This window comes from Plasticicumulans lactativorans (assembly GCF_004341245.1).
GTDB lineage: Bacteria > Pseudomonadota > Gammaproteobacteria > Competibacterales > Competibacteraceae > Plasticicumulans_A > Plasticicumulans_A lactativorans.
The window spans coordinates 1-85,438 of sequence record NZ_SLWY01000018.1 but is presented as its reverse complement, the minus strand read 5'-3'; the positions used below and the strand labels follow the sequence as shown (position 1 = coordinate 85,438).

74 protein-coding genes, 2 tRNA genes and 1 CRISPR repeat array are annotated in these 85,438 nt (G+C 71.6%); of the genes, 36 read left to right on the top strand and 40 right to left on the bottom strand.

The genetic code is table 11. The features are described 5' to 3' along the window. Nucleotides 1–266 (bottom strand): Hpt domain-containing protein (locus EV699_RS15965; RefSeq protein ID WP_207923019.1); only part of this gene is annotated, 266 nt, incomplete at its 3' end. Nucleotides 267–469: 203 nt separating this feature from the next. Here EV699_RS15965 and EV699_RS15960 point away from each other — a divergent pair. Beyond that, nucleotides 470–1,111 (top strand): ParA family protein, encoded by a 642-nt coding sequence (locus EV699_RS15960; protein WP_132544585.1) that lies wholly within the window; start codon nt 470–472, stop codon nt 1,109–1,111. Between the two features lie 64 nt (nt 1,112–1,175). Then, on the top strand, nt 1,176–2,708 hold the full coding sequence (locus EV699_RS15955; protein ID WP_132544583.1) for a TAXI family TRAP transporter solute-binding subunit: 1,533 nt from the start codon (nt 1,176–1,178) through the stop codon (nt 2,706–2,708). Nucleotides 2,709–2,722: 14 nt separating this feature from the next. Here the strand turns inward: EV699_RS15955 and EV699_RS15950 are convergent, their stop codons facing one another. The 17 genes from EV699_RS15950 to EV699_RS15870 all read right to left on the bottom strand — a co-directional run bounded on the left by EV699_RS15950 (nt 2,723) and on the right by EV699_RS15870 (nt 17,466). Then, nucleotides 2,723–3,805, bottom strand: a complete 1,083-nt coding sequence (locus EV699_RS15950) for a hypothetical protein (protein ID WP_132544581.1) — start codon at nt 3,803–3,805, stop codon at nt 2,723–2,725. 111 nt (nt 3,806–3,916) lie between these two features. Continuing rightward, entirely contained in the window at nt 3,917–4,828 is a 912-nt protein-coding gene (locus EV699_RS15945; RefSeq protein WP_132544579.1) for a transglycosylase SLT domain-containing protein, read from the bottom strand. Between the two features lie 102 nt (nt 4,829–4,930). Then, nucleotides 4,931–5,359 (bottom strand): DUF2802 domain-containing protein, encoded by a 429-nt coding sequence (locus EV699_RS15940; RefSeq protein WP_132544577.1) that lies wholly within the window; start codon nt 5,357–5,359, stop codon nt 4,931–4,933. Between the two features lie 8 nt (nt 5,360–5,367). Beyond that, nucleotides 5,368–6,303 (bottom strand): flagellar motor protein MotD, encoded by a 936-nt coding sequence (motD, locus tag EV699_RS15935; RefSeq protein WP_132544575.1) that lies wholly within the window; start codon nt 6,301–6,303, stop codon nt 5,368–5,370. Between the two features lie 8 nt (nt 6,304–6,311). Continuing rightward, nucleotides 6,312–7,055 carry a flagellar motor protein gene (locus tag EV699_RS15930; RefSeq protein WP_132544573.1) on the bottom strand — a complete coding sequence of 248 codons (744 nt, stop codon included), beginning with the start codon at nt 7,053–7,055 and terminating at the stop codon, nt 6,312–6,314. Nucleotides 7,056–7,085: 30 nt separating this feature from the next. Beyond that, nucleotides 7,086–7,811 (bottom strand): RNA polymerase sigma factor FliA, encoded by a 726-nt coding sequence (locus EV699_RS15925; protein WP_132544571.1) that lies wholly within the window; start codon nt 7,809–7,811, stop codon nt 7,086–7,088. 4 nt (nt 7,812–7,815) lie between these two features. Next, on the bottom strand, nt 7,816–8,700 hold the full coding sequence (locus EV699_RS15920) for a MinD/ParA family protein (protein ID WP_132544569.1): 885 nt from the start codon (nt 8,698–8,700) through the stop codon (nt 7,816–7,818). Continuing rightward, on the bottom strand, nt 8,687–10,003 hold the full coding sequence (gene flhF, locus EV699_RS15915; protein ID WP_132544567.1) for a flagellar biosynthesis GTPase FlhF: 1,317 nt from the start codon (nt 10,001–10,003) through the stop codon (nt 8,687–8,689). The genes EV699_RS15920 and flhF overlap by 14 nt, the downstream gene beginning before the upstream one ends. Before the next feature lie 39 nt (nt 10,004–10,042). Further along, the gene (flhA, locus tag EV699_RS15910; protein ID WP_132544565.1) at nt 10,043–12,139 is read right to left on the bottom strand and encodes a flagellar biosynthesis protein FlhA; all 2,097 of its coding nucleotides are present in this window, start codon (nt 12,137–12,139) and stop codon (nt 10,043–10,045) included. A gap of 1 nt (nt 12,140) precedes the next feature. Then, a complete protein-coding gene (gene flhB / locus EV699_RS15905; protein ID WP_165904172.1) occupies nt 12,141–13,265 on the bottom strand; it encodes a flagellar biosynthesis protein FlhB in 1,125 nt (374 codons plus the stop codon). Between the two features lies 1 nt (nt 13,266). After that, nucleotides 13,267–14,058 (bottom strand): flagellar biosynthetic protein FliR, encoded by a 792-nt coding sequence (fliR, locus tag EV699_RS15900; RefSeq protein ID WP_132544561.1) that lies wholly within the window; start codon nt 14,056–14,058, stop codon nt 13,267–13,269. A 7-nt stretch (nt 14,059–14,065) separates the two neighbouring features. Beyond that, nucleotides 14,066–14,335 (bottom strand): flagellar biosynthesis protein FliQ, encoded by a 270-nt coding sequence (gene fliQ / locus EV699_RS15895; RefSeq protein ID WP_132544559.1) that lies wholly within the window; start codon nt 14,333–14,335, stop codon nt 14,066–14,068. Next, the gene (gene fliP / locus EV699_RS15890; RefSeq protein WP_243662703.1) at nt 14,332–15,087 is read right to left on the bottom strand and encodes a flagellar type III secretion system pore protein FliP; all 756 of its coding nucleotides are present in this window, start codon (nt 15,085–15,087) and stop codon (nt 14,332–14,334) included. The genes fliQ and fliP overlap by 4 nt, the downstream gene beginning before the upstream one ends. Next, nucleotides 15,080–15,526: a FliO/MopB family protein gene (locus tag EV699_RS15885; protein WP_243662702.1), complete on the bottom strand. Its 447-nt coding sequence runs from the start codon at nt 15,524–15,526 to the stop codon at nt 15,080–15,082. The genes fliP and EV699_RS15885 overlap by 8 nt, the downstream gene beginning before the upstream one ends. Further along, on the bottom strand, nt 15,523–15,906 hold the full coding sequence (gene fliN, locus EV699_RS15880) for a flagellar motor switch protein FliN (RefSeq protein ID WP_132544557.1): 384 nt from the start codon (nt 15,904–15,906) through the stop codon (nt 15,523–15,525). Before fliN ends, EV699_RS15885 begins: the two co-directional genes overlap by 4 nt. Continuing rightward, complete coding sequence (locus EV699_RS15875) at nt 15,903–16,919, bottom strand: flagellar motor switch protein FliM (protein ID WP_132544556.1); 1,017 nt, start codon at nt 16,917–16,919, stop codon at nt 15,903–15,905. Before EV699_RS15875 ends, fliN begins: the two co-directional genes overlap by 4 nt. 4 nt (nt 16,920–16,923) lie before the next feature. Further along, nucleotides 16,924–17,466 (bottom strand): flagellar basal body-associated FliL family protein, encoded by a 543-nt coding sequence (locus EV699_RS15870; RefSeq protein ID WP_132544554.1) that lies wholly within the window; start codon nt 17,464–17,466, stop codon nt 16,924–16,926. 323 nt (nt 17,467–17,789) lie between these two features. Here EV699_RS15870 and iolB point away from each other — a divergent pair, with 323 nt between their 5' ends. Continuing rightward, entirely contained in the window at nt 17,790–18,605 is an 816-nt protein-coding gene (iolB, locus tag EV699_RS15865) for a 5-deoxy-glucuronate isomerase (protein ID WP_132544552.1), read from the top strand. A 25-nt stretch (nt 18,606–18,630) separates the two neighbouring features. Here the strand turns inward: iolB and EV699_RS15860 are convergent, their stop codons facing one another. From EV699_RS15860 to EV699_RS15850, 3 genes are all read right to left on the bottom strand, one after another. Continuing rightward, the gene (locus tag EV699_RS15860) at nt 18,631–19,653 is read right to left on the bottom strand and encodes a Gfo/Idh/MocA family oxidoreductase (protein ID WP_132544550.1); all 1,023 of its coding nucleotides are present in this window, start codon (nt 19,651–19,653) and stop codon (nt 18,631–18,633) included. A 96-nt stretch (nt 19,654–19,749) separates the two neighbouring features. Beyond that, nucleotides 19,750–21,483, bottom strand: a complete 1,734-nt coding sequence (gene araD, locus EV699_RS15855; protein WP_132544548.1) for an L-arabinonate dehydratase — start codon at nt 21,481–21,483, stop codon at nt 19,750–19,752. 26 nt (nt 21,484–21,509) lie between these two features. Then, nucleotides 21,510–22,295 carry an HpcH/HpaI aldolase family protein gene (locus EV699_RS15850; protein ID WP_132544546.1) on the bottom strand — a complete coding sequence of 262 codons (786 nt, stop codon included), beginning with the start codon at nt 22,293–22,295 and terminating at the stop codon, nt 21,510–21,512. 128 nt (nt 22,296–22,423) lie between these two features. On the opposite strand from EV699_RS15850, the gene EV699_RS15845 reads away from it, so the two are divergent. The 8 genes from EV699_RS15845 (at nt 22,424) to EV699_RS15810 (ending at nt 31,210) form a co-directional block, all read left to right on the top strand. After that, nucleotides 22,424–22,726 carry a porin family protein gene (locus EV699_RS15845; protein ID WP_132544544.1) on the top strand — a complete coding sequence of 101 codons (303 nt, stop codon included), beginning with the start codon at nt 22,424–22,426 and terminating at the stop codon, nt 22,724–22,726. Nucleotides 22,727–23,144: 418 nt separating this feature from the next. Then, nucleotides 23,145–24,995: a 3D-(3,5/4)-trihydroxycyclohexane-1,2-dione acylhydrolase (decyclizing) gene (gene iolD, locus EV699_RS15840; RefSeq protein ID WP_132544542.1), complete on the top strand. Its 1,851-nt coding sequence runs from the start codon at nt 23,145–23,147 to the stop codon at nt 24,993–24,995. Between the two features lie 65 nt (nt 24,996–25,060). Continuing rightward, nucleotides 25,061–25,948 (top strand): myo-inosose-2 dehydratase, encoded by an 888-nt coding sequence (gene iolE / locus EV699_RS15835; protein WP_132544540.1) that lies wholly within the window; start codon nt 25,061–25,063, stop codon nt 25,946–25,948. A gap of 29 nt (nt 25,949–25,977) precedes the next feature. Further along, a complete protein-coding gene (locus EV699_RS15830) occupies nt 25,978–27,297 on the top strand; it encodes an NAD(P)/FAD-dependent oxidoreductase (RefSeq protein WP_132544538.1) in 1,320 nt (439 codons plus the stop codon). Between the two features lie 123 nt (nt 27,298–27,420). Next, on the top strand, nt 27,421–28,293 hold the full coding sequence (locus EV699_RS15825; RefSeq protein WP_132544536.1) for an SMP-30/gluconolactonase/LRE family protein: 873 nt from the start codon (nt 27,421–27,423) through the stop codon (nt 28,291–28,293). 47 nt (nt 28,294–28,340) lie between these two features. Beyond that, entirely contained in the window at nt 28,341–29,336 is a 996-nt protein-coding gene (locus EV699_RS15820) for a Gfo/Idh/MocA family protein (RefSeq protein ID WP_132544535.1), read from the top strand. 121 nt (nt 29,337–29,457) lie between these two features. Next, on the top strand, nt 29,458–30,204 hold the full coding sequence (locus EV699_RS15815) for a TIM barrel protein (RefSeq protein WP_132544589.1): 747 nt from the start codon (nt 29,458–29,460) through the stop codon (nt 30,202–30,204). Nucleotides 30,205–30,322: 118 nt separating this feature from the next. Beyond that, on the top strand, nt 30,323–31,210 hold the full coding sequence (locus EV699_RS15810) for a DMT family transporter (RefSeq protein ID WP_243662701.1): 888 nt from the start codon (nt 30,323–30,325) through the stop codon (nt 31,208–31,210). 45 nt (nt 31,211–31,255) lie between these two features. Here EV699_RS15810 and EV699_RS15805 read toward each other — a convergent pair whose 3' ends face one another. Next, nucleotides 31,256–31,561, bottom strand: a complete 306-nt coding sequence (locus EV699_RS15805) for a SemiSWEET transporter (protein ID WP_132544531.1) — start codon at nt 31,559–31,561, stop codon at nt 31,256–31,258. 519 nt (nt 31,562–32,080) lie between these two features. Here EV699_RS15805 and EV699_RS15800 point away from each other — a divergent pair. The 9 genes from EV699_RS15800 (at nt 32,081) to EV699_RS15760 (ending at nt 42,549) form a co-directional block, all read left to right on the top strand. After that, nucleotides 32,081–33,580: a CoA-acylating methylmalonate-semialdehyde dehydrogenase gene (locus tag EV699_RS15800; protein WP_132544529.1), complete on the top strand. Its 1,500-nt coding sequence runs from the start codon at nt 32,081–32,083 to the stop codon at nt 33,578–33,580. A 36-nt stretch (nt 33,581–33,616) separates the two neighbouring features. Then, nucleotides 33,617–34,603, top strand: coding sequence for an inositol 2-dehydrogenase (gene iolG, locus EV699_RS15795; RefSeq protein WP_132544527.1), 987 nt, complete (start codon nt 33,617–33,619; stop codon nt 34,601–34,603). A gap of 110 nt (nt 34,604–34,713) precedes the next feature. Next, complete coding sequence (locus EV699_RS15790; protein ID WP_132544526.1) at nt 34,714–35,634, top strand: sugar ABC transporter substrate-binding protein; 921 nt, start codon at nt 34,714–34,716, stop codon at nt 35,632–35,634. 110 nt (nt 35,635–35,744) lie between these two features. Continuing rightward, a complete protein-coding gene (locus tag EV699_RS15785; RefSeq protein ID WP_243662700.1) occupies nt 35,745–37,247 on the top strand; it encodes a sugar ABC transporter ATP-binding protein in 1,503 nt (500 codons plus the stop codon). 118 nt (nt 37,248–37,365) lie between these two features. Then, a complete protein-coding gene (locus EV699_RS15780) occupies nt 37,366–38,376 on the top strand; it encodes an ABC transporter permease (RefSeq protein WP_132544522.1) in 1,011 nt (336 codons plus the stop codon). Between the two features lie 558 nt (nt 38,377–38,934). Continuing rightward, nucleotides 38,935–40,014 carry a fatty acid desaturase family protein gene (locus EV699_RS15775; protein ID WP_132544520.1) on the top strand — a complete coding sequence of 360 codons (1,080 nt, stop codon included), beginning with the start codon at nt 38,935–38,937 and terminating at the stop codon, nt 40,012–40,014. A gap of 104 nt (nt 40,015–40,118) precedes the next feature. After that, entirely contained in the window at nt 40,119–40,442 is a 324-nt protein-coding gene (locus tag EV699_RS15770) for a MocE family 2Fe-2S type ferredoxin (protein WP_132544518.1), read from the top strand. 10 nt (nt 40,443–40,452) lie between these two features. Next, a complete protein-coding gene (locus tag EV699_RS15765; RefSeq protein WP_132544516.1) occupies nt 40,453–41,691 on the top strand; it encodes an NAD(P)/FAD-dependent oxidoreductase in 1,239 nt (412 codons plus the stop codon). 12 nt (nt 41,692–41,703) lie between these two features. Beyond that, entirely contained in the window at nt 41,704–42,549 is an 846-nt protein-coding gene (locus EV699_RS15760) for a TIM barrel protein (protein WP_132544513.1), read from the top strand. An 18-nt stretch (nt 42,550–42,567) separates the two neighbouring features. Here the strand turns inward: EV699_RS15760 and EV699_RS15755 are convergent, their stop codons facing one another. Together EV699_RS15755 and EV699_RS15750 are read right to left on the bottom strand one after the other, a co-directional pair. Then, nucleotides 42,568–43,596: a LacI family DNA-binding transcriptional regulator gene (locus EV699_RS15755; protein ID WP_132544511.1), complete on the bottom strand. Its 1,029-nt coding sequence runs from the start codon at nt 43,594–43,596 to the stop codon at nt 42,568–42,570. A 32-nt stretch (nt 43,597–43,628) separates the two neighbouring features. Next, nucleotides 43,629–45,545, bottom strand: a complete 1,917-nt coding sequence (locus EV699_RS15750; RefSeq protein WP_132544509.1) for a bifunctional 5-dehydro-2-deoxygluconokinase/5-dehydro-2-deoxyphosphogluconate aldolase — start codon at nt 45,543–45,545, stop codon at nt 43,629–43,631. Nucleotides 45,546–45,695: 150 nt separating this feature from the next. On the opposite strand from EV699_RS15750, the gene EV699_RS15745 reads away from it, so the two are divergent. Beyond that, nucleotides 45,696–46,538 carry a MurR/RpiR family transcriptional regulator gene (locus tag EV699_RS15745; RefSeq protein WP_132544507.1) on the top strand — a complete coding sequence of 281 codons (843 nt, stop codon included), beginning with the start codon at nt 45,696–45,698 and terminating at the stop codon, nt 46,536–46,538. 8 nt (nt 46,539–46,546) lie between these two features. Here EV699_RS15745 and EV699_RS15740 read toward each other — a convergent pair whose 3' ends face one another. The 6 genes from EV699_RS15740 to EV699_RS15715 all read right to left on the bottom strand — a co-directional run bounded on the left by EV699_RS15740 (nt 46,547) and on the right by EV699_RS15715 (nt 51,578). After that, nucleotides 46,547–47,131, bottom strand: coding sequence for an acyl carrier protein phosphodiesterase (locus tag EV699_RS15740; RefSeq protein ID WP_132544505.1), 585 nt, complete (start codon nt 47,129–47,131; stop codon nt 46,547–46,549). Then, on the bottom strand, nt 47,128–49,080 hold the full coding sequence (locus EV699_RS15735) for a transglutaminase TgpA family protein (RefSeq protein WP_132544503.1): 1,953 nt from the start codon (nt 49,078–49,080) through the stop codon (nt 47,128–47,130). The genes EV699_RS15740 and EV699_RS15735 overlap by 4 nt, the downstream gene beginning before the upstream one ends. Then, on the bottom strand, nt 49,073–50,044 hold the full coding sequence (locus tag EV699_RS15730; RefSeq protein WP_132544501.1) for a DUF58 domain-containing protein: 972 nt from the start codon (nt 50,042–50,044) through the stop codon (nt 49,073–49,075). Before EV699_RS15730 ends, EV699_RS15735 begins: the two co-directional genes overlap by 8 nt. Nucleotides 50,045–50,055: 11 nt before the next feature. Further along, nucleotides 50,056–51,000: an AAA family ATPase gene (locus EV699_RS15725; RefSeq protein ID WP_132544499.1), complete on the bottom strand. Its 945-nt coding sequence runs from the start codon at nt 50,998–51,000 to the stop codon at nt 50,056–50,058. Between the two features lie 5 nt (nt 51,001–51,005). Beyond that, nucleotides 51,006–51,380, bottom strand: a complete 375-nt coding sequence (locus tag EV699_RS15720; RefSeq protein ID WP_132544497.1) for an alpha/beta fold hydrolase — start codon at nt 51,378–51,380, stop codon at nt 51,006–51,008. Between the two features lie 122 nt (nt 51,381–51,502). Further along, nucleotides 51,503–51,578, bottom strand: a tRNA-Gly gene (locus EV699_RS15715). Nucleotides 51,579–51,722: 144 nt separating this feature from the next. Here EV699_RS15715 and EV699_RS15710 point away from each other — a divergent pair. Then, nucleotides 51,723–52,202: a CDP-archaeol synthase gene (locus EV699_RS15710; RefSeq protein WP_132544495.1), complete on the top strand. Its 480-nt coding sequence runs from the start codon at nt 51,723–51,725 to the stop codon at nt 52,200–52,202. Here EV699_RS15710 and EV699_RS15705 read toward each other — a convergent pair. Together EV699_RS15705 and EV699_RS15700 are read right to left on the bottom strand one after the other, a co-directional pair. Beyond that, nucleotides 52,196–55,441, bottom strand: a complete 3,246-nt coding sequence (locus EV699_RS15705) for a bifunctional diguanylate cyclase/phosphodiesterase (protein ID WP_132544493.1) — start codon at nt 55,439–55,441, stop codon at nt 52,196–52,198. The two genes, EV699_RS15710 and EV699_RS15705, sit on opposite strands and share 7 nt — an antisense overlap. Before the next feature lie 113 nt (nt 55,442–55,554). Further along, a complete protein-coding gene (locus tag EV699_RS15700; protein ID WP_165904171.1) occupies nt 55,555–57,396 on the bottom strand; it encodes an ATP-binding protein in 1,842 nt (613 codons plus the stop codon). A 193-nt stretch (nt 57,397–57,589) separates the two neighbouring features. Here EV699_RS15700 and EV699_RS15695 point away from each other — a divergent pair. The 5 genes from EV699_RS15695 to csb2 all read left to right on the top strand — a co-directional run bounded on the left by EV699_RS15695 (nt 57,590) and on the right by csb2 (nt 63,858). Next, nucleotides 57,590–57,682, top strand: a tRNA-Ser gene (locus EV699_RS15695). 290 nt (nt 57,683–57,972) lie between these two features. Continuing rightward, entirely contained in the window at nt 57,973–60,699 is a 2,727-nt protein-coding gene (gene cas3g, locus EV699_RS15690) for a type I-G CRISPR-associated helicase/endonuclease Cas3g (RefSeq protein ID WP_132544489.1), read from the top strand. Beyond that, nucleotides 60,687–61,373, top strand: coding sequence for a hypothetical protein (locus tag EV699_RS15685; RefSeq protein WP_132544487.1), 687 nt, complete (start codon nt 60,687–60,689; stop codon nt 61,371–61,373). The genes cas3g and EV699_RS15685 overlap by 13 nt, the downstream gene beginning before the upstream one ends. A gap of 12 nt (nt 61,374–61,385) precedes the next feature. Beyond that, entirely contained in the window at nt 61,386–62,441 is a 1,056-nt protein-coding gene (gene cas7g / locus EV699_RS15680) for a type I-G CRISPR-associated RAMP protein Csb1/Cas7g (RefSeq protein ID WP_132544485.1), read from the top strand. A gap of 4 nt (nt 62,442–62,445) precedes the next feature. Next, a complete protein-coding gene (gene csb2, locus EV699_RS15675) occupies nt 62,446–63,858 on the top strand; it encodes a type I-G CRISPR-associated protein Csb2 (RefSeq protein WP_165904170.1) in 1,413 nt (470 codons plus the stop codon). Between the two features lie 177 nt (nt 63,859–64,035). Then, a CRISPR array of direct repeats spans nt 64,036–65,452; the repeat unit is 36 nt; unit sequence GTATTCCCCGGCTCATCGCCGGGGTGTCGTTGAAGC. A gap of 39 nt (nt 65,453–65,491) precedes the next feature. Here csb2 and EV699_RS15670 read toward each other — a convergent pair. Further along, nucleotides 65,492–66,610: an ATP-binding protein gene (locus EV699_RS15670; RefSeq protein WP_132544481.1), complete on the bottom strand. Its 1,119-nt coding sequence runs from the start codon at nt 66,608–66,610 to the stop codon at nt 65,492–65,494. A 486-nt stretch (nt 66,611–67,096) separates the two neighbouring features. Between EV699_RS15670 and EV699_RS15665 the strand changes: the two genes are divergently transcribed. The 3 genes from EV699_RS15665 (at nt 67,097) to EV699_RS15655 (ending at nt 70,412) form a co-directional block, all read left to right on the top strand. Continuing rightward, nucleotides 67,097–67,810, top strand: coding sequence for a hypothetical protein (locus tag EV699_RS15665; RefSeq protein WP_132544479.1), 714 nt, complete (start codon nt 67,097–67,099; stop codon nt 67,808–67,810). Beyond that, the gene (locus EV699_RS15660) at nt 67,807–68,559 is read left to right on the top strand and encodes a hypothetical protein (RefSeq protein ID WP_132544477.1); all 753 of its coding nucleotides are present in this window, start codon (nt 67,807–67,809) and stop codon (nt 68,557–68,559) included. The genes EV699_RS15665 and EV699_RS15660 overlap by 4 nt, the downstream gene beginning before the upstream one ends. A 305-nt stretch (nt 68,560–68,864) precedes the next feature. Continuing rightward, nucleotides 68,865–70,412, top strand: coding sequence for a glycoside hydrolase family 32 protein (locus EV699_RS15655; RefSeq protein ID WP_132544475.1), 1,548 nt, complete (start codon nt 68,865–68,867; stop codon nt 70,410–70,412). Between the two features lie 127 nt (nt 70,413–70,539). On the opposite strand, the gene dgoD is transcribed toward EV699_RS15655, so the two are convergent. From dgoD to EV699_RS15635, 4 genes are all read right to left on the bottom strand, one after another. Next, nucleotides 70,540–71,688, bottom strand: a complete 1,149-nt coding sequence (gene dgoD / locus EV699_RS15650; protein WP_132544473.1) for a galactonate dehydratase — start codon at nt 71,686–71,688, stop codon at nt 70,540–70,542. Between the two features lie 85 nt (nt 71,689–71,773). Next, entirely contained in the window at nt 71,774–72,394 is a 621-nt protein-coding gene (locus EV699_RS15645) for a 2-dehydro-3-deoxy-6-phosphogalactonate aldolase (protein ID WP_132544471.1), read from the bottom strand. Beyond that, a complete protein-coding gene (locus EV699_RS15640; RefSeq protein ID WP_132544469.1) occupies nt 72,388–73,365 on the bottom strand; it encodes a 2-dehydro-3-deoxygalactonokinase in 978 nt (325 codons plus the stop codon). The genes EV699_RS15645 and EV699_RS15640 overlap by 7 nt, the downstream gene beginning before the upstream one ends. Before the next feature lie 32 nt (nt 73,366–73,397). After that, a complete protein-coding gene (locus tag EV699_RS15635) occupies nt 73,398–74,162 on the bottom strand; it encodes an SDR family NAD(P)-dependent oxidoreductase (RefSeq protein ID WP_132544467.1) in 765 nt (254 codons plus the stop codon). 694 nt (nt 74,163–74,856) lie between these two features. Between EV699_RS15635 and EV699_RS15630 the strand changes: the two genes are divergently transcribed. Continuing rightward, complete coding sequence (locus EV699_RS15630; protein ID WP_243662699.1) at nt 74,857–75,117, top strand: hypothetical protein; 261 nt, start codon at nt 74,857–74,859, stop codon at nt 75,115–75,117. A 350-nt stretch (nt 75,118–75,467) separates the two neighbouring features. Here the strand turns inward: EV699_RS15630 and EV699_RS15625 are convergent, their stop codons facing one another. Genes EV699_RS15625 through EV699_RS15615 form a run of 3 tightly spaced genes read right to left on the bottom strand, consistent with a single transcriptional unit; the run spans nt 75,468 to nt 78,023 of the window. Beyond that, nucleotides 75,468–76,367, bottom strand: coding sequence for an aldose 1-epimerase (locus EV699_RS15625; RefSeq protein ID WP_132544465.1), 900 nt, complete (start codon nt 76,365–76,367; stop codon nt 75,468–75,470). Then, nucleotides 76,364–77,101, bottom strand: coding sequence for a FadR/GntR family transcriptional regulator (locus EV699_RS15620; protein WP_132544463.1), 738 nt, complete (start codon nt 77,099–77,101; stop codon nt 76,364–76,366). Before EV699_RS15620 ends, EV699_RS15625 begins: the two co-directional genes overlap by 4 nt. 28 nt (nt 77,102–77,129) lie before the next feature. Beyond that, on the bottom strand, nt 77,130–78,023 hold the full coding sequence (locus EV699_RS15615) for an SMP-30/gluconolactonase/LRE family protein (protein ID WP_132544461.1): 894 nt from the start codon (nt 78,021–78,023) through the stop codon (nt 77,130–77,132). A 284-nt stretch (nt 78,024–78,307) separates the two neighbouring features. Between EV699_RS15615 and EV699_RS15610 the strand changes: the two genes are divergently transcribed. From EV699_RS15610 to EV699_RS15590, 5 genes are all read left to right on the top strand, one after another. Then, complete coding sequence (locus EV699_RS15610) at nt 78,308–79,243, top strand: carbohydrate ABC transporter permease (protein ID WP_132544459.1); 936 nt, start codon at nt 78,308–78,310, stop codon at nt 79,241–79,243. An 8-nt stretch (nt 79,244–79,251) separates the two neighbouring features. Beyond that, the gene (locus EV699_RS15605; protein WP_132544457.1) at nt 79,252–80,151 is read left to right on the top strand and encodes a carbohydrate ABC transporter permease; all 900 of its coding nucleotides are present in this window, start codon (nt 79,252–79,254) and stop codon (nt 80,149–80,151) included. A gap of 101 nt (nt 80,152–80,252) precedes the next feature. Next, on the top strand, nt 80,253–81,557 hold the full coding sequence (locus EV699_RS15600; RefSeq protein WP_132544451.1) for an ABC transporter substrate-binding protein: 1,305 nt from the start codon (nt 80,253–80,255) through the stop codon (nt 81,555–81,557). Between the two features lie 216 nt (nt 81,558–81,773). Next, entirely contained in the window at nt 81,774–82,895 is a 1,122-nt protein-coding gene (locus tag EV699_RS15595) for an ABC transporter ATP-binding protein (RefSeq protein WP_132544449.1), read from the top strand. 74 nt (nt 82,896–82,969) lie between these two features. Beyond that, complete coding sequence (locus EV699_RS15590; protein ID WP_132544447.1) at nt 82,970–85,138, top strand: alpha-galactosidase; 2,169 nt, start codon at nt 82,970–82,972, stop codon at nt 85,136–85,138. The last annotated feature ends 300 nt before the right edge of the window (nt 85,139–85,438 follow it).

Sequence of the window (85,438 nt, the reverse complement as noted above, 5' to 3'; positions counted from 1 at the left end):
GCCGTGGTGCGCTCGGGGGTCAGCCGGATCTCCCCGTCGCGCAGCTTCGACAGCAGGTTCTCCCCCGCATGCGCGACCTTCTCCAGCCGCCCGAATCCCAGGAAGCCGCAGGTGCCCTTGATCGTGTGGATGGTGCGAAAGATGCTCGCGAGCGTGTCGCGATCGTCCGGAGCCGTCTCCAGCGCCACCAGTTCGTTGTCGAGACGGTCGAGGTTTTCGTTACTCTCAGCGAGAAACTCCCGAACGATGTCGTCTAAGTCGTCCATTGCCTTGCGGTCCCTGGGGGCTGACGGGGAGGCGACCGGCGCGTGGCGGCGCCGCAAACCTCGCCGAGTGTAGCCGCTCGGACACAATCCGCCATGCACGGCAGCACCTGCGCCGGACGGCGCTTGCCAGACGCCATGCCGGGAGCGTATACGGCGGATCGACCGTGGGCGCGCGGCGATCCAGGCCCCGAGGCGTACTCCCCATGCAGACCATCGTCATCGCCAATCCCAAGGGCGGTTCGGGCAAGACCACGCTGGCGATCAACCTGGCCGGCTACTTCGCCCGCCGCGGGCTGCGCACGGGCCTCTACGACCTCGACCGGCAGCGCTCCACGCTGCGCTGGCTGGCGCGCCGCCCGCACGAACTGCCAACCATCGTCGGCATCGACGCCCACGCCAGCGACACGCTCGAAGCCGCCGACGGCATCGAGCTCGCGGTGGTCGACGCGCCCGCGGGCCTGCGCGGCGACCGCCTGAAGGAGGTCGTGCGCCAGGCCGACCGCGTGCTGGTGCCGGTGCACCCCTCGCCGCTCGACATGGAGGCCGCCGACGACTTCCTCGGCCTGCTCGCCGACATGAAACGCGTGCGCAAGGGGCGCTGCATGCCCGCGCTGCTCGGCAGCCGCGTCAATGCCCGTGCGCTCTCCACCCAGCAGCTCGACACCTTCTTCCGCCAGTTCGAGCTGCCGGTGCTGGCGATGATCCGCGAGACCCAGCTCTACGTGCAGATGGCGCTGTCCGGCACCACCCTGTTCGACCTGCCGCCGCACCGCGCGGCGCGCGACCTCGCCGACTGGCAGCCGCTGCTCGACTGGCTCGAACGCCCGCCGGCGCTCATCGACTGACAACGACAGGCGACACGCCGCACCCCGCGGCCGTGCGCCCACCGCCCCCGAGGAGATCCCCCTGATGTCGCGCCCGCTGCGAAGCCTCCTGCTGAGCCTGCTGCTGCTGCTCGCGTGGGACCCCGGCTTCGCCGCGACGAAATCCGCACGCCGCGCCGAGCCCGCGCCCAGCGGGCCCGAGCTGGTGGGGGTGATCGGCGGCGGCATCGCCGGCACCTATGCCCGGCTCGCCGCCGACCTCGCCGTGGTGCTCGACGACGACAGCGTGCGCGTGCTGCCGGTGCTCGGGCGCGGCTCGGTGCAGAACCTGCGCGACCTCGCCGCGGTGCGCGGCATCGACGTGGCCTTCGTGCAGCTCGACGTGCTCGACGCGCTGAAGGGCGAGCCGGGGTTCACCGACCTCGACCGCCGCATCCAGTACATCGCCAAGCTGCACAACGAGGAGTTCCACCTGCTCGTGCGCGGCCACGTCAACCGCCTGAGCGACCTCACCGGGCTCAAGGTGAACTTCGACCTCGCCGACAGCGGCACCGCGCTGACCGCCCGGCGCGTGTTCGAGCGCCTCGGCCTGCGCGTGGAAGCCACCTACTACGACCAGGTCAGCGCGCTCGACAAGCTCAAGAGCGGCGAGATCAGCGGGCTCGCCTACGTCGCCGGCAAGCCCGTCGCGCTGTTCCAGCGCGTGCGCCCCGAGGACGACCTGCACTTCCTGCCGCTGGCCTACACGCCCGAGCTGCAGCCGAGCTACCTGCCCGCCAAGCTCACCAAGGCCGACTACCCCAACCTGATCGCCAGCGGCGAGGAAATCGCCACCCTCGCCGTGGGCGCGGCGCTGGTGACCCAGGCGCCGACGCGCAAGTCGCCGACGCCGCAGCGGGTGACGCGCTTCGTCGAGCACCTGTTCGAGCGCTTCGACGCCCTGCGCCAGCCCGGCCGCCACCCGAAGTGGCGCGAGGTCAGCCTGCTCGCCCAGGCCCCCGGCTGGACCCGCCTCGCCGCCGCGGAAAACTGGCTGAAGGCCAACCCGGACAAGGTCAAGGCCTACGTCGAGCCGCGGCCGGCGGCGCCGAAACCCGAGCCCGCCAAGCCCGAGGCGCGCCCCGAAGCCACCACGCCGCAGCCACCGGCGAAGCCCGAAGCCCCGGCACCGAAGCCCGAAGCGCGCCCGGAAGCGGGCAAGACCGAGGGCAAACCCGAGGCGACGAACGGCGAGCGCCCGGGCGCCAAGCCCGAGGCCCGGCCGCCGGAACCGCGCCCGGAACCGCCCAAGCCCGAAGCGCGGCCCGAACCCGCGCCGGAAACGGCGAAACCCGAAGCCAGGCCGGAGCCGCGCCCCGAGAGCGCCAAGCCGGAAGGAAAACCGGAAACACGCCCCGAAGCCGCCCGGCCGGAGGCGAAACCTGCCACCGAGGCGCCGCGGCCGGAGCCGAAGCCGGCCGACAAGGCCGAGAGCAAGCCCGACGCAGCCAGGCCCGACGCCGGTACGGCGGCGCCGGCGGCCGCACCGGGCGCTACCGAGCCCCGCCCCGACACCCCGCCCGCTGCACCGGCTGCGCCGGCCGGCGAGGCGCCGCGCCCGGCGACCACGCCCCCGTAAGCGGCAGCCGCGCGTCAGTGCTCGCGCGGCCGGTTCAGCAGGTTTTCGAGCTGCGCGCGCTGCGTCGTGTCGAAGTCGGGGTGGCGTGCCAGCCAGTCGCGCAGCGCCGCCAGACCCGCGTCGGCGTCGGCGAGCCCGGCCTGGCGCGCCTTCAGATACCACTCGGCGGCACGCAGCGGTTCGGGCTCGATCCCGCCGGGGCCGCGCTCGCCCAAGCGCACCGGGTCGTAGCTCGCTGCGAGCTCCAGCATCGCGGCGCCATCCCCCTGCGCCGCCGCCGCTTCCAGGTACAAGCGCGCCGCGGCGACATCGCCGAGCCCGAAGGCGCGGCGGGCGTTGTCGAGCAGGTCGGTGGGCGCCGGCCGAGTCTCGGCCGCCGGCGCGGGCGGCGGTGGTGGCGGTGCCGGCGGCGCCCCGACCAGGTCGGCTGTCGGCGCGGCGGCAGGTGGCGGGGGCGGCGGCAGCACGGCGACCTCGAGCGCAGCATCGGGGCCGCCCGGATCGGCGCCGGGGCCACGCGGGCGGGTGCGGATCAGCAGGGTCATCGAGCCGCTGGTCGCCGCGCGCAGGGTCAGCCCCTCCAGCCGGTCGGCCGGCAGCAGCCAGCGCCCCTTGTCGTCGCGCTCCCCGGCGGACAGGCTCGCGTCCATCGGCAGGCCGCCGATGACCAGCAGCAGGGCCTCCGGGCGGGCGGCATCCCGCAACGCGATCTGCAGCGGGATGTCGCTGCCCTGCTGGCCCCGCGCGGGTGACGTCAGCACGGTGACGCTGGCGGGCGCGGCCGCCGGGGTCGCCCCGGCTGCGGCCGGCGCCGGTGCGGCAGTCGGGGCGGGCGCCTCGGGCGCGGCGTTGCGCAGGGCCATCGGCGGCTTCAGCACCTCGACGTCGGCGGCGCCGGGATAGCGGCGGGTGCCGATGCCGAAGCGCACCTGGAGGTCGGCGACCCAGTCCTCGAGCGCCATCCGCAGCCGGTGCCGGCGCCCTTCGTCGGCAAGGTAGAACGCAGCCACCAGGACCAGCGACACCCCGACCAGCCGACGCCACGTCAGCAGGCGTGGCTGGGCCCTGGGTGCGGAAACGGCGGGGCGAGGCGACATGATCCGATACCTGGCGCGAAGGCGCGTGAGTGCGGGCGGCGGCAGAGTGTAGTCACTCGCCCGCGCCGGCGACAGGCACGGCCCCCGGACACCGCCGGGGCGGACGGGGAATCAGCGCGGCGCCGGATTGGCGACGAGGGCGACCAGCGGGGACGGCGCGACGACGGCCGCCACCGGCGGATGCGTGGTCTTGCCGTAGGCCTGGGTGATGCGGGCGACGTAGGCCTGGGTCTCCGGGTAGGGCGGGATGCCGCGGTAGCGCTCGACGGCGTTCTCGCCGGCGTTGTAGCCGGCGAGCGCGAGCTGCACGTCGCCCTGGAAGAACGCGAGCAGCCAGCGCAGGTAGGCCATGCCGCCGCGCAGGTTCTGCTGCGGATCGAAGGCATCCTCGACGCCGAAGCGCTCGGCGGTCTCGGGGATGAGCTGCATCAGGCCCATCGCGTTCTTCGGCGAGTTCGCCTGGGTCTGGAAGTTCGACTCGGCGGCGATCACCGCGAGCACGAGCTCCGGGTCGAGCTGGTACTGCGGCGCCAGCGCATACACCCACTCCACCACCTGGCGCCGCTCCGGGCTGGTGCCGGGGTCGAGGCGGGGCAGCGCCCGCGCCACCAGCGCCGTCGCCCCGGCCTGCCCCACGCACGCGGCCGGCCGAGCCCGCACGCCGCGCAGCAGCTCGAGCATGCGCCGCGACGGCGCGTCGCCCTGCTGCGCGGCGAGCCGGAACCAGGCCGCGGCGAGGGCGTCGTCGCGGGCGACGCCGCGGCCGTTGGCATAGAGCCAGCCGAGCTGGTACTGCGCTTCCACCGCGCCGCGCCGCGCCGCCGCGCAGTAAAGCTCGATGGCCCGGTCGAAGTCGCGCTTGACCCCCTCGCCGTGTTCATAGCGCGCCGCCCACTCCAGCTGTCGTGCCGGCGCGGCGGCCGTGAGCTGCTTCCAGCTCGGCGCGGCGGGCTCCGCCTGGGCAGCGGCGGCGGCGGCCAGCGTCGCGATGAACAGCAGACGGGATCGGAGCATCGACATCATGGAGCTCATGCGCAGGGGGAGCCGCGATGGTACCCGCGCGTGCGCGCAGCGCTCCACCGGCGTAACAGGCTGCCACAGCCGCGCGGCAGCGCCGCGGCCGGCTCAGCTCCCGGCATGCTGCCGCTCGTCACGCGGACCGTGCAGCCGCAGCACCAGTTCCGCCTCGCCGCGCCCGAGGCCGCACAGCTCCACCAGTTCGTCCGCGCTGCAGCCGCGCGCGGCGAGGCGCGTGGCGATCTCGTAGCCGCGCCGCTCGCTGTCGCCGCGCCCGCCGCTCGCCTGCGCCCCGCGCTCCTGCTGGCGTTCGAGCAGTTCCTCGACCCGTGCCAGGCGCTGCCCGAGCACGCCGAGGGCCGCGGCGAGGCCGCGCATGTCCTGGCGCAGAGCCTCGATCTGCGGCGCCGGGTCGGGCGCCGCGGGAGGCGGCACGGCACGCAGGCGCCGATATACGTAGAGCGCGAGCAGCACCAGCAGCCCGTCGCTGACGAGCAGCACGACGAGCACGAGCGGAAATAGCGGCAGGGCGTCCACGGGTTCGCTCAGCCGGCCGGTGCCGCCGGCGTGGCGGTCTGCGTCTGCGGCGCCACCTGCACGCCCATGCGCGGATCGGGCTCGGCGACGACCACCAGCACCACGCGGCGGTTGCGCGTGCGCCCCTCGGCGGTGGCGTTGTCGGCGACCGGGCGGAACTCGCCGTAGCCGATCGCGGCCAGCCGCTGCGGTGCCACGCCGGCGTCGGCCAGCACCCGCACCACGCTCGCCGCGCGCCCCGCCGACAGCTCCCAGTTCGAGCGGAACACGGTGTTGCTGATCGGCAGGTTGTCGGTGAAGCCTTCGACCTGCACGCGGTTGGGAATGTCGCGGACCACGTCGGCGATGCGCCGCAGCGGCTCGGTGGCCTGCGGGTTGAGCACGGCGCTGCCGCTCGGGAACAGCAGGTTGTCCTTGATCTCGAGCTCCACCCAGTTCTTCTCGCGGTGCACGCTGACCTGGTCGAAGTGGATCAGGTCGGCCATCGATTCGCGCAGCGCGCGCTCCACCCGGGCGAGCGGATCCGCCGGCGCGGTCGGCGGTGGCGGTGGCGCCACGGTGACGGCCTGCGCCGGCGGCAGCTGCGACGGCACCCGCTCGGCATCGGGGGCGAACTGGCGGTCGATCACCGGGCGCACCTCGGGGTTGATCGGCGGCACCGGCAGCGGGCGCAGTTCGGGGGCGATCAGGTTGACGCGCCCCCCCGGATCGAGGTGCGTCGCGCGTCCGCCGTCGCCGAGCAGCGAGCTGCCGCCGCTGTGCCCGGGGGTGCGGAAGGCGGCGGTGAGGTTTTCCGACAGCACGCGGTACTTGCCGGCGTTGACCGACGAGATCGCGTACATCACGACGAAGAAGGCGAACAGCAGGGTGATGAAATCGGCGTACGACACCAGCCAGCGTTCGTGGGGAGACAGCTCGGGCGACTGGCGGCGGCGCGGACGCATGGCGGGGCTCACGATTGCAGGTAGCCGCGCAGGCGCAGCTCGATGTTGCGCGGGTTCTCGCCGCGGGCGATCGCCACCACGCCCTCCAGCAGCAGCTCGCTCGCCTGCGACTGGTGGCGGATCACCGCCTTGAGCTTGTTGGCCACCGGGATCAGCACCAGGTTGGCGAGCCCGACGCCGTACACGGTGGCGACGAAGGCCGCGGCGATGCCGCTGCCGAGGCGGGTCGGGTCGGCGAGGTTCTCCATCACCTGGATCAGCCCGAGTACGGCCCCGAGGATGCCGATGGTCGGCGCGTAGCCGCCCATGCTCTCGAACAGCCGCGCCGTGCGCAGCTCGAAGTCCTCGCGCGCGCCGAGCTCGATCTCCATCGCGTGGCGGATGTCCTCGGGCTCAGCGCCGTCGACCAGCATCTGCAGCGCCTTGGCGGCGAAGGGGTCGCGCTCGTGCTCGATCAGCCCTTCGAGCCCGAGCAGCCCCTCGCGGCGTGCCGTCACGCTCCAGTGCACGATCTTGGCGATCAGCGCGTCGAGCGGCACCCACGGTGGGCGCACCACCCAGCGCAGCCGCTGCATCGCGGCGCGGAACTCCGGCAGCGGCGACTGCACCAGGCTCGCCGCCAGCGTGCCGCCGATGACGATGGTGAAGGCCGAGGGGTTGAACAGCGAGCTGAGGTGGCCGCCTTCGAGCAGATGCCCACCGACCACCGCGATCAGCGCCAGCGCGAAGCCGACGAGGCTCAGCACGTCCATCGCCGCTCCCCGGCCGGCGCGCCCGCCACCTCAACCCCCGACCCGCGCGCGCAGCCGGGTGATCGCCTGCGCGTGCAGCTGGCACGCGCGCGACTCGCTGACGCCGAGCACCGCGCCGATCTCCTTCAGGTTCAGCCCCTCGTCGTAGTAGAGCGCGAGCACCAGGCGCTCGCGCTCGGGCAGCGCGTCGATCGAGGCGGCGACGCGGGTGAGCAGATCCTCGCGGGTCACGCGCTCCTCGGGCCCGGCGGCGGGCGACGCCAGCGTCGCGAACGCGTCGGCGCCGTCGCCGTCGTCGGCCTCGAGCGACAGCAGTTGCTGGCCGCGGGTGTCGGCCAGCGCATCGAAGTATTCGGCGAGCGTCATACCGAGCGCGCGGGCGATGTCGGCATCCTGCGCCTCGTGGCCGGTGTCGCGCTCGATCGCGCGGATCGCCGCGCCGATCGCGCGCGCCTGCCGGTGCACCGAGCGCGGCACCCAGTCGCCGCGGCGGATCTCGTCGAGCATCGCGCCGCGGATGCGCGCCTCGGCGAAGGTGGCGAAGCTCGCGCCCTGGGCGGCGTCGTAGCGGCGCGCGGCCTCGAGCAGGCCGACCATGCCGGCCTGGATCAGGTCGTCGACCTGCACGCTCGCCGGCAGCCGTGCCAGCAGGTGATAGGCGATGCGCCGCACCTGCGCGGCGTGGCGCAGCACCCGCGCCTCGACCGGCTCCTCGGCGCTGCGGCTGTACAGGGCGAGGTCGCGCATCGCGCTCATGCCGTCACCGTGCTTCGGCCGCCACCAGGCGTTCGAGGAAGAACTGCAGATGGCCGCTCGGCGCCGCCGGCAGCGGCCAGCGGTCCAGCCCCTCGGCGAGGCGTGCGAAGGCCAGCGCCGAGCGCGCGCCGGGAAAGGCCTCGAACACCGCCTGCTGCATCTGCACCGCCTTGCGCAGTTGCGGGTCCTCGGGGACCGCGCCCATGTAGTCGAGGGTGACGTCGAGGAAGCGGTCGCTGACCTTGACCAGCTTGTCGAACAGCTCGCGGCCCTCGCGCGGGCCGCCGACGCGGTTGGCGAGCACGTGGAAGCGCTGCACGCCGTAGTCGCGCGACAAGAGCTTGATCAGCGCGTAGGCGTCGGTGAGCGAGGCCGGCTCGTTGCACACCACCACCACCACCTCCTGCGAGGCGCGCGCGAAGGTGATGACGCTGTCGGAGATGCCGGCGGCGGAATCCACCAGCAGCACGTCGTAGTGGTCATCGAGCTCGCTGAAGGCACCGATCACCCCGGCATGCTCGGCGGGCGACAGCTCCGCCATGCGCTTGATGCCCGAGCTGGCGGGGATGATCTTGACGCCGAGCGGCGCGTCGAGCATCACCTCGGTCAGGGTGCGGACGCCGTCGAGCACGTCGGCGAGCGTGTACACCGGGTGCAGGCCGAGCAGCACGTCGACGTTGGCGAGCCCGAGGTCGGCGTCGAGCACCAGCACGCGGCGGCCCAGGTGCGCGAGCGCGAGCGCCAGGTTGACGGTGACGCTGGTCTTGCCGACGCCGCCCTTGCCGCTCGCCACGCAGACCACGCGCACCGGCCGCGGCCCCGTCGCCGGCCGGCGCAGCCCGGCGGCCTGTTCCCCGGCGCGCAAGGCCGTCGCATCAGACACAGGCATGGGCCACCCTCCTTCCAAAGGTCAGCATCAGCGCTTCCTCGCTCACCGCGCCGCCGCCGTCCGCGGCGGCGAGTTCCTCGGCACGCCGCAGCAGCCCCTCGACGCTCGCGGGCTGCAGGTCCTCGGGCACGCGCTGGCCATCGGCGACGTAGGCGAGTGGCAGACGGCGGTTGTACAACACCGACAGCACCCCGCCAAGCCGCCCGGTTTCGTCGACCTTGGTGAGAATGGCGCCGGCGAGCGCGGCCGGCGCGAACGCCGCCACCGCCTCGTCGATCGCGCCGGCCTGGGCGTTGGCGGCGGTCACCAGGTAGCTGCGCACCGCCGGCACCGTCTGCAGCACCGCGAGCTGCTGCGACAGGCGCAGGTCGCGCTGGCTCATGCCGGCGGTGTCGATCAGCACCAGCGCGCGATCGGCGAAATCGGCGAGCGCGCCGCGCAGTTCCACGGCGTCGGCCACCACGCGCACCGGCACGTCGAGGATCATGCCGAAGGTGCGCAACTGGTCGTAGGCGCCGATGCGGTAGCTGTCGGTGGTGATCATCGCCACGCGCCGCGGCCCGTGGCGCAGCGTGTAGCGCGCCGCCAGCTTGGCCACCGTGGTGGTCTTGCCGACGCCGGTCGGGCCGACCAGGGCCACGACGCCGCCGCCACCGAGGATGTCGTCGCCGGTGCTGGCGAGCCCGGCGGCGAGGCGCGCCAGCGCCGCGCGCCAAGCGCGTTCGGGCTCGGTCTCGGCGGCGGCGGCCTCGGTCAGCGCGAAGCACAGCTCGGCGTCGAGGCCGAGGTGCAGCAGGCGTTCGAGGAGCTTCATGCGCACCGGCTGGCGCCGCGCGCCCTGCCCCCAGGCGATGCTCGCCATCTGCTGTTCGAGCAGCTCGCGCAGCGCGCTGATCTCCTGCTGCATGCGCACGAGCATCGGGTCCTGCGGCCACGACACCCGCCCCGCGGCGCCGTTCGCCCGCCCGCCGGCCGGCGCCGCCGGGGGGGGCACCGGCGGCGCCGGCGGCAGTGCTGCTTGAACCTCCGCCGGCGGCGGCACGGGCTCGCTGCGTGCGGCGGCGGGCGCCTTCGCCGCCACCGGCGGCGACGGCGTGGACGGGGCCGGCGGCGCGGCCTCGGCCGCGGCGGCCGCGCGGGCCATGCCAGCGTAGGCGCGTTCGTCGTAATCGGTGGCGGCGACGATCTCGATGCCGTCCTCGAGCCGCCGGTTGGACAGGATCACCGCGTCGGGCCCCAGTTCCTCGCGCACGCGGCGCATGCCCTCGCGGATGTTCGCCGCAAAGATGCGTTTCAGCTTCATCGCCCTGCCCTCGCGGCCTGCGCCGCACCTGCACCCGGCTCAACGGCCGACGGTGGCCACCACCTTCAGCTTGCGGTCCTCGGGGACTTCGCCGAAGCCCAGCACGTGGAGATTGGGGATGCCGTGGCGCACGAAGCGCGCGAGCATCGTGCGCACCGCGTCGGACACCAGCAGCACGGCCGGCTGGCCGTTGACGTCCTGGCGCTGCGCGCTCTCGGCGAGTGACTTGTGCAGCCGCTCGGCGAGCCCGGGTTCGACCGGCGCCGGCCCCTCTCCACCGACCTGTACGGCCTTCTGCAGTATCTGTTCCAGTTTCGGGTCGAGCGTGATCACCGGCAGTTCGTCGGCCAAGCCGTTGATCGACTGGAGGATCTGCCGGCCGAGGCGGGCGCGCACCGCCGCCAGCAGCGCGTCGGGGTCCTGACTGCGCGGGGCGTGCTCCGCCAAAGTTTCGGCGATCGTGCGCATGTCGCGGATCGGCACGCGCTCGGCCAGCAGGCCCTGCAGCACCCGCACCACCATGCGCAGCGGCAGCGTCTTCGGCACCAGGTCCTGCACCACGCGCGGCGCGCTGCGGCCGAGGCGGTCGAGCAGCTCCTGCACCTCCTCGTGGCCGAGCAGCTCCGGTGCGTGGGTCGACAGCACGTGGTTGAGGTGGGTGGCGATCACCGTGGCGGCGTCGACCACGGTGTAGCCGAGCGTCTGCGCGGTCTCGCGCAGGCCGGGCTCGATCCACACCGCGGGCAGGCCGAAGGCCGGGTCGACGGTGGCGGTGCCCGGCAGTTCGCCGTGGACGTGGCCGGGGTTGATCGCCAGCTCGCGGTCGGGCAGCACCTCGGCCTGTGCCACCGTCACGCCGAGCAGCGAGATGCGGTAGGCGGTGGGGGCGAGATCGAGGTTGTCGCGGATGTGCACCGGCGACACCAGGAAGCCGAGCTCCTGCGAGAGCTTCTTGCGCACCCCCTTGATGCGCGCGAGGAGCTGGCCGTTCTGCGCCTTGTCGACCAGCGGGATCAGCCGGTAGCCGACCTCCATGCCGATGGTGTCGACCTGCGGCACGTCGTCCCAGGTGACGTCGCGCGGCTCGGTGGCGGCCGCCGCGGGCGCCTCGGCGGCAGCGCCCGCCGCCGCCGCCGGGTGCGGCGCGGCGGTGGCGGAACGCCGGGCGATGCGCCAGGCGAGCCAGCCGCCGGCACCGGCGAGCGACAGGAACACCAGGTTGGGCATGCCGGGGATCAGGCCGATCAGCCCGACCATGCCGGCGGCCACGCCGAGCGCGCGGCTCGAGCCGAACATCTGGCTCACCACCTGCTCGCCCATGTCGGCGGCGTTGGACTGGCGCGTGACCATGATCGCCGCCGCGGTCGACAGCAGCAGCGCCGGGATCTGCGCCACCAGGCCGTCGCCGATGGTCAGCAGCACGTAGTTCTGCGCCGCCTCGGCGAGCGCCAGGTCGTGCTGCAGCACGCCCACCGCGAGGCCGCCGAGGATGTTGATGAACAGGATCAGGATGCCGGCGATGGCGTCGCCGCGCACGAACTTGGAGGCACCGTCCATCGAGCCGTAGAAGTCGGCCTCCTGCACCACCTCGCCGCGGCGGCGCTTGGCCTCGACCTGGTCGATGATGCCGGCGTTGAGGTCGGCGTCGATCGCCATCTGCTTGCCGGGCATGGCGTCGAGGGTGAAGCGCGCGCTGACCTCCGACACCCGCCCCGCGCCCTTGGTGACCACGGCGAAATTGATGATCACCAGGATCGCGAAGACGATGATGCCGACGGTGTAGTTGCCGCCGACGACGAAATGCCCGAAGGCCTCGATGACCTTGCCGGCGGCGTCCGGGCCGCTGTGCCCGTGCAGCAGCACCACGCGCGTGGAGGCGACGTTGAGCGCCAGGCGCAGCAGCGTGGTCACCAGCAGCACGGTCGGGAAGGCGGCGAAGTCGAGCGGGCGCTGCGCGTACACCGCCGCCAGCAGCACCACCAGCGAGATCGCGATGTTGAAGGTGAAGAACACGTCGAGCAGGAACGGCGGCAGCGGGATGACCACCATCAGCAGGATGATCATCAGCAGCACCGGCGCGCCGAGGCCGCTGCGGGCGAGTCCGCTCAGCGTGTGGGTGAAGGCCGCGGCGTTCATCTCAGCCGGTCCGCAGGCCGGGCGGGATGTCGATGCCGTCGAGGCGGATCGGCGTGGCCGGCAGCGCGGCCTCGGCGCGCAACTGGTAGACGTAGGCGAGCACCTGCGCCACCGCCACGTACAGCGCCACCGGGATCGGCCGGTCGAGCCTGGCGTTGTAGTAGAGCGCGCGCGCGAGCAGCGGCGACTCGACGATGGCCACGCCGTGGGCGGCGGCGATCGCGCGGATGTGCAGCGCCACCGCGTCCACTCCGAGCGCCACCACCAGCGGCGCGGCCATCTGCGCCTGCTCGTAGCGCAGCGCCACCGCGTAGTGCGTGGGGTTGACCAGCACGGCGTCGGCGTGCGGCACCTTCTCCATCATCCGGCGGTTGGCGAACTCCATCTGCAGGCGGCGGATGCGGCCCTTGACCTCCGGGCGGCCATCCGACTCGCGCGCCTCGTCCTTGACCTCCTGCAGCGTCATGCGCAGCTTCTGGCCGTGCTGCCAGAGCTGGATCGGCACGTCGGCGGCGGCGACCAGCAGCGTCGGCAGCGCGAGCCACAGGAAGATCCAGCCGACCCGCTCGCCGGCATGGGCGAGCGCGCGCGGCAGCGGCTCGGCGCCGAGGCCGAGCAGCGCCGGCTCGTTGCGCCACAGCACGAACACCGCCACCGCGGCGATCACCGCGAACTTGGCGAGCGCCTTGGCGAGCTCGATCAGGCCGCGCGCCGAGAACACCCGGCCGAGCCCGGCGAGCGGATCGACCCGCTCCCACTTGAAGCCCATCGCCGCCGGGCTGAACTGCCAGCCGCCGAGCGCGAGCGGCGCGGCGACCGCGATCACCGTCAGCAGCAGCAGGAACGGCGTCAGCATGCCGAGCATCGCGCCGAGCGCCTGCGCCAGCGCGGCGTGCATCGCCTGCGGCTCGACGCCCTGGCGCGCGTCGAGCGTGAAGCTCGCGCGCATCAGCCCCAGCATCGCCTCGACCAGCCCGCCGCCGAAGGCGAGCGCCGCGCCGGCGCCGCCGATCAGCATCGCCGCGGTGGCGAGCTCGCGCGAGCGCGGCACCTCGCCCTGCTCGGCCGCCTCGCGCTGGCGTTTCGGGGTGGGTTGTTCGGTACGTTCCTGGAAATCGTCGGCCATCTCAGCCGCCCTCCCCGGCGGCGACGCCGGCGAGCGCCCCCGCCAGCGCGAAGGCATCCTCCAGCAGCAGCCGGAACTGCGGCAGCAGCGCCGGCAGGCTGTAGAGCAGGATGGCGAGGCCGAGCAGCAGCGTGACCGGCAGCCCCACCGCGAAGATGTTGAGCTGCGGCGCGGCGCGGCTCATCACGCCAAAGGCGAGGTTGACCACGGTCAGCGAGGCCATCGCCGGCAGCGCCACCAGCACCGCGCCGGCGAAGATCCGCGCACCGAACGCGGGCAGCGTGCGCAGCATCTCGCGGCTCAGCGCATCGGGCGCCACCGGCAGGGTGTGGAAGCTCTCCACCAGCATGCGCAGCAGGATCAGGTGACCGTCGAGGCCGAGGAAGATCAGCATGCCGAGCAGGTTGTAGAACGAGCCGAGCAGCGGCTGCTGCGCGCCGTTCTGCGGGTCCACCAGCGAGGCGAACGACAGCCCCATCTGCAGCGCGATCACCTGCCCGCCGGTTTCGAGCGCCGAGAACGCCACCCGCAGCGCGTAGCCCATGAACAGCCCGATCAGCACCTGCTGCACCGCGGTCAGCAGGCCCGCCGGCGACAGCGGCTCCAGCGCCGGCATCGGCGGCGCCAGCCCCGCGCACAGCGCCGACAGCACCAGCGCGGTCGCCGCGCGCACCCGCCGCGGCAGCATCCGCGAGCCCAGCACCGGCATCACCGACAGCGCCGCGCCGATGCGCAGCAGCGGCCACAGGAACTGCCCAAGCCAGGCCGCGAGCTGTGCCGAGGTCAGCGTCATGCGCGGCTCAGCCGATCAGTTGCGGGATGCTGTGGAACAGGCGCTCGGTGTAGTCCATCAGCGTCTGCAGCATCCACGGCCCGCCGAACACCAGCGCGGCCACCATCACCAGCAGCTTGGGCACGAAGGACAGCGTCAGTTCGTTGATCTGCGTCGCCGCCTGCAGCAGGCCGACGATCACGCCGACGACCAGGCCGACGGCGAGCAGCGGGGCGGCGAGCAGCACGGTGGTCTCGAGCGCCTGCTGGCCGATCGTGAGCACGGTCTCCGGGGTCATGGCGCCCCCGTGAAGCTCGCCGCCAGCGTGCTCATCACCAGCGGCCAGCCGTCGACCAGCACGAACAGCATGATCTTGAACGGGAACGAGATCACCAGCGGCGACAGCATCATCATCCCCATCGCCATCAGCACGCTCGACACCACGAGGTCGATGATCAGGAAGGGGATGAACAGCATGAAGCCGATCTGGAACGCGGTCTTCAGCTCGCTGGTGACGAAGGCCGGCACCAGCAGCGACAGCGGCACCTGCTCGGGCGACTCGAGCCCCTCGCGCCCCGACAGCCGCGTGAACAGCGCGAGGTCGGACTCGCGCGTCTGCGCCAGCATGAAGGCGGCGAGCGGCGCGCGCGCCTTGTCGAGCGCCTCGGGCGCGCTCAGGCGCTCCTCGAGGTAGGGCGCGAGCGCCTCGGTGTGGATGCGCTCGAACACCGGCGACATGATGAAGAAGGTCAGGAACAGCGCGAGGCCGATCAGCACCTGGTTGGACGGCGTCTGCATCGTGCCGATCGCCTGGCGCAGCAGTGCCAGCACGATGACGATGCGGGTGAAGGCCGTCATCATCAGCAGCACCGACGGCAGCAGCGTCAGCGCGGTCATCAGCGCGAGGATCTGCAGGCTCACCGACCATTCCTGGCCGCCGCCGGCCACCGGCGTCATCGTCACCGCCGGCAGCGCCGGGGCGGCCGCGGCGAGGCCGGGGAGCCACGCCGCCGCGAGCAGCAGGCCGGCGTGCACGTGCCGCTCAGCCACGGTTGCCGGGCCTCTGCCCGCGCAGGCCGTCGAGCGCGGCGCCGAACTCGCCGGGCGTCGGCCACTGCGCCGGCGCCGGCGCGCGGCGCTCTCCCTCCAGCACGTGCAGGCGCGTCACCATGCCCGGCGCCACCCCCACCAGCACGCGTTCGCCGTCGACCTCGACCAGCACGATGCGCTCGCGCGAGCCCACCACCAGGCTGCCGGCGACCCGTAGCGGCCCGCGCCCGGGGCCGAGCATCGGCAGCCGCCGCGCCAGCCAGCCGAGCACGACGATCAGCACCAGCACCGCCCCCAGGCCCAGCGCGAGCTGGCCGAAGCCGGGCAGCTCGGGGGCGGCGGCGTGCGGCACCGGCGCCGGCGGCGCGACCGCCTGCTGCGCGTGGAGCGCCAGCGGGGCGCCGAGCAGCGCGGCGGCAAGGACGGCGCGCGCGCTCACCGCAGCCTCTTGATGCGTTCTTCGGGGCTCGCGATCTCGGTGATGCGCACGCCGAAGCGATCGTTGACCACCACCACCTCGCCGCGCGCGATCAGGCAGCCGTTGACGAGGATGTCGAGCGGCTCGCCGGCCGGGCGGTCGAGGCGCACCACCGAGCCCTGGCCGAGCGCGAGCAGCTCGCGGATGCTCATGCGCGTGCGCCCGAGCTCCAGCGACAGCGTGACGGGGATGTCGAGCAGCACGTCGAGGCTCGCCACGCTCGCCGGCGCGGGCGCCGCTGCCGCTGCGGTGGCGGCGGGCTCGGCGTCGAAGTCCTGGCCGAGGGGGCTGACGGCGGCGACGTCCTCGGCCGCGGCTTCGGGCGATTCGGTTTCACTCATGGGCGTAGCCCTCGGTCGGTGGCGGGATCGGTGGCCGCGGCCAGGTCGAGCAGCCAGCGCTCGACGCGCAGCGAGCGCCAGCCCTTGGCGACGCCGAACGGCCCGCTCAGCACCGGCACGCCCTCGATTTCGAGGCACGCCTCGGCGGGGACGTCGCAGGGCACCACGTCGCCGACGCGCAGCGCCATCAGCTCGCGCAGGCTCAGGCCGACCTCGCCGAGCACCGCGCGCGCCTCGATGCGGCTCGCCTGCAGGCCGTCGCGCAGGCGCTGCGCGAGGCGCTCGTCGTGGCGCGGGTGCTCGCGGGCCAGCGTGGCGATCAGCTGCGCGCGCACGGTCTCGAACATCGCGCACGGCAGCGCGAGGTGGATCGCGCCGCGGGTGCCGTCGACCTCGGTCTCGAAGGTGGTGACGATCAGCGGCTCGGCGGGGTTGAGCGCGGTGACGAAGTGCGGGTTGCTCTCGGTGGCCGCCACCGCGAACGCGAGGCTCAGGAACGGCTTCCACGCCGCCAGCAGCGCGCGCGAGAACAGCCCCAGCAGGCGCTGGATCATGCGGCTCTCGGCGGCGGTGAAGTCGCGCCGGCCGTTGGGGCTGTAGATGGCGCCCTGGCCGCCGAAGTAGGCGCCGACCAGCGCGAACACCAGCGGCTGGTCGAACACCAGCAGGCCGGGCCCGATCAGCGGCGCGAGCCCGATCACGTGCGTGCTGCACGGCGCGCACAGGCTGCTGGCGAAGTCCTGGCACACCTGCACGTGCACCTCGCCGGTGGAGAACGCCACCTCGCGGCGCAGCAGTTCGTGGAAGCCGGTGGCGAGGTGGTGCAGCAGCCGCTGCTGCACCGTGGTCAGCGCCGGCAGGATGCCGGCGAGGGCGTTCTCCGGGCTCGCCAGGTCGTAGGGCAGCACCACGACGTCGGCGGCGTCGCCGCCGCCCGCGCCGGTGCGTCCGCCGGTGGCGGCCTCCATCAGCGCGTCGAGCTCGTCGGGCGTCAGCAGGCCTTCGGTGGACATGCGCTCACTGCATCACGAAGTTGGTGAAGTAGATCTCCTCGACGCCGGGCTGGCCGATCTCCTTGGTCAGCACCTTCTGGATGGTGTCGAGGGTGTCGGCGCGCAGCTTCTCGCGCCCCTCGGGCGAGGCCAGCGTCTGGAAGCTCTGGCGGCCGAACAGCATGATCAGGTTGTTGCGGATCTGCGGCGCGTTCTGGGTCACGGCCTCGAGGATCTTCTTGTCCCGCGCCATCGCCGACACGCTGATCTGCACGTAGCGCAGCTGGCCCTGGTCATCGATGCTCACCACGAAGGGCGGGTCGATCGCCAGGTACTGCGCCGGCCCGGAGGGCCTGGGCGCCGCCGCCGGCGCGAGCCCGCCGCCGTGGTCCTCGCCGCCGCCGTGGCCGAGCAGCTTGCCGAGCGCGCCGGTGAAGTACAGCGTCGCGCCGACCGCGCCCAGCACCAGCACCACGACGAGCACGACGAGCAGCACGATCTTGCCGGCGCCACCGCCCTTTGCCTTGGCCTCGCCGCCCTTGGGGTCTTCTTTCTTCGGTGTCGCCATGTTCCGGACATCCTGCGCAAGGGGCCGCTCCTGTTCTGCCCGGCACTGGCAGCAAGAAGCAAACCAATTCACCAAATCCTGCTGGATCAGAGGGTTGACCGCCCGCCACGGCGCCCGCGCCGGTGCGTCGACGGGCTCGCCGCCGCTGCCGTTGGGCGCCCGCCAAAATCCCGGCGCCCGCCGCGCGGCGCGAGCGGCGACAACACTAGCCGAGGCCGCCGGACGGTACCACCACGGGCGGCCGGCGCGCCCGCATCCGCACCGGCCGAACTGGGCTACTCTAGGCGCGCCGCTTCACCGCCGAGCCGACCACGCCGAGCACCATGATCGAACCCCTGCTGCTGAAAGGCCGCCCCCGCCCCGACTCGACCTGCACGATGCGGGTCGACCCTGCCGCGAGCGGGCTGCGCCACGCCGGGCTCGAGGTGCACCGGCTGGCCGCGGGCACGCGCCTGCGCCGCGAAACCGGCGCACGCGAAGTGTGCGCGGTGCTGCTGGCCGGTCGCGCCGACGTGCGCACCGAGGGCGGGGCGTGGCAGGGGATCGGCGCGCGGCAGCACCTGTTCGAGCGCAGTCGCCCGCACGCGGTGTACGCCGCGTGCGACGACTGCCTGGAGATCACCGCGCTCGGCGAGGTCGAGGTCGCGCTGGCCTCGGCCCCGGCGCGCACGCGGCGCCCGGCACGGCTGATCGTGCCGGAGGCGATCGCCGTCGAGGAGCGCGGCCACGGCGACACGCAGCGGACCATCCACCGCGTGTTCTGGGAGCAGGATGCGGCCGACGCGCTGCTGGTGGCCGAGGTGTTCACGCCGGCCGGCCACTGGTCGAGCTACCCGCCGCACAAGCACGACCACGAGGCGCCGCCCGAGGAGTCGCAGCTCGAGGAGATCTACTACTTCCGCTGCGATCCGCCGCAGGGCTTCGCCTTCCAGCGCGTGTACGCGGCCGACGGCCGCTTCGACGCGAGCTTCAGCCCCGGGGATGGCGATGTCGTGACCGTGCCCGGCGGCTACCACCCGGTGGCCGCGGCGCCCGGCTACCACCTTTATTATCTGAACGTCATGGCGGGGGCGTCGCGCCGCTGGTGCATCAGCCACGACCCGCGGCACGCCTGGCTGCACCAGCGGCCGCGCGCCTGACAGCGCGCGGCAACGTGGGGCGGGTTCAGTCGGCGAGCGTGACGGTAGTGCCGCTGGCGAGCGCCCCGCGCATCGCGACGGCGAGCCGCGTCGCCTCGCGCGCATCCTCCAGGCTGAGCGGCGACGGCCCGCCGGCGCGCACGGCGTCGACGAAGGCGCGCGCCTCGTGCAGGAAGGCTTCGCTGAAGCGGGCGAAGAAGTCCGGCAGGCCGCTCGCATGGCGCGCGTTGCCGGCCTCGCGCACCAGCGGCAGCGCGGTGATGCCACGGCCGACGCTGACCGCGCCGCGGGTGCCGGTCAGGTCCAGCGCCGCCTCGTAGCCGCGGTGCGAGGTGCGCGACACGTGGAAGCTCGCGACCACGCCGTTGCTGAACTCGACGGTGGCGACACCGGTGTCGATGTCGTTGCAGTCGGCGAGCCCCGGGTACATCAGCCGCGTGCCGCTCGCGCTGACGCGGCGCGCGCGGGCACCGTCGAGCAGCCAGCGCGCCAGGTCCACGTCGTGGATGCAGCAGTCGAGGAAGAGCCCGCCCGAGGTCGGCGCGAAGCGCACGAAGAAGCCGTCGGGGTCGATCGGGTCGTGCGCATCGAAGTGCAGGCGGAACGGCGTGCCGAGTTCGCCGGCGTCGAGCAGGCGTTTGGCCTCGGCGAAGCCCGGGTCGAAGCGGCGCATGAAGCCGATCATCGCCACCTGCCCCGGCCGCCGGTGGGCGACCTCGATGACGCGGTCGCAGTCGGCGACGTCCAGCGCCAGCGGCTTCTCGCAGAACACGTGCTTGCCGGCTTCGAGCGCCGCGACCACCTGCCCGGCGTGCAGCGAGGTCGGCGTGACCAGCCACACGGCATCGAGGCCCGGGTGCGCGAGCAGCGCCGGCAGGTCCTCGTAGACCGCGGCGACGCCGGCCGTGCGCGCCCAGTCGCGCTCGGCGGCGACCGGGCTCGCCGCGGCGACCAGGGTCGCGCCCGGCACGCGCTGCAGCAGGTTTTCGGCGTGGCGCTTGCCGAGCCGGCCGAGGCCGACGATGCCGATTCGAACGGGTGACGACATGGGGATTCTCCAGGGAGGGCGGGGGCTCGGGGCGGCGCGCCTGCGCAGGCCGCCGCCGCGAAGGGGTGGCGGACGCGTGCGCGTCCGCCACCGGCGTCAGTGGATCTCGGGCTCGGGCACCGGCTCGGGTCCGGTTTCGAGGAAGTCGAAGTCGCAGCCCTGGTCGGCCTGCGTCATGTGCTGCGCGTTGAGCCAGCCGAAGCCGCGCTGGAAGCGCGGCGGCGGCGCCACCCAGGCGGCGCGGCGGCGTTCGAGCTCGGCATCGTCGACGTGCAGGTGCAGGCGGCGGCCGGCGACGTCGAGAGTGATCAGGTCGCCGTCGCGCACCAGCGCGAGCGGGCCGCCGATGTGGCTCTCGGGCGAGACGTGCAGCACGCAGGCGCCGTAGCTGGTGCCGGACATGCGCGCGTCGGAGATGCGCACCATGTCGCGCACGCCCTGCGCGAGGATCTTCTTCGGGATCGGCAGCTGGCCCCACTCGGGCATGCCGGGGCCGCCGACCGGGCCGGCGTTCTGCAGCACCAGCACGCTGTCGGGGGTGACCGGCAGCTCGGGATCGTCGATGCGCTTCTCCATGTCGTTGTAGTCGCGGAACACCAGCGCCGGGCCGGTGTGATCGAGCAGCCGCGCCTCGGCGGCGAGCGGCTTGATCACCGCGCCGCGCGGCGCGAGGTTGCCGCGCAGCACGGCGAGGCCGCCACTCGGCGACAGCGGGTTGTCACGCGCGCGGATGACCTCGTCGTTGTAGACCTCGGCGCCTGCGATGTTCTCGCCGAGGCTGCGGCCGTTGACCGTCGGGCAGTCGAGGTGCAGCAGGTCGGCGAGGCGCGCGAGCAGCGCCGGCAGGCCGCCGGCGTAGTAGAAGTCCTCCATCAGGAAGCGCCCGGCGGGGCGGATGTCGGCGATCACCGGCACCCGCGCGCTGAGGCGGTCGAAGGTCTCCAGGTCGAGTTCGATGCCGGCGCGACGCGCCAGCGCGACCAGGTGCACGATCGAGTTGGTCGAGCCCGAGATGGCGAGGTCGACGGTGATCGCGTTCTCGAAGGCCTCGCGGCTGAGGATGTCGGAGGGCTTGAGGTCCTCCCACACTATCTCGACGATGCGCCGGCCGATGCCCGAGGCGAGCCGCGGGTGGTTCGAATCGGGCGCCGGGATCGACGAGCCGCCCGGCAGCGTGAAGCCGAGCGTCTCGGCGAGCGCCATCATCGTCGCCGCGGTGCCCATCGTCATGCAGGTGCCGGCCGAACGCGCGATGCCGTCCTCGAGCGCCGCCCAGGCGGCATCGGAGAGGTTGCCGGCGCGCCGCTCGGCCCAGTACTTCCACACGTCCGAACCGCTGCCGAGCGTCCTGCCCTGGTAGTTGCCGCGCAGCATCGGCCCGGCCGGCAGGTAGATCGTCGGCAGGTTCATCGAGATCGCGCCCATCAGCAGCGCCGGCGTGGTCTTGTCGCAGCCGCCCATCAGCACCACGCCGTCGACCGGGTGCGAGCGGATCAGCTCCTCGGCCTCCATCGCCAGCAGGTTGCGGTAGAGCATCGTCGTCGGCTTGACGAAGGGCTCGCCCAGACTCATCGCCGGCAGCACCACCGGGAAGCCGCCGGCCTGCCACACGCCGCGCTTGATCTCCTCGACGCGCTGCGGGAAGTGGCTGTGGCAGGAGTTCATGTCCGACCAGGTGTTGAGGATCGCGATCACCGGCTTGCCGCGGAATTCCTCGGCGGCGAAGCCCATCTGCTTGGTGCGCGAGCGGTGGCCGAAGGCACGCATGTTGTCGACGCCGAACCAGCGGTGGCTGCGCAGTTGCTCGGGGGTCTTGCGGGGTTTGCTCATGGTGTCGGGGTCTCCCTGCGGCAGGCTCAGTAGCCGCTCGCGGCGGACTTGGATTCGGCGCGCACGAGGTTGAGCGCCTGTTGTGCCCCGGCTGCCATCAGGCGCGCATCGGAGCCGATCGTGACGAGATCGAAGCCCTTGTCGATCATCTGCCGGGCGTATTCGGGGGTGCCGTTGTGGATCCCGGCACGCACGCCGTGGGCCTGGGCGCGCGCCAGGATGTGCGCGATCGCCTCGACCACCGGGGCTTCGGTCTGGTCGAACTTCGGCGTGCAGCCGAGCGCGAGCGAGAGGTCGGCGGGGCCGATGTAGATCGCGTCGAGCCCCGGCGTGGCAAGGATGGCGTCGAGGTTCGCCAGCGCCTCGCGGGTCTCGATCATCGCGAAGGCGAGCACCGTGTCGTTGGCGTGCCTGGCGTAGTCGGGCCCGGCGCTCAGCAGCGCGCGAATCGGGCCGAAGCTGCGGCTGCCGTGCGGCGGGTAGCGCGTGGCGGAAACCAGCCGCTCGGCATCCTCGCGGGTGTTGACCATCGGGCAGATCACACCCCAGGCGCCGGCGTCGAGCATCTTCATGATGATGCCGGGGTCGAGCCAGGGCACGCGCACCAGCGGCGCGGTGTCGGTGGTCGAGATCGCGGTCAGCATGTTCACCGCCGCCTGGTAGTCGACCACGCCGTGCTGCATGTCGATGGTCAGCGAATCCCAGCCGGCATGGGCCATGGTCTCGGCCGAGAAGCCGTTGGGGATGGCGAGCCAGCCGTTCACGGCCGCCCTGCCCTCCGCCCAGAGCTGGCGGATCCGGTTCATGCGCATGATCTTCTCCTGCTGCCGTCGGTGGATGTTCGGTGTGTCGGAAGTACCCTGGTGCACGCCCATAATAGAATTATTTTTCCAAAAATAAAACATATGGAAATTTTGAACGCCAGCCGCGCACACCCCGCGTGGCGGCGGCCCTCCCCGCTCCACCACCAGAACGCACCCGCGGCCTGGGGATCGCCGGGCAACTCGACTTCGGCAACAACGTGCTGATCGCCCACGGCGGGCGGCGCACCACCGATCTGGCCGCCGCCGAGCTCGACGAGTACGCCCTCGGCGTGCAGCACGGGCTCAGCAAGCGCACCCACGTCTACGCCGGGTACCAGCACGTCGACTTCAAGCTCGATGCGCTCGAGGACGCCGACACCGTCGCCCTCGGCCTGCGTCACGACGTCCAAGTCCTCCCAGGGCCCGGCTTCCCTCGGTAACGAAGGCGCGGGCAACCGCGCCCTTTTTTTCGGTCGCTTGACGCTGCTTCGGGCGGACGGGTCGCACGGCCAGCCCTTCAAATTAAATTCCAAAATTTATTTACTTGGAATGAATATTCCATAATACTGTCCCTACCGTCACCGCATGAGCGCCGTCGGCCCGGTCGGACCGCGATCGGCACCGGCTCGCGAACGGTTGCCGACCCCAGGGGGAGACCGTCCGATGCCCACCAGCAGCCCGCTGCAGCCGCGCGCTTCGCGCCCGCCGGCCGCCGCACCGCGGCCCGCCACCGCCGCGGCGGTGCGTACGCCCGGTCGCCGCGTGGCGACGGCCGCCTCCCGGTGCCGGCCCATTTCCCCACTGCGCAGCCACGGCTGCAGGACGGGGGCTGCCCGCCCCACCTCGAGGAGTGCCTGAATGAACACCGTACGACTCACGATGGCCCAGGCCGTGGTCCGCTACCTCACCGCCCAGCGCGTCGACATCGACGGGCAGGAACTGCCGCTGTTCGCCGGCGTCTGGGCGATCTTCGGGCACGGCAACGTGTCCGGCATCGGCGAAGCGCTGTACGCCGCGCGCGAAACCCTGCCGACGCTGCGCGCGCACAACGAGCAGGGCATGGCGCTGGCCGCCATCGCCTACGCCAAGGCGCTGGGCCGGCGGCGGATGATGGCCTGCACCACGTCGATCGGCCCCGGTGCGCTGAACATGGTGACGGCCGCGGGGGTGGCGCACGTCAACCGGCTGCCGGTGCTGCTGCTGCCGGGCGACATCTTCGCCTCGCGCGCTCCGGACCCGGTGCTGCAGCAGGTCGAGCATTTCGACAATCCCACCGTCAGCGTCAACGACTGCTTCCGCCCGGTGTCGCGCTACTGGGACCGCATCACCCGCCCCGAGCAGTTGCTGACGAGCCTGCCGCGCGCGCTCCAGGTGCTCACCGACGCCGCCGAATGCGGCCCGGTCACGCTCTGCCTGCCGCAGGACGTGCAGTCAGAGGCCTTCGATTTCCCTGAAGAATTCTTCCGCGTACGGGTGCATCACAGCCGTCGGCCGGGCGCCGACGTGGCCGAACTGGCCGCAGCCGTCAAGGCGCTGCAGGCCGCCAGAAAGCCGCTGATCGTCGCCGGTGGCGGCGTGCTGTACAGCGATGCCTGCGACACGCTGGCCGCGTTCGCCCAGCGCCATGGCATTCCGGTTTGCGAGACCCAGGCCGGCAAGAGCGCGCTGGCCTGGGATCACCCGGCGCAGACGGGTTCGATCGGCGTGACCGGCTCCACCGCGGCCAACGCGCTGGCCGCGGAAGCGGATCTGGTGCTGGCCGTCGGTACCCGCCTGGCCGATTTCACCACCGGCTCGCGCTCGGTGTTCGGCAATCCGGACGTCAAATTGCTGAGCCTCAACGTCGTCCCCTTCGACGCCGCCAAACACGGTTCGCAGGCGCTGGTCAGCGATGCCCGCCGTGGCCTGGAGGATCTGGGGGCCGCGCTCGGCGACTGGCAGGCGCCAGCCGGCTGGACGGCCAGATCGCGTGAGCTCGCGGCGCAGTGGAACGCCATCGTCGAGCGCGTGACGAGCGTCCGCGATCGCACCCTGCCGACCGATGCCGACGTGGTCGGCGCGGTGAATCGCGCCGCCGGCGCCGACAGCGTCGTGGTCTGCGCGGCTGGCGGGCTGCCGGGCGAGCTGCACAAGCTGTGGCGGAGCGCGAAGCCGGGCGGCTACCACCTCGAGTACGGCTTCTCGTGCATGGGTTACGAAGTGGCCGGCGGCGTCGGCGTGAAGATGGCGCTGCCGGAGCGCGAGGTCTACGTCATGGTGGGGGACGGCTCCTACCTGCTGATGAACTCGGAGCTCGCCAGCGCGGTGATGCTGGGCATCAAGATCGTGCTGGTGATCCTCGACAACCGTGGCTACGCCTGCATCAACCGGCTGCAGCAGGTCTGTGGCGGCGCGCCCTTCAACAACCTGATTCGCGACTGCCTGCAGGGCCCTGACGGCGCCCCCGACATCGACTTCGCCGCGCATGCCCGCGCGCTCGGTGCCACCGCCGAGAAGGTCGCGAACGTGCAGGAACTCGAAGCCGCGCTCGAACGCGCCAAGGCTTCGACCCGCAGCTACGCCATCGTCATCGACACCGACCCCATGCCGATCACCCGCGAGGGTGGCAACTGGTGGGATGTCGCGGTGCCGGAAGTGTCGGAGCGGCCGCAGGTCCATGAAGCCCACGGCCGCTACCTGGAAGCGAAACGGCAGCAGCGCCGGATCTGAGTCCACTGCACGCGCGCGGTGGCCAGCCCGCCACGCCGTCCCCAACCAACCCGAGGAGCACATCCATGAGCGTACGCATCGGCATCAACCCGCTGACCTGGACCAACGACGACCTCCCCGAGCTCGGCGCCGACACGCCGCTGGAAACCTGCCTGAGTGAAGGCAGACAGGCCGGCTTCGCCGGCTTCGAGCTCGGCCAGAAGTTCCCGCGCGACCCGGCCGTGCTCGGCCCGATCCTCGCAGGCCACGGCCTCGCGCTGGTGTCCGGCTGGTACAGCGCGCGCCTGCTCGAGCGCAGCGTCGAAGCCGAGATCGAGGCGGTGCAGGCGCACCTGTACCTGCTGAAGTCGCTCGGCAGCAACGTGATGGTGTGGTGCGAGGTCACCGGCTGCATCCACGGCGAGCGCAACATCCCGCTGTCGCGCCGCCCGGTGCTCGCGGCCGACCAGTGGGCCGAGCTCGGCCGGCGCATGACCGCGGTCGGCGACTACCTGAAGGGCCAGGGCGTGCACCTGGCCTATCACCACCACATGGGCACGGTGGTCGAGACCGAGGCCGAGATCGACCTGCTGATGCAGCACACCGGTGACTCGGTGGGCCTGCTGCTCGACACCGGCCACCTGACCTTCGCCGGCGGCGACCCGCTCGCGGTGATCGCGCGCTGGGGCAAGCGCATCAGGCACGTGCACTGCAAGGACGTGCGCGCCGCGGTGCTGGCCGAGTACAAGGCCGCCGATTCGAGCTTCCTCAACGCGGTGCTGGCCGGCGTGTTCACCGTGCCGGGCGACGGCTCGATCGACTACCGCCCGGTGTTCAGCGCGCTGAAGGCCGCCGGCTACAGCGGCTGGCTGGTGGTCGAGGCCGAGCAGGACCCGGCCAAGGCGCACCCGCTGACCTACGCCACCAAGGGCTACCAGTACCTCAGCCGCACCGTCGCCGAGACGGGGCTCTGAGCCACGACCGCACGCAGGAGCAGATCGACATGAGCAGCCCGACGCCGGACCTGCACCACATCGTGATCGTCGGCGGCGGCGCCGGCGGCCTGGTGCTCGCCACGCGCCTCGGCCACCGCCTGGGGCGGCGCGGCAAGGCCCGCATCACGCTGGTCGACGCCGCCCTCACCCATGTCTGGAAACCGCTGCTGCACGAAGTGGCGGTGGGCACGATGGACTCGCACAAGGACGACGTGATCTACCTGGGGCATGCCGACGGGCATCACTTCGAGTTCCAGCACGGGCGCATGGACGGGCTCGACCGCGCCCGGCGCGAGCTGTGGCTCGCGCCGGAGGTGGACGAGGCCGGGGTCGAGGTGCTGCAGCGCCGCCGCCTGCGCTACGACACGCTGGTGATCGCGGTGGGCGGCGTCTGCAACGACTTCGGCGTGCCGGGCGTGCGCGACAACTGCATGTTCCTCGACACGCACCAGCAGGCCGAACAGGTGCAGCGGCGCCTGCTGCGCACCTGCCTGGTCGCGCAGCGGCGCGAGGGGCCACCGGCCGAGGCCAGCGTGAAGGTCGCGGTGATCGGCGCGGGCGCCACCGGGGTGGAGTTCGCCGCCGAGCTGCACAAGGCGATGGGCCAGCTCGTCACCTACGGGCTCGACCGCGTCGACCCGGCGAAGCACGTCCGCATCAGCCTGATCGAGGCGGCCGACCGCGTGCTGCCGGCGCTGCCGGCGCGCCTGTCGCAGGCGACCGAGGCCGAACTCGCGCGCCTCGGCGTGACCGTGCACAAGGGCGAGCAGGTGGTGCGGGTGACGGCGCAGGGCGTGGAGACGCGCAGCGGGCTGAACGTCCCCGCCGACCTGACGATCTGGTCGGCCGGGGTCAAGGCGCCGGACTTCCTGCGCGATCTCGACGGGCTCGAAACCAACCGGGCCAACCAACTGGTGGTCGACGACACGCTCAGGAGCACGCGCGACGAACACGTCTTCGCGCTCGGCGACTGCGCCGCGTGCCCGCAGCCGGGCAGCGAACGGCCGGTGCCGCCGCGCGCGCAGGCCGCCTACCAGCAGGCCCTGGTGCTGGCCGACACGCTGATGCGGCGCCTCGACCGGCGGCCGCCGAAGCGCTTCGTCTACCGCGACCACGGCTCGCTGATCGCGCTCAGCTACACCAGCGTCGGCAACCTGATGGGCAACCTGCTCGGCAACCGGATGATCGAGGGCCGGGTCGCGCGCATCGCCTACAAGTCGCTGTACAAGAAGCACCAGCTCGCGCTGCACGGCCCGGTCTGGGTCGCGCTGGCGAGCCTCATCAACCTGCTGCGGCGGCGCACCGAGCCGCGCCTGAAGCTCCACTGAGCACGCGCGTGGCAGCGGACACGGCAAGCGAGGACATCATGATGGTCGACGATCTGCGTGCGCGCCGCCGGCGCGCGCCCCTGGCGGCGCCCGGCGCCCGCACCACGGACTAGGAGGCGCGCCATGCACGACGTGCGCTGTGTCCTCGACGCCCAGGCCGAGCTCGGCGAATCCCCGGTGTGGTCGGCCGAGGAGCAGGCCCTGTACTGGGTCGACATCCTCGAACCGGCGCTGCACCGCTTCGACCCGGCCAGCGGCGCCACGCGCCGCTGGCCGCTGCCGAAGTCGATCGGCTCCTTCGGCCTGCGCGAGCGCGGCGGCGCGGTGCTCGCGCTGCGCGACGGCTTCTACGGCTTCGATTTCGACAGCGGCGCGCTGCGCTTCATCGCCGGCCCCGGCGAGACGCCGGGGGTGCGCTTCAACGATGGCAAGGTCTCGCCCGACGGGCGTTTCTGGGCCGGGACGATGGACGAGGCGACGCTGAGCCAGCCGCTCGGCGCGCTCTACCGGCTCGACCCCGACGGCTCGCTGCAGCGCATGATCGAGGGGCTGATCGTCTCCAACGGCCTTGCCTGGAGCGCCGACGGGCGGACGATGTTCCACTCCGACTCCAAGGGCAAGGCGCTTTACGCCTGGGACTACGACCCGGCCGCCGGCAGCATCGCCAACCGCCGCGTGATCGCGCGCCCCGACGAGGACGTCGGCCGGCCCGACGGCGGTGCCACCGACGTCGAGGGCTACTACTGGAGCGCCGGCATCTCCGCCGGCGTGCTCAACCGCTGGTCGCCCGACGGCCGGCTCGACCGCCGGATCCCGCTGCCCTGCGTCTGCCCGACGATGCCGTGCTTCGGCGGCCCGGACCTGAAGACGCTGTACATCACCTCGCTGCGCCACGGCCTGGCCGCCGACCGGCTCGCGGAGAAACCGCTCTCGGGCGGCCTCTTCGCGCTGCAGGTCGACGTACCGGGCGTGCCGGTGGCGAAGTTCCGGGGCTGAGATCCCGCTTCCTCAACGCTCGCCGCGGCGAGATGGAGACCCAAGTCATGAACATCTGCATGGTCGGCCACGGCATGATGGGCGTGTGGCACTCGGAAGGCCTGAAGGACGTCGACTGCTGCCTGCACACCGTGGTCGGGCGGCGCCCCGAGCCCACCGCCGAGTTCGCGCGGACGTACGGCTACCGCAAGTGGACGGTGAGCTTCGAGGAGGCGCTGCGCGACCCCGAGGTCGACATCGTCATCATCGCCGGCCCCAGCGAGACCCACGCCGAGATGGCGCTCGCCGCGATCGAGCACGGCAAGCACACGCTGGTCGAGATCCCCATCGCGATGAACCTGGAGCAGAGCGAGCGCGTGGTCGCCGCCGCGAAGGCGCGCGGGCTCACGCTCGGCGTGGTGCACCCGATGCGCTTTCGCCCCGAGCGCGCGCCGGTGATCGCGCGCATCCATGCCGGCGAGGAGCGCGTGCGCCACGTGCACGGACGCTTCTTCATCTACCGGCTGCAGAACATCGGCGCCACCGGCTACCAGCGCAGCTGGACCGACAACATCCTCTGGCACCACAGCACGCATCTGGTCGACCTCGGCCTGTGGATGATCGGCGGCGGCGACATGCTCGCGGCCGAGGCGAAGATCCGCAGCGTCAACGCCTTCATGCCGGCGCTGGACGCACACACCGGCATCCCGATGGAGATCGTGCTGGTGGTGGAAACGCACGATGACCAGTCGCTCGTCGTCACCGGCTCGTACTACGGCCGCGAGCGCCTCTACGACACGCTGGTGGTCAGCGATCGCGATTCCTACCGCGTCGACGAACTGAAGGCGACGCTCGCCACCGGCGCCGGGGTGCAGGACATCCCGACCGAACGCGAGAACGCCTGGCGGTGCGCGCGCGATTTCGTCGAGGCGGTGCGCGCCGGCCGCGATCCGCAGGTCCCCGGCTGGTCGGTGCTGCCGACGATGCGCGTGCTGCACCGCGCGCAGGAGCAGTGGGACGCCAAGCACGGCCGCCAGCTGCTGCCGGGCCGTCCGGTGATGTGAACGGCCGCCGGGCCCGTCCCGGCAGCGCCTTCGCATCCTTCATCGATCACGCACGAGGCCGTTCACCTTGAGCAAACCTTCGCCGCAGCTCGGGCCCTTCACGCTGGCCGCGTCCGCCGAAATGCTGTTCCGCGACCTGCCGCCGGTCGAGCGCGTCAAGCGCCTCGACGCCCTGGGCTACCAGGTCGAGATCTGGGACTGGACCCGGCACGACATTCCCGCGCTCGCCGCGACCGGGGCCACGTTCTCGTCGATGACCGGCTACGTCAGCGGCACGCTCGCCGACGACGCCGGCGCGGACGAACTGCTGCGCACCGCGGCGCAGTCGATCCCGGTGGCGAAGGAACTCGGCGTGCCGCGCCTGAACCTGCACGGCACCGGCCTCGACAGCCGCGGCCTGCCGGTGCAGCCCTGCCCGATCGTCACCGGGGCGATGTGGCTGAAGGCACGCGACACGCTCAGCCGCATCGCCGACCTCGGCGAGCGGCACGGCGTCACCTTCATGCTCGAGAACCTCAACCTGCCGCTCGACCACCCGGGCACGCCGTTCGGCCGCGCCGAGGACACGCTGGCGCTGGTGTCGTCGATCGACCGCGAGAGCCTCGGCCTGAACCTCGACCTGTACCACGCGCAGATCGGCGAGGGGAACCTGATCGAGCTGTGCAGGCGCTGCCTGCCGTGGATCGCCGAGATCCAGGTCGCCGACGTGCCCGGCCGCTGCGAGCCCGGCACCGGCGAGATCCACTACGCCGCCATCGCCCGCGCGCTCGACGCGCTGGGATGGCGCGGCACGGTCGGCCTGGAAGGCTGGGCCTCGGGCGACGACGAGGTCGCGCTGCAGCGCTTCCGCGACGCCTTCACGCTCTGAGCGCCGGCCACATGACGCCGCCGCGGCCCTTCCCTTTGCGCCGCGCCCTGCGATGATCGCCCGCGGCTCGGCCGGCGCACTGCGTGCCGGCGGCGATAGCGTGCGGGAGGTGGAGAACGTGCCGGCAAACGATCATCTGAAGGCGGACCTGCTGATGGTCCTGGTCACGCTGCTGGCCGCCGCGGGCTGGGTGTTCTCGCTGAAGGCGCTGCAGGGCCTGCCGCCGCTGCTGTTCATGGGGGTGCGCTTCCTGCTTGCGGGGCTGCTGCTCGGCACCATCGGCTACGGCCCGCTGCGCCGCCTCGATGCCGCCCAGCGCCTGCGCGCCGCGGCGGTTGGCGTGGTCATGGGCGTGGCGATGCTGTGCTGGATCATGGGGCTTTTTTACGCGACCCACGTCGGCGTCGGTGCCTTCATCACCAGCCTCGGCGTGATCCTCGCCCCGCTCGCCGGGCGGTTCCTGTTCGCCGTGCACGTCAGCCGCAGCACCTGGGCGGCGGCGGCCGTGGCGACCGCCGGCCTGGCGTGCCTGTCACTGCAGAAGGGCGGCGCCGTGCATTTCACGTCGTCCGATGCGTTCTTCCTCGCCTGCGCCGCCGGGCTCGCGGTGCACTTCAACCTGAACACGCGCTTCGCCGCGCGCATCCCGGTGCTGCCGCTGACCGCGGTCCAGCTCGGCATGGTGGGCGCGATGGCGCTGCTGACGTCGACGCTGGTCGAACGCTGGCCCGCGACCATCGGCGGCGGGACCCTCGGCTGGCTGCTGGCGAGCATCCTGATCGCCACCAGCCTGCGCTTCTTCCTGCAGGTGAAGGCGCAGAGCATGGCGCCGGTCAGCCACGCCGCGCTGGTGATGACGCTGGAGCCGGTGTGGACCGCGCTGGTGGCGACCGTGTGGCTCGGCGAGCGGATGAGCGGCGTGCAGCTCGGCGGCTGCGCACTGATCCTGTGCGCACTGCTGATCAGCCGCTGGCACTCGATCGTCAGGCGCCCCCGGCACGGCTGACGCGACGCCCGCCGCCGCGCGGCGGGCGCAGTCTTCAAATGCGTGTCAGACCACCGGCTCGGCGGCCGCCTGCTCGCCTTTGCGCCAAGCGAGCTTCATGCCGAGGATCGTCGAAGCCAGCGCCAGGGTGACGGCATTGGCGACCACCACCGGCACGGAACCGATCAGCAGGCCGTAGACCAGCCACAGCGTCACGCCGCTGCAGAAGATCAGGTACATCCCCAGCGAAACGTCGCGCGTCGAGTGCGTACGCCAGATCTGCAGGACCTGGGGCAGGAATGCCAGCGTGGTGAAGACACCGGCGACGGAACCGATCAGTTCGACGACATCCACGGGGAGGTCGGGGGTCATCCTCTTTGCCTCTGCGCACGTGCGCGGGTTGGTCATGGGTGGTGGTGGCGCCTGGAATAGGTTCAGGCGTGACCTATTGTGCGACGCACCATTCGCCCCTCGCAAGCCCCCTGCACGCGATTTCTGTAACGTTTTTGTGGCGCCCTGATCCGGGCGTCAGCCTTCCCTGACAACGCTGCGCCACGCGCACGGCAACCCCCCCTCCGTCCGTCGTTTTCCTCCCGGATCGCCGCCCGTTCTCGTCCTTCGGCAGCCGCGGTCGGCGCATCTTTTTCGCATGCGCAATTCCATTTTCTATTGTTTTGGAATTTATATTCCACTATAGTTTCTCCAACGCCTCGCCACATGCGCCGGCGCGGGCGTGATGGACCGGCCACCCGCCTCTCGGCGTTCGACATGCCGGCCTCGCGCTCCTCCGGGGTCGGGTGAGGAGCCGCGGCAAGGGGGTGCGGTTCCCGGCGCCACGCGTGCCAGCCGCCGTTGCAACCGATACACGACCCACCACTTGTGGAGATTCAGATGACCGAGACTCTGTCGCACTACGTCCATGGCGAGCAGGTGGCCGGCACCAGCGGCCGCTTCGCCGACGTGTTCAACCCCGCCACGGGCGAAGTCCGCGTTCGCGTGCCGCTGGCGAGCGCCGGGGAAGTGAACGCCGCGGTCGCCGCCGCCAAGGCCGCGTTCCCGGCATGGGCCGCGACGCCCCCGCTGCGCCGCGCCCGCATCATGTACAGGTTCAAGTCCCTGATGGAGGAGAACGCCGACCGGCTCGCGGCGCTGATCAGCGCCGAACACGGCAAGGTGCACGACGACGCCCTCGGCGAAGTCACGCGCGGCCTGGAAGTGGTGGAGTTCGCCTGCGGCATCCCGCACCTGCTCAAGGGCGAGGTCACCGAGAACGTCGGCACCAACGTCGACTCGCACTCGCTGCGCCAGCCGCTCGGCGTCACCGTCGGCATCACCCCGTTCAACTTCCCGGTGATGGTGCCCTGCTGGATGTTCCCGGTGGCCCTCGCCTGCGGTAACACCTTCATCCTCAAGCCCTCGGAGCGCGACCCCTCGCCGTCGCTGCTGATCGCCGAGCTGCTGCGCCAGGCCGGGCTGCCGAGCGGCGTGTTCAACGTCGTCCACGGCGACAAGGGCGCGGTCGACACCCTGCTGACCCACCCCGACGTGCAGGCCGTGAGCTTCGTCGGCTCGACCCCGATCGCCCGCTACATCTATGGCACCGGCTGCGCGCACGGCAAGCGCGTGCAGGCCCTCGGCGGCGCCAAGAACCACATGATCGTGATGCCCGACGCCGACATGGACCTGACCGTCGACGCCCTGATGGGCGCGGCCTACGGCTCCGCCGGCGAGCGCTGCATGGCGATCTCGGTGGCCGTGGCGGTGACCGACGCGACCGCCGATGCACTGATCGCGAAGCTCGTGCCGCGCGTGCAGGCGCTGAAGATCGGCCCCGGCAACCGCCCCGGCGTCGAGATGGGCCCGCTCGTCACCGCGGCACACCGCGACAAGGTCGTCGGCTACATCGACACCGGCGTGGCCGAGGGCGCCGAGCTGCTGGTCGACGGCCGCGGCCTGACGATCGAGGGCAACGAGGGCGGCTTCTTCGTCGGCGGCACGCTGTTCGACCGCGTCACGCCGGCGATGACGATCTACCGCGAGGAGATCTTCGGCCCGGTGCTCGCCGTGGTGCGCGTGCCCGACTATGCGAGCGCCGCGAAGCTCATCAACGACCACGAGTTCGGCAACGGCACGGCGATCTTCACCCGCGACGGCGACACCGCGCGCCACTTCGCCCACGCGATCCAGGTCGGCATGGTCGGCATCAACGTGCCGATCCCGGTGCCGATGGCGTTCCACAGCTTCGGCGGCTGGAAGGCGAGCCTGTTCGGCGACCACCACATGCACGGCCCCGAGGGCGTGCGCTTCTACACCCGCCTGAAGACCATCACGACGCGCTGGCCCACCGGCATCCGCGCCGGCGCCGACTTCGTCATGCCGACGATGAACTGATCCGCCCCCCCTCCACCCGCCAGAGGAAGTCCCGACATGCTACGCATCGCTCAATTCGGCGCCGGGCGCATCGGCGCGATCCACGCCGACAACGTCGCGCGCCGCCCCGATGTCGAGCTCGCCTACGTCGTCGACGTCAACGCCGAGGCCGCCGCCGCGCTCGCCGCGCGCCACGGCGCGCAGGTCAGCGACGTCGCCACCGCGCTCGCCGACAAGTCCGTCGGTGCGGTGATCATCGCCAGTTCCACCGATACCCACGCCGACCTCATCGAGGCCGCGGCCCGGGCCGGCAAGGCGGTGTTCTGCGAGAAGCCCGTCGACCTCAGCATCGCCCGCTGCGACCAGTGCCTGGCCACCGTCAAGGCAACCGGCGTCGCCGTCGCGATGGGCTTCAACCGCCGCTACGACCCGACCTTCCGCAGCCTGCGCGAGCGCCTGGTGGCGGGCGAGATCGGCAGGCTGGAGATCCTCAGCATCACCAGCCGCGACCCCGCGCCGCCGCCGGTCAGCTACATCAAGGTCTCGGGCGGGCTGTTCCGCGACATGATGATCCACGACTTCGACATGGCCCGCTGGCTGCTCGGCGAGGAGCCGGTGGAGATCTACGCCGCCGCCGCCGTCAACGTCGACCCCGCCATCGGCGAGGCCGGTGACGTCGACACCGCCACCGTGTCGATGAAGACCGCCAGCGGCAAGCTCGCGATCATCAACAACAGCCGTCGCGCCACCTACGGCTACGACCAGCGCGTCGAGGCCTTCGGCTCCAAGGGCATGCTGCAGGCCGGCAACCACACCGCGACCCAGGTGGTGCACGCGGGGGCGAACGGCGTCAGCTCCGACAAGCCGCTCGACTTCTTCCTGCAGCGCTACGTGGCCGCCTATCAGGCCGAGCTCGACGACTTCGTCAACATGGTCATCGAGGGGCGCGAGCCGCTCGCGACCGTCGCCGACGGCCGTGCCGCCCTGCTGCTCGCCGATGCCGCCCTGACTTCGCTGCGCGAAGGCCGCGCGGTGCGCCTGTAACGGTCGCGCCCCCCGAGATGCCGCCGTGGCCGCCGCCCGAGGCGGCCTGCGGACCTTCGGCATAACCCGCCTGACCACCACTAGAAAGCAGATACGAGAGGAGCTCCACCATGAACCGTACCGTTGCCGCTTCCCTGCTCGCCGCCCTGGTCATGGGTGCGAACCCGGCGTTCGCCAAGACCACCATCGGCGTGACGATGTCGTCCTTCGACGACAACTTCCTGACTTATCTGCGTGAGGCGATGGCCGCCGAGGCAAAGGCCAAGGGCGTCGACATCCAGTTCGAGGACGGCCAGAAGGACGTCGTCAAGCAGATCTCGCAGGTCGAGAACTTCATCGCCCAGAAGGTCGACGTGATGATCGTCAACCCGATCGACAGCGCGGCCACGCGGAACATCACGGAAAAGGCGATGAAGGCCGGCATCAAGCTGATCTACGTCAACCGCCTGCCCGAGGAGAAGCTGCCCGAGGGCGTCGTCTACGTCGGCTCGGACGAGAACGTCTCGGGCACGATGCAGGGCGAGTACCTGGCCAAGAAGCTCAACGGCAAGGGCAACGTCGCGATCATGATGGGTGAGCTGTCGACCGAAGCCGCCCGCACCCGCACCAAGGGTGTCAAGAACGTGTTCGCGAAGTACCCCGACATCAAGATCGTCGAGGAGCAGACCGCTAACTGGCAGCGTGCCGAAGGCATGAACCTGATGAGCAACTGGATCACGACGGGCAAGCAGATCGATGCCGTCGCCTCCAACAACGACGAGATGGCGATCGGCGCCATCATGGCGCTGAAGCAGGCCGGCGTGGCCCCGGACAAGATACTGGTGGGTGGCGTCGATGCCACCCCCGACGCGCTGGTCGAGATGAAGAAGGGCACGATGGCGGTCACCGTGTTCCAGGACGCGAAGGGCCAGGGCACCTCGGCGATCGACACTGCAGTCAAGATGGCCAACGGCGAAAAGACCGAGCAGTTCGTGATGACGCCGTTCCAGCTGGTCACGCCGGAAAACTACAAGGACTTCATGAACAAGTAAGGCGATATGACGCCCGGCGGCGGTCCACATTCGCCGCCGGGCCCTGAACCGATCCAAGCGCGCGAGGGCACGTCATGTCTGCCGTACTGAAAGATCAAACGAGTTCCACCATGCCCCGGGCCGCGGCAGGCACGTACCTGCTCGAAGCCGAAGGCATCATGAAGGGCTTTCCGGGCGTGATCGCCCTGGCCGGTGTCCAGCTCAAGCTGCGTCCCGGCACCGTCCATGCGCTGATGGGCGAGAACGGGGCCGGCAAGTCGACGCTGATGAAGATCATCGCCGGCATCTACCAGCCCGACGAAGGCCAGATTCGCGTCAAGGGCGAGCGCGTCGTGCTGCATTCGCCGCTCGATGCGCTGCAGAAAGGCATTGCGATGATCCACCAGGAACTCAACCTGGTGCCTTTCACGACGATCGCCGAAAACATCTGGATCGGCCGCGAACCGCTGAACAAGCTCGGTTTCGTCGATCACGCCGAACTGTTCCGCCGCACCCGCGAACTGTTCGACCGTCTGCATATCGACCTCGATCCGGAGGAGCAGGTCCAGCACCTGTCGATCGCCAACCGGCAGATGGTCGAAATCGCGAAGGCAGTCTCGTACGACTCGGACGTGCTGATCATGGACGAGCCGACCTCGGCGATCACCGAAAAGGAAGTCGAGCACCTGTTCGCGATCATCGCCGACCTCAAGGCCCAGGGTAAGGGCATCGTCTACATCACGCACAAGATGGTCGAGGTGTTCAACATCGCCGACGACATCTCGGTGTTCCGCGATGGCCACTACATCACCACCAAGCCGGCATCCGAACTCGATCGCGACAAGCTGATCACCCTGATGGTCGGTCGCGAACTGACGCAGATGTTCCCGAAGACCACGGTGCCACTGCGCGACGTGGTGCTCGACGTGCGCAGCCTCTCGCGCCAGGGCGTGTTCAGCGGCGTTTCGTTCCAGTTACGCGGCGGCGAGATCCTCGGTTTCGCCGGCCTGATGGGTGCAGGCCGCACCGAGGTCGCCGAGACCATTTACGGCATGTACCCGGCCAGCGGCGGCGAAATCTACGTCAACGGCAAGCGCGTGGAGATCAAAAGCCCGCGCCAGGCCATCGATGCCGGGCTCGCGCTGCTGACCGAGGACCGCAAGGCATCGGGCCTGTTCCTGGTGCTGCCGGTGCTGGAGAACATGGAGATCGCGTCGCTGCCCGGCTTTCTCGGCCGTCTGGGCTTCGTGCGCCAGCGCACGGTCAGCGAGGAATGCGAAAAGCTGCGCCAGAGCCTGCGGGTCAAGACGCCGTCGCTGTACCAGATCATCGAGAACCTCAGCGGCGGCAACCAGCAGAAGGCGCTGATCGGACGCTGGCTGCTGACCAAGCCCAAGGTCCTGATCCTCGACGAGCCGACCCGCGGCATCGACGTCGGTGCCAAGGCGGAAATCTACAAGCTGATCTCCGAACTGGCCGCGGACGGCGTCGCCATCATCATGATTTCGTCGGAAATGGCCGAGATCATCGGCATGTGCGACCGCGTCCTGGTGATGCACGACGGCCACGTCACCGGCGAACTCAAGCGCGATGAGCTGACGCAGGAGGCCATCCTGCACCTCGCCTCGGACTGATACGCGGCAACGGCCCCGTATCCGCCCCTCGCCCCCAATACGACACGTCCGCCCCCGGCACCGGACCGCTCCGGCGCACGCCGCAGGACGCGTACCGAACCCAGCGGAGGAGATCATCATGAGTACCGTCGTCACCAATCCCAAGGCGCTGGTCGCAAAGGCCCGGCGGCTGCCACCGGAACTGAGCATCCTGTTCGTGCTGCTCGGCATCGCGGTCATCTTTGAAGTGCTTGGCTGGATCTTCAACGGCCAGAGTTTTCTGTTCAATTCCCAGCGGCTGGTCATCATGATCCTGCAGGTGTCGGTGATCGGCCTGCTGGCCATCGGCGTCACGCAGGTGATCATCACCACCGGCATCGACCTGTCGTCGGGCTCGGTGCTCGCGCTTTCGGCGATGGTGGCCGCGAGCCTCGCGCAGAGTGCGGACGTCGCCCGACCGGTGTTCGAGGGCCTGGGTGGCCTGCCGGTGTTCATCCCGGTGGTCGCGGGCCTGCTGGTGGGCACCGTTTGCGGCCTGATCAACGGCAGCCTGATCGCGGCCACCGGCATCCCGCCGTTCATCGCCACGCTCGGCATGATGGTCACGGCGCGCGGCCTCGCGCAGTACTACACCCATGGCAAGCCGATCAGCCAGTTGTCCGACAGTTACACGGCGATCGGTGCCGGGGCGATGCCGGTGATGATTTTCCTGATGATGGCGGTGGTGTTCCACATCGCGCTGCGCTACACCAAGTACGGCAAGTACACCTATGCCATCGGCGGCAACATGACCGCGGCGCGCGTGTCGGGCATCGACGTCAAGCGCCACCTGATCACTGTCTACACGATCGCCGGCGCGCTCTCCGGGCTCGCGGGGGTGGTCGCCTCGGCCCGCGCGGCCAGCGGCCAGTCGGGCATGGGCCTGTCGTATGAGCTCGATGCGATCGCCGCCGCGGTGATCGGCGGCGTCAGCCTCGCCGGCGGCGTCGGACGCATCACCGGCACGGTGATCGGCGCGCTGATCCTCGGCATGATGACCAGCGGCTTCACCTTCCTCGGCATCGACGCCTACATCCAGCAGATCGTCAAGGGCGTGATCATCGTCGTCGCGGTGATCGCCGACACCTACCGCAGCAAGCGCAAGATCTGAGCGGCGCCTCCCCCGACAGCCCCTCGCCAGCCCGCTGCCGATGATCGATTTCGATCATCGGCAGCGGGCGCCCATCATGTAAGACCTCGATACCCGAACGATCCTGTGTGCGGGCACCGCCGTGGCGCCGCAGCCGTCGCAGCCACTCTCCGCCTTTCATCGCACCCCCGACGCGCGGGCCCCCCGACGGGCGAACACCCTCGCGCCTCGACACCCCCACGGTTCTTCTTCGCCCGCAGCGGGCGCGACTCCCGTGCACGCCACTCCAATGTAGACCCCTTCCCCCGCAACCCCCCCTTCGTCCGCGGGCCCCGAGCCTGTTCCAGCCCTTCTGCACGCGGGCTTCCGCGTGTCGCTCGCAGCATTCCGGGCGAACCTTCGAATGATTTTATCTATCGTAGACTGCCCCAAAGTTGTTGATTTGATTTGATGTTAAATATCACAAAATGATTGCACCGATGATGTCGCCTTCTTAGGATTTGCCTCACGGATGAGCACACGACAAATCGACGCATCCGCTCACGCGGGCAGCGTCCGAACAGCACCGAGGAGAGCACGATGGCGACAGCCTTCACCAAACGCGATTACAGCCTCATCGGCCCCGAAGCCGCGCGCGCTGCGGAGAAAGGCCTGGTATCGGCGAAATGGCACGGCTGCGAAGTGCCGCGCAAGGAACTGAAGGAACTGATGAAGCGCGAGGACGCGCCGGCGATTCGCGACACGCTGATCTGGTTCGCGGCGCTGGCGGTATCCGGTGCCGGCGGCGTGTATTTCTGGGGCAGCGCGTGGTGCGTGCCGTTCTTCTTCGTCTACGGCGTGCTTTACGGTTCGGCGTCCAATTCGCGCTGGCACGAGTGCAGCCACGGCACCGCCTTCAAGACGCGCTGGCTCAATGACGGCGTGTACTACATCGCCTGCTTCATGACGCTGTACGAGCCGACGGTGCGCCGCTGGATGCATGCCCGGCACCACACCGACACCATCATCGTCGGTCGCGACCCCGAAATCGTCGCGCCGCGGCCGCCGTCCTTCCTGAACCTGTTCCTCGACCTGTTCGCGCTGAAGGCCGGCTTCCAGTTGATCGGCAGCCTGTCCCGGCATGCCGCCGGGCGGCTGACCGAGGAGGAAAAGACCTACATCCCCGAGATGGAGTGGAACAAGGTGTTCGTGCAGGCGCGCATCTTCCTCGCGCTCTTCGTCGCCGTGATCGCCACCTGCGTGCTCACCGGCAGCCTGCTGCCGGCGATGCTGGTCGGCCTGCCCAGCCTGTACGGCGCGTGGCTGTCGCTGGTGTTCGGCATCTCCCAGCACGTGGGCCTGGCCGAGGACGTGCTCGACCATCGCCTCAACAGCCGCACGATCCACATGAACCCGGTGTTCCGCTTCATCTACTGGAACATGAACTACCACCTCGAGCACCACATGTATCCGATGGTCCCCTACCACGCGCTGCCCGCGCTGCACGAGGCGATCAAGAATCAGTGCCCGGCGCCGTATCCGAACCTGTTCGCCGCCTATCGCGAGATCGTCCCGACCGTGCTGCGCCAGCGCCGCGACCCCGGCTACTTCGTCAGGCGCGAACTGCCGTCGCGGACCGCCGCTGCGGTCGAGCCGGACGGCGCCGCCCTCGCGACCTGAGCGGAACCCCCGCCGACGTCGCGGCCGCCGGCACACGGCGGCCCGACGCCAGCCACATCACCCAGAACCGACCTGCCACACCGCCCACCAGCAGGAGAGACGCCATGAGCCACGCCAACGCCTGGATCGAAGTCTGCGCAGCCGACGACATCGACGAAGAAGACGTCCTGCGCTTCGACCATGCCCATCAGACCTACGCCATCTACCGCTCGCCCGACGACGTCTTCTACGCGACCGACGGCCTGTGCACCCACGAACACGTGCACCTCGCCGATGGCCTGGTGATGGATCACATCATCGAGTGCCCGAAGCACAACGGCCGCTTCGACTACCGCACCGGCCAGGCCAAGGGCGCGCCGGTGTGCATCAACCTGAAGACCTATCCGGTGAAGGTCGAAGCCGGCAAGGTCCTGATCCAGCTCGGCTGAGGCGGCCAACATGCGCGAATCGGCAGAAGACATCGTCATCGTCGGCGCGGGCGAAACCGGTGCCCGCGCCGCCGCGGCCCTGCGCGAGAACGGCTGGGCGGGCACGGTCACCCTGGTGGGCCACGAGCCCCGCGCCCCCTATGAGCGCCCCCCGCTGTCCAAGGCGGTGATGGTCGCCGCCGAGGCGCCGCAGCCTCCGTACATCCTGTCGGCCGAGCGGCTGCGCGAGAACGACATCACACTGCTGACCGGCTGCGCGGTCACGCGCATCGACCGCGCGGCGCACGCGGTCGAACTCGCCGACGGCCGCCGCCTGGGCTACGGCAGGCTGCTGCTCGCCACCGGCTGCAGCGCGCGCCGGCTCGCGGTGCCGGGCGCGGACCCCGGACGGCTCCACTACCTGCGCACTTACGACGACGCGCTGGCGCTGCGCGAGCAACTGCGCCCCGACCGCCATGTGGCGATCGTCGGCGGCGGCTTCATCGGCCTCGAACTCGCCGCCAGCGCCCGCAGCCGCGGCTGCGGGGTCACGCTGATCGAGGCCGGGCCGCGACTGCTGATGCGCGGGGTGCCCGCCGACATCGCCGCCGCCGTCGCCGCGCGCCACCAGGCGGCGGGCGTCACGCTGAAGCCCGGCGTCGGCATCGAGCGCGTCGAGCCGGCAGGCACGCGGCAGGTACTGGTGCTGAGCGACGGCAGCCGGGTCGAATGCGACGGCATCGTCGTCGGCATCGGCGCCGCGCCCAACACCGAGCTCGCCGCGCACAGCGGGCTCGCGATCGACAACGGCGTGGCGGTCGACGCGCGCCTGGCCACCGCCGACCCGGACATCTTCGCCGCCGGCGACTGCTGCTCGTTCCCGCACCCGCTCTACGACGGGCGCCGGATCCGGCTGGAAGCCTGGCGCAACGCGCAGGACCAGGGCGCGCTTGCCGCCCGCAACCTGCTCGGGGCCGGCGAGGACTACACCGCGGTGCCGTGGTTCTGGTCCGATCAGTACGAGCTGACGCTGCAGATCGCCGGCCTGCCCGATGCCGGCGTGCACACCGTCGCGCGCCCGCTCGGCGACGGCGTGCAGCTCAACTTCCACCTGGCGGCCGACGGGCGTCTGGTCGCCGCGAGCAGCATCGGCCCGAACGCGAAGATCGCCAAGGAGATCCGCGTCGCCGAGATGCTGATCGCGCGTCGTGCGCAGCCCGACGCGAACGCGCTCGCCGCGCCCGAGGTCAAGCTCAAGTCCCTGCTCTAGGACACCATCGCCATGCAGAACCTGTTGATCTTCCAGTCGCTGTGGGGCATGGAGCGCCTGCGCGGCCAGCCCGAGGCCGCGCTGGAGGCGCGCGTCGAGCGCGCCGCCGCGGCCGGCTTCGACGGCATCACCCACCACTGGTACGACCGCGCGGTGGTCGCGCCGCTCGCCGCGCAACTGCGCGCGCTCGGGCTCGACGCCGAGGGCCAGTGCTTCCCGCGCACGGTCGACGAGCTCTGGCCCGCGGTGGAGCTCGCCAACGAGTTCGGCATCCACCACGTCACCATCCAGGCGGACGTGCGCCCGCGCGACGTCCGCGAGTGCGTGCGCATCCTCGAAGGCTGGTGCCGGATCGCCGAGACCTCGCGCGTGCCGGTCTACCTCGAAACGCACCGCGGGCGCCTGAACAACGACCTGCTGCGGATGCTCGACCTGCTCGACGCGGTCCCGCACCTGAAGCTGCTGGCCGACCTGTCGCACTACGTGGTCGCCCGCGAGTTCCCGCTGCCGCCGCTGCCCGACGAGATGGACGGGCAGGTGCGCGAGGTGCTCGACCGCTGCTGGGCCGCGCACGCCCGCGTCGCCAGCCCCGGCCAGGTCCAGGTGGAGATCTCCTTCCCCCACCACCGCCCGCTGTTCGAGCAGTTCCTCGGCTGGTGGGACTACCTGATGCGCAGCTGGCGCCGGCGCGCCGGGGCCGACGACAGCCTCGCCTTCACCTGCGAGCTCGGGCCGTGGCCCTACGCGATCCAGGGGCCGGACGGCCAGGACCAGTCCGACCGCTGGGCCGAGGCGCTGCAACTGCGCGAGGCGCTGCGCACGCTGTGGCACGCCACGGCGCCGGCCGCGGTGGCCTGAGCGGCCGCGCCCGGCGGCTCAGACGTTCTCGGCGATGTACCAGTCGAACGGCAGCAGCAGCGGCGCCTGGGCCTCGGGCGTCGCGCCCTGCAGCGACTTCGCCATGGCCTCGACCGTCCTGCGGGCGAGCAGCGGCAGCGGCGTCGCGATCACCACGTCGACGATGCCGTCGATCAGCGCGGCGCGCGTTTCCGCGTGGAGTTCGCTGCACACGGTGACGACCTGCGCGTGGCCGCCGTGCTCGCGCAGCGCGGCGATCACGCCCTCGGTGCCGCCACCGGCGACGTAGAGGCCGACCAGGTCGGGGTAGCGCTTCAGCAGGTTCAGCGTGGCCTCCTGGGCGAGCGCCGATTCCTCCAGGCTCGCCAGCGGCTCCAGCAGCTGCAGCTCGGGCGCGTGCTCGCGGCAGTAGGAGCGGAAGCTCATCTCGCAGATCTCGTGGCCGATGTAGCGGTGGTTGCCGATGAAGATCGCGACCTTGCCCGGCCGCCGCGCCAGGCGCGCCACCATCCACGCGGCGCTGCGCCCCGCCTTGCGCGGATCGACGCCGACGAAGCCGGCGCGCTCCGGCGCGCCGAGGTCCGACAGCAGCGCGAAGGTCGGCACGCCCTGCGCGTGCAGCCGCGCGATCGCCTCGTTCACCTTCGGGTGATCGGCGGCGACGACCGCGACCGCGTCGGCCCTGGCGCCGATGTCGAGCAGCCGCTCGGCCACGCGCTCGGGCGTCAGCACGTCGAGGTACTCCACCAGCGCCCGCCCGCGGATCGAGGTGGCTTCGCGGGTGGCGTCCGTCAGCGCCGCACCGAGCGCCTGGTAGAACGGCACGCTGCGCTTCTGCAGCAGGAAGCCGAGCGTGCGCGGCGCCGCCTGTTCCTGCTGGCGCAGCCGGATCAGCCCGGCGGCGCGAAAGCCGATGGCCTCGGCCGCGGCGAGCACCCGCTGCACGGTCTCCGGGCTGACCCGGGCGCGGCCGTTGATGACGCGATCCACCGTGGCCACCCCGACGCCGGCTTCACGCGCGACGTCGGCGATCGTCGGGCGACGCATAGCTCCTCCTTCCGTCAGCGAACCGGCCGACACTATGCCTTGTCGCCGCGCCCGCGCCACAGCGCGAGCACGTGCCGGTAGCGCTCGGCCACCGCGGCGATCGCCGCCTCGTCGCCGAGCCGCCCGGCGAACCACGCATCGGCCGGCTCGCCGAAGATGAGCCGGCCGACGGCGAAGCCGCGGCACAGCGGCTGGCCGGCGGCGGCGCGGAAGCCCGCCGCGAGGGTGTCGAAGCCCGCGCCCTGGCCGAGCAGCAGCACGCCGCGGCAGTGCGGGTCGTGGCGGCGCAGCAGCGCATCGAGCCGCGGCCAGGTCGCCGCCGCCGGCGGCACGATCTTCCACCAGTCCGGGTAGACGCCGAGCGCGTAGAAGCGCTCGATCAGGCGCAGCACCGCCGCGTCGTCGCGCGCCCCCGTGCCGGGCAGCACCGGTTCGAGCAGGAGCTCGCGCCCGCCGGCCTCGCAGGCGGCATGCAGCGCGCGCACCTGGCGCTCCTGCTCTTCACGCAGTGCCGGCGCGTCGTCGGGGTGGGCGATCACCAGGCACTTGGCCACGTGGTCCGCCGGCCACTCGCGCAGCGCGAGGCCGAGCCGCTCGCCGGCATCGAAGCGCAGCGGCCGCGAGCCCGACACCTCGACCGGCCGCGCGATCCACACCCCGCTGCCGGTGAAGGCGTCCAGCACCTCGCGGCCATAAAGTTCGTCGATCAGGAGCCCGGCGCGCCCGGCGAGTTCGCCGTCGGCGCAGACGCGGCGCAACGCCTCGCCGATCAGCCCCTTGAAGCGCGTGATCGCGGCGGCGTCGGCGTGCTCGGCGGCCGCCAGCGCGTCGAACTGCCGGCGGTGGTCGAAGGCGAGCACGCACAGTTCGGGCGGCGTCGCGGCGCGCGTCGTCACGCGGTGCAGGCGGCGGAAGGCCGCATCGGCGTCCGGGCGCAGCGGCCCGTCGTCGCCGCGCGCGAGGAAGGTCTCGAGCTCCGGCCGCGACGGCATCGCCGGCGCGCAGCCGTGGCGTGCCACCACCAGCGCGCCGCAGGCGTTGCCCCAGGCGCAGCAGCGCGCGGCGTCCTCGCCGCCCAGCCACGCGGCGAGGAAGCCGCCGATGAAGGCATCGCCCGCACCGAGGGCGTTGAGCACCTCCACGCGCGGCGCCGGCGCCCCGGCGGTGGCGTCGAGATCGCCGGGGATCGCCCCGGCGTAGGCGCGGCTGCCGCGCGTGCCGCGCTTGACCACCAGCAGCGCGTCGGTGCGCGCGCGCACCTCGCGCAGCGCGGTGGCGAGGTCGGGGCTGCCGCCGGCGATCTGGAATTCCTCCTCGGTGCCGACGACCAGGTCGAGCCCCGGCAGCAGCGCCTGCAGCGCGGCCGTCGCCGCCTCGCCCTGCGCGCGGCGGCTCGCACCCTGGTCGTGCGTGGCGAGCCGCCACAGCACCGGGCGAAAATCGATGTCGAGCACGGCGCGGGTGGCGGCCGCGCGCGCGTAGTCCAGCGCGGCGTGGCAGGCGGCACGGGGGCCGGGCGCCGACAGGTGGGTGCCGGTGAGCACCAGCGCGCGCGCGGAGGCGATGAACGCCGGGTCGACGTCGGCGACGCCGAGCGCCATGTCGGCGCAGTTCTCGCGGTAGAAGAGGTGCGGGAAGTCCTCGCGGCCGCGCAGCGCGAGCAGCACCAGGCCGGTCAGGCGCGCGGGGTCGCGTTGCACCTGGGTGACGTCGACGCCGGCGTCTGCCAAGGTGCGCAGCACGAAGCGCCCCATCGCCTCGTCGCCGACACGGCTCAACAGCGCCGTGCGCAGGCCGAGCCGGGCGCAACCCACGGCGATGTTCGCGGCGCTGCCACCGATGTACTTGGCGAAGCTCAGCGTGCCTTCGAGCGTCGCCCCCGGCTGCTCGCCGTACAGGTCGACGGCCGCGCGGCCCAGGCAGATGACGTCGAAACGGCGATCGGACACGCGGCACCTCGGAGTGGCGGGCGCCCACGTACGCCCGGCTGCCGTCGAACTTAGTATTGGAATGCGAAGTCCAATTCAAGTGGAAAATAGAATCAACCAACCAAAAGCCGCCGATCCACGGACGGCACCACGCCTGGGAGCGCCACTCGAATGAACGAAACCGCCGCCCCGCTGACACTCGACGCATTACGCACGGAGATCACCACCCGCTACGAGGCGCTCAGCAAGCGCCTGAAGCAGATCGCCCGCTTCGCGCTCGACCACCCCAACGAGATGGCACTGGAAACCGTCGCGACGATCGCCACGCGCGCCGAGGTGCAACCCTCGGCGCTGATCCGCTTCGCGCAGGCCTTCGGCTACAGCGGCTTCAGCGACATGCAGCGGGTGTTCCAGGCGCACCTGCTGGAAAGCGCGCCGAGCTACCAGGCGCGCTTCCGTGCCTTCCGCGAGCAGGACGGCGCGGCGAGCCAGTCGACGCCCGAGCGGGTGCTGCGCGAGTTCGCCGCGGCGGGCGTGGTGGCGCTGGAGCAGATGCAGCGCGACCCCCCGGTGCCGGCGCTGGAGCGGGCGGTCGCGCTGCTCGCGCAGGCGCGGCTGATCCACGTGATCGGCCAGCGCCGCTCCGCCCCGGTCGCCGTCTACCTCGCGTACGCGCTCAACCGCATCCTGCGCCCCGCCCGGCTGATCGACGGCAGCGGCGGCATGCTCTTCGACCAGCTCGGCTCGCTCGGGCCGGACGATGCGCTGATCGCGATCAGCTTCACCCCCTACGCCCCCGACACCGTGGAGGTCGCCGAACGCGCGGCGGCCAAGGGCGTGCCGATCGTGTCGCTCACCGACAGCCCGGTGAGCCCGATCGCCCGCCTCGCCGACGTCTGGTTCGAGATCCGCGACGCCGAGGTGCACGGTTTCCGCTCGCTGACCGCCTCGCTGTGCCTCGCGCAGTCGCTCGCGGTGGCGACCGGCCTGCACCTGGAGCAGTCCGGCGGCTGAACGCCGGCTCAGGCGCCGTTGCGCGCGGCGGCGACGAAGGCCACCAGCTCGGGGAAGAAGGCGTGGAAATCGGCTTCGAGCGCGGGCAGCACCGCGGCGAGCGCGGGGCCGGCGGCGGCGAGCGGCGACGGTCGTGACAGCCGCGTGGCGAGGCCGGCGAGCGCGCGCTCGATGCCGGCGAACTCGCGGTAGCCGAGCAGCAGACCGGTGCCGGTGAGGTGGTCGACGCGCCCGAGCAGCCCCGCCGGCAGCCGCGGCCGCGCCTCGGCGAGGGCGGCGTGCACCGCGGCGACGAAGGCTTCGAGCGGCTCCTCGGCATAGCGCGACCAGTGGCGCGCGAGCACGTGGTCATAGGCGAGGTCGACGACGATGCCGGCGTAGCGCCGGTACGGCGCGCTGAAGCGCGCGCGGCTCGCCACCACCTGCGGATGCGCGTCGGTGTAGCGGTCGATCGCGCGGTGCAGGCGCACCGCGCGGGCCCAGGCCGGATCGGCGAGCGTCTCCGCCGGCCCCTTGTGGTAGTCGCCGAGCAACTGCCCGACGCGCGCCGCCGGATCGGGGCCGGCGAGCAGGAAGTGTGCGAGGTAGTTCATGGCGTCCTCCGCGGGTGGAACGCGCGGGTGCGCCGGCGCAGTTCGGCGAGCGCCGCCGCATCGGCGCCGGCGCCGTAGCGCAGCGCCGCGTAGAGCCGGGCGATCGCGCTGAACTCGTCGGCGAGTTCGGGGCGCGCGCCGGCGACGCGCGCGGCGAAGGCGAGCGGCCCCTCCTGCGCGCCGCGCCTCAGCCCCACCTCGGCGAGGCGGGCGCAGGCGGCGTTCCACAGCGCGACGCGGGGGTCGCGGCGGCGCCAGCCGCGCCAGGCCGCCCACGTCGCCGCCGCCGCCGCGCCACCGCCGCCGAGCGCGACCAGCAGCAGCATGAGGCCGCGCCAGTCGATGTCGGGCCAGCCGAGGCGCGCCAGCAGTTCGCGCTGGCGCTCGGGGCCGTAGGCCAGCACCCAGTCGTTCCAGGCGTTGGCCAGCGCGTCGAGTTCGAGCAGCGTCGCGCGCACCCAGCCGCCGTCGCGCCGCGCCAGCAGCGGCAGCTCGCCGGGCTCGTCCAGCGCGCCGTAGGCGCCGTTCTCGACGCGCTCGGGGGCGATCGCCGCAGTGGGGTCGACGCGCGTCCAGCCGCGCTCGGGCAGCCACACCTCGGCCCAGGCGTGGGCGTCGCTCTGGCGCACGATGAAGTACTCCCCGCCCGGCGCGGCCTCGCCGCCGAGGTAGCCGGTGACCACCCGCGCCGGCACGTCAGCCGCGCGCATCAGGTAGACGAATGCCCCCGCGTAGTGCTCGCAGAAGCCCGCGCGGGTGTCGAACAGGAAGGCGTCGACCGGCTCACCGGTGAGCGGCGGCGGCGACAGCGTGTAGCGGAAGGGCTCGCCGGCGAAGAGCTGCAGCGCCGCGCGCACCCGCGCCGCGGGATCGGGCAGCGCGCGCCACTCGGCGGCGAGCGCGCGCGCGCGCGGATTGCCGCCGGGCGGGAGCTGGCGCTGCAGCCGCAGCATGCCGGCTTCGGGCGCCGCGGTGCGGTAGGCGAGCCACGACTGCTGCTCGTAGCGCAGCACCTCATTGACGGCGATGCGCCGCGACAGCACGAAACGCGAGCCGAGCGTGGCGTCGGCGGGCGCCGCGGCCGGCAGGTCGAGCGCGAACAGCCAGCGCCGCCCGTGCGGTTCGAGCGTCACCACGTAGCGCACCGGCGCCTCGCCGAGCACCGCGTCGCGGCGCAGCCCCTCGGCCCAGCCCACCGTGCGCCAGCTGCGCCCGTCGTAGCCGTCGAGCACCGGCCCGCGCCAGTAGCGCGCCGCGGGCGGCGGCGGCGCGCCGTCGAAGCGCACGCGGAAGGCGACCTCGCCCGAACGCGCCAGCTCGGCGATCGAGCCCGGCGTCATCTCGTCGCTGAGGCCGGTGCGGGCGCGGCTCTCGTCCTGGAAGCCCCACAGCGGCCCCTGGATGCGCGGGAACAGCAGGAACAGCAGCAGCGCGAGCGGGACGCCGCGCACGAGCAGGCGGACGGCGCGCCCGAGCAGCACGCGCGGCGGCGGCGACGCGGTCTCGAAGGCGCAGGCGAGGTGGGCGGCGAGCAGCAGCACGCAGGCGAGCAGCAGCCACAGCGCGGTGAGCGGCCCCTGGTCGTAGAGCAGCCGCGCCATCACCAGCAGGTAGCCGAGGAACACCAGCACCAGTGCATCGCGCCGCGTGCGCCATTCGAGCAGCTTCAGCGCACTCATGCCGGCGAGCAGCGCGACGCCGGCGTCGCGCCCGAGCAGCGTGCCGTAGACGAGCGCGATGGCGATGCCGAACGCCAGCGTGAGCGCGCCGAGCACGAGCCGTCCAGGCAGGCGCAGGTGGCCGCCGGCCACCGCCAGGCGCCAGGCGAAGGCCGCCACCACGCCGGCGAGCAGCCACGGCGGCAGCACCGCACCGTGCGCGGCGGCGGCGAAGGCCAGCGCCCCCACCAGGCCGTACACCTGCGCCGCCGGCACCGCGCGCTCAGCCATCGCTGCGCTCCGTCGTCGCGTGCAGCGCGAGCGCCTCCAGCGCCGCACGCCGGTGCGCGGCCCCGCCCGCCGGTGCAAGCGCCATCCCCGGCAGGCGCAGGCCCCAGCGCAGGCCGCCCGCCTCGGCTTCGAGCACCCAGGCGGTGAGCTGCGACAGCCGCGCCTCGACGTCGAGGGCCGGCGACAGCAGCGCCCAGTCGAGCCACAGCTCGGCGTCGCCGCGCGGCGCGGCGAACTGCTTGACCGGCGGCAGGCCGCTGCGCGCCGCCGCGCGGCGCCAGGCGATGCGCGTCGCCGGATCGCCGCGGCGGTAGTCACGCAGGCCGTGGAAGTCCTCGTCGCCGGGCGCCTCGCCGCGACCGGTGGGCGTGGTGCCACCGCCCCCCGGCAGCGGCGCGGTGCCGAGCGGCGCCGGGTACACCAGCCCGGCACCGGTGAATTCGCACCAGGTCCAGGCCTCGAACAGGCCGAGCGGGTAGCGGGTGGCGAGGCGCACCCGCCCGAAGGGCAGCCGCCCGCGCCGCGTGGTCGGGCGCGCCAGCACGAGCTCCGCCCGCTGCCCGCCCGCCAGCACGTCGCACACCGCGCGCGCGCCGTCGGCGGCGGTGAGTTCGAGCGCGTAGCGCGCGCGCGGCGCGGCGTTGACGAGGCCGAAGCCGAGCGCCGCGGGCTGCCCGGCGAACACCGGTTCGACGCGCGGCGGCTGCAGCGTCAGCGCGAGCAGGTTGTCGTGGGTCTGGCGCATCGCGTCGAAGGCGACCGCCGCGAGCAGGAACACCAGCGCGAAGCCGAGGCTCGCGTTGTAGTTCAGCGCCCACAGCAGCATCACCAGCAGCAGCAGCGCGAACACCACGCCGGCGCGCGTCGGCAGCACGTAGAGGGTGCGCCGCTCGGTGGTGACGGCGCCGGCCGCCGGGCCGCGCCGCCGCCGGTGCCAGTCGAGGACGTAGGTGGCGACCGACATGGCCGGCGGGCTCAGACCGGCACGGGGACCGCGCTCAGCAGGCGCCGCACCAGCTCCTCGGGACGCGCGCCCACCTGCGCCGAGGCCGGGCGCAGACGATGCCCGGCGAGCGCCGGCAGCACCGCCTGCACGTCTTCGGGCAGCGCGTGGTCGCGCCCTTCGAGCAGCGCCCAGGCGCGCGCCGCGCGCAGCAGCGCCTGGCCGGCACGCGGCGACAGGCCGGTCTCGAAGGCGGGGTCGAAGCGGCTCTGCGCGAGCAGCGCCTGGGCGTAGTCGAGCAGCGGCGGCGCCAGGTGCACCTGCTCGCAGCGCGCCTGCAGCGCCGTGAGCTCGCCCGGGCCGAGCAGCGGCGACAGGCGTTCGAGCAGGCGCCGGCGGTCCTCGCCGGCGAGCAGCGCGCGCTCGGCGCGCGCGTCGGGGTAGCCGAGCGTGAGCCGCATCAGGAAGCGGTCGAGCTGCGACTCGGGCAGCGGGAAGGTGCCGAGCTGGGTCATCGGGTTCTGCGTGGCGATCACGAAGAACGGCACCGGCAGCGGGCGCGAGTGCCCGTCGCTGGTCACCTGCCCCTCCTCCATCGCTTCGAGCAGCGCGCTCTGCGTCTTCGGCGAGGCGCGGTTGATCTCGTCGGCGAGCACGAGCTGCGCGAACACCGGCCCCGGGTGGAACACGAAGGCCGCCTGCTCGCGGTCGTACACCGCCGCGCCGAGGATGTCGGCGGGCAGCAGGTCGCTGGTGAACTGGATGCGCCGCACCTCGAGCCCGAGGGTGCGACCGAGCGCGTGCGCGAGGGTGGTCTTGCCGAGGCCCGGCAGGTCCTCGATCAGCAGGTGGCCGCGCGCGAGCAGGCAGGTGAGCGCGAGGCGGATCGCCCGCTCCTTGCCGAGGATCACGCTGCCGACCTGCTGCACCACGGCCGCGAGCCGGTCGGCGGGCGCGAAGGCGGGGGGCGCGTGCATGGGACTCAAGCCTCCGGGCGGGCGAGGAAGCCGGCGAGCGCCTCGCGCAGCAGCGCCGGGCGGTCGCAGGCAGGCAGATGCCCGGCATCGTCGACGAGCTGCAACCGCGCGCCGGCGATCGCGGCGGACTTCGGCGGCGTCATCGCGTCGGCGCTGCCGGTGATGACCTGCGCCGGCACGCGCAGTTCACCGCGGCGCGCGGCGACGAAGTGCGCGGGCACCTCGGCATGGGCGCCAGGCGCGCGCGGCCGCGGCGCCAGCGCCGCGGGCCAAGGCCGGTGATCACCGCCGGCGCCGTGCACCAGCAGCACGTCGCGGCCCCCGGCGGGGCCGCGGCCCTCATACCCGAGGGGTTCGCCAGCGAGGTCGATCTGGGGCATGCGCGCGTTCCCGGCGACGGACAGGCTGCCGATGCTAGCAGATCGCGGGTGGCTGCCCGGGTGCGCGGGCCGGCGCCGTGAAAAGCAAAAACCCCGGCGCGGGGCCGGGGTTTTCGGAGATTTGGAGCGGGAAACGAGGCTCGAACTCGCGACCTCAACCTTGGCAAGGTTGCGCTCTACCAACTGAGCTATTCCCGCCTGTGTCGTCCGTCACCGGTCGACAGGGCGCGCATCTTACGCAGGAGCGCGGGCGGGCGCAAGCGGCTTTGCCGGGGCGCGCACGGCCATCGGCACGCGCTATGCTCGAAGCGACCGCGGCCACGTCCAGCCACCTGCATCGCGATGACGGAACTCACCCTGCTGCTGCTGATCCTGGTCGCGAACGGCGCCCCGGTGATCGCCACGCGCCTGTGCGGCGCGCACGCCGCCTGGCCCGTCGATGCCGGCCTGAGGCTGCCGGATGGCCACCCGCTGTTCGGCCCGTCGAAGACCTGGCGCGGCGTGCTGTCGGCGCTCACCGCGAGCACCGTCGCGGGGCTGATCTGTGGCTGGCCGTGGCACCTCGGCTTCACCGTCGGTGCCGGCGCGATGCTCGGCGACCTGCTGTCGAGCTTCTGCAAGCGCCGCCTCGGGCTCGCGTCGAGCAGCGAGGCGTTCGGGCTCGACCAGATCCCCGAGGCGCTGTTCCCGATGCTCGCGGTGCACCGGCAACTGGCGCTGGGCCTGCCCGAGGTGATCGCGCTGACCGTGCTGTTCGTGGTGCTCGGGCGGGTGCTGTCGCGCATCCTCTACCGCCTGCACATCCGCCGCGAACCCTACTGAGCGGCGACGGCCGCCGCGTCGGCGAGCGGCAGCAGCTCGCAGAACTCGTCGGCTTCGAGCGGCGGGGCGAACAGGTAGCCCTGGATCTGCTCGCAGCCGCACGCCACCAGGCAGGCGCGCTGCCCCTCGGTCTCGACCCCCTCGGCGAGGGTGCGCAGGCCGAGCGTGCGCGCGAGCTGGATGATGACCTTGACGATCTCGATGTCGTCGACCTTGTCGGGCAGCTCGCGCACGAAGGAACGGTCGATCTTGAGCTTGTCGAGCGCGAGGCGGCGCAGGTAGGACAGGCTCGAATAGCCGGTGCCGAAGTCGTCGATCGCCACCTTGACGCCGGTGCGCTTGAGCGTGGCCACCGCCTCCACCGCGGCGTCGATGTCGTCGAGCAGCGCGCTCTCGGTCACCTCCAGCTCCACCAGCGTGGGCGGAATGCCCGACTCGCGCAGCACCGCGGCGACCGTGCCGGCCCAGTTCGCCTGCTGCATCTGCAGCGGCGAGACGTTGATCGCCACCGGCAGCAGCATCCGCCCCTGCTGCCGCCACGCCTGCAGCTGCCGGCAGGCCTCGCGCAGCACCCAGGTGCCGATCGGCACGATCAGCCCGGCGTCCTCGGCGACGGGGATGAAGGTCGCCGGCGACACCGGGCCGCGCTCGGGGTGGCGCCAGCGCAGCAGCGCCTCGCAGCCGAGCAGCGCGCCGCTCGCGGCATCCACCTGCGGCTGGTAGACCAGCCTGAACTCGCGTCGCTCGAGCGCCACGCGCAGGCTGTTCTCGAGCGACAGGCGCTCCATCGCCCGGGCGTGCAGCGCGCGGGTGAAGAACTGGTAGTTGTTGCGCCCGCACTCCTTGGCGAAATACATCGCCGCGTCGGCATTCTTCAGCAGCGTGTCGATGTCCTCGCCGTCGCCGGGGAACAGGCTGATGCCGATGCTCGGGGTGACGTGCAGCTCGTGCTCCTCGATGAAGTAGGGCCGCGTGATCGCGGCCAGGATCTTGCGCGCCCACAGCGCCGCCTGCGGCTGGCCGTCGATGTCGGGCACCAGCACCATGAACTCGTCGCCGCCGCTGCGGCCGACGATGTCGCCGGTGCGCAGGGCACCGCGCAGGCGCAGCGCCACCTCGCACAGCAGTTCGTCGCCGGTGGCGTGCCCGAGCGAATCGTTGACGTTCTTGAAGCGGTCGAGGTCGATGAACAGCAGCGCGCACTGCGCCGCGCGCGCGCGCGCCGCCTGCAGCGCCTCGCCGATGCGCTCGCCCAGCAGGGCGCGGTTGGGCAGTTCGGTGAGCGGGTCGAACTCGGCGAGGCGGCGGATGCGGGCCTCCTTGGCCTTGCGGTCGCTGATGTCGGTGAACGCCGCGATGTGGCGCAGCACCGCGCCGTTGGCATCGCGCAGCACGGTGATGCTGAGCCACACCGGCAGCAGCGAGCCGTCGCGCTTGCGGTTCCACACCTCGCCGCTCCAGCGGCCGTCGCGCTTCAGCGCCTCCCACAGGCGCGCGTAGAACTCGTCGCCCTGGCGGTTCGACTTCAGCAGCCGCGGGTTCCTGCCGAGGACCTCGGTGGCGGCGTAGCCGGTCATCGCGGTGAAGGCGGCGTTCACCGCGAGGATGTCGTTGTCGGCATCGGTGATCAGGATGCCTTCGCTGCCGGCCTCGAACACCAGCGCGGCGATGCGCAGCTCGCCTTCCGCGCGCTTGCGCTCACGGATGTCGCGCATCACCGCGCAGCGGTAGGGCTGGCCGTCGTACTCGATGCCGTGCGTGGTCACCTCGACGTCGAGCGGCGCGGCATCGGGCAGCGGCAGCAGCGCCTCGAAGCGCTCGGTGGATGAGCGCCCCTCGCCCCAGACGGCTTCCCCGAGCAGCGTCACCGGTGCACCTTCGAGCTCCTCGGCACGGCGCCCGAGCACCTCGCAGGCGCGGCGATTGGCGTAGGCGAGCCGCCCCTGGGCATCGGCCACGAACATCAGGTCGGCGGCGTTGTCGACCATCTGGCGGGTCAGATACAGGCGCCGTGCCTGCTCGCGCAGCTCGGCGTTGCGGCGCTCGAGGTCGCTGCGGTAGCCGCGGATCACGCGCCCCACCCAGCGGCCGTAGAACAGCGCGAGCAGCGCCGCGGCCAGTACCCCGCCGATCAGCAGCAGCCCCGTGGTACGCAGCCGCTCGCCGGCGGCGGCGCTGAGGCTGCCGCGCCGGCGCTCGATCAGTTCGCGTGAACGCTCGGTGTCGGCGTCGGCGATCACCATCCAGCCCCAGGCATCGGGCGCCGACACGTAGGCGAGCCGCGACTGCGGCGGCCCTCCCCCGTCGCGACGCCAGCGGTAGGCGACGAAGCCACCGCCGGCGCGGCCGGCGGCGATCAGGCGCTCGACCAGGGCGCGCAGTTCGGGGTCGTCGATCGCGCCGGCATCGCCGCCCTCGTAGCGCGGCGCGTGCGGCAGCAGCAGCAGGTTGCCGGTCTCGCCGATCACCGCGAGGTGGCTCTCGGCGTCGAAGCGCACGCCGCGCAGCTGGCCGAGGGCGTTGCGCTGCGCGTCGGCGGTGGCGGTCACCAGGTAGTCGCCGGTACCGATGACCCAGCCGTAAGGCTCGAAGCGGCGCACATAGGCGAGCTTGTCGGCCATGCGCGTCGGCTCGTCGGGCAGGTACCAGCGGTAGCGCGCGACCCCGCCGTCCGGCGCGGTCGCCGCGGCGAGCAGCTCGCGCATGATGTAGCGCCCGCGGTCATCGCGGTTGTCGAGCAGCGACGTGCCTTCCAGCTCCGGCACCGTCGGCAGCAGCACGGCGTTGCCGTCGAGGTCGTCGATGAAAAAGTAGCCGCGCCCGCCGAAGAAGCGCAGCGGGCGCAGGGTCTCGATGATCAGCCGGCGCGTCTCGGCCTCCGTCTGCACGCCGGCGTGCTCCTGCTGCAGCGTGGTGGCGATCCGCCAGGCCTGCTCGGCCTGCTCGCGCAGCGTGCGGATCAGCTCGCCCTCGGTACGCGAGCGCAGGTAGTCGAGGAAATCGCCGGCGTTGCGCGCGGTCTGCAGCAGGCGCGCTTCCTCGCCGGCGCGGTAGTCGCGCTCGGCGGTGGCGATGTCGTCCTCGAGCTCGTCGGTGCGCTGCACCACGGTGTAGATGCCGAACAGCGCCGACACCAGCAGCACCAGCACCATCGAGCCCAGCACCGGCAGCCAGGCGAGCCGCCGCTCGTCCCCGGCTTGGGCGAGCCAGTGGCGCAGGCGGGATACGGTTGATGGCATGTTGCGTCGTCCCTTACGTCGCTCGTCGATCCGCCGGCGGACACGGCCGGCACAGCAGCAAGCCCTGCGCCAGCCGTAGGCGATGTCGCGCCGACGGCAAATGTCCCGACAGACTAGAGCGTGTCGCGCAAACGCGCATCCGCCTGTGGCAGGCGCAGCGTGAATATCGCCCCCGCGCCCGGCCGGCTCTCGGCGGTCAGCGTGCCGCCGCACTGCTCGGCGATCACGCGGGCGATCGGCAGCCCCAACCCGGCGCCGGGGCTGCCGTCGGCGCGCCGGCTGTAGAACGGCTCGAACACGCGCTGCATGTCGGCCGCGGCGATGCCGCTGCCGCTGTCGCGCACGCGCAGCAGCACCCAGCGCCCGACGCGCTGCGTCGTGCATTCCAGCTCGCCGCCGTCCGGCATCGCCTGGAAAGCGTTCTGCACCAGGTTGAGCACCACCAGGCGCAGGTCGGCCTCGCGGCCGAGCGTGCGCGGATCGCCGGGGTCGAGCACGAGCGTGACGCGCACGCCGCGCTGCTGCGCCTCCCAGGCGAGCAGTTCCAGTGTCTCGCTGACCACCGGGTTCAGCGCCACCGGCTGCGGCGGGCCGTCGGGCCGCGCCGCGAGCTTCTGCAGCCGCTGCGTGAGGTCCACGCAGCGGCCGATCTCGCCGTCGACCAGCGCGAGGTACTCGCGCAGCTCGTCGGGGTTGGCGCCGCCGCTGTCGAACTCGCGCCGCGCGGTCTGCAGCGCGAAGCGGATCGAGGTCAGCGGGTTCTGCACCTCGCGCGCCACGCCGGCGGCGATGCGGCCCAGCTCGGCCATGCGCTGCTCCTGCGCGAAGTGCACGTCGCGCGCGAGCTCGCGCACCGACTCGACGATCAGCCCGCGCTTCGGCAGCGCCGCGGCGTGGAGCTCGACCGACACGGTCGCCCCGTTCGCCGCGCGCAACTGGTGCAGCGCCTTCACCGGTCCCTCGTCGCGCGCCAGCTCGTGCAGCGGGCAGGTGATCTGCGTCGGCGGACAGGGGTCACTGCGCCCGAAACTCATCGCGAAGCAGGTCGCCGGCACCGCCGCGCCGTTCCCGTTGAGGCCGAGCAGGCGCCGGTAGGCGCGGTTGGCTTCGAGCACGCGGTAGTCGCTGTCGATCACGCGCACGCCCTCGGGCAGCGCATCGAGCACGTCGCGCACGAAGGCCTCGTCGTCGCGCACCCGCACCACCGCGTGCTGCAGCCGTCCGGCCATCGCGTTGAAGGTCTGGCCGAGCGCGGCAAACTCGTCCTGGCCGTCGAGGTCGACCCGCGCCTCCAGGTCACCGGCGGCGATGGCGCGACTCTGGTACGCAAGCTGCGCGACCGGCCGCAGCACGTGGCGGCGCATGAACCACACGCCGCCGCCGAGCACGATCAGTGCGAGCGCGGCCCCGCCCCCCATCGCGGCCAGCGTGGAGGCGCGCGAATCGGCCACCAGCGTCGACGCCTCGTGGTCGACCACCAGCAGGCCGGTGAGCGGCCGGGCCTCGACCGCGCCGTGGCAGCTCACGCAGCGCTCGTCGTTGCGCACCGGCAGCACCGAGCGCAGCACCGTGTCGCGCCCCAGTTGCCGGTACACCGACGCCGGCTCGCCGCTCAGGCACTCCGGGCAGGCCTCGGCATCGAGCTTGCGCCCCACCCGCGCCGGATCGCCGGCGTAGCGCACCTCGCCGTCCGCGTTCAGCACCATCACCTCGCGGATGCCCGGCTCGCGCGCCAGCCGCTCGACGATCTCGCGCATCCCCGCCTGGTCGCGGGCGAGCATCACCCGCTCGAAGGCCACCTGCAGCAGGCGCCCGAGCTCCCCCGCCTCGCTGCGCGCCCGGGCATCGAGCTGCTGCTGGAACAGGTGGCCGTAGAACCCCAGGAACACCAGCGCGCACGCCAGCGCCACGGCCGCCGTGCCGACCAGAAACTTGCGCTGCAGCCGCCTACCCACCCAAGCCCACATCCCGAATCCCCTCGCGTGAAACCCGGGCATCCTAGCCCTAGTGCAGCGGCGCGCAAACGCGCCCGCACGCCGCCGGCGGCCGCGACGCCCCGCCACCGGCCCCAGCCGGGCCCGCCGCGCCCGGCCTCCGTCAAAAAAGCTTGGGTTCGCGCCCCGCGTCGGTTTAGAATTCGCGCCCGCTGGAGAGGTACCGAAGTGGCCATAACGGCGCCGACTCGAAATCGGATGGGGGTTTAACAGCCCCACGTGGGTTCGAATCCCACCCTCTCCGCCAAGATCAAGCAGTTACGAAGCCCGCCGCAAGGCGGGCTTTTTCGTGTCTGAAAGCCGGGCATACGCCAGGGACAGATTTGCGGCCGTGCTGCGGACGGCCCGGTGGGTCTCACCAACCGCATCGACGGCGTGTAGCACGGCGCTCGATTCTGGACGGCGCCACGGCTCGTCAGACCTCTTGCCAGCCGCGGCGCCGGTCGCGAACACGCATGCCGCCGCCTTGCGGCGCCTCAATCGCTCACTATGCTGAAGCGGCAAATACCTTTGGCCTGAACCCACGCCCCAGCACGCATGGACGCCCTCGCCACCTTCGAAACCCTCCTCGGCCACCCCGCCTACCACTGGCAGCGTCGTTTGTACGCGGCGCTGCACGCGGGCGATGTGCCATCTGGCCTACCGCTACCGACCGGCCTCGGAAAAACGAGCGCGGTGCTGCTGTACCTGTTGGCGCTCGCCGCGGGGGCGCCACTGCCGGTGCGGCTTGCCTACCTGGTAGATCGCCGCGCCATCGTTGATCAAACCGCTGCCACGGTGCGCCGTTGGCTCGACGCGCTGTGCGCGTTGCCGGAGTGGCGCGCGGCACTCGCCGCGCGTGCGGCGTTCCCGATCGACGGCGTGCCGGTGGCGGTGGGCGTGCTGCGCGGAGGGTTGGCCGATTCCGGTGAGTGGCGCAGCGACCCCGCACGACCTGCAGTGATCGTCGGCACCGTCGACATGATCGGCTCGCGGCTGCTCTTTTCGGGCTACGGCGACGGCCGTTCACACCGCGCCCTGCACGCCGGCCTGCTCGGCTGCGATACCACGGTCATCGTCGACGAATCGCACCTCTGCCCGGCAATGGAGCCGCTGCTGCGCACGATCGAACGCTTGCAGCGCGAGCACCTGGCGACAGTGTGGCGCCCACGCTTTCGCGTCATGACGATGAGCGCAACACCAGAACGCACCAGCGACGCGCTGACGCTCGACGATGCCGACCGTGCCCTGCCCGCTGTGCACCGGCGCCTGCACGCGGCCAAGGCGCTGCACCTGCAACGGCTCGACAAGGACGACAAACTCGTGCCCGCTCTGCTCGGGCACCTCGAAGCCTTTGCATGCGGTGCCATCGTCTGCTTCGTGCACACGGTCAAGGACGCCACCGCCGTCTACAACGGCCTGCACAAGCGCTTCGGCGCCGATCGCGTCGGCCTGCTCACCGGTACGCTGCGCGGCAAGGAACGCGAGGCACTGTTCAACGGTGCGCTGTGGCGGCGCTTCGATCCCGACCGGTCGCGCGACGGTGTTCCGGCGCCGGCGGTGTTCCTGGTGAGCACGGCCGCCGGTGAGGTGGGCATCGACTTCGACGCCGATCACGCCGTCATGGACCTGGCGCCACTCGACAGCGTGACTCAGCGCCTCGGCCGGGTGAACCGTGCCGGCCTGCAGCCGGCGGCGACGGTGCAGATCGTAGCGACACGGGCCAGCCTGACGTTCAACGAACAGAAATTCGCCGCCGCCGAGGCAGTCGGCGCGAGCGGTGAAACGCTGGACGAGGACGAGGATGGCAGCCCCGAGGGCGACGATTTCGCGCTCGAACCCGACACCATCGCCACGGCCGACACCGATGACACCGCTGCGCCGGGCGATGACGGCGACAAGAAGAAACCGAAGAAACCGTCGTGGCGCGACCACCTCGGCCGCGCGCAGGCGCGCACGCTGGCGCTGCTCGAAACGCTGCCCGATGCCTCGCCGGCCACCCTCGCTGCGCTGAACGCGGACGTACGCCGCGACGCCTCGACGCCGCTGCCGAAGTGCCCGCCGCTGGGCGTCGAGCGGCTGACGCTGCTGGCAGCGACCAGCGCCGAGTTGCCGCGCATCAATCTCGAACCGTTCCTGCGTGGCCTGAGCGACGAACCGGCGCGCCCCGAAACGCAGGTGCTCTGGCGGAACGACGCCGATACGCTGATGCAACTCGGCCCGGAAGCAGCTCGTGACGCCTTGACCCTGCTACCACCGCTGCCGCGCGAGCTGTTGCAACTGCCGGCCGATGAAGCCGAAAAGACGCTGGCAGAGTTGGCCGAGAAGTGCGGCACACTGGCCTGCATCGTGCGCGATGCCCGTGGCAGCGTCAGCGTGCATCGCCTCGGCCCCGGCAGCCGTCCGCCGCCGCTGGCCTACGCGACGCTGATCTTGCCGGCTGCCGCCGGTGGCTTGGACCCGGCCGGACTGTTCAGGGTGGCGAAGAAACAGCCCGAGGTGGAGGACCTCGCCGACAACGACGAGCGTCGACGCTTCGAGCAGTGCGGTGACCAGGCGCCGGCCGAAGCCCCCGACTGGCTCGCGCAGGCCGTGCAGCTACGCTTTGCGCTGCATGATCCCGACGCCGAGCCCGAGGACCGCCGCTGGCTGGTCTATGCCCGTCGGCGTGGCGCCGAGTTCACGCTGGCCGCCGAAGGCGACCTGTCGCAGCTCGCCTACCAGCCGCAGACCGTCGACGAACATGATGCCGCGGTCGGCCACGCCGCCGGGCGACTGGCGCGCACACTCGGGCTACCCGCCGGGTTGGTTGCAGCGATCGCCGCTGCCGGGCATGCCCACGACCTTGGCAAGAAGCGCGCACGCTGGCAGCGCGCCGCCGGCCACTACGGCCCCGCGAGCTACGCCAAGTCGCGCACCGGCACATTCCGGCCCGCACTGCTCGGCGGCTATCGCCATGAGTTCGGATCGCTGGTCGACGTGCTGCTGCATCAGCCGCTACCCGGGGCGCCCGAGCCGTGGCTGCGCGATCTGACCCTGCACCTGATCGCCGCGCATCACGGCCACGCGCGCCCCGGCTTCCCCGATCCGATGCAGTGGGACCCCGAGCGGCCGATCGGACACAACGCCGAGGTTGCCGAGGCCGTCGAACGCCGCTACGCCACGCTGCAACAGCACTGCGGCCCCTGGGCACTGGCGTGGTTCGAGGCGCTGGTAAAAGCCGCCGATGCCTGGGTATCCGCCGGCAACACGCTGCCGGACGAGGGGAGTGCATGCAGCGCGTGATCGATCTGCGCAACCCTGGCGAGGTGCTGGCCTGTGGCGGGCTGGCCTGGCTCGCGAGCCTCGCCGATCCGCTGGCCGAAACCGGCTTCGAGCCGATGGCCGAACCGGGCGTGATGCGGTTCGCCTGTCCCGACACGGCACTGCAACAGTTCGACGCCGTGCGCGTGGTGCCGGTCGTCGACGACGACGACGCCCTGCAGCTCGGCGCCCTGCGCCTCGATTGGTGGAATCCGTGGGGCTTGAACCCGCACATGAAGCTGTGGTCCGGCAAGCAGAAGGCCGAATCCATCGTCGGCAACTTGTTCAGAGCCTCTGCCGGCGCTGCGTCCCCCGAGTGGCTCGAATTCGAACACACCACGACTGGCCGCCTTGGCGTGGACCCGCGCGGCACCTGGAATGCCCTCGGCATCGGCTGGTCGATCAACCAGCACACCCACATCGAGATGCTTTGCCGGCCGCTGCTCGAACTGCTGGCCTTCATCGGCCTGCAGGCCCTGCCGCTGGCCGGCAGCCGCCGCGATGGCCACGTGCGTCTGCATCCGTGGCGCGAAGCCTCGTTTTCACTGGCTCGCCTTGCCATTGCCGGCGCCAGCCGCTACGCGCTGAGCGGCTGGCGCGCACCGTTCGGCAAGGCCGGCAGCAACACCATACTTCTGACTGCCTCACCTGATTGAGCAGGAGACAAGATGGACTTGAGCGCTCTGATTGCCGATCCGCACGCCGTCGCCCTGCGCATGCGCCAGCCCCTCGAACCGATCGAGGGCCGTGAACTGCCGCTGTTCCCGCCGACATACCCGACCAGCAAGGACGCCAAGAAGCACGCGCACGACACCCCGTACACCGTCAACGTCCTGCGCGGCGGCGGCAAACTGGAAACCAGAATCGCCGGCCTCGATTCCGTGCAATCGCAGGCCAACCGCATGGAAGCCGTGTTTGCCGGCGCCTTCGCCGGCAGCGTGCCGCGCGTCGGCGTCAAGGTGGGCGCCCGCACCGTACTGGTCACCGAACTGCCGCATCGGCTGGCCGACGCTGCGCTGCGCTGCACCAGCCTTGAAGATGAGATTCGCAAGGCGTTCACGGCCTACGCCGGCGGCGATGCCGTGCCGATCGCGCGCTTGTCGCCGACCTCGCTGATCTACGGCGCCTGGGATTCACGCGACACGAAGGTGAAGATTCCGCGCGCCGTGCGCAGCGAAATCCTCGCCTACGACATCGACGCCTGCACGCGCTCGGCGCAGTTCTCCGGCGCCTTCACGCGCGAAGAATTCGGCTTCACCGAAGAGGAATGGAAGAAGGGCGCCAACGCCGGCTTCGCTCCCACGCCCTCGGTCGATCAGCACGGCGGCATCATCGTGCATGGTGAGATCGTGCAGTTCGCCTCGATCCACCTCGGCGCGCTGCGGACGCTGCCGGCGGCGACGCCCGAGCACGCGCTAGCGCTGGCGAGCTACGCGTTGGCTCTGGCGCTGGTCGGCCTGCTGCACGGCGCACGCGATTACCGTTTGCGAGCCGGCTGCTGGCTGGTGCCGAACGGCCCCGCGCAGTTCGAAGTGGTGCGCGGTGATGGCAGCGCCGGGCCGGTGGCGATCACGCCCGAGCAGGCCGCGACCTGGCTCGATGAAGCTGCGCAGGCGGCGCAGGCGCAACTCGGCGTACCGCTCGGTGGGGACGGTCGGGTGCTCGACTACCAGCCCGCCGCCGGCAAGCGCGCCATCAACAAGAAACAGGACGCGGAAGGCTGAAACGATGCCGCTCTTTCTCCTGTCGGTGCGCTGGCTCAACGACGCCCCCGGCAGCGCCGTCTACCACGGCAACGACTGGCCTCCCTCGCCGCTGCGGCTGTTCCAGGCGCTGATCGCCGGCGTGGCGCGCACGCCTGCGCGCGCGCCGCTGTGGGCCGCGCTGCGGCACCTCGAAACCCTGCCGCCCCCGGAAATCCACGCCCCCCGCGCACGCACCTGCGCGCCGGTGCGCAGCGCCGTCCCGAACAACGACGGCGACCACATCGTCGAGGCCGCCGTCGGTGGCGAAACGTCGAAGTCGCGCGCGTTGGTTGCCAAGCTCAAGACCCTGCGCGAGCGCGCAGGCTGGGCGATCGACGGACCGGTGCATTTCCTCTGGATCGCCACCGCCGAGACGGTGACGCACCTGGCGGCGTTGCAGACGCTGGCGCGCGGGCTGGTCTGCCTCGGGCAAGGTCCTGATCTGGCCTGGGCGACGTGCGCGCTGCTCGACGAGCGTCCGGCGCTGGGCGGCGTTCAGCACACGCCGGACGCGCAGGGCGCCAATGCCCTGCCCGTACCCTACCTGGGTGCGCTGCAGGCGCTCGATGCGCATTACGACGCGGTGCGCAGTGCCATCACCCGCACCAGCGTGCGTGGCGTCACCGAGCCCCGCCATTCGGTCTGCGGGTATCGCTCGACGCTCGACGCGCCCGATCGACCTTATGCAGCCTTCATGCTGCGCACGCCGCGCGATGAACCGTGGTCGCTCGAAGGTACGGACGGCATGCGCCTGAGTGCGATGGTGCGCCACGCCATTCAGCGCGCGGCCGAAACCGCCGGCCTGCCCGCAGCGGCGATCCGCGCAGCGATGGGGCATGCCGGCGCGGCGCGGCTGCAGGTGTATCCGGTGCCGAACGTCGGCCACTACCAGGCGGATGGCCGTTTGCGCCGGGTGCTGGTCGTGGCGCGCGGGCACCTGTCGCCCGAATGGTGGCGACCGATCGTGCAGCGGCTCGAACTGGCGTGGCTGTTTGCGCTCGGGGTGCCCGAGCCGGTGGCGATGCTGGTGCCGGCGCCGGCCGATGATCGGGTGCTGCCGGCGTTTCTTGAGCCGGCGCGGGCCTGGACGACGGCCACACCGGTGGTGCTGCCGGGCTGGGACATGCGTCGCGGCAAGGCACGTCTGGGGCGCACGACACAGCGTTTGCTGAGGCATGCGGGTATCGCGCCGGAGTTGGTCGAGTCAGTGGCTTTCGAGCCAGCGGCGCAGTTGTCGGCATGCGTGCGGACGGGCGATTACAGCGTGCCACAGCATCTGCGCGATTATCCGCGGGCGTGGCTGACGCTGCGCTTTGCCCAGCCGCAGCGCGGTCCGTTCTGCCTGGGCGCCGGCGAGGGCCTGGGCCTGGGGCTGCTGCGCGCGTGCGAGCGCTGAGGTGGCGTCGCAACCCCGGCGAGCGCTCGCAGCTAAAAAATGCAAGCCACATCAGCTACTTTGTCAACATGGACCGCTCATCCAGCCGGCCCGGATGGCGCCGCCACGCCGGCTTTCGGACAGCGCTCGCAAACCGCGGTTTTCGCATAATGGAATCAACGGGATGCGGGCATGCTGGTATTCCCCGGCTCATCGCCGGGGTGTCGTTGAAGCTTCGGCAAACCGTGACGCTCGGGAATGCAAATGGCGACGTATTCCCCGGCTCATCGCCGGGGTGTCGTTGAAGCAAAATGCCCGCAGCCGCTCCTCACTCGGCTTGAGGCCGTATTCCCCGGCTCATCGCCGGGGTGTCGTTGAAGCCCGTACCGGCGCGCCAGGCGCCGAAGCCTTCCTGGGGTATTCCCCGGCTCATCGCCGGGGTGTCGTTGAAGCGTCGAGCGCGCGTATATGCCGAGTGGCGCGATAGCGGTATTCCCCGGCTCATCGCCGGGGTGTCGTTGAAGCAAGCGGATCAGCCGCGCGATGTCCTCGGGGTCGACCGGTATTCCCCGGCTCATCGCCGGGGTGTCGTTGAAGCCGCGCCGCGGCCGGGTCGACCGTATCGCCCCGCAACGGTATTCCCCGGCTCATCGCCGGGGTGTCGTTGAAGCTGGGCCCTGCCCGAAATCAGCGCCGGTCAGGCGCAGGTATTCCCCGGCTCATCGCCGGGGTGTCGTTGAAGCTCGAGCGTGATGGAGCAGATCGTGACCGTCGTCCCCGGGTATTCCCCGGCTCATCGCCGGGGTGTCGTTGAAGCCGTGCCACATGGCGCGCCTCCTCTGTTCTTCGGGCTGGTATTCCCCGGCTCATCGCCGGGGTGTCGTTGAAGCCCGGACCTCCCGCCGCGGCGCGATGCGTGAAGCGCTGTATTCCCCGGCTCATCGCCGGGGTGTCGTTGAAGCAGCACCGTTGCCGAGCACTTCGCCGCGATCGCCGAGGTATTCCCCGGCTCATCGCCGGGGTGTCGTTGAAGCCCGGTCACCGCCATCGAGCGCGCCGCCGAAGGCCGCGTATTCCCCGGCTCATCGCCGGGGTGTCGTTGAAGCTGCACCGCTAAGTTGGCCGCCTGGGCCAACAGGACCGTATTCCCCGGCTCATCGCCGGGGTGTCGTTGAAGCTCAGCACGCCGCCCTGGTACCACGTGACCACCACGGTGTATTCCCCGGCTCATCGCCGGGGTGTCGTTGAAGCCTCTTATTTGGCGCTGGCGTCGGCTGGAAAGACACGGGTATTCCCCGGCTCATCGCCGGGGTGTCGTTGAAGCCCGTCCGGCGCGCAGATCCTCGGCGTCGTCACTCGCGTATTCCCCGGCTCATCGCCGGGGTGTCGTTGAAGCGGCAACCTCTCGGCAGTCACCATCACCGACAGTACCGGGTATTCCCCGGCTCATCGCCGGGGTGTCGTTGAAGCAGGTACAGCGTGCGGTTGGCCAGCGCCTTGGCCTGCGTATTCCCCGGCTCATCGCCGGGGTGTCGTTGAAGCGCCCCCGGGCGCACGCCGCAGGCGGGCATCTAGCCGTGTATTCCCCGGCTCATCGCCGGGGTGAACAGGCAGCCGCGTGATCGACTTGCGCGGCGGTCACCGGGCCCCGGTGTCAGTCGGGCAGGTCGCGCTCGCGAATCCATGCCGCGAAGTTCGGGTCTTCCGGCACATAGCTGCCGCGGGCGCTCTGGCGGGTGACGAGTCCGCGCCGCTGCAGGCGACGGATAGCGGCCTGCATGGCGGCGACAGCCAGCATCGGCACGCCGAGTTCCTCGCTGATCTGTTCGCGGACCTCCTCCGAGAACAGCCCGGCGTCGCCGTTCGCCAGTCGCGCGAGGATGCTGCGGTCGAGCGGCGTGACGCCCGCCCACAGCGAGCCGTAATCGCGTTGCTCGGCGAGGTCGGCAGCGAGGGCATCGACGGCGGCGGTGAGTTCGATGGCGGGATTCAGCGCCAGCCGCTCGACCAGCGAGCGCGCCATCTGCGGCACCTTGCCCAGGCGCTCGAAGGCGGCCCACAGTGCGGCGGTGTCGATCTGTCGGCCGGTCGTCGCGGCATAGGCCGCGGCCAGATGGTCGGTAAAGCCGCGATCCATGTCCGGGAAGTCGAGGTTCTGCCCGAAGTGGAAGAACGGCGCGTTGGCCTGCGAGAACATGCGCCGCAGGCCCTCGCGACTCGATCCGGTGAAGATCGTCTTCAACCGGTCCTTGTTCGTGTCGAGGCCGGTGCGCAGCGCGGCGACGAAGGACGCGTTCTTCGGGCTGGCGGCCAGCGCTTGCACTTCGTCGAGCAGCAGCAGCGTGAAGGTGTCGCGGCGGCCGAGTTCGTCGAGCAGGGCTTTCAGGTCTTGTCCGCTGGCGGCCTCGGCTCGGGTGAGTTCAACGTTGCCGCCGGTGCCGGCGACCGTGCCGCCGACCTTCACGCTCCTGGGCAGGTGCTCGCGCAGCCGGCTCACCCAGCCCTCTCCGCGCGCGAAGCGCCCGAGCGCCGCAACGAAGGCGCCGCGCACGTCCTCGGTCTCGTCGAGAAAGCTGAAGTAGAACACGCCCCAGCCGCGCGCCTGCGCCGCCGGCCTGATGTCCTTGCGCAGGAACTCGGTCTTGCCCATGCGCCGCGGGGCGAAGAAGGTCAGGGCGCTGCTGAGCCCGCCGGCGAACAGGCCGAGCACGCCGTCCGCCAGCGCGGTGCGCGGGTAGTGCCAGGGATCGGGAGCAACGGGGGTCGGTGCCATTGGACGCAAATAGCTCATCAATGTCTAATTGGCCATCATTGTAGCTAATTGCAGCCAATCGCCAACGGGTACCGGCGAGCGCGTCGCGCAAGCTCTCGGCAGCGGTGCTCACGCCGGGATGCTCCGGGTTCGGTCAGGCGGTCGGGTCCGGCAGCCGCGTGATCGACTTGCGCGGCGGTCGCCGGGTCCAGGTGGATCGGCAGCATGCCGGCCTGCCTGGCGTCGAGGATGGTGATCTCGCCAACACCCTCGGCGGTATGACCCGGCACTGAAGGCGACCGGGCTTCCGGGCACGGGGACGTCGTTCCAGGAACCCCCCCGACGCCCGTCGACGACCGTTGCCGGTATCGCACGGCCATCCGTCGCGGGCGGTCACCGGCGAATGCGGTTCACACGGCACGTCGTGACCGCCGCTGCGCTGGGGCCGTCGACGGAACGCCTGTCTACAGTCATGTCTATGACACCGAGCCTCAGCGGGTACCGCTCATGAACACGTTTCCATCGCCTGCAGGCAGAACCCCGGTCCTCCTGCTTGCGCTCATCCTGTCGAGTCTGTCGCCACGCCCGGGTTCGGCGGCATTGCTGGGCGTGGACCTGCTTTCGAGCGGCGACCAACGGCTGACACGCGATACGGCCACATGGCTGGACTGGCTGGATCTCACCGCCACGCTGAACCTGTCGGCGCAGGACATCCAGGACGGCATGGGGGGATGGAAGTCGCGGGGATTCGTCCACGCCACGATAAGCGACGTCAGGACCCTGTTCCTGCATGCCGACCCGCCGAACATCGTGATCAACACCGGGGCGAACCCCTTGTCGGCCGCCAACGTCGATGGCGCACAGCGGCTGCTGCAGTTGATGGGGGTCACCTCGCCGGGCCCGAGCGACAACGACTTCGACATCCTCGGCAACGGGATCGCCGGCGTCGGCGAACCGGGCGCCGGCTATGCGCATCTGGCCGACTACGGCACCAACACGGACGGGACGCTCGGCTTCTTCTTCGTTCCCGACGGCATCGTCTTCGATACCTTCAGCGACGCCCAGGTCGGGAACTTCCTGATCCGCCCCATCCCCGAACCGTCAGCGGCCTGGCTCCTGGGGGCTGGATTGGCGGCGCTATCGGGAACGCTTCGAAACATGACGAGACGCTGCCCCATGCCCCGCATGCTCGCGGGAAGACAGATGGAAAACGCCCTATGACAGCAGAAACCCCCTCGCTCATCGCCGACCTGGCCGCCTGCCGGCAGATCGTCGAGGATTACGTGAAACGGCTCGATGCCGCCTGCGAGGAGTACTACGCGACGGGGAAGTACCTGTTCCCGAGCCTGTCGCGGGCGGAGGATGAAGACGTCGACGAGCGCTGTATCCGCGCCCTGAACAAGCTGGCGGCGATCGAGCCGGACGCGCTGGCGCGCTGGAGGGACATCCCATATCCGTCCAACCAGTACGACCAGCAGATCGAGCGCCTGCGGGATATCTGGGTGCGCCGGCGAAACCTCTTGCGCGTGCTCGAAAGCAGCCTGAGCAGCCGGTTCGAGCTCCAGCCACGCAAGGACAAGGGAGCCGAAACGGTGACGAACTACCACATCACCATCCATGACGTCGTCGGCCCGGTGAACGTGCTGAGTTCGCTGGATGGCGTCATCCAGGCCGTCAGGAACGCCCCCTCGCTGTCGAACGACGGCAAGGATCGGCTGGCGGCGCTCATCGAAGAACTGAAGTCCTCGCTGGCCAATGCCCCGGATGCGCACGCCGAGGACGCCACGGTGGTCTCGGAGCAGGCCCAGTCGATCGCCGACGAGTTGAGCAAGCCCGCACCGCGCCCGTCCGCGCTGAAGATCAAGGCCTCGGGGCTGATCGAGGCGGCCAAGGCGATGGAAGTCGTGGTGCCGGCAGCCCTGACGGTGGCGAAGAAGATCGCGGCGTTCGTCGCCAATCCCATGTCCTGATCATCGCGTCGAGCGGCTGCTGGCGCCGTGCCGAAAGCTGCCGCAGGCGGGGCACGCGCGCCCCCCGCCCCTGCTCCCGCTGCGGTGAAAAGGCTGGAAGCGCCTGCTCCGGCGGCATCCGCGCAGGCTCCACCAGCGCTTACCAAGCATTTGAACGGTATCCCGTTTTACTTTTTACACTTGCATTTGACAACGTTGTCAAACACACTTGGCGCATGCGAACACGAGGTCGTCATGCGGCTCCATGGCACATCACGCCCCCTCGCCCTTGCTCAAGCCTGCCAACCATTCACGGGGACACGTCCATGACCGCCAAAGCCTTGACCACCGCTGCCGGCGACCCGACCCGGCCGCAGTACCACTTCAGTGCGCCTGCCAACTGGATCAACGACCCCAACGGGCTCGTGTACTACGACGGCGAGTACCACCTGTTCTACCAGTACCACCCGGGCGGCTACGCGGTCGGCGAGCTTTACGCCGATCCGCTGCGCTGGGGCCCGATGCACTGGGGGCACGCCGTCAGCACCGACCTCGTCCACTGGCAGCACCTGCCGGTCGCGCTGACGCCCGACAGCGCGCCGGGTGCGGCACCGGTGCGCGGCATGGCGTTCTCGGGCAGCGCCGTGGTCGACTGGAACGACAGCGCCGGCCTGCGCCGCGGCAGCGAGCCGGCGCTGGTGGCGATCTACACGCTGGCCGACTCCGAAGGCGGCGAGGCGCAGCGCCAGGCGATCGCCTGGAGCGAGGACCGCGGCCGCAGCTGGACCAAGTACGCCGGCAACCCGGTGCTGCCGAACCCCGGCATCCCCGACTTCCGCGACCCCAAGGTGTTCTGGCACGCCCCCAGCGGGCGCTGGGTGATGGTGCTCGCCGCCGGGCCGTGCATGCAGATCCACACCTCGCCCGACCTGCGCCGGTGGACGCACGCGAGCGACTTCACGGTCGACCAGGGCATCGACGGCGCGCCGTGGGAATGCCCGGACCTGTTCGAGCTGCCGGTCGAGAACGCCCCCGGCGAGCGCCGCTGGGTGATGCTGGTCAGCATGGTCGGGCACGGCATCCTCGGCGGCGGCTGGAACACCCAGTACTTCGTCGGCGACTTCGACGGCGAGCGCTTCGTGCCCGAGGCGCCGCAGGGCCCGCTGCTGTGGCTCGACCACGGCCGCGACCACTACGCCGGCGTCACCTGGAACGAGCACCCGGGCAACGATCACGAGCGCGTGCTGATCGGCTGGATGAGCAACTGGGGCTACGAGCAGGCGGTGCCCGCCACCACCTTCCGCAACGCGATGACGCTGCCGCGCGTGCTGCGCCTGCGCCGCTGCGCCGACGGCATCCGCCTGTTCTCGCGCCCGCTGCCGGCGCTCGCCGGCCTGCGCGCCCCGGTGCCGCTGTGCCACGCGGCGGACGTCCGGGTGACGCCCGGCTGCACGCTGCTCGACGGCCTGCGCGAGGACTGCGTCGAGATCGTCGCCGAGTTCGCGCTCGACGCCGACACCGGCGCGACCGGGTTCGGTTTGCGCCTGCGCCAGGGGCCCGGCACCGAGCTCGTGGTCGGCTACGACGTGGCGACGGCCGAGGTCTTCGTCGACCGCAGCCGCGCGGGCTACGCCTTCCCCGGCGACGACGGGCGCCGCCATCCGGCGCCGCTCGCGGCCGAGGACGGCCGCATCCGCCTGCACGTGTTCCTCGACCGCGCTTCGGTGGAGGTATTCGCCAACGACGGCGCGGTCACGCTCACCGACAGCTTCTTCACCGCGCCCGATGCGCTCGGCATGGCGCTGTACGCGGACGGCGGCGAGGTGCGCCTGCTCAGCCTCGACATCCACGCGCTGGGCAGCATCCACGGCTGACCCCGGCGGGCCGGAACGCCGCCGCCCGCGGTGTTCCGGCCCTGCCCCCATCACACCGGCAAACGAAAACGGCAGGGGCGTTTCCGCACCCTGCCGTTCCTTTTGGACGTGCCGGCGCCGGGCCGGATCACCACTCGGCGACGCTGCCGTCGGCGTGGCGCCACACCGGGTTGCGCCAGCGGTGGCCGGCCTTGGCGCGCTCGATCACGTATTCCTCGTTGATCTCGATGCCGAGCCCCGGCCCCTGCGGGATGTCGACGTAGCCGTCGCGGTAGGCGAACACCTCGGGCCTGGCGAGGTAGTCGAGGATGTCGTTGCTCTCGTTGTAGTGGATGCCGAGGCTCTGCTCCTGGATGAAGGCGTTGTAGCTGACGGCGTCGAGCTGCAGGTTGGCGGCCAGCGCGATCGGGCCGAGCGGGCAGTGCAGCGCGACCGCGACGTCGTAGGCCTCGGCCATCGCGGCGATCTTGCGCGTCTCGGTGATGCCGCCGGAGTGCGAGGGGTCGGGCTGGATGATGTCGACGAAGCCGTCGTGCAGCACGCGCTTGAAGTCCCAGCGCGAGTACAGGCGCTCGCCGAGCGCGATCGGGATGCTGGTGTGCTCGCGGATGTCGCGCAGCGCCTCGGCGTTCTCGCTCAGCACCGGCTCCTCGATGAACATCAGGCGATAGGGCTCCAGCGCCTTGGCGAGGATCTTCGCCATCGGCTTGTGCACGCGGCCGTGGAAGTCCACGCCGATGCCGATGTCGGGCCCGACCGCCTCGCGCACCGCGGCGACGTTGGCGACCGCGGCGTCGATCTTGGCGTAGGAGTCGACGAACTGCAGTTCCTCGGTGCCGTTCATCTTCACCGCGGTGAAGCCGCGCGCCACCACCTCCTGCGCCGCGTGCGCGGTGTCGGCCGGTCGGTCGCCGCCGATCCACGAGTACACGCGGATGCGCTCACGCACCTGGCCGCCGAGCAGCGCGTGCACCGGCACGCCGAGCGCCTTGCCCTTGATGTCCCACAGCGCCTGGTCGATGCCGGCGAGCGCGCTCATGTGGATCGGGCCGCCGCGGTAGAAGCCGGCGCGGTAGAGCACGCTCCAGTGATCCTCGACCAGGCGCGGGTCCTTGCCGACGAGGTAGTCGCCGAGTTCGGCGACCGCCGCCGCCACCGATTCGGCGCGGCCTTCGACGATCGGCTCGCCCCAGCCGACGATGCCCTCGTCGGTCTCGATCTTCAGGAACAGCCAGCGTGGCGGGACGGTGTAGGTGGTGAGTCGGGTGATCTTCATCGGTACCTCCTGAGGCGGTCATCAACGGGCCCCGCACGGCGCGGGAGCAACGGGCGGAACGGGATCGGTGGCGGTGCGCGACGGTTCAGCGCAGGCCGCGCCAGGCGTCGGCGAAGGCACGGGCCTGCGCGCCGACCTCGGCGGGGCTCTGCCCCGGGCGGTACAGCGCCGAGCCCAGGCCGAAGCCGTTCGCGCCGGCGGCGAGCCACGGCGCCATGTTGTCCGGGGTGATGCCGCCGACCGGCAGGCACGGCACGCCCGCCGGCAGCACCGCGCGCCACGCCTTCAGCACCGCGGGGCCGAGCTGCTCGGCGGGGAACAGCTTGAGCGCGTCGGCGCCGGCGGCGAGCGCGGCGAAGGCCTCGGTGGGCGTCGCCACGCCGGGCGCGCAGGCAAGGCCGGCGGCCCTGGCGGCACGGATCACCGCGGGGTCGGCGTGCGGCATCACGATTAGCCGGCCGCCGGCGGCGGCCACCTCGGCGACCGCCTCGACACTCAGCACCGTGCCCGCACCGATCAGCACGGTGGCGCCGAAGGCCCGGGCCAGGCGGCGGATGCTCTCGCAGGCGTCGGGCGAGTTCAGCGGCACCTCGATGATCCGGAAGCCGGCATCGACCAGCGCCTGGCCGACCGGCAGCGCCTCGTCGGGGGTGAGGCCGCGCAGGATCGCGACCAGCGGCAGGGGGGACAGGTAGTCGTTCAGCATTGCGCAGGCTCCGCGGCAGGGGTGTCGGTGACCAGCCCGGCGGCGACGGCGATGCGCCACAGCCCGGCGGGTGCGGTGTTGTCGAGGCTGCGCGCGTCGGTGACGCCGAACAGCGCCAGCGCCCGCAGGTAGCGTTCACACAGAGCCGGGTCGCCGATCAGCACCGGCGCCGGGGTGGCGGCACCGGCGAGCGCGCAGCGCAGCTCCTCGCCGATCAGCAGGCCGGACAGGTAATCGAGGCTGTGCGCCGCATCGAGCGCCCCGCGCAGCACCAGCGTGCGGGCCGAGAACAGGAGCGGAAACAGGCCGTCGGCAGCGTCGCGGACGGTGGCGACGCCGCGCGCGAACGCCGCCGCGTCGCCCGTGGCGCCGGCCTCGCGCGCCGGGCGGCCGAGGATCGAGTGCGCGCGCAGCACGGCGAACAGCTCGCCGGTCATGTAGGTGGCGAAGCGCTCGATGCGCCCGTCACGCACCGTCACCCACTTCGAGTGCGTGCCCGGCAGCACCAGGCGCGCGTTCGCCGCGAGCGCCGGCTCCACGGCCAGCGCGCCGAGGATCTGGGTCTCCTCGCCGCGCATCACATCGGGCAGTGCGGCCTCGACGCGCAGCCCCGGCACGATGTGCAGGCGGCCGCCGCAGCCGGTGTCGACCTCGATCAGGCCGGTGCCGAGCGCGCCGGCGTCGGCCGGGCACACCTGGTACGGCGCCTCGCGCCAGCCCTGGGCGCTGCCGATCATGCCGGCGGCGAGCGCCGGCAGCCCCGGCGCGGCAGTGCGCCAGGCGGCAGTCAGCCGCGCGTAGACGCCGGCGAAGTCGCCTTCCGGCACCTGCTGGACGCCGAGCGGCGCGGCGCAGGTGTCGAGCACCGCACCGCCGCCGCCGAGCAGCCAGGCGCGCAGCGAGGACGTGCCCCAGTCCAGCGCGATCAGGCGCGCATCCGCGCCGAAGGTGTTCGTATCGTTTGCGTTCATGGCCTCTCCTCTCCCCGTCTGCCCGCGCCCGCTCAGCTCCAGCCGCCGTCGACGACGACGTCCTGCGCGGTGACCATGCGGCTGTCGTCGGCGGCGAGGAACAGCGCCATCGCGGTGATGTCGGCCGGCGCGAGGCGGTCGGGCAGGCACTGGTTCTCGACGATCGCGCGCTCGCCGTCCGCATCGAGCCACAGGCGGACCTGCTTCTCGGTCATCACCCAGCCCGGCGCGAGGTGGTTGATGCGGATGCGGTCGCGGCCGAGTTCGCGGGCGAGGCTGCGGGTGAGGCCGGCGGCGGCCGACTTCAGCGTGGCGTACACCGGGTAGCCCTCGTTCTTGGTCATCCAGCTGATCGAGCCGACGTTGACCACCGCGCCGCCGCCGAGCCGGCGCATGCCCTCGCGCACCGCCTGGATCGCGAACAGGTGCGGGCGCAGGTTGACCGCGACCATCGCATCGAAGAACGCCGGCTCGACCTCGGCGAGCGCCCGGCGCTGGTCGTTGGCGACGTTGTTGATCAGCACGCCGATGTCGCCGAAGTGCGCCGCGGCAGCCTCGATGCCCGCACGCAGCGCGGCGATGTCGGTGACGTCGCAGCGCTGGAACAGCGGCCGGTGCGCCACCTCGCCGAGCCCGTCGAGCAGCGCCGCGGCGCCCTCGGCATCGACGTCGATGAAGGCGACCTTCGCCCCCTGGCGGGCGAACCCCGCCACCAGGTCGGCGCCGATGCCGGTGGCGCCCCCGGTGATGAACACGACCCTGTCGCGCAGGCTCGGATAGGTTGCAGCGGTACTCATCGCTCGCGCTCCTCGGTGGATCTTTCTGAGTCAGTGGTGATGCGGGGCGGCAGCGCTTTCCGGCACGCCCCGACGATTTATGGCAGCTCGCGCCGCGACGGCACGCGGGCGTCATGCGCCTTGCGCTCGCCCGGCGTGCCACGACGGTCACTCCTTCCAAGCCCGCGAGGCCACGATCCCGCCTCCCGTGATAGTGGGAAGATGTTAAGTAATATTTTTATATATGACAAATCATATTTTATTGACAGGAATGCACATCCACGGACTCCCCTGCAGCCCTTCTGCCCGCAGCGGCAGGCGAGGCGCATGCATGACAGGCACGCATGGCCGTCGAAATCCTCGATGGTGAAGGGGCTGATCGTCAGCTGGCCGACCCGCGGCGACGACGGCGGCGCGATGCACACCCTGGGCGTCGCACTGCCGGAGCCGATCGGACACCGCCGCCGGGCATCGCGATCCCCCGCCTCCGCGCCACCCGAGGCGGGCGCGCGCTCCCGGCGGGCGTCGCCACGGATTTCCTGCTGATCCGCGCTACTCTCTGCGCGGTTACGCTCGTCAGCGGGCGTAACGAGGCCGTACGCCCACCGCCACCGTGCGGCGCGGCCACGGCCGGCAGGGATCGGCTCCCGTTCCAGGATTCCCGACCAACATCCGGGCTGCGGACGACGCGGCCCCTCCCCTCGAGGAGACCAGCATGCGAACAGATTTGATGCGCAAGGGGGCCGCCGTGGTGGCCGCCGCCCTGATGGCGCTGAGCGTCGGCTCCGCGTACGCGCAGACCCAAGGCATGGAGCGGCGGGACGATCGCCGTGACGACCGCGCCGGGGCGCGGGCCACGAAGCAGGCCTGCAAGGCGGGCGACGAGAAGAGCCGGCCGGAGTGCCGCCAGATGAAGCGCGAGGTCAAGCAACAGGGGCGGCAGGACGGCGGCGCGGACACCCCCTCCGGACAGTGAAATCCCGGGGGCCGCATCCGGGCGGGACCTTGCCCCCGAAGCCCACCGCAGCACCCGGACGGTCGATCGCGCGCCACGGACCTGCTCGACCGTCTCGCGGCCGCAATCCGCGAGCGCCACACCGGCGCTCCCTCCGACGACACCGGCGCCCATGCCGGCGCCAGCCCCCGTACCGCCCGTCCGCCCGCGGCCCCGAACGCAAACCCCCGTCGCGCGCCTCCTGGAGCACGCCATGCCCGTCGGGCGGCGCTTCGGTGCGCGGCAGCCGACTTCGCTACAGGGCGAGGTCGATCGCTTGCCGCAGGGCCTCGGCCCGCATGTCGCGTCGGTTTCGAGGGCGGCGTGCCGCCTCAGGCGGGCACGCCGACGCGGTAGCGGACTTCGCCGTGGAGGCTCGCGCCCGGCGCCAGCGCGACGAGGCCGGGCAGGCCGGGGCGGTGGTGGGCGTCGGTCAGGTGGCTGACCGGTTCGAAGCAGAAGAACGGGGCGTCGGCGTCCGGCTGGTAGAGGTGGCAGCCACCGAAGGCGGCGCTCGCGTCGATGTCCAGCGTGACGCCGTCCGCGGGCCAGCGGATGCGCGCCTGCCCGCTCCAGCCCTCGCAGGGCGTGTCGACCGGGCGCGCCGGCAGGGCGCGCGGGGCGTGGAAGTCGAGGTCGCCGAGCGCGGGCGCCGGCTCGACGGGGATGCCGTCGGGGCGCACCTGCCACCAGCGCGTGAACGGCGCCTGCAGCTCGACGCCGCCGAAGCGCGCGAAGTGCGGGTGCAGGCCGAAGCCGAACGGCAGCGCGTGCTCGCCGTCGTTGTGCAGCGTCAGCGCCACGGTGTGGCCGTTATCGTCGAGCCGCAGCAGTTGCTCGATGCGGTAGCGGTAGGGGCTTGCCGGGTCGGCGACGCGCACCTGCAGGCGTGCCTCGTCCGCGGCGTGCTGCAGCACCTCCCAGTTGCGCAGCCAGACGTCGCCGTGGATCACGTGCGGGCTCAGCGCGGTGTTCGGCGCGAGTTGCCAGCGGCGGCCGTCGAAGTCGAAGGCGCTGCCGTCGATGCGGTTGCAGAACGGCGCCATCACGTAGCTCGCCGCGCCGATGGCGCGCTGCACCGGATCGGGCGCGTCGACCACCGCGAGGCCCGGCCGGAACAGCGGCCGCTCGCCGGCCGCGGTGGTCAGCCCGAAGGCGAGCGTGAGCCCGCCCGCGGGCGTGAAGGCGAGGCGCAGGCGCCCGGCCCGCAGCCGCAGGACCGCAATGCTCATGGCTGCGCCCCGCGGGCGGCGCCGAGGTCGTTCGAAGTGCGGTTCAGCAGCGACTCCGACGCCGCGCGGGCGGCCACCGGGTCGCGCATACGGATCGCCTCGACGATCTGGCCGTGCTGCTTGAGCGCCACGTCGTGCGCGCTGCCGTGATGCAGCGTGAGTTCGAACAGCACGTGCAGCGCGGCGCGGATGGCGCCGGCGAGGTGCATGAACACGTGGTTGTGGCTCGCCGCGAGCAGCGCGGTATGGAAGGCGAGGTCGGCGTCGCACCAGGCGGCCTCGTCGCGGCCGAGGCTGTCGCACATGCGCAGGTAGGCGTCCTCGAGGGTGGCGAGGTCCTGCGCGGTGGCGTTGCGCGCGGCCATCTCGGCCGCGGCGGGTTCGAGGATGCCGCGCGCCTCCATCAGCGAATTGACGAACTCCGGGCTGAACAGGCGCCCTTCGGCCCATGCCAGCAGGCCGGGATCGAGCATGTTCCACTCACTTTCGGGCTGGACCTGGGTACCGATGCGCATGCGCGTCTTCAGCAGGCCCTTGGATTCGAGCACCTTGAACGCTTCGCGCGTGACGGTGCGGCTGACGCCGTAGTGCTCGCACAGCTCGGCTTCGACCAGCGTGGTGCCGGGTGCGAGCTCGCCACCCAGGATGCGCTGGGCGAGGCTGACGACCAGTTCGCGGTGCACGCGCGGCTTGCGCCGCGGCGGCGTGGTCGGGGTGGCGACGGGTTGGTTCATCTGCAGTCTCCGGAACGCTCGGCGAGCGTCATGGCAGGGGATCGGGGCCGGCGAAGCCGTGGCCCGGCAGGCCGGGCACGTCGACGTCGAGCGCGAGCAGGGCGCCGTCGACCGGCGCCGCCTGCGCCAGGCCGATGCGGGCGCTGGTGATGTAGAGCGTACGCAGTTCCGGCCCGCCGAACACGCAACTGCTGGGCTGGCGCACCGGCAGCGGCACCTCGCGCTCCACGCGGCCGTCGGGGCGGTAGCGGATCAGCCGCCCGGCGCCCCAGCGCGCGTTCCACAGGCAGCCCTCGGCGTCCACCGCCGAGCCGTCGGGCTCGCCCGGCCCGCCGTCGACGAAGGGGCGCCGGTCGCTGAGCGCGCCGCGCTCGACGTCGAAGGTCCAGGCATCGATGCGGTTGGCGAGGCTGTCGGCGAAGTACAGCGTGCGCCCGTCCGGGCTCCAGGCGAGCGTGTTGCCGATGCCGACGCCGCTCACCCAGTTCTGCGCGAGCCCGCCACCGTCGAGCGAGTGCAGCGCGCCGCTCGCGCACGTCACCGGGATGCCCTCGCCGTCCGGCCCCAGGTTGTTCTGCATCGTCGCCACCCACAGCCGGCCGTGGGCATCGCAGCGCGCCTCGTTGGCGCGATTGCCGAGTTCGGGCGACTCCAGCGCACGCCAGCGCACCAGCGCGCCGCTCGACGGATCGAGCAGCGCGGTGCCCGACGCCAGCGTCAGCAGCAGGCGGCCGTCGCGGCACGGGATGGCCGCCGAGACCGGTTCGGGCGTGCGCCACCGGCGCGGCTGCGCCTCGCCCTCGCGCCAGGCCAGCACCAGGCGGCCGGCGATGTCGACCCAGTAGAGCGTGGAGGTCGCGGCGTCCCAGTGCGGGGCTTCGCCGAGGAGCCAGGGGCCGTCATGGATCACGCGCAAGGACATGGTGGGGTCTCCGGAGGTGGTTGCACTGCGTGGGTGTCGTGCACCCATTATATCGTATTTCTAAATTTGACAAATATGATTTTATAAATAACACTTCATACACCTGCTCGACACCACGGCCCACGACACGACGGGCCGATACGGGCGGGCGAACCTGCCCAGACGCTTCACCCACGTCCGCAGACGGTCGTCCGGCAGCCGGTATTCCATCGGGAAATGACAACGTTTACCCCGTCATGCCCGGTCGACACCGCCGGCACCGCCACGTTGGAGGAGAAGAGAACATGAACGACAAACTGCAGGCCCGCGAGCGCAGGGCCGGCCCGATCCCTTGGCAGGCGGCGCTGCCGCGCCCGGGCAAGGACACGCTGGTCGCCTGGGGCATGGTGCTGCCGGCGCTGATCGGCTTCGCGATCTTCTACGCCTACCCGCTGCTGCAGGCGGTGCGCACGAGCTTCACCGACTGGAACCTGCTGAGCGCGCCGGGCTGGGTCGGCTGGAGCAACTACGTCGAGCTGTGGCAGGACGACAAGTTCTGGCACGCGCTGAAGATCACTGCCTACTACGTGCTGCTGAACATCCCGCTGCAGACCGCGCTCGGCCTGTTCCTGGCCGCGGCGATGGACCGGCTGCTGCGCTCGGTGGCACTGCGCGCGGTGGTGCTGTTCCCCTACCTGCTGTCGAACGTGCTGGTGGCGATGATCTGGCTGTGGCAGCTCGATCCGACCCTCGGCTGGGTCAACCACGCGCTCGACGCCGTGGGGCTGTCGTCGCACGCCTACTTCAGCGATCCCGACGAGTCGCTGCTGACCATCGCCGGCGTCAACATCTGGCGGCACATGGGCCTGGTGGCGCTCTTGTTCCTCGCCGGCATGCAGTCGATCCCGCGCGATCTGTACGAGGCCGCGGCGATCGACGGCGCCAGCGAGTGGCAGATGTTCCGCCGGATCACGCTGCCGCTGCTGCGCCCGGTGATGGTGTTCGTGCTGGTCACCAGCGTCACCGGCTCGCTGCAGATCTTCGACACGGTCGCGGTGGCGACCGCCGGCGGCCCGGCCGAATCGACCCGGGTGCTCGTTTACTACATCTACGAGAACGCCTTCAGCTACTACCGCATGGGCTACGCCTCGGCGCTGTCCGTCGTGCTCTGCCTGATCATGGTGCTCTACACCTTCGTGCAGATGCGCCTCCTGAACGCCAACCAGTCCGATCTCGCGTGAGGTGCATCATGAGCAACCGTCCGCTGTACACCCGCGCCCTGACGCCGGGTCGCGTGCTCGCCTGGGGCGTGCTGATGCTGGTGCTGGTCGTCACGCTGTTGCCGATCGCCACCGTGCTGCGCACCGCGCTGACCCCCTCGACCGAGCTCTACGCCCACAGCGGCTCGCTGCTGGCGGGAGGCTGGACGCTCGACAACTTCGCCCGCGTGCTCGGCCTGCTCGACGAGGCCACCAACGCCGCGCTCGGCGGCTCGGGCGCCAACATCGACGTGCTGCACGCGCTGTTCAACTCGGCGCTGTTCACGGTGGCGGTGGTGATCGGCCAGGTGCTGTTCAGCGCGATGGCCGCCTACGCCTTCGCCCGGCTGCGCTTTCGCGGCAGCCAGGTGGTGTTCGGGCTGTTCGTCGCCTCGATGATGGTGCCCGGCATCGTGCTGTTCATCCCCAACTTCGTGCTGGTGAAGGATATCGGCTGGCTCAACACCTACGCCGGCCTGGTGGCGCCGTTCCTGCTGTTCTCGGCCTTCGGGATCTTCTTCCTGCGCCAGTTCTTCCTGTCGATCCCGAAGGACCTGGAGGAAGCCGCGCTGCTCGACGGTGCCTCGCGCCTCTACATCTTCTTCCGCATCGTGCTGCCGCTCAGCAAGACCCCGATCGCGACGCTGTCGATCCTCTGCGGCATCGCCGCGTGGAACGAGTTCTTCTGGCCCTTCCTGGTCGCCAAGGACGAGGACATGCAGGTGCTCACCGTCGCGCTGCAAAGCTTCAAGTCGAGCACGCCGCAGGGCGCGCCGGACTGGACCGGGCTGATGGCCGCCACCTTCCTGTCGATCCTGCCCACCGCGGCGCTGCTGATCAGCATGGCGCGCCGGGTGGTCGAGTCCGTCGCCTTCAGCGGCGGGAAGTGATCCGTATCCGTACCCCGCGGGCGCCCTGCGCGCCCGCCCCGAACAAAGGCGGCGCGTACGCGGGCCGCCAACCCCAGGCAGTTGCACCCGTGAAGACCATCATGAAGAAGCAGCACATCGCCCTCGCCCTCCTCCTCGCCGGCGCCAGCGGCGCGAGCCACGCCGCCGAGGAGATCCGCTACCTGCTGTGGGACGCGGCGCAGAAGCCCGCCTACCAGGCCTGCGCCGCGGCGTTCGAGCAGGCCAACCCGGACCTCAAGGTCAAGGTCGTCCAGAAGGGCTGGGGCGACTACTGGACCGAGCTCACCACCGGCTTCATCGCCGGCACCGCGCCCGACGTGTTCACCAACCACCTGTCGCGCTACCCCGAGTTCGTCGCCAACGGCCAGTTGCTCGACCTCGCGCCGCTGATCGCCCGCGACAAGCTGGCGACCAACGTCTACTACCCGGGCCTGTACGAGGCCTGGAGCCGCGGCGACCAGCAGTACGGCCTGCCGAAGGACTGGGACACCATCGCGCTCGTCTACAACAAGGCGATGCTGAAGGACGCCGGCGTCACCCCCGAGGAGCTGCGCGAGCTGAACTGGAACCCGCGGGACGGCGGCAGCTTCGGCACGATGATCGCCCGCCTCAGCCGCGACGAGGCCGGCCACGACGGCCTGAGCCCCGACTTCGACCCGAAGAAGGTCAAGGTGCGCGGCTTCCAGACCAGCGGCGCCGGCGGCATGTCGGGACAGACCGAGTGGAGCCACTTCGCCGTCTCCAACGGCTTCCGCTACTACGACGGCCCGTGGAGCAAGCACTTCAACTACGCCGACCCGAAGCTCGCCGAAACCCTGACCTGGCTCGCCGATCTGTCGAAGAAAGGCTACTCGGCGCCGCTTTCCGACGTGAGCAAGCTCGGCGCCAGCGCGCTGTTCGCCGCCGGCAAGGTGGCGATGGTGCCGGACGGCGCGTGGATGGTGGGCTGGTACAAGGACAACGCGCGCTTCGAGGTCGGCTACACGCTGCTGCCGGCCGGCCCGCAGGGCCGCGCGACGATGTTCAACGGCCTGGCGGACTCGATCTGGAGCGGCAGCAAGCACAAGGAAGCCGCCTGGAAGTGGGTCAGGTTCCTCGGTTCGAGCGACTGCCAGTCGATCGTCGCCAGGTCCGGCGTGGTGTTCCCGGCGATCCGCGACCTCACCGAGACGACGCTGGAAGCGCGGCGCGCGAAGGGCATCGACGCCAGTGCCTTCGTCGAGATGACCCAGGCCAAGACCTTCCTGCCGCCGATCGCCGACCGCGCCTCGCAGATCAACACGGTCGTCCTCAGCGCGATCGAGAACGTCCTGCTCGGCAAGGCCGAGGCGCAGCCCGCACTGAGCGCGGCGAACGCCAAGGTCAATGAGATCGCCGCGAAGTGACGTGATGGCGCTGCGGGCGTGCGGCCGGGAGCCTGCCGCACGCCCGCCCGGCGGCGGTTTTGTGGAGGCAAGCCTCTGATTTCCTGAAAAAAGGCTTGCATCACAACAAATATGATTTATTATATATACAAGTGCTACTTAAGCGATCGCGCGCAACGCCTGCCACCCCTCGCAGCGAGCCGCAGACCCCGCCCCCCACCAGAGGAGATCCGCCCCGTGTCCGACGTCGTCCTGCGCCAGGTGAGAAAGGCTTACGGCAGCATCGAAACCATCCACGGCATCGACCTGGCCGTCGAAAGCGGCGAGTTCGTCGTCTTCGTCGGCCCCTCGGGCTGCGGCAAGTCCACGCTGCTGCGCATGATCGCGGGCCTCGAGGACATCACCTCGGGCGAACTGGAGATCGCCGGCGTGCGCGCCGACACGCTGCCGCCGGCGCGGCGCCAGGTGGCGATGGTGTTCCAGTCCTATGCGCTGTACCCGCACCTGACAGTGTTCGAGAACATGGCCTTTGGTCTGACCCTGGCCGGCGAAAGCAGGGACGTGATTCGCGACCGCGTCAGCCGCGCCGCGCAGGTGCTGCAGCTCAGCCACCTGCTCGAGCGCAAGCCCAAGGCGCTGTCGGGCGGCCAGCGCCAGCGCGTGGCGATCGGCCGCGCGATCGTACGCAAACCGGCGGTGTTCCTGTTCGACGAGCCGCTGTCGAACCTCGACGCCTCGCTGCGCGTGCAGATGCGCATCGAGATCGCCCGCCTGCACGCCGAGATGCAGGCGACGATGATCTACGTCACCCACGACCAGGTCGAGGCGATGACGCTCGCCGACAAGATCGTCGTGCTCAACAAGGGCGGCATCGAACAGGTGGGCTCGCCGCTCGATCTGTACCACCACCCGCGCAACCTGTTCGTCGCGGGCTTCATCGGCTCGCCGAAGATGAACTTCCTCGAAGGCGTGCTGCAGGGCACGAGCGGTGAGCTCGCCACGGTCACGCTGGCCGACGGCACGCCGCTGCAGCTGGCGATCGATACCGGCAGCACCGCCCCGGGCACGCGCGTGACCGTCGGCGTGCGCCCCGAGCACTTCGTCGCCGTCGCCAGCGGCGGCCTGGCCGGCCGGGTGCTGGTCGTCGAGCACCTCGGCGACGCCACCTTCGCCTACGTCGACGTCCCCGGCCGCGCGCAGGAGGAACTGCTGATCGTGCGCCTGCCGGCAAACAGCAGGACGCGCATCGGCGACACGCTGCACCTCGACGTACCGGTGTACGGCGGTCACCTGTTCGACACCGACGGCCACGCCTTGCGCCGCCTCGTCACCGAGGACACGGACCGCGCCGCCGCCTGAACGCCACGGCACCGCCCGCCCGCGGGCGGGCGCAAGCCCCCGACATCGCACCACGACAAACGACCACCGCCACCATGACGACCGCGAACCTGCCCGACACGCCCGCCGAATTCATCGTCCTGCACAGCCGCAACAGTTCGCTGGTGCTGGAGGCGCACGCCGACGAGGCGCCGATCTGGCGCTACTGGGGCCCGCGCCTGCCCGACGGCGCCAGCCCCGGCGTGCCGCTGCGCGACACGCGCCCGCTGCCCAGCTTCAACCTCGACTTCGACCAGCCGCTGACGCTGGTGCCGACCTTCGGCGTCGGCTGGTTCGGCCAGAGCGCGCTGCTCGCCCACCGCGCCGGCCGTGACTTCGCCCAGGCGGTCACGCGCTGCGAGGTCGAGTGGCTGGCACCCGCGCGCGCCGTCGTGCTGCACCTCACCGACGCGGTGGCGGCGCTGCGCCTCGACGTCACGCTCAGGCTCGACGAGGCGAGCGACGTACTCGTCGCCAGCACCCGCCTCACCAACCTCGGCGACGACGCGCTCGACGTGCAGTGGCTCGCCGCCGCCACGCTGCCGCTGCCCGGCCAGTGCGATACGGTGCGCTCCTACGCCGGCCAGCACGTGCACGAGTTCCTGCTGCAGACCGACCGCCTGTCGCGCAGCCTGTGGCGGCGCGAAAGCCGGCGCGGGCGCACCTCGCACGACTGCTTCCCCGGCGCGGTGGTCACCACCCCCGGTGCCACCGATGACGCCGGGCTGGTCTACGGCGCGCACCTCGCCTGGTCGGGCAATCACCAGCAGACCATCGAATGGCTGCACGACGGCCAGTACCAGTGGCAGCTCGGCGAGTGGCTGGCACCGGGCGAAGGGCGCCTCGCCCCCGGCGCCAGCCTGCAGACCCCGGAGGTCGTGGCGACGCTGTCGAGCGCCGGCCTCAACGGCCTCGCCGCCAACTTCCACGCCGAACTGCGCGCGCGCCTCGACTGGCCGGGCGGCGCGATGCGCCCGCGCCCGGTTCACCTGAACACCTGGGAGGGCTTCTACTTCGACGTCCACCCCGAGCCGGTCAAGGCGCTGGCGACGGCCGCCGCCGCGGTCGGTGTCGAGCGCTTCGTGCTCGACGACGGCTGGTTCCACGGCCGCCACCACGACCGCGCCGCGCTCGGTGACTGGTGGCCCGACGAGACCAAGTTCCCCGTCGGCCTCGGCGACCTGATCACCCACGTCAACGACCTGGGCATGGAGTTCGGCCTGTGGGTCGAGCCGGAGATGATCAACCCCGACAGCGATCTGTACCGCGCCCATCCCGACTGGGCACTGCAGCTCGAAGGCCGGCCGCTGATCACCGCGCGCAACCAGCTGGTGCTCGACATCGCCCGCCCCGAAGCCGCGGACTACCTGTTCGACAAGATCGACGCGCTGCTCTCGGCGCACCCGATCCGCTACCTGAAGTGGGACCACAATCGCGACCTGACCACCGCCGGCCTGGCCAGCGGCCTGCCCGGCTACCGCGCCCAGGTGCACGCGGTCTACGCGCTGATGGCGCGGCTGCGCGCGGCGCACCCCGAGGTCGAGATCGAGAGCTGCTCGGGCGGCGGCGGGCGCATCGACTTCGCGGTGCTGCGCCACACCCACCGCGTGTGGACCAGCGACTGCATCGACGCGCTGTCGCGGGTCGACATCCAGCGCGGCTTCCTGCAGTTCTTCCCGCCCGAGATCATGGGCGCACACGTCGGCACCGCGCCGGCGCACACCACCGGGCGCACGCAGTCGATGGCGTTCCGCTGCGCGGTCGCGCTGCCCGGGCACCTCGGCGTCGAGCTCGACGCCCGCCACCTGAGCGACGCCGACACCCGCGAACTGCGCGGCTGGATCCAGCTCTACAAGGACCTGCGCGAGCGCCTGCACGGTGGCCGGGTGTGGCAGGGCGAGACCGCCGACGGCGTGGTCTGGCAGGCGCACGGCGATGCGGCCGACGAGCTGCTGCTGCTCGCCTACCGCGTGCGCCCGAGCACCCACCGCTACACGCCGGCACTGCGCCTGCCGATGCTCGACGCCACCGCGCGCTACCACGTGCAGGAGATCGCGCAGCCCGCAGGGCCCGAAGGCGTGTGGTACCACACCGCCATCCCCCACTTCGTCGAGCTGCGCCGGGAAGGGCGCGCCTGCGACGGTGCCTGGCTGGCGCAGGCCGGCCTGCCGCTGCCGCGCGAGCTGGCCGAAACGGCCTACATCGTGCGCCTGCGTCGCGTCTGAGGCGCACCGCCGCGGCCCCGGCGCGGGCCGCGGCGGGCGGCGGTGCATCGATCCCGTGGCGGGCCGCTCGTGCGTGCCTGCGCACGCGATCGCATGACAACGTTGTCTGACGGTTTTTCCACCACCCGACCGCACCCCCGGGGTGCCACGAGCCAACCAGAGAGGATGCCAACCATGAAATCCGCCCTTCGCAACCGCACCCTGATCGCCGTCGCGCTGGCCGCGTCGGCCGGTGCCGCGCACGCCGAGACCACGCTGTTCGGCCGCGCCGGCGCTGCCGTCGTCAACCGCCAGCCCGTG

Excerpts from the sequence above, each read along its gene's own strand:
- EV699_RS15960 (WP_132544585.1), top strand. The coding sequence starts at position 470 with ATGCAGACCATCGTCATCGCCAATCCCAAGGGCGGTTCGGGCAAGACC.
- EV699_RS15955 (WP_132544583.1), top strand. The coding sequence starts at position 1,176 with ATGTCGCGCCCGCTGCGAAGCCTCCTGCTGAGCCTGCTGCTGCTGCTC.
- EV699_RS15950 (WP_132544581.1), bottom strand. The coding sequence starts at position 3,805 with ATGTCGCCTCGCCCCGCCGTTTCCGCACCCAGGGCCCAGCCACGCCTG.
- EV699_RS15945 (WP_132544579.1), bottom strand. The coding sequence starts at position 4,828 with ATGATGTCGATGCTCCGATCCCGTCTGCTGTTCATCGCGACGCTGGCC.
- motD (WP_132544575.1), bottom strand. The coding sequence starts at position 6,303 with ATGCGTCCGCGCCGCCGCCAGTCGCCCGAGCTGTCTCCCCACGAACGC.
- EV699_RS15930 (WP_132544573.1), bottom strand. The coding sequence starts at position 7,055 with ATGGACGTGCTGAGCCTCGTCGGCTTCGCGCTGGCGCTGATCGCGGTG.
- EV699_RS15925 (WP_132544571.1), bottom strand. The coding sequence starts at position 7,811 with ATGAGCGCGATGCGCGACCTCGCCCTGTACAGCCGCAGCGCCGAGGAG.
- EV699_RS15920 (WP_132544569.1), bottom strand. The coding sequence starts at position 8,700 with ATGCCTGTGTCTGATGCGACGGCCTTGCGCGCCGGGGAACAGGCCGCC.
- flhF (WP_132544567.1), bottom strand. The coding sequence starts at position 10,003 with ATGAAGCTGAAACGCATCTTTGCGGCGAACATCCGCGAGGGCATGCGC.
- flhA (WP_132544565.1), bottom strand. The coding sequence starts at position 12,139 with ATGAACGCCGCGGCCTTCACCCACACGCTGAGCGGACTCGCCCGCAGC.
- flhB (WP_165904172.1), bottom strand. The coding sequence starts at position 13,265 with ATGGCCGACGATTTCCAGGAACGTACCGAACAACCCACCCCGAAACGC.
- fliR (WP_132544561.1), bottom strand. The coding sequence starts at position 14,058 with ATGACGCTGACCTCGGCACAGCTCGCGGCCTGGCTTGGGCAGTTCCTG.
- fliQ (WP_132544559.1), bottom strand. The coding sequence starts at position 14,335 with ATGACCCCGGAGACCGTGCTCACGATCGGCCAGCAGGCGCTCGAGACC.
- fliN (WP_132544557.1), bottom strand. The coding sequence starts at position 15,906 with ATGAGTGAAACCGAATCGCCCGAAGCCGCGGCCGAGGACGTCGCCGCC.
- EV699_RS15875 (WP_132544556.1), bottom strand. The coding sequence starts at position 16,919 with ATGTCCACCGAAGGCCTGCTGACGCCCGACGAGCTCGACGCGCTGATG.
- EV699_RS15870 (WP_132544554.1), bottom strand. The coding sequence starts at position 17,466 with ATGGCGACACCGAAGAAAGAAGACCCCAAGGGCGGCGAGGCCAAGGCA.
- iolB (WP_132544552.1), top strand. The coding sequence starts at position 17,790 with ATGATCGAACCCCTGCTGCTGAAAGGCCGCCCCCGCCCCGACTCGACC.
- EV699_RS15860 (WP_132544550.1), bottom strand. The coding sequence starts at position 19,653 with ATGTCGTCACCCGTTCGAATCGGCATCGTCGGCCTCGGCCGGCTCGGC.
- araD (WP_132544548.1), bottom strand. The coding sequence starts at position 21,483 with ATGAGCAAACCCCGCAAGACCCCCGAGCAACTGCGCAGCCACCGCTGG.
- EV699_RS15850 (WP_132544546.1), bottom strand. The coding sequence starts at position 22,295 with ATGCGCATGAACCGGATCCGCCAGCTCTGGGCGGAGGGCAGGGCGGCC.
- iolD (WP_132544542.1), top strand. The coding sequence starts at position 23,145 with ATGAACACCGTACGACTCACGATGGCCCAGGCCGTGGTCCGCTACCTC.
- iolE (WP_132544540.1), top strand. The coding sequence starts at position 25,061 with ATGAGCGTACGCATCGGCATCAACCCGCTGACCTGGACCAACGACGAC.
- EV699_RS15830 (WP_132544538.1), top strand. The coding sequence starts at position 25,978 with ATGAGCAGCCCGACGCCGGACCTGCACCACATCGTGATCGTCGGCGGC.
- EV699_RS15825 (WP_132544536.1), top strand. The coding sequence starts at position 27,421 with ATGCACGACGTGCGCTGTGTCCTCGACGCCCAGGCCGAGCTCGGCGAA.
- EV699_RS15820 (WP_132544535.1), top strand. The coding sequence starts at position 28,341 with ATGAACATCTGCATGGTCGGCCACGGCATGATGGGCGTGTGGCACTCG.
- EV699_RS15815 (WP_132544589.1), top strand. The coding sequence starts at position 29,458 with ATGCTGTTCCGCGACCTGCCGCCGGTCGAGCGCGTCAAGCGCCTCGAC.
- EV699_RS15805 (WP_132544531.1), bottom strand. The coding sequence starts at position 31,561 with ATGACCCCCGACCTCCCCGTGGATGTCGTCGAACTGATCGGTTCCGTC.
- EV699_RS15800 (WP_132544529.1), top strand. The coding sequence starts at position 32,081 with ATGACCGAGACTCTGTCGCACTACGTCCATGGCGAGCAGGTGGCCGGC.
- iolG (WP_132544527.1), top strand. The coding sequence starts at position 33,617 with ATGCTACGCATCGCTCAATTCGGCGCCGGGCGCATCGGCGCGATCCAC.
- EV699_RS15790 (WP_132544526.1), top strand. The coding sequence starts at position 34,714 with ATGAACCGTACCGTTGCCGCTTCCCTGCTCGCCGCCCTGGTCATGGGT.
- EV699_RS15785 (WP_243662700.1), top strand. The coding sequence starts at position 35,745 with ATGCCCCGGGCCGCGGCAGGCACGTACCTGCTCGAAGCCGAAGGCATC.
- EV699_RS15780 (WP_132544522.1), top strand. The coding sequence starts at position 37,366 with ATGAGTACCGTCGTCACCAATCCCAAGGCGCTGGTCGCAAAGGCCCGG.
- EV699_RS15775 (WP_132544520.1), top strand. The coding sequence starts at position 38,935 with ATGGCGACAGCCTTCACCAAACGCGATTACAGCCTCATCGGCCCCGAA.
- EV699_RS15770 (WP_132544518.1), top strand. The coding sequence starts at position 40,119 with ATGAGCCACGCCAACGCCTGGATCGAAGTCTGCGCAGCCGACGACATC.
- EV699_RS15765 (WP_132544516.1), top strand. The coding sequence starts at position 40,453 with ATGCGCGAATCGGCAGAAGACATCGTCATCGTCGGCGCGGGCGAAACC.
- EV699_RS15760 (WP_132544513.1), top strand. The coding sequence starts at position 41,704 with ATGCAGAACCTGTTGATCTTCCAGTCGCTGTGGGGCATGGAGCGCCTG.
- EV699_RS15755 (WP_132544511.1), bottom strand. The coding sequence starts at position 43,596 with ATGCGTCGCCCGACGATCGCCGACGTCGCGCGTGAAGCCGGCGTCGGG.
- EV699_RS15745 (WP_132544507.1), top strand. The coding sequence starts at position 45,696 with ATGAACGAAACCGCCGCCCCGCTGACACTCGACGCATTACGCACGGAG.
- EV699_RS15740 (WP_132544505.1), bottom strand. The coding sequence starts at position 47,131 with ATGAACTACCTCGCACACTTCCTGCTCGCCGGCCCCGATCCGGCGGCG.
- EV699_RS15735 (WP_132544503.1), bottom strand. The coding sequence starts at position 49,080 with ATGGCTGAGCGCGCGGTGCCGGCGGCGCAGGTGTACGGCCTGGTGGGG.
- EV699_RS15730 (WP_132544501.1), bottom strand. The coding sequence starts at position 50,044 with ATGTCGGTCGCCACCTACGTCCTCGACTGGCACCGGCGGCGGCGCGGC.
- EV699_RS15725 (WP_132544499.1), bottom strand. The coding sequence starts at position 51,000 with ATGCACGCGCCCCCCGCCTTCGCGCCCGCCGACCGGCTCGCGGCCGTG.
- EV699_RS15720 (WP_132544497.1), bottom strand. The coding sequence starts at position 51,380 with ATGCCCCAGATCGACCTCGCTGGCGAACCCCTCGGGTATGAGGGCCGC.
- EV699_RS15710 (WP_132544495.1), top strand. The coding sequence starts at position 51,723 with ATGACGGAACTCACCCTGCTGCTGCTGATCCTGGTCGCGAACGGCGCC.
- EV699_RS15705 (WP_132544493.1), bottom strand. The coding sequence starts at position 55,441 with ATGCCATCAACCGTATCCCGCCTGCGCCACTGGCTCGCCCAAGCCGGG.
- cas3g (WP_132544489.1), top strand. The coding sequence starts at position 57,973 with ATGGACGCCCTCGCCACCTTCGAAACCCTCCTCGGCCACCCCGCCTAC.
- EV699_RS15685 (WP_132544487.1), top strand. The coding sequence starts at position 60,687 with ATGCAGCGCGTGATCGATCTGCGCAACCCTGGCGAGGTGCTGGCCTGT.
- cas7g (WP_132544485.1), top strand. The coding sequence starts at position 61,386 with ATGGACTTGAGCGCTCTGATTGCCGATCCGCACGCCGTCGCCCTGCGC.
- csb2 (WP_165904170.1), top strand. The coding sequence starts at position 62,446 with ATGCCGCTCTTTCTCCTGTCGGTGCGCTGGCTCAACGACGCCCCCGGC.
- EV699_RS15670 (WP_132544481.1), bottom strand. The coding sequence starts at position 66,610 with ATGGCACCGACCCCCGTTGCTCCCGATCCCTGGCACTACCCGCGCACC.
- EV699_RS15665 (WP_132544479.1), top strand. The coding sequence starts at position 67,097 with ATGAACACGTTTCCATCGCCTGCAGGCAGAACCCCGGTCCTCCTGCTT.
- EV699_RS15660 (WP_132544477.1), top strand. The coding sequence starts at position 67,807 with ATGACAGCAGAAACCCCCTCGCTCATCGCCGACCTGGCCGCCTGCCGG.
- EV699_RS15655 (WP_132544475.1), top strand. The coding sequence starts at position 68,865 with ATGACCGCCAAAGCCTTGACCACCGCTGCCGGCGACCCGACCCGGCCG.
- dgoD (WP_132544473.1), bottom strand. The coding sequence starts at position 71,688 with ATGAAGATCACCCGACTCACCACCTACACCGTCCCGCCACGCTGGCTG.
- EV699_RS15645 (WP_132544471.1), bottom strand. The coding sequence starts at position 72,394 with ATGCTGAACGACTACCTGTCCCCCCTGCCGCTGGTCGCGATCCTGCGC.
- EV699_RS15640 (WP_132544469.1), bottom strand. The coding sequence starts at position 73,365 with ATGAACGCAAACGATACGAACACCTTCGGCGCGGATGCGCGCCTGATC.
- EV699_RS15635 (WP_132544467.1), bottom strand. The coding sequence starts at position 74,162 with ATGAGTACCGCTGCAACCTATCCGAGCCTGCGCGACAGGGTCGTGTTC.
- EV699_RS15630 (WP_243662699.1), top strand. The coding sequence starts at position 74,857 with ATGCGAACAGATTTGATGCGCAAGGGGGCCGCCGTGGTGGCCGCCGCC.
- EV699_RS15625 (WP_132544465.1), bottom strand. The coding sequence starts at position 76,367 with ATGAGCATTGCGGTCCTGCGGCTGCGGGCCGGGCGCCTGCGCCTCGCC.
- EV699_RS15620 (WP_132544463.1), bottom strand. The coding sequence starts at position 77,101 with ATGAACCAACCCGTCGCCACCCCGACCACGCCGCCGCGGCGCAAGCCG.
- EV699_RS15615 (WP_132544461.1), bottom strand. The coding sequence starts at position 78,023 with ATGTCCTTGCGCGTGATCCATGACGGCCCCTGGCTCCTCGGCGAAGCC.
- EV699_RS15610 (WP_132544459.1), top strand. The coding sequence starts at position 78,308 with ATGAACGACAAACTGCAGGCCCGCGAGCGCAGGGCCGGCCCGATCCCT.
- EV699_RS15605 (WP_132544457.1), top strand. The coding sequence starts at position 79,252 with ATGAGCAACCGTCCGCTGTACACCCGCGCCCTGACGCCGGGTCGCGTG.
- EV699_RS15600 (WP_132544451.1), top strand. The coding sequence starts at position 80,253 with ATGAAGAAGCAGCACATCGCCCTCGCCCTCCTCCTCGCCGGCGCCAGC.
- EV699_RS15590 (WP_132544447.1), top strand. The coding sequence starts at position 82,970 with ATGACGACCGCGAACCTGCCCGACACGCCCGCCGAATTCATCGTCCTG.